The sequence below is a fragment of the Streptomyces sp. Mut1 genome (assembly GCF_030719295.1).
Taxonomy (GTDB): Bacteria; Actinomycetota; Actinomycetes; order Streptomycetales; family Streptomycetaceae; genus Streptomyces; species Streptomyces castrisilvae.
The window spans coordinates 6,130,687-6,245,358 of the sequence record NZ_CP120997.1 but is presented as its reverse complement, the minus strand read 5'-3'; the positions used below and the strand labels follow the sequence as shown (position 1 = coordinate 6,245,358).

101 protein-coding genes and 1 riboswitch (2 of these 102 cut by a window edge) are annotated in these 114,672 nt (G+C 72.4%); of the genes, 46 read left to right on the top strand and 55 right to left on the bottom strand.

Annotated elements, in window-relative coordinates; translation table 11 throughout:
- Positions 1–425 carry the 5' portion of an ATP-binding protein gene (locus P8A18_RS27200; RefSeq protein ID WP_306058600.1) on the bottom strand. 79 nt of this gene lie to the left of the window's left edge, so only the first 425 of its 504 coding nucleotides appear in the window; the start codon lies at positions 423–425; its stop codon lies beyond the left edge, outside the window.
- Positions 426–548: 123 nt separating this feature from the next.
- Between P8A18_RS27200 and P8A18_RS27195 the strand changes: the two genes are divergently transcribed.
- The 3 genes from P8A18_RS27195 to P8A18_RS27185 all read left to right on the top strand — a co-directional run bounded on the left by P8A18_RS27195 (position 549) and on the right by P8A18_RS27185 (position 2,880).
- Positions 549–1,403 carry a helix-turn-helix domain-containing protein gene (locus P8A18_RS27195; protein WP_306058598.1) on the top strand — a complete coding sequence of 285 codons (855 nt, stop codon included), beginning with the start codon at positions 549–551 and terminating at the stop codon, positions 1,401–1,403.
- Positions 1,400–1,588 carry a DUF397 domain-containing protein gene (locus tag P8A18_RS27190; protein WP_306058596.1) on the top strand — a complete coding sequence of 63 codons (189 nt, stop codon included), beginning with the start codon at positions 1,400–1,402 and terminating at the stop codon, positions 1,586–1,588. Before P8A18_RS27195 ends, P8A18_RS27190 begins: the two co-directional genes overlap by 4 nt.
- Positions 1,589–1,917: 329 nt before the next feature.
- Positions 1,918–2,880, top strand: coding sequence for an AraC-like ligand-binding domain-containing protein (locus P8A18_RS27185; RefSeq protein ID WP_306058594.1), 963 nt, complete (start codon positions 1,918–1,920; stop codon positions 2,878–2,880).
- Positions 2,881–2,932: 52 nt separating this feature from the next.
- Here the strand turns inward: P8A18_RS27185 and P8A18_RS27180 are convergent, their stop codons facing one another.
- The 3 genes from P8A18_RS27180 to P8A18_RS27170 form a co-directional block, all read right to left on the bottom strand.
- A complete protein-coding gene (locus P8A18_RS27180) occupies positions 2,933–4,321 on the bottom strand; it encodes a ricin-type beta-trefoil lectin domain protein (protein ID WP_306058593.1) in 1,389 nt (462 codons plus the stop codon).
- Positions 4,322–4,335: 14 nt separating this feature from the next.
- Positions 4,336–6,522 (bottom strand): pectate lyase-like domain-containing protein, encoded by a 2,187-nt coding sequence (locus P8A18_RS27175; protein WP_511101555.1) that lies wholly within the window; start codon positions 6,520–6,522, stop codon positions 4,336–4,338.
- A 378-nt stretch (positions 6,523–6,900) separates the two neighbouring features.
- Positions 6,901–7,959 (bottom strand): LacI family DNA-binding transcriptional regulator, encoded by a 1,059-nt coding sequence (locus tag P8A18_RS27170; RefSeq protein WP_306058591.1) that lies wholly within the window; start codon positions 7,957–7,959, stop codon positions 6,901–6,903.
- A 454-nt stretch (positions 7,960–8,413) separates the two neighbouring features.
- On the opposite strand from P8A18_RS27170, the gene P8A18_RS27165 reads away from it, so the two are divergent.
- The 3 genes from P8A18_RS27165 to P8A18_RS27155 all read left to right on the top strand — a co-directional run bounded on the left by P8A18_RS27165 (position 8,414) and on the right by P8A18_RS27155 (position 12,470).
- Positions 8,414–9,676 (top strand): ThuA domain-containing protein, encoded by a 1,263-nt coding sequence (locus tag P8A18_RS27165; protein ID WP_306061165.1) that lies wholly within the window; start codon positions 8,414–8,416, stop codon positions 9,674–9,676.
- A gap of 162 nt (positions 9,677–9,838) precedes the next feature.
- Positions 9,839–11,680 (top strand): choice-of-anchor A family protein, encoded by a 1,842-nt coding sequence (locus tag P8A18_RS27160; protein WP_306058589.1) that lies wholly within the window; start codon positions 9,839–9,841, stop codon positions 11,678–11,680.
- A 97-nt stretch (positions 11,681–11,777) separates the two neighbouring features.
- Entirely contained in the window at positions 11,778–12,470 is a 693-nt protein-coding gene (locus P8A18_RS27155) for a L,D-transpeptidase (protein WP_306058587.1), read from the top strand.
- 10 nt (positions 12,471–12,480) lie between these two features.
- Here the strand turns inward: P8A18_RS27155 and cobN are convergent, their stop codons facing one another.
- On the bottom strand, positions 12,481–16,140 hold the full coding sequence (gene cobN, locus P8A18_RS27150) for a cobaltochelatase subunit CobN (protein WP_306058585.1): 3,660 nt from the start codon (positions 16,138–16,140) through the stop codon (positions 12,481–12,483).
- A gap of 89 nt (positions 16,141–16,229) precedes the next feature.
- Positions 16,230–16,330, bottom strand: a riboswitch (cobalamin riboswitch).
- An 80-nt stretch (positions 16,331–16,410) separates the two neighbouring features.
- Here cobN and cobG point away from each other — a divergent pair.
- The 3 genes from cobG (at position 16,411) to P8A18_RS27135 (ending at position 19,978) form a co-directional block, all read left to right on the top strand.
- Complete coding sequence (gene cobG / locus P8A18_RS27145; RefSeq protein ID WP_306061163.1) at positions 16,411–17,742, top strand: precorrin-3B synthase; 1,332 nt, start codon at positions 16,411–16,413, stop codon at positions 17,740–17,742.
- 104 nt (positions 17,743–17,846) lie between these two features.
- Complete coding sequence (locus tag P8A18_RS27140; protein WP_018553440.1) at positions 17,847–18,473, top strand: precorrin-8X methylmutase; 627 nt, start codon at positions 17,847–17,849, stop codon at positions 18,471–18,473.
- Positions 18,470–19,978: a precorrin-2 C(20)-methyltransferase gene (locus P8A18_RS27135; RefSeq protein WP_306058582.1), complete on the top strand. Its 1,509-nt coding sequence runs from the start codon at positions 18,470–18,472 to the stop codon at positions 19,976–19,978. The genes P8A18_RS27140 and P8A18_RS27135 overlap by 4 nt, the downstream gene beginning before the upstream one ends.
- 4 nt (positions 19,979–19,982) lie before the next feature.
- Here the strand turns inward: P8A18_RS27135 and P8A18_RS27130 are convergent, their stop codons facing one another.
- A complete protein-coding gene (locus P8A18_RS27130) occupies positions 19,983–20,729 on the bottom strand; it encodes a cobalt-precorrin-6A reductase (RefSeq protein WP_306058581.1) in 747 nt (248 codons plus the stop codon).
- 11 nt (positions 20,730–20,740) lie between these two features.
- Between P8A18_RS27130 and P8A18_RS27125 the strand changes: the two genes are divergently transcribed.
- A complete protein-coding gene (locus P8A18_RS27125) occupies positions 20,741–21,856 on the top strand; it encodes a cobalt-precorrin-5B (C(1))-methyltransferase (protein WP_306058579.1) in 1,116 nt (371 codons plus the stop codon).
- A 28-nt stretch (positions 21,857–21,884) separates the two neighbouring features.
- Here the strand turns inward: P8A18_RS27125 and cobM are convergent, their stop codons facing one another.
- The 3 genes from cobM to P8A18_RS27110 form a co-directional block, all read right to left on the bottom strand.
- On the bottom strand, positions 21,885–22,634 hold the full coding sequence (gene cobM, locus P8A18_RS27120; protein WP_306058578.1) for a precorrin-4 C(11)-methyltransferase: 750 nt from the start codon (positions 22,632–22,634) through the stop codon (positions 21,885–21,887).
- 68 nt (positions 22,635–22,702) lie between these two features.
- Entirely contained in the window at positions 22,703–24,076 is a 1,374-nt protein-coding gene (gene cbiE / locus P8A18_RS27115) for a precorrin-6y C5,15-methyltransferase (decarboxylating) subunit CbiE (protein ID WP_306058576.1), read from the bottom strand.
- A 122-nt stretch (positions 24,077–24,198) separates the two neighbouring features.
- Positions 24,199–25,257 (bottom strand): vWA domain-containing protein, encoded by a 1,059-nt coding sequence (locus tag P8A18_RS27110; protein ID WP_018553434.1) that lies wholly within the window; start codon positions 25,255–25,257, stop codon positions 24,199–24,201.
- A gap of 292 nt (positions 25,258–25,549) precedes the next feature.
- Here P8A18_RS27110 and modA point away from each other — a divergent pair, with 292 nt between their 5' ends.
- Positions 25,550–26,368 (top strand): molybdate ABC transporter substrate-binding protein, encoded by an 819-nt coding sequence (modA, locus tag P8A18_RS27105; RefSeq protein ID WP_306058574.1) that lies wholly within the window; start codon positions 25,550–25,552, stop codon positions 26,366–26,368.
- 63 nt (positions 26,369–26,431) lie between these two features.
- Positions 26,432–28,369, top strand: coding sequence for an ABC transporter permease (locus P8A18_RS27100; protein ID WP_306058571.1), 1,938 nt, complete (start codon positions 26,432–26,434; stop codon positions 28,367–28,369).
- 15 nt (positions 28,370–28,384) lie between these two features.
- Here P8A18_RS27100 and P8A18_RS27095 read toward each other — a convergent pair whose 3' ends face one another.
- The 5 genes from P8A18_RS27095 to P8A18_RS27075 all read right to left on the bottom strand — a co-directional run bounded on the left by P8A18_RS27095 (position 28,385) and on the right by P8A18_RS27075 (position 36,976).
- On the bottom strand, positions 28,385–32,485 hold the full coding sequence (locus P8A18_RS27095) for a bifunctional nitrate reductase/sulfite reductase flavoprotein subunit alpha (protein WP_306058569.1): 4,101 nt from the start codon (positions 32,483–32,485) through the stop codon (positions 28,385–28,387).
- A 168-nt stretch (positions 32,486–32,653) separates the two neighbouring features.
- Entirely contained in the window at positions 32,654–33,901 is a 1,248-nt protein-coding gene (locus P8A18_RS27090) for a Gfo/Idh/MocA family protein (RefSeq protein ID WP_306058566.1), read from the bottom strand.
- A gap of 12 nt (positions 33,902–33,913) precedes the next feature.
- Positions 33,914–34,720, bottom strand: a complete 807-nt coding sequence (locus P8A18_RS27085) for a carbohydrate ABC transporter permease (protein WP_306058564.1) — start codon at positions 34,718–34,720, stop codon at positions 33,914–33,916.
- 32 nt (positions 34,721–34,752) lie between these two features.
- Complete coding sequence (locus tag P8A18_RS27080) at positions 34,753–35,679, bottom strand: carbohydrate ABC transporter permease (RefSeq protein ID WP_306058562.1); 927 nt, start codon at positions 35,677–35,679, stop codon at positions 34,753–34,755.
- Positions 35,672–36,976, bottom strand: a complete 1,305-nt coding sequence (locus P8A18_RS27075; RefSeq protein WP_306058560.1) for an ABC transporter substrate-binding protein — start codon at positions 36,974–36,976, stop codon at positions 35,672–35,674. The genes P8A18_RS27080 and P8A18_RS27075 overlap by 8 nt, the downstream gene beginning before the upstream one ends.
- Positions 36,977–37,121: 145 nt before the next feature.
- Between P8A18_RS27075 and P8A18_RS27070 the strand changes: the two genes are divergently transcribed.
- The 3 genes from P8A18_RS27070 (at position 37,122) to P8A18_RS27060 (ending at position 40,474) form a co-directional block, all read left to right on the top strand.
- Complete coding sequence (locus tag P8A18_RS27070; protein WP_306058558.1) at positions 37,122–38,285, top strand: ROK family transcriptional regulator; 1,164 nt, start codon at positions 37,122–37,124, stop codon at positions 38,283–38,285.
- Between the two features lie 175 nt (positions 38,286–38,460).
- Complete coding sequence (locus P8A18_RS27065; protein ID WP_306058556.1) at positions 38,461–39,747, top strand: glycoside hydrolase family 16 protein; 1,287 nt, start codon at positions 38,461–38,463, stop codon at positions 39,745–39,747.
- A 67-nt stretch (positions 39,748–39,814) separates the two neighbouring features.
- The gene (locus tag P8A18_RS27060; RefSeq protein ID WP_306058554.1) at positions 39,815–40,474 is read left to right on the top strand and encodes a hypothetical protein; all 660 of its coding nucleotides are present in this window, start codon (positions 39,815–39,817) and stop codon (positions 40,472–40,474) included.
- 56 nt (positions 40,475–40,530) lie between these two features.
- On the opposite strand, the gene P8A18_RS27055 is transcribed toward P8A18_RS27060, so the two are convergent.
- Positions 40,531–41,814 carry a multidrug effflux MFS transporter gene (locus P8A18_RS27055; protein WP_306058553.1) on the bottom strand — a complete coding sequence of 428 codons (1,284 nt, stop codon included), beginning with the start codon at positions 41,812–41,814 and terminating at the stop codon, positions 40,531–40,533.
- Positions 41,815–41,891: 77 nt separating this feature from the next.
- Here P8A18_RS27055 and P8A18_RS27050 point away from each other — a divergent pair, with 77 nt between their 5' ends.
- Complete coding sequence (locus P8A18_RS27050) at positions 41,892–42,449, top strand: MarR family winged helix-turn-helix transcriptional regulator (protein WP_306058551.1); 558 nt, start codon at positions 41,892–41,894, stop codon at positions 42,447–42,449.
- 43 nt (positions 42,450–42,492) lie between these two features.
- On the opposite strand, the gene mnhG is transcribed toward P8A18_RS27050, so the two are convergent.
- Genes mnhG through P8A18_RS27020 form a run of 6 tightly spaced genes read right to left on the bottom strand, consistent with a single transcriptional unit; the run spans position 42,493 to position 48,973 of the window.
- The gene (gene mnhG / locus P8A18_RS27045; RefSeq protein ID WP_018553428.1) at positions 42,493–42,846 is read right to left on the bottom strand and encodes a monovalent cation/H(+) antiporter subunit G; all 354 of its coding nucleotides are present in this window, start codon (positions 42,844–42,846) and stop codon (positions 42,493–42,495) included.
- Positions 42,843–43,178, bottom strand: a complete 336-nt coding sequence (locus tag P8A18_RS27040; RefSeq protein ID WP_306058549.1) for an MrpF/PhaF family protein — start codon at positions 43,176–43,178, stop codon at positions 42,843–42,845. The genes mnhG and P8A18_RS27040 overlap by 4 nt, the downstream gene beginning before the upstream one ends.
- Complete coding sequence (locus tag P8A18_RS27035; RefSeq protein WP_306058547.1) at positions 43,175–43,810, bottom strand: Na+/H+ antiporter subunit E; 636 nt, start codon at positions 43,808–43,810, stop codon at positions 43,175–43,177. The genes P8A18_RS27040 and P8A18_RS27035 overlap by 4 nt, the downstream gene beginning before the upstream one ends.
- A complete protein-coding gene (locus P8A18_RS27030) occupies positions 43,807–45,459 on the bottom strand; it encodes a Na+/H+ antiporter subunit D (protein WP_306058545.1) in 1,653 nt (550 codons plus the stop codon). Before P8A18_RS27030 ends, P8A18_RS27035 begins: the two co-directional genes overlap by 4 nt.
- Complete coding sequence (locus P8A18_RS27025; protein WP_306058543.1) at positions 45,456–46,067, bottom strand: Na(+)/H(+) antiporter subunit C; 612 nt, start codon at positions 46,065–46,067, stop codon at positions 45,456–45,458. Before P8A18_RS27025 ends, P8A18_RS27030 begins: the two co-directional genes overlap by 4 nt.
- Entirely contained in the window at positions 46,064–48,973 is a 2,910-nt protein-coding gene (locus tag P8A18_RS27020) for a Na+/H+ antiporter subunit A (RefSeq protein WP_306058541.1), read from the bottom strand. The genes P8A18_RS27025 and P8A18_RS27020 overlap by 4 nt, the downstream gene beginning before the upstream one ends.
- A 281-nt stretch (positions 48,974–49,254) precedes the next feature.
- Here P8A18_RS27020 and P8A18_RS27015 point away from each other — a divergent pair, with 281 nt between their 5' ends.
- Both P8A18_RS27015 and P8A18_RS27010 read left to right on the top strand, forming a co-directional pair.
- Positions 49,255–49,686, top strand: coding sequence for a hypothetical protein (locus P8A18_RS27015; protein ID WP_306058539.1), 432 nt, complete (start codon positions 49,255–49,257; stop codon positions 49,684–49,686).
- A 131-nt stretch (positions 49,687–49,817) separates the two neighbouring features.
- Positions 49,818–50,237: an ATP-binding protein gene (locus P8A18_RS27010; protein ID WP_018553422.1), complete on the top strand. Its 420-nt coding sequence runs from the start codon at positions 49,818–49,820 to the stop codon at positions 50,235–50,237.
- A gap of 3 nt (positions 50,238–50,240) precedes the next feature.
- Here the strand turns inward: P8A18_RS27010 and P8A18_RS27005 are convergent, their stop codons facing one another.
- The 19 genes from P8A18_RS27005 to P8A18_RS26915 form a co-directional block, all read right to left on the bottom strand.
- Entirely contained in the window at positions 50,241–51,662 is a 1,422-nt protein-coding gene (locus P8A18_RS27005) for an amino acid permease (RefSeq protein WP_306058537.1), read from the bottom strand.
- Positions 51,663–51,863: 201 nt separating this feature from the next.
- Entirely contained in the window at positions 51,864–52,868 is a 1,005-nt protein-coding gene (gene argF / locus P8A18_RS27000; protein WP_018553420.1) for an ornithine carbamoyltransferase, read from the bottom strand.
- 94 nt (positions 52,869–52,962) lie between these two features.
- A complete protein-coding gene (locus P8A18_RS26995; protein ID WP_306058534.1) occupies positions 52,963–54,195 on the bottom strand; it encodes an arginine deiminase in 1,233 nt (410 codons plus the stop codon).
- A 69-nt stretch (positions 54,196–54,264) separates the two neighbouring features.
- Positions 54,265–56,874, bottom strand: coding sequence for a polynucleotide kinase-phosphatase (locus tag P8A18_RS26990; RefSeq protein WP_371933796.1), 2,610 nt, complete (start codon positions 56,872–56,874; stop codon positions 54,265–54,267).
- A 191-nt stretch (positions 56,875–57,065) separates the two neighbouring features.
- Positions 57,066–58,541, bottom strand: a complete 1,476-nt coding sequence (locus P8A18_RS26985; protein ID WP_306058530.1) for a 3' terminal RNA ribose 2'-O-methyltransferase Hen1 — start codon at positions 58,539–58,541, stop codon at positions 57,066–57,068.
- 41 nt (positions 58,542–58,582) lie between these two features.
- Positions 58,583–59,572: a homocysteine S-methyltransferase gene (gene mmuM, locus P8A18_RS26980; protein ID WP_306058527.1), complete on the bottom strand. Its 990-nt coding sequence runs from the start codon at positions 59,570–59,572 to the stop codon at positions 58,583–58,585.
- Positions 59,573–59,586: 14 nt separating this feature from the next.
- On the bottom strand, positions 59,587–60,510 hold the full coding sequence (locus P8A18_RS26975) for an LLM class F420-dependent oxidoreductase (protein WP_306058525.1): 924 nt from the start codon (positions 60,508–60,510) through the stop codon (positions 59,587–59,589).
- Positions 60,511–60,591: 81 nt separating this feature from the next.
- Entirely contained in the window at positions 60,592–61,128 is a 537-nt protein-coding gene (locus P8A18_RS26970) for a DUF6099 family protein (RefSeq protein ID WP_306058523.1), read from the bottom strand.
- A gap of 125 nt (positions 61,129–61,253) precedes the next feature.
- Positions 61,254–61,613: a nucleotide pyrophosphohydrolase gene (locus P8A18_RS26965; RefSeq protein WP_306058521.1), complete on the bottom strand. Its 360-nt coding sequence runs from the start codon at positions 61,611–61,613 to the stop codon at positions 61,254–61,256.
- Between the two features lie 93 nt (positions 61,614–61,706).
- Complete coding sequence (locus tag P8A18_RS26960) at positions 61,707–62,126, bottom strand: cell division protein SepF (protein ID WP_306058519.1); 420 nt, start codon at positions 62,124–62,126, stop codon at positions 61,707–61,709.
- Positions 62,127–62,234: 108 nt separating this feature from the next.
- The gene (locus tag P8A18_RS26955; protein WP_306058517.1) at positions 62,235–63,482 is read right to left on the bottom strand and encodes a cytochrome P450 family protein; all 1,248 of its coding nucleotides are present in this window, start codon (positions 63,480–63,482) and stop codon (positions 62,235–62,237) included.
- Positions 63,479–64,093, bottom strand: coding sequence for a GTP-binding protein (locus P8A18_RS26950; RefSeq protein WP_306058515.1), 615 nt, complete (start codon positions 64,091–64,093; stop codon positions 63,479–63,481). The genes P8A18_RS26955 and P8A18_RS26950 overlap by 4 nt, the downstream gene beginning before the upstream one ends.
- Entirely contained in the window at positions 64,071–64,424 is a 354-nt protein-coding gene (locus tag P8A18_RS26945) for a DUF742 domain-containing protein (protein WP_306058513.1), read from the bottom strand. Before P8A18_RS26945 ends, P8A18_RS26950 begins: the two co-directional genes overlap by 23 nt.
- Positions 64,421–64,846: a roadblock/LC7 domain-containing protein gene (locus P8A18_RS26940; protein WP_018553398.1), complete on the bottom strand. Its 426-nt coding sequence runs from the start codon at positions 64,844–64,846 to the stop codon at positions 64,421–64,423. Before P8A18_RS26940 ends, P8A18_RS26945 begins: the two co-directional genes overlap by 4 nt.
- Entirely contained in the window at positions 64,843–66,198 is a 1,356-nt protein-coding gene (locus P8A18_RS26935; RefSeq protein ID WP_306058511.1) for an ATP-binding protein, read from the bottom strand. Before P8A18_RS26935 ends, P8A18_RS26940 begins: the two co-directional genes overlap by 4 nt.
- A 62-nt stretch (positions 66,199–66,260) precedes the next feature.
- Positions 66,261–67,259, bottom strand: a complete 999-nt coding sequence (locus P8A18_RS26930; protein ID WP_306058509.1) for an MBL fold metallo-hydrolase — start codon at positions 67,257–67,259, stop codon at positions 66,261–66,263.
- Positions 67,260–67,592: 333 nt separating this feature from the next.
- Entirely contained in the window at positions 67,593–68,768 is a 1,176-nt protein-coding gene (locus P8A18_RS26925; RefSeq protein ID WP_306058507.1) for an RICIN domain-containing protein, read from the bottom strand.
- Positions 68,769–68,850: 82 nt separating this feature from the next.
- Complete coding sequence (locus P8A18_RS26920) at positions 68,851–70,026, bottom strand: Gfo/Idh/MocA family protein (protein WP_306058505.1); 1,176 nt, start codon at positions 70,024–70,026, stop codon at positions 68,851–68,853.
- A gap of 373 nt (positions 70,027–70,399) precedes the next feature.
- Complete coding sequence (locus P8A18_RS26915) at positions 70,400–71,200, bottom strand: DeoR/GlpR family DNA-binding transcription regulator (protein WP_306058504.1); 801 nt, start codon at positions 71,198–71,200, stop codon at positions 70,400–70,402.
- Between the two features lie 186 nt (positions 71,201–71,386).
- Between P8A18_RS26915 and P8A18_RS26910 the strand changes: the two genes are divergently transcribed.
- Complete coding sequence (locus P8A18_RS26910) at positions 71,387–72,271, top strand: SIS domain-containing protein (protein WP_306058502.1); 885 nt, start codon at positions 71,387–71,389, stop codon at positions 72,269–72,271.
- Between the two features lie 219 nt (positions 72,272–72,490).
- On the opposite strand, the gene P8A18_RS26905 is transcribed toward P8A18_RS26910, so the two are convergent.
- The 4 genes from P8A18_RS26905 to P8A18_RS26890 form a co-directional block, all read right to left on the bottom strand.
- A complete protein-coding gene (locus P8A18_RS26905; protein WP_306058500.1) occupies positions 72,491–73,081 on the bottom strand; it encodes a hypothetical protein in 591 nt (196 codons plus the stop codon).
- Between the two features lie 107 nt (positions 73,082–73,188).
- Complete coding sequence (locus P8A18_RS26900) at positions 73,189–75,936, bottom strand: cellulose binding domain-containing protein (RefSeq protein ID WP_371933718.1); 2,748 nt, start codon at positions 75,934–75,936, stop codon at positions 73,189–73,191.
- Positions 75,937–76,247: 311 nt separating this feature from the next.
- Positions 76,248–76,649 carry a Zn-ribbon domain-containing OB-fold protein gene (locus tag P8A18_RS26895; protein WP_306058497.1) on the bottom strand — a complete coding sequence of 134 codons (402 nt, stop codon included), beginning with the start codon at positions 76,647–76,649 and terminating at the stop codon, positions 76,248–76,250.
- A gap of 130 nt (positions 76,650–76,779) precedes the next feature.
- The gene (locus P8A18_RS26890; RefSeq protein WP_306058495.1) at positions 76,780–77,544 is read right to left on the bottom strand and encodes a TetR family transcriptional regulator; all 765 of its coding nucleotides are present in this window, start codon (positions 77,542–77,544) and stop codon (positions 76,780–76,782) included.
- Between the two features lie 109 nt (positions 77,545–77,653).
- Here P8A18_RS26890 and P8A18_RS26885 point away from each other — a divergent pair, with 109 nt between their 5' ends.
- Together P8A18_RS26885 and P8A18_RS26880 are read left to right on the top strand one after the other, a co-directional pair.
- Entirely contained in the window at positions 77,654–78,439 is a 786-nt protein-coding gene (locus tag P8A18_RS26885; RefSeq protein WP_306051231.1) for an electron transfer flavoprotein subunit beta/FixA family protein, read from the top strand.
- Positions 78,440–78,496: 57 nt separating this feature from the next.
- A complete protein-coding gene (locus P8A18_RS26880; RefSeq protein WP_306058491.1) occupies positions 78,497–79,459 on the top strand; it encodes an electron transfer flavoprotein subunit alpha/FixB family protein in 963 nt (320 codons plus the stop codon).
- A 67-nt stretch (positions 79,460–79,526) separates the two neighbouring features.
- On the opposite strand, the gene P8A18_RS26875 is transcribed toward P8A18_RS26880, so the two are convergent.
- Positions 79,527–80,702 (bottom strand): macrolide family glycosyltransferase, encoded by a 1,176-nt coding sequence (locus tag P8A18_RS26875; protein WP_306058488.1) that lies wholly within the window; start codon positions 80,700–80,702, stop codon positions 79,527–79,529.
- A gap of 455 nt (positions 80,703–81,157) precedes the next feature.
- Positions 81,158–82,543, bottom strand: coding sequence for a lipase family protein (locus P8A18_RS26870; protein ID WP_306058486.1), 1,386 nt, complete (start codon positions 82,541–82,543; stop codon positions 81,158–81,160).
- 173 nt (positions 82,544–82,716) lie between these two features.
- On the opposite strand from P8A18_RS26870, the gene P8A18_RS26865 reads away from it, so the two are divergent.
- The 10 genes from P8A18_RS26865 (at position 82,717) to P8A18_RS26820 (ending at position 96,302) form a co-directional block, all read left to right on the top strand.
- A complete protein-coding gene (locus P8A18_RS26865) occupies positions 82,717–83,532 on the top strand; it encodes an SAM-dependent methyltransferase (RefSeq protein ID WP_306058484.1) in 816 nt (271 codons plus the stop codon).
- Between the two features lie 160 nt (positions 83,533–83,692).
- A complete protein-coding gene (locus P8A18_RS26860) occupies positions 83,693–84,775 on the top strand; it encodes a hypothetical protein (RefSeq protein WP_306058482.1) in 1,083 nt (360 codons plus the stop codon).
- Between the two features lie 61 nt (positions 84,776–84,836).
- Positions 84,837–85,286, top strand: coding sequence for a helix-turn-helix transcriptional regulator (locus P8A18_RS26855; protein WP_306058480.1), 450 nt, complete (start codon positions 84,837–84,839; stop codon positions 85,284–85,286).
- Positions 85,287–85,395: 109 nt separating this feature from the next.
- Complete coding sequence (locus P8A18_RS26850; RefSeq protein ID WP_306058479.1) at positions 85,396–87,777, top strand: ATP-binding cassette domain-containing protein; 2,382 nt, start codon at positions 85,396–85,398, stop codon at positions 87,775–87,777.
- Between the two features lie 810 nt (positions 87,778–88,587).
- Positions 88,588–91,002 (top strand): sensor histidine kinase, encoded by a 2,415-nt coding sequence (locus P8A18_RS26845; protein ID WP_306058477.1) that lies wholly within the window; start codon positions 88,588–88,590, stop codon positions 91,000–91,002.
- Positions 90,999–91,403, top strand: coding sequence for a roadblock/LC7 domain-containing protein (locus tag P8A18_RS26840; protein ID WP_018553557.1), 405 nt, complete (start codon positions 90,999–91,001; stop codon positions 91,401–91,403). The genes P8A18_RS26845 and P8A18_RS26840 overlap by 4 nt, the downstream gene beginning before the upstream one ends.
- Positions 91,404–91,501: 98 nt before the next feature.
- Positions 91,502–92,710, top strand: coding sequence for an ABC transporter substrate-binding protein (locus P8A18_RS26835; protein WP_306061161.1), 1,209 nt, complete (start codon positions 91,502–91,504; stop codon positions 92,708–92,710).
- 1 nt (position 92,711) lies between these two features.
- Complete coding sequence (locus tag P8A18_RS26830) at positions 92,712–94,727, top strand: ABC transporter permease (RefSeq protein ID WP_306058475.1); 2,016 nt, start codon at positions 92,712–92,714, stop codon at positions 94,725–94,727.
- Entirely contained in the window at positions 94,724–95,563 is an 840-nt protein-coding gene (locus tag P8A18_RS26825) for an ABC transporter ATP-binding protein (RefSeq protein WP_306058473.1), read from the top strand. Before P8A18_RS26830 ends, P8A18_RS26825 begins: the two co-directional genes overlap by 4 nt.
- Before the next feature lie 10 nt (positions 95,564–95,573).
- Positions 95,574–96,302, top strand: a complete 729-nt coding sequence (locus P8A18_RS26820; RefSeq protein ID WP_306058471.1) for an ABC transporter ATP-binding protein — start codon at positions 95,574–95,576, stop codon at positions 96,300–96,302.
- A gap of 76 nt (positions 96,303–96,378) precedes the next feature.
- Here the strand turns inward: P8A18_RS26820 and P8A18_RS26815 are convergent, their stop codons facing one another.
- A complete protein-coding gene (locus P8A18_RS26815) occupies positions 96,379–97,596 on the bottom strand; it encodes an FAD-dependent monooxygenase (RefSeq protein WP_306058469.1) in 1,218 nt (405 codons plus the stop codon).
- Between the two features lie 564 nt (positions 97,597–98,160).
- On the opposite strand from P8A18_RS26815, the gene P8A18_RS26810 reads away from it, so the two are divergent.
- Genes P8A18_RS26810 through P8A18_RS26785 form a run of 6 tightly spaced genes read left to right on the top strand, consistent with a single transcriptional unit; the run spans position 98,161 to position 103,497 of the window.
- The gene (locus tag P8A18_RS26810) at positions 98,161–99,660 is read left to right on the top strand and encodes an ATP-binding protein (RefSeq protein ID WP_306058467.1); all 1,500 of its coding nucleotides are present in this window, start codon (positions 98,161–98,163) and stop codon (positions 99,658–99,660) included.
- A gap of 2 nt (positions 99,661–99,662) precedes the next feature.
- On the top strand, positions 99,663–100,091 hold the full coding sequence (locus tag P8A18_RS26805; protein WP_306058465.1) for a roadblock/LC7 domain-containing protein: 429 nt from the start codon (positions 99,663–99,665) through the stop codon (positions 100,089–100,091).
- Between the two features lie 23 nt (positions 100,092–100,114).
- Positions 100,115–100,441 carry a DUF742 domain-containing protein gene (locus tag P8A18_RS26800; protein ID WP_018553565.1) on the top strand — a complete coding sequence of 109 codons (327 nt, stop codon included), beginning with the start codon at positions 100,115–100,117 and terminating at the stop codon, positions 100,439–100,441.
- Entirely contained in the window at positions 100,419–101,045 is a 627-nt protein-coding gene (locus tag P8A18_RS26795) for a GTP-binding protein (RefSeq protein ID WP_306058463.1), read from the top strand. Before P8A18_RS26800 ends, P8A18_RS26795 begins: the two co-directional genes overlap by 23 nt.
- The gene (locus P8A18_RS26790; protein ID WP_306058462.1) at positions 101,042–102,253 is read left to right on the top strand and encodes a cytochrome P450; all 1,212 of its coding nucleotides are present in this window, start codon (positions 101,042–101,044) and stop codon (positions 102,251–102,253) included. The genes P8A18_RS26795 and P8A18_RS26790 overlap by 4 nt, the downstream gene beginning before the upstream one ends.
- An 11-nt stretch (positions 102,254–102,264) precedes the next feature.
- A complete protein-coding gene (locus P8A18_RS26785) occupies positions 102,265–103,497 on the top strand; it encodes a cytochrome P450 family protein (RefSeq protein ID WP_306058460.1) in 1,233 nt (410 codons plus the stop codon).
- A gap of 82 nt (positions 103,498–103,579) precedes the next feature.
- On the opposite strand, the gene P8A18_RS26780 is transcribed toward P8A18_RS26785, so the two are convergent.
- Entirely contained in the window at positions 103,580–103,795 is a 216-nt protein-coding gene (locus P8A18_RS26780) for a CDGSH iron-sulfur domain-containing protein (RefSeq protein ID WP_306058458.1), read from the bottom strand.
- The gene (locus P8A18_RS26775) at positions 103,779–104,465 is read right to left on the bottom strand and encodes a HemK2/MTQ2 family protein methyltransferase (protein ID WP_306058456.1); all 687 of its coding nucleotides are present in this window, start codon (positions 104,463–104,465) and stop codon (positions 103,779–103,781) included. The genes P8A18_RS26780 and P8A18_RS26775 overlap by 17 nt, the downstream gene beginning before the upstream one ends.
- 298 nt (positions 104,466–104,763) lie before the next feature.
- Here P8A18_RS26775 and P8A18_RS26770 point away from each other — a divergent pair, with 298 nt between their 5' ends.
- Together P8A18_RS26770 and P8A18_RS26765 are read left to right on the top strand one after the other, a co-directional pair.
- Complete coding sequence (locus tag P8A18_RS26770; RefSeq protein ID WP_306058454.1) at positions 104,764–105,624, top strand: SDR family oxidoreductase; 861 nt, start codon at positions 104,764–104,766, stop codon at positions 105,622–105,624.
- Positions 105,625–105,896: 272 nt separating this feature from the next.
- Positions 105,897–106,175: a metal-sensitive transcriptional regulator gene (locus P8A18_RS26765; protein ID WP_018553589.1), complete on the top strand. Its 279-nt coding sequence runs from the start codon at positions 105,897–105,899 to the stop codon at positions 106,173–106,175.
- A 9-nt stretch (positions 106,176–106,184) separates the two neighbouring features.
- Here P8A18_RS26765 and P8A18_RS26760 read toward each other — a convergent pair whose 3' ends face one another.
- The 4 genes from P8A18_RS26760 to P8A18_RS26745 form a co-directional block, all read right to left on the bottom strand.
- Positions 106,185–106,928 (bottom strand): sulfite exporter TauE/SafE family protein, encoded by a 744-nt coding sequence (locus P8A18_RS26760; protein ID WP_306058451.1) that lies wholly within the window; start codon positions 106,926–106,928, stop codon positions 106,185–106,187.
- Positions 106,925–108,376, bottom strand: coding sequence for an MBL fold metallo-hydrolase (locus P8A18_RS26755; protein WP_306058449.1), 1,452 nt, complete (start codon positions 108,374–108,376; stop codon positions 106,925–106,927). The genes P8A18_RS26760 and P8A18_RS26755 overlap by 4 nt, the downstream gene beginning before the upstream one ends.
- Before the next feature lie 158 nt (positions 108,377–108,534).
- Positions 108,535–109,179, bottom strand: a complete 645-nt coding sequence (locus P8A18_RS26750) for a class I SAM-dependent methyltransferase (protein WP_306058447.1) — start codon at positions 109,177–109,179, stop codon at positions 108,535–108,537.
- Positions 109,180–109,225: 46 nt separating this feature from the next.
- Positions 109,226–109,765: a GNAT family N-acetyltransferase gene (locus tag P8A18_RS26745; protein ID WP_306058444.1), complete on the bottom strand. Its 540-nt coding sequence runs from the start codon at positions 109,763–109,765 to the stop codon at positions 109,226–109,228.
- A 128-nt stretch (positions 109,766–109,893) separates the two neighbouring features.
- Between P8A18_RS26745 and P8A18_RS26740 the strand changes: the two genes are divergently transcribed.
- A complete protein-coding gene (locus P8A18_RS26740; RefSeq protein ID WP_306061159.1) occupies positions 109,894–110,904 on the top strand; it encodes an AraC family transcriptional regulator in 1,011 nt (336 codons plus the stop codon).
- Positions 110,905–111,098: 194 nt separating this feature from the next.
- Positions 111,099–111,926: an SDR family oxidoreductase gene (locus P8A18_RS26735; protein WP_306058442.1), complete on the top strand. Its 828-nt coding sequence runs from the start codon at positions 111,099–111,101 to the stop codon at positions 111,924–111,926.
- Positions 111,927–111,984: 58 nt separating this feature from the next.
- On the opposite strand, the gene rpsN is transcribed toward P8A18_RS26735, so the two are convergent.
- Entirely contained in the window at positions 111,985–112,290 is a 306-nt protein-coding gene (rpsN, locus tag P8A18_RS26730) for a 30S ribosomal protein S14 (protein ID WP_018553594.1), read from the bottom strand.
- Positions 112,290–112,526 (bottom strand): 50S ribosomal protein L28, encoded by a 237-nt coding sequence (gene rpmB / locus P8A18_RS26725; RefSeq protein WP_306058439.1) that lies wholly within the window; start codon positions 112,524–112,526, stop codon positions 112,290–112,292. The genes rpsN and rpmB overlap by 1 nt, the downstream gene beginning before the upstream one ends.
- 69 nt (positions 112,527–112,595) lie before the next feature.
- Here rpmB and rpmG point away from each other — a divergent pair, with 69 nt between their 5' ends.
- The 5 genes from rpmG to P8A18_RS26700 all read left to right on the top strand — a co-directional run.
- The gene (rpmG, locus tag P8A18_RS26720; protein WP_018553596.1) at positions 112,596–112,760 is read left to right on the top strand and encodes a 50S ribosomal protein L33; all 165 of its coding nucleotides are present in this window, start codon (positions 112,596–112,598) and stop codon (positions 112,758–112,760) included.
- 49 nt (positions 112,761–112,809) lie between these two features.
- A complete protein-coding gene (locus tag P8A18_RS26715; RefSeq protein WP_306058434.1) occupies positions 112,810–113,067 on the top strand; it encodes a type B 50S ribosomal protein L31 in 258 nt (85 codons plus the stop codon).
- A complete protein-coding gene (locus P8A18_RS26710) occupies positions 113,064–114,215 on the top strand; it encodes a GTP-binding protein (protein ID WP_306058432.1) in 1,152 nt (383 codons plus the stop codon). The genes P8A18_RS26715 and P8A18_RS26710 overlap by 4 nt, the downstream gene beginning before the upstream one ends.
- Before the next feature lie 48 nt (positions 114,216–114,263).
- Positions 114,264–114,434, top strand: coding sequence for a 50S ribosomal protein L32 (gene rpmF / locus P8A18_RS26705; RefSeq protein ID WP_306058430.1), 171 nt, complete (start codon positions 114,264–114,266; stop codon positions 114,432–114,434).
- A gap of 65 nt (positions 114,435–114,499) precedes the next feature.
- Positions 114,500–114,672 carry the start of an alpha/beta fold hydrolase gene (locus P8A18_RS26700; RefSeq protein ID WP_306058428.1) on the top strand. Its footprint extends 631 nt past the window's final position, so only the first 173 of its 804 coding nucleotides appear in the window; the start codon lies at positions 114,500–114,502; its stop codon lies off the right edge, out of view.

Here is a 114,672-nt window from a genome sequence, read left to right as displayed (position 1 = left end):
CAGCCCCAGCGGGAAGCCACCGACTCCACGAGCAGCAGCCCCCGGCCGCCCTCCGCGATCCCCGCTTCGGGGAGCCGTCCCGGACGGGGCGGTACTCGTTCGCCCCGGGTGTCGCTCACCTCGACCCGGGCGATCGGCACCGGCAGGTCCAGGAGGCGCAGCAGGAGGTGGAAGTCGCGGCCCGGTACGTGCCCGTGCCGGGCCGCGTTCGCCGCGAGTTCGGCGGTGAGCAGTACGACCGCCTCGTGCGCCCCCGTCCCGTACGGCAGGCCCCACGCGTCCAGCCGGACCGCCGACAGGCGCCGGGCGAGCCTGGCTCCCCGGGGTGTGGAGGTGAACCGCATGGCGAAGCTGGGGGTGCCCAAGTGGACAGTGTGGCGGGAGGGTTGGGTGGTGCGGCCGGGGGTGTCGATGTTGCTCGTCATGACCACCAGCGTCCTCGCGGTGGCGTAGCGTGACCAGTGGTGACGCACCGACGCGAACCCCTTGTACGCGCGCTGTCGGCACCGGTACGTGGAGCACGGCGCGACAGAGCGAGGCAGGGTGCGATGACGACGGAACAGACGGGGCCCGAGGCGGCGGACGGCACACGGGCGGCGGACAAGGCCGGCCAGGGCGTGGTGACGGCGTTCGGGCAGAGCCTGAAGACGTTGCGGCTGCGGGCGGGCATGGATCGCGAAGAGCTGGGGCGGCGGCTGGGTTACTCGGCGTCGACCATCGCCTCGTTCGAGCAGGGGCGGAGAATTCCCCCGCCGAGGGCCATCGACTGCGCAGACGATGAACTGGGCGCGGACAAGCTGCTGGTGGTCTGGAAGGAGCAGGTGGAAAAGGCGCAGTACCCGGCGTTCTTCCAGGGCATGGCCCAGCTGGAGAAGCAGGCAATCGAACTGCTGGTCTACGACACGCACGTCGTCAACGGCCTGCTCCAGACAGAGGAGTACATGCGGGCACTGCTCGCCATGCGACGTCCGTCTCTGGACCAGGAGACGATCGAGCAGCGCGTGGCCGCCCGGATGGGCCGACAGGACATCTTCGACCGTCGTCCGACGCCGTTGCTGAGTTTCGTGATGGACGAGTCCGTCTTGAGGCACCGGTATGGCGGTCGGGAGGTGATTCGGGGACAGTTGGAGCACCTGCTGCTCCTCGGTCAGCGGGGCAATGTCGAGCTCCAGGTGATGCCGACCGACTGCGAGGACAACGCCGGCGTGAACGGTCCGTTCACCGTCATCACACGCAAGGACGGCAAGAAGTATCTGTACGTCGAGGCGCTGAACACGAGCACCCTGGCGACCGACCCCGCGCAGACGGTCCTCGCAGCCGCCCGCTATGGGATCATCCGTTCACAGGCTCTCAGCCCGCGAGAGTCACTGGCGTTCATCGAGAAGTTGCTGGGAGAACTATGAACAACACCGAACCGCTGGCCTGGTTCAAGAGCAGCTACAGCGGCACTGAGGGCGGCCAGTGCATTGAGGTCGCGGCCGGCTCGGACACCGTGCACGTCCGTGACTCCAAGGTCGCGGCCGGGCCCGTCCTGCGCGTGTCGCAGGACGCCTGGGCCGGGTTCGTCGGGCTCGCCTCGGCGCGGTAGTACAGGCGGCGTTTGTACGCGCGGGAGCCCTGCCGGTCCGAAGCGGACCGGCAGGGCTCCCGTCTGTGGCACGCGGTCCCCGTAGCCCTCCGGTCCCCCGCACCGGAGGGCTACTGGGATTCGCTGAAGCGGAATTCTTGGCGGCTCTGTCCAGCAGACACGTAGCATTCTAGGGACGCCGGGGGTCCGCGACTTTTCCGCTCGTGCAGGGAACTTTGCCAGTGGTGCGCCGGACCGGGGCCCCAGCCGTTGCGCCTCAAGAGCGTGTCCCCCACACTCGTTTCGGACCGTCCATGTCGAGGGGGGCGCGTGGAACGAGGAACCACCGGATGAGCCCGGGGCTTGACACCGCGTTCATACCGTCGCAGGACCGCGAGGAAGTGATCCGGCAAGCGGTCTGGGACTCCGTCGTGGTCGTCGACATCGACCACCATCCTCCGGCCGGGGAGATCCGGGCGCGGATGGACGTCGACTCGGTCGGTCCCCTCAGGGTCTGCTCGGCGCGGTCCACGGAGGTCACGCTCCGGCGGACGGAGCGGCTGGTACGGAAGGACGAGGAGCCGTCGCTCTTCCTCAGTCTCCAGGTGACCGGGACCAGCATGGGCGCGCAGAACGGGCGCGAATGTGTGGTGCGGCCCGGTGAGTTCGCCGTGTTCCGGTCGAACGCTCCCTACACGCTTCTCTTCGACGAAGGGGTCGACCACCACTTTCTGCGCCTGCCCCTCACCGCACTCGCGCTACCCGACCGGTTGCTGAGGGACACCACCACGGTGACGTTCAGCGCCGAGAACCCGCTCGCGCGCCTCGCGTACACGTACTTCTCGCAACTGGCCGACAGCGACGAGTTCCGCCGCAGCCCCCACGCCGACGCCGTCGTGGCTCCCAGCATCGAACTGCTGCGCGCCGTCCTGATCTCCCAGCACGGGGACATGGACACCGGCCTGGCGAAGGAGCCGATGGAGGCGACGCTCGCTCTGCGGATCAGGCACTACGTCCGGGAGCACCTGGCCGAGCCGGATCTGTCGGCGGCGCGGATCGCGGCCGCGCACGACATCTCGGTGAGGCATCTGTACGCCGTGCTGTCCCGGGCGGGGATCAGCCTCGGGGACTGGATTCGTGCGCGGCGGCTCGACGGGTGCAAGCGGGAGCTGGCCGGGCCGGCCGGGAGGTCGCGGACCGTCGCGGCGATCGGGCGGAGCTGGGGGTTCGTGAACGCGACGCACTTCAGCCGGGTCTTCAAGGACGCGTACGGGATGTCGCCCCGGGCCTGGCGCGATCTGAACCACCGCTGACGCCGTCGGTCCGGCTCCCCACGCGCGGGCGCGGGGAGCCGGACCGGATGCGTCAGGCCAGTGTCCAGGCCTGGTTCGCCGTGCCGCCGCAGGTCCAGATCTGGAGCTGGTTGCCGTCGGCGGTGCTCCAGTCCGTGACGTCGAGGCACTTGCCGGAGCCCGCGTTGATCAGGCTGCCGTTGGCGCCGGTCGTCCAGGACTGGGCGCCGGAGCCGTTGCAGTCGTAGAGCTGGACCTTGGCGCCGTCGGCCGTGCCCGCCGCCGTGACGTCGAGGCACTTGCCGAGGGCGCGGAAGGTGTCGCCGGTGCGGGTCCACTGCTGGGCGGTCGTGCCGTTGCAGGTGTAGAGGTCGACCTTGGTGCCGTTGGCGCTGTTGGCACCGGCCACGTCGACGCACTTGTCGCCGTAGCCCCGGATGGTGGTCGTGCCGGCCGGCGGGTCGACGGGGCCGCCGCCGCCCGTGATGGCCTTGAAGGTGTTGGTGAACTGCCAGGTGCTCTGCGGGGTGCCGCTGGAGCCCTGGTTGTCTCGGCCGAGGGACCAGAACGTCAGTTCCTGGATGCCCTTGCTCGCGGCGAAGGCTTCGAGTTCCTGGGCGTCCTGGGTGGTGAAGACCTCGGCGGCGGTGTCGTTGACGCCGATCATCGGGCAGTTGCCCTCCATCGCCCACAGCTCGGCGGAGGACTTGCCGGTCCAGATCTGGCCGAGCTGGGTGTGCAGGCCGTTCGCGGCGCTGATCGCGGCCTGGCCCATGTCCATGGCGGGGCCGTAGTCCATGGTCATGATGTTGACGAGGTTGACGTCGAGGTTGTGGCTCTTGGCGTTCTTCAACAGCGCGATGCCGTTGGACTCCAGGCCGTTCGGGCTGACCGGGAGCGTGTAGTCGACATCGAGCTTCCGGCCCTGGGCCGCGTACTCCTGCTGGAGGTTGGCGAGCGCCTGGTTGCGGCGGTCGTTGGCGGCGGTGTCGTTGAGCGTGCTGCCCTCGATGTCGAGGTCGATGCGGGTCAGGTTGAGCTGGTCGATGACCTTCTTGTACTGGGCCTGCATCGCGGAGACCGTGCCGCAGGAGGCCAGTTCGTTGCCGCTCGCGCCGCCGAAGGAGGCGATGACGTCGCCGCCGGCCGCGCGCAGGCTGTTGATGGCGTTGTTCCAGCCCGCGTCGGTGACCGGGGTGCTGCCGTTGATCGCGGCGTTGCAGGTGCCCTGGCTGACGATGAAGGCGAGCGTGTAGTACTTGTTGCCCGTGGCGTTGTACGCGTTCATCAGGGTGGACGGGCTGTTCCACATCTCCGCGTACGGGGCCGCGTAGTGGGCGGGGAAGCCGGGGCCGGGGTTGGCGGCGGCGGAGGCGGGGGCGGCCGTGGCGACCAGGGTCGCGGCGGCCAGGGGCAGGACGCCGAGCACGGCGGCGAGCCATCTGCTGCGGGATCTGGGCATGAGCGTTCCTCCGTTTACGGGTAGGTGGTGAGGTACGCGACGTTGTTGCTCGGAGTGACCGTCGCCCCGGTGTTGTTGATGATGTGGTTGATGGTGCCCGCGCCCCCGAGGACGACGGTCACCATGTCGTGGAACTTCACGCCGGAGGTCTGCGGGACCTCGAAGGAGTGGTCCTCGACCACCGAGGGGTTGACGTTGAAGTACGCGTAGCTGCCCAGCCCCCACGCTTCGTGGCTGGTGACGGAGTCGCCGACCTTGTAGGCGGGGTAGCCGTTGGTGTTCCCGTTCTTCCAGGCGGCCTGGTTGGGCGGGTCGTAGGGCAGTTCGTTCTGGAAGAAGTAGGTGCGGCCGCCGTTGCCGTTCCAGATGACCTGCGTCTTCTGGTAGTGCTCGACGAACAGGCCGTACGCGGTGACGTTCTGGCCGTTGACGACGAGTCCGGTGTCAGCGGTGTTGGTGTTCCAGCCGACGGTGCCGCCGTTGCCGTGGTCCGCGCGCCAGATCCAGGTGTGGTCGATGATCGTGTCGCTGGTGTTGACGACCAGGGACCGGGTGGCCTTGCCCACGGTGGCGCCGCCGATGCGGAAGAACACGTCGTTGAGCGTGACGGGGTTGGCCGCGTGGCCCGCCGAAGCGCCGTCGGGGCCGATCCGCATCAGGGTCTGGGAGTTGGTCGTGCCGGCGTCGACCAGGACTCCGGCGATCTTGATGCCGTCGACGTCCGCCGTGGTCAGCGCGGTGATGCCGTTGTCGGGGATGAGGGTGGCCAGACCCATGCCGAGGACCACGGTGTCGGGGCGGGTGACGTTGAGCGTCTGGTTGAGGTGGTAGACGCCGGGGGTGATCAGCAGGTTCTTGCCGGCGGCCAGGGCGGCGTTCATGTCGGCCGCGCTCGCGCCGGGCCTGGCGATGTAGAACTGGTCGAGCGGGAGCGAGGAACCCGCCTGGTTCTTGCCGCTCCAGGTGGTCCCCGAGACGTTGGTCTGGGCGGCGGGGACGAACACCTTCCAGTCACCGGCGTCGTCGATGTAGAGGAAGGGCTTCTCGCGGTTGACCGGGGCGGTGGGAACCGTGGTGTAGGTCGGGAAGGACTGGGCGGGGGCGCCCTGGTCGCCGACGAAGACCATGTTCCAGTTGGAGCCGGACCAGGAGCCCATCTGCGTGTTCTTGGTCAGGAACTGCTGCTGGCTGCCCGACTGGATCTGGCCGTCGACCTTCGAGTCGGAGATGAAGCCGCCGCTGGACCAGCCGCCGTCGTCCAGCTTGAGGTTGCCGCGCACATGCATGCGCCGGTACGGGGCCGCCTGCGAGACGGCCCAGCGGTCGCTGCCGCCGTTGGGGGTGACGGACAGGTTCTCCGCGTCCCGCCAGAAGTTCTGCGTGGCGTTGCCCTGGAACCAGTCGGCCTCGGCGTGCACCGCCCCGTTGATGTTCACCGCGTCCGGCGACAGGCCGAGGCCCGCGACCTGGGTGTAGAAGCCGACGTTGACGTCCGCGCTGTACGTACCCGGCTTGAACAGGACGGCGTAGCGCTGGGAGCCGAACTGGTTGGACTCCTGCTGGCTGAAGATGCTGTTCAGCTTGGACTGGATGGAGGACGCCGACATGGACGGGTCGAAGACCACCGTGTTCGGGCCGAGGTCGGGGTCGTCGCCCGCAGGGGGTGTCGTGGGGTCGGTCGGGTCGGTCGCGCCCGAGAAGGCCCACTTCTGGTTGCCGGTGCCGGCGCAGTCCCAGACCTGCAGCCGCGCTCCGTCGGCGTTGCTGTTGTCCTTGATGTCCAGGCACTTGTCCGCGGCGGTGTTGACCAGGTCACCGGCCGCGGTCAGCCGCCATTTCTGGGTGGCGACCGTGTCGTAGCAGGTCCACAGGTGTACGGCCGTGCCGTTGGCGGTGCCGCCCGCGACCAGGTCCAGGCACTTGCCCCGGGCGGTCAGCGAGCCGTCGCTGTTCAGCGTCCAGCTCTGGTTCTGGCTGCCGGGGTAGCACGTCCACATCTGGGCGGGGGTCCCGTCGGCGGTCGAACCGTCGGCGACGTCCAGGCACTTGCCGTTGCCGGTGTTGGTCAGGGCGCCGGGGGTCGCGGCGCCGGCGGTCCCGGTGTCCAGGACGACCAGCGCTCCGGCGGCGGCCAGGGTCGCGCTCAGGGCCATGGCCAGAGGTGCGCTCCGGCGTCTGCGGCGCTGTCGGGGGTGAGGCATGGGCGGGCCTTCCTGAAGAGGGAGCGGCTGACCTGTTCGGCACGGAACGGTGTGCGGGGGTGCGCCGACTGCGTACGGCGTGCGCCGACGCACCTGACGGAGCGAGGCCGGGTGCCCCGGCACGGAGCCGGGACTGACGTGCAAAGCGCGGAGATCGCGGCAGGTGCATGACATGTTTTTGTTACCTGCTTTTTTCAAGCCGTGAAGTTATGACCGCGGCCGTGCCTCCGTCAACCCCTCCGCGCCAAGTGGCCTGTCGCCGCCGGTATCTCCCCTGGTCAGGCCGGAACCAGTACGGGAACGCGCTTACGGCTCCGAAGCGCACGGGTCACGTGCGCGGCGGCCGGGCTTTTCAAATCGGTCATGGCGACCGGTCGTTCAGGCGTGGACGGTGTCCGGACCGGACGGCTCGGAACGCGGCCGGCCGGTGGATGCCCGGACGAGCAGCGGCGTGGCCAGCTCGACGTGCAGGGTGTCGACGGCATGGCCCGCCACCAGGCGCATCAGCAGGGAGACGGCTATGCGCCCCATCTCCTCCAGTGGCTGACGGGCGGTGGTGAGGATCGGGGACGTGCTGCGGCCGAGCTCGCTGTCGTCGAAGCCGGTGACCGACAGGTCCTGCGGTACCCGCAGCCGGCGGTCGAGGGCCGCCCGCAGCGCGCCGGCGGCCGTCTTGTCGTTGAACGCCACGATCGCGGTGGGCGCCGGGGCGAGTTCCAGCAGCGACGACGCGGCGCGATAGCCCATCTCGGCGTTCGGTTCGACGACCGCCCTGACCAGCTCCGGCTCCACGAGGATGCCGATCTCCGCGAGTGCCGAGGTGTGGCCGACCAGCCTGGAGCGGCTGGCGAGCCAGTTGCCGGGGCCCCCGATGAAGCCGATCCGGCGGTGGCCCAGGGCGGTGAGGTGGCCGGTGACGCGGCGCGCGCCGGCCGCGTGCGCGGCCGACACCGACGCGACGTCCTCGGGCAGTTCCTCACGCGGGTCGATCACCACGAGCGGGTAGCGCCGCGCGTGCAGTGCCAGCAGGTCCTCGGTGGAGCTGGGCGGAAGGATCAGGACAGCGCCCGCCATGCCCGCGGGCCCGGGGAGGGAGAGCAGCGACGGGGTCTGCTCCCGCGCGCTCTCCCCCGCCTGGATGACCGCTCGGCGGCCGTGCAGCGCCAGCGTCTCGATGACGGAGGTCACGATGGTGCCGAAGTAGTCGGTCAGCGCGTAGGGGCAGTACACCAGCACGGGAGCATCCGCGGGACCCGGTGACGGCCGGCGCTGGACCGGGACTTCGCCCAGGCGCCGCGCGGCCTGACGGACCATCTCCTGGGTCGCGGGAGCCACGACCGCCCGCCCGTTGATCACGCGGGAGACGGTGGCGATCGACACGCCCGCCTCCTCGGCGATCGCCCGGATCGTGATGCGCGCGCCAGGCCGCCTACCCACCTGTGACAGAGCTCCGCTTCATGCCCGGAAACTCTATAGCAGCAGGCAGAAGAGGCCACGGGGCGAGTTCGGCGCGGGCTCCTGACGTGTTTGCCGCAGTCCGGTGCCGGGCTTCCGCCCGGTGGGCGGGGCCGGGGACCGGCACAGTGGCGCCCCGGCAGTTCAGGCTTCACCTTCTGTAGACGGGTCCGCAGTGGCCGAAACACGGTCGCGGTCGCGGCCTGCCCTTGAAATCGCAGGTCGGAGCGGGAAAGTGAAGCGTGGGACAGGCGGTCCGGTTTTCCGCCAGGAAGGTTTCCTGACAGAAACCTTGACGTGATGTCGTGTACACGCGCAGACTCCGGTCTGCCCGACCGAAGCATGCCGCGTTTGACGCGCGACATGACGTCATGTGAACCGGCGAGGGACAGCGCGCCCCAGCAGTGGAACCGCGAGAGGAAGGACAACTGCCTTGTTGACACCTCATCCGGGGACAGCCGCACGTCCCGGGCACCGGGGACGCGCACTGCTGCTCCGGCTGCTCGCACTGGCAGCGGTCGTGCTCGGCCTGCAGGCGGCCCCGGCCCACACCGCCCGTGCCGCCGACGACTTCCACGTGCTGGCCTTCTACGACGGCACCTACGACGCCGCGCACATCAACTTCGACCACGAGGCGAACACCTGGTTCGCGCAGCAGGGAGCCACCCACGGCTTCACCTACACCGCCACCACCGACTGGAACCGGCTCAACAGCGCCGAGCCGGCCCAGTACCAAGTGGTCATGTTCCTCGACAACTATCCGCACACCGCGTCCCAGCGTTCCGCGTTCCAGGCGTACATGCGGAACGGTGGCGGGTTCGTCGGCTTCCACGTCTCGGCGTTCAACACGGACACCAGCGACTGGCCCTGGTACCACAACACCTTCCTCGGCACCGGCGCCTTCCGGTCCAACACCTGGGGCCCCACGCAGGAGACACTGCGCGTCGAGGACGCCGGCCATCCGGCGACGGCCGGGCTGCCGGGCACCCTCACCTCGTCGGTCAGCGAGTGGTACAGCTGGCAGAACGATCTGCGGGACAACCCCGCGATCGACGTCCTCGCGTCGATGGACCCCTCGACGTTCCCGATCGGTACCGATCCCAACCAGACCTGGTACAGCGGCTACTTCCCGATCGTGTGGACGAACCGCGACTACCGGATGGTGTACAACAACTTCGGCCACAACGCGATGGACTACGCGACGGACACCGCGCTGTCCTCCACCTTCGCCAGCACCCAGCAGAACCGGCTCCTGCTCCAGGAGATCGTCTGGGCGGCCGGCCGGAGCGGACCGGTCACCCCGCCGCAGGGCGACCCCACCGGCCGGATCACGGGATACGGCGGCAAGTGCGTGGACGTGGCGGGTTCGAGTTCCGCCAACGGCACGGCGGTGCAGCTCTACGACTGCAACGGGTCCGATGCCCAGCGGTGGGCGGTCGGCTCCGACGGCACGGTCGAGGCACTGGGCAAGTGCCTCGATGTGACCGGGGCGGGGATCACGGACGGCACCAAGGTTCAGTTGTACGACTGCAACGGGTCCGGAGCGCAGGTCTGGCAGCACCGGAGCGACGGTGCGCTGGTCAACCCCGCTTCCGGCAAGTGCCTGGACGCCACCGGCCCCAGCTCGGCCAACGGCACCCGCCTCCAGATCTGGACCTGCTACGACGGCGACAACCAGCGGTGGACCCTTCCGGCCTGACCCACGCGGTACCGCCGCCGCACCGCCCCCGGCCCGCGCGCTCGCCGGCCGAGGGCGGTGCGGCGCCGGTACCGGGTCCGTCCGGGTGGCCCCTTCCGCTGGAAGGGGCAACGTCACGTGTCGCCCGCCGGGCCCCGCGCGGCGGGTGGCCAGGATGCCCGTATGAGACCCATGCCCAAGCGCTTCGCAGCGCTGCGTTCACGCGCCCGTGCCTCCGGTGCGGCCTGCGCCGTCCTGGCCACCGTCGTACCCGCCTTCACCCTCGGCATCGGTGTGGCGCCGGCCGCCGCCGCGCCGCTGCCGGGCGGCCTGGGTCCGTGTGTGCCGGGTAACTGTCCCGACCCGTTCCCGGGGATCAACAACGGACCTCTCGCGGGCCGGGACAACGGGATCAACATCTTCGTCGGCGACGACTTCCTCGTGCGCGGCCGGGCCGCCGAGGCCGAGGGCCGGGTCGTGGTGCTCGACGACTTCGACCAGGACAAGGACCCGGAAGCGGGCCAGACGTACAACCTGGGCATCGTCGGTGTCGGGTCGCGCGTCCCGCCGCCCAACGGCGCGGACTTCCTGACCACGGGCGGGAACGTCACGATCGCGCCGGGGGAAACCCTGGACACGACCGGCGGCATCGTCGGCGAACAGGGCGTCGTGCGCCACGCGGGTACGCAGAGCGGGACCGTCTCCGGGACGCTCGTCCAGGACCCGGAGGCCGTGGCGCCCTACGCGGGGCTGCGCGACCAGCTCACGGAGGCCAGCCAGTGCTACGCACGGCCCGATGGCACGCTGAGGACGCCGACGGGCACCGCCGTGAACCAGGGCACGCAGACGCTCTTCACGGGTGACGGGACGTCCTCGTTGCAGGTCTTCAACGTCGACTTCGACATGACCGGCCCCACCGGCGGCCAGCAGGGAGTCGTCTTCGAGGACATCCCCGCCGACGCGACGATCCTCGTCAACGTCATCGGGGCGGACCGCACGATCAACACGTACAGCGGGGGCATCGACGACGCCACCGACCCGCTGAACGCCTACCGCGAGCGGCTTCTGTGGAACTTCCCGGACGCCACCACCGTGGACCTGTCGGGGACCGGCCAGTTCCAGGGCAGCTTCCTGATGGGTGAGCAGTCCTCGATGACCACCGTGACCCTTCCGGGGGTCAACGGCAGGTTCTTCACCACCGGCTCGGTGACGCACACCAGCGCCGCGGCCGGGGGCGGCGGTCAGGAGTTCCACGCGTACCCGTTCGACGGAGACCTCCCGGAGTGCGGTGGGCCGCAGCCCGTGACCGGTGAGGTCCGCGTACTCAAGTCCGACGCCGAGACCGGCGAACCCCTCGCCGGAGCCGACTTCGAGCTGTGGCGCGAGACCAACAACATGCCCGGCCTCCAGACCACCGGCACCGTCCCCGACACCCTCGTCACCACCTGCACCACCCCCACCACCGGCATCTGCACCGCGACAACCAACCCCGGCACCTACTACTGGCGCGAAACCGAAGCCCCCGACGGCTACGACCTCCCCGACCCCGCCGTCTTCGGCCCCCTCACCCTCACCGAGGACAACGCCGACACCGGCGTCCAGACCGAAGCGCTCAACACCCAGGCCCCCGTGACGCCCACGACGGGTTCGCTGACGCTGGACAAGACGGACGCGAAGAACGGGCGGCCGCTGGCCGGGGCCGTCTTCGAGCTGTGGCGCGAGAGCAACGACGTGCCGGGGCTCCAGACGACCGGGGCGGACCCGGACACGCTCACCGACGCCGGATGCTCCACCGACGGCGCGGGGCAGTGCACCTTCGACGATCTTCCGCTCGGTGAGTACTACCTGCGCGAGATCGCCGTCCCCGAGGGCTACGTCCTGCCGGCGAACCCCGTATCGGGGCCGTTCGAGGTGACGGAGGCCAACAGCTCGGAGGGCGTCACCGTCGAGCTGTCCAACAAGCGCGGCGAGCCGTGCAAGGGGAAGGACTGCAAGGACGGCACGCACAAGTCCGCGCACGCCTGATCCGGTCACCCGCCCGGCTGCCCATCAATGGGCGGCCGGGCGGGTGCGCTGATTGGCTGGCAGCACTTCGGTTCCCGATCCGCCAGGAGGTCCGGCAGTGCGTACCCCCAGCCTCACCGGTGCCGTGGCCGCAGCAGCGGCCACGGCACTGCTGTGCACCGCGGCCCCCTCGGCCGCCGCCCCCGTGCGCGACACCGCGTGCACCGCGCCGGCCGGCCCCTACCAGCGGCAGCTGGAGCAGCACCTCGGCCTGCCCGTGGACGGCCGCCAGTCCGACGCCGACTGCCGGGCCATCCGCGCCTTCCAGACCGCACACGGCCGGCCGCACGCCGACGGGCTCGCCGACCTCGGCACGTACCGCACCGTGCTCGTGGTCGAGGCGACGCCCGACCCGAACGCCGCGGGCCGCTGCCCCGTCGAGTCCTCGCGGGTGACCTGCGTCGACATGGACCGCCAGCTGCTGTGGGTACAGAAGGGGAAGAAGGTCGTCTTCGGACCCGTGCCCACCCGCACCGGCCGCGACGCGCAGGAGACGCGGCCGGGCCGGCACACCATCTACTGGCGCGACCGCGACCACGTCTCCACGATCTACGACGACGCCCCCATGCCGTACTCCCAGTTCTTCGACGGCGGGCAGGCGCTGCACGGGCACCCGGGTGACCTGTACGACGGCGGGGGCTCGGCCGGCTGCGTCAACCTCACCGTGGACGACGCGGCGAAGCTGTGGGACCTGCTCGCCCTGGACGACGTCGTCTATGTATGGGGTGTGAAGCCCGGCACCGCCGACTGACGCCGGCCGGTCAGTCCTCGCCCTCCAGGTTCCCTTCCGTCTCCAGGAACACCTGGCGCAGCGCTTCGAGCACCGCCGGGTCCGGCTTGGCCCACATCCCGCGCGACTCCGCTTCGAGCAGGCGTTCCGCGATGCCGTGCAGGGCCCAGGGGTTGGCCTGTTCGAGGAAGGCGCGGTTGGTGGGGTCCAGGACGTACGCCTCGGTGAGCTTGTCGTACATCCAGTCCGCGACCACGCCCGTCGTGGCGTCGTAGCCGAAGAGGTAATCGACGGTGGCGGCGAGCTCGAAGGCGCCCTTGTAGCCGTGGCGGCGCATCGCCTCGATCCACTTGGGGTTGACGACGCGGGCGCGGAAGACCCGGGAGGTCTCCTCGGTCAGGGTGCGGGTGCGGACGGTCTCGGGGCGGGTCGAGTCCCCGATGTACGCCTCCGGGGCCTTGCCCTTGAGCGCGCGGACCGTGGCGACCATGCCGCCGTGGTACTGGAAGTAGTCGTCGGAGTCCGCGATGTCGTGCTCGCGGGTGTCGGTGTTCTTCGCCGCGACCGCGATCCGCTTGTACGCCGTCTCCATCTCCTCCCGGGCCGGGCAGCCGTCGAGGTCGCGGCCGTAGGCGTAGCCGCCCCACGTCGTGTAGACCTCGGCGAGGTCGGCGTCGGTGCGCCAGTCGCGGGAGTCGATGAGCTGGAGCAGGCCCGCGCCGTACGTGCCGGGGCGGGAGCCGAAGATACGGGTGGTGGCGCGGCGTTCGTCGCCGTGCTCGGCCAGGTCGGCCTGGGTGTGCGCCCGTACGTGGTTGATCTCGGCGGGCTCGTCCAGCGAGGCGGCCAGCCGGACCGCGTCGTCGAGCAGGCCGATGGTGTGCGGGAAGGCGTCGCGGAAGAAGCCGCTGATGCGCAGGGTGACGTCGATGCGCGGCCGGCCCAGTTCCTCGGCGGGGATCGGCTCCAGGCCGGTGACGCGGCGGGAGGCGTCGTCCCAGACGGGGCGGACCCCGAGCAGGGCGAACGCCTCGGCGACGTCGTCGCCCGCGGTGCGCATGGCGCTCGTACCCCACAGGGACAGGCCCACGGAGACCGGCCACTCGCCGTTGTCGGTGCGGTAGCGCTCCAGGAGGGAGTCGGCCAGGGCCTGGCCGGTCTCCCAGGCGAGGCGGGAGGGGACGGCCTTGGGGTCGACGGAGTAGAAGTTGCGGCCGGTCGGCAGGACGTTGACCAGGCCGCGCAGCGGGGAGCCGGAGGGGCCCGCGGGGACGAAGCCGCCGTTCAGGGCGTGGACGCAGTGGTCCAGCTCGTCGGTGGTCCCGGCCAGGCGGGGGACGACCTCGCGGGCGGCGAAGTCCAGGATCGCGGCCACGTCCGGGGGCAGGTCGTGCAGGAGTGTGCCGGTCGTCCGCTCGGGGCCCTGCCCCGGGCCCGGCTGCTCGATCGCCGCGGGGGCTTGGAGGGCGGACGGGTTCCAGTCCGCGTCCTCCATCGCCTGGACCAGGGCGCGGGCCTGTTCCTCGACGGCGTCGGCGTCGGTGCGGGTCGCCGCCGACTCGTCCAGGCCGAGCGCCTCGCGCAGGCCGGGCAGGGAGGCCGTGCCGCCCCAGATCTGACGGGCCCGCAGGATCGCGAGGACCAGGTTGACGCGGGCGGGGCCGGTGGGGGCGCCGCCCAGGACGTGCAGGCCGTCGCGGATCTGGACGTCCTTGATCTCACAGAGCCAGCCGTCGAGATGCATGATGAAGTCGTCGAAGCCCTCGTCCTCGGGGCGTCCCTCGATGCCCAGGTCGTGGTCGAGCTTCGCGGCCTGGATCAGGGTCCAGATCTGGGCGCGGATCGCCGGCAGCTTCGCCGGGTCCATCGCGGCGATCTGGGCGTGCTCGTCCAGGAGCTGTTCGAGCCGGGCGATGTCGCCGTAGCTGTCGGCGCGGGCCATCGGCGGCACCAGGTGGTCCACGAGCGTGGCGTGCACCCGGCGCTTGGCCTGGGTGCCCTCCCCCGGGTCGTTGACCAGGAACGGGTAGACGAGCGGGAGGTCGCCGAGCGCCGCGTCGGGGCCGCAGGCGGCGGACAGGCCGGCGTTCTTGCCGGGCAGCCACTCCAGGTTGCCGTGCTTGCCGAGGTGGATCATCGCGTCGGCGCCGAAGCCGTTGTCCTCGGCGCGGGCGGCGATCCAGCGGTAGGCGGCCAGGTAGTGGTGGGACGGCGGCAGATCCGGGTCGTGGTAGATCGCGATCGGGTTCTCGCCGAAGCCGCGCGGCGGCTGGATCAGGATGAGCAGATTGCCCCGGCGCAGGGCGGCCAGGACGATGTCGCCCTCCGGGTTGCGCGAGCGGTCCACGAACATCTCGCCGGGGGCCGGGCCCCAGTGCTCCTCGACGGCCTCGCGGAGTCCGGCCGGGAGCGTGGCGAACCAGCGGCGGTAGTCGGCGGCGGGGATACGGACCGGGTTGCGTGCCAACTGCTCCTCGGTGAGCCATTCCTGGTCGTGGCCGCCCGCCTCGATCAGGGCGTAGATCAGCTCGTCGCCGTCGCCCGACGCGAGGCCGGGGACCTCCTCGTCACCGAAGTCGTAGCCCTCGTCGCGCAGCCTGCGCAGCAGGGCGACCGCGCTCGCGGGGGTGTCGAGCCCGACGGCGTTGCCGATCCGGGAGTGCTTGGTGGGGTACGCGGACAGGACGAGGGCGAGGCGCTTGTCGGCGTTCGGGATGTGGCGCAGCCGGGCGTGGCGCACGGCGATCCCGGCGACGCGGGACGCCCGCTCGTCGTCGGCGACGTAGGCGGGCAGGCCGTCCTCGTCGATCTCCTTGAAGGAGAACGGGACGGTGATCAGGCGCCCGTCGAACTCGGGGACGGCGATCTGGCTCGCGGCGTCCAGCGGTGAGACGCCCTCGTCGTTGCCCTCCCAGTCGGCGTGGGAGCTGGTGAGGCAGAGCGCCTGGAGGATCGGGACGTCGAGGGCGGTGAGGGCGCCCGCGTCCCAGGACTCGTCGTCGCCGCCGGCCGATGCCTCGGCGGGCCGGGTGCCGCCCGCCGCGAGGACGGTGGTCACGATCGCGTCGGCGTCCCGCAGGGCGTCGACGAGTTCGGGCTCGGGGGCGCGCAGCGAGGCGACGTACAGCGGCAGGGCGCGGGCGCCCTCGGCCTCCACGGCCCGGCACAGGGTCTCGATGAACGCGGTGTTGCCGCTCATGTGGTGGGCGCGGTAGTAGAGCACCGCGACGGTGGGGGCGCCGTCGCCGGTCGCGCGGGGGGTGCGCTCCAGCGGGCCCCAGGAGGGTGCGGCGGCGGGGGGTTCGAAGCCGTGGCCGGTGAGCAGGACGGTGTCGGAGAGGAAGCGGGCGAGCTGCTCCAGGTTGGCGGGGCCGCCGTGGGCGAGGTAGGCGTGGGCCTCGGCGGCGATCCCGATGGGGACGGTGGAGGCGGCCATCAGCTGGGCGTCGGGGGCCTGTTCCCCGGTGAGGACCACGACGGGGCGTCCGGCGGCGAGGACTTGGTCGAGGCCGTCCTGCCAGGCGCGGACACCGCCGAGGAGGCGTACGACGACGAGGTCGGCGCCGTCCAGCAGCTCGGGGAGGTCCTGCATCGGCAGCCGGGAGGGGTTGGCGTACCGGTAGCTGACCGGTCCTTGGGAGGCGCGGGCGCTGAGCAGGTCGGTGTCGGACGTCGACAGGAGCAGGATCATGCGGCGTCTGGCCTTCCTCGGGGTGTCCACGCCCCGGGCGGTGTCGAGAGCTCCCCTGCCCGGCGCGCGTGCCGGGTGTGCGGGGAAGGGAGTTCCTGACTCGCTCGGCCGGGTGGGACCAAGCTCACAGTGGCGGGACCGCGCCGGAATCTCACCGGGCTTCCTCCCCTGTCGCCGTCTGTGGCGACGACAGGCCGGATGGCCTGTCGCTAGGCATAGTAAGGGCCCGTCGCCGACGATGGGTCATACGGATCGGATGAGATGGTCGGTATGCTCGCCGCCATGCCGCCCCCAGCCACCCTGCCCGCACAGTCCCCAGGCGCCGTGTCCCGGGCCCGTGGCGACGCCTGCCCCGGTGCCCTGCGGCTCCACGGGGCGGACGACGGGGCCCTGGCACGGGTCCGGGTGCCCGGTGGCGTGCTGAGCGCGGACCAGGCGGACGGGCTGTGTGAGTTGGCCGGCCGGCTGGGCGATGGTGAGGTGCATCTCACTTCGCGCGGCAATGTGCAGCTGCGCGGTCTGGGCGCGGAGTGCGGGGGCGAACTGGCCTCCCGGATGAGCGAAATGGGCCTTTTGCCCTCCGAACGGCATGAGCGGGTCCGCAATGTGGTGGCCTCCGCGCTGTCCGGGCTCGACGGACGCGGCGAGCGCGAGGTGCGTACGTGGCTGTCCGCGCTGGACGCTTCGGTGTGCGCGAGCGAGGAGGCGGCCGGTCTGTCGGGCCGGTTCCTGTTCGCGCTGGACGACGGGCGCGGCGATGTGGACGCGCTGGGCGCCGATGTGACGCTGCGGGCGCGGGGCGGCGGGGAGGCGGATCTGCGGATCGGCGCCCTGGAGACCGTCGCCCGGATTCCGGCGGACGAAGCACCCGGGGCGGCTCTGCTCGCCGCGAAGGTGTTCCTGGAGGCGGCGGCCGGCTGTGGTGCGTGGCGGGTGGCGGATCTGCCCGGCGGCGCGGAACCGCTGTTCGACGCGGTGGTACGGCGGTTGCGCGCGGCCGGGCTGCCCGTCGCCCGCGCGGTCCTGCCGGTGCCGGCCGGTGCTCCCCCGGCCCTCGGTGTGGTGACCGGACCCGGCGCCACGGACGCGCTCTCGGTCGGGCTGCCGCTCGGGCGGGCCGACGCGGCGCGGTGGCGGACGCTGACGGACGTCGCCCGGCGGCACGGAGACGGCGAACTGCGGCTCACCCCGTGGCGCGGCGTCGTCGTGCCCGGCGTCGGGCGGGGGCGGGCCGGTGAACTGCTCGACGCGCTGGGCGCCGCCGGCCTCGTCACCGGGGACCGCTCGCCGTGGACCGGGGTGGGCGCGTGCATCGGGCGGCCCGGGTGCGCGAAGTCCCTGGCCGATGTGCGGGGCGACGCGGCGGTGGCGGTGGACGCCCGGGGGCCCGTGCCGGCCGGACCCGCCCTGCCGGTGTACTGGTCGGGGTGCGAGCGGCGGTGCGGTCACCCGCGGGGTGCCTGGGTCGATGTCGTCGCGGGACCGGACGGCTACCGGGTCTCCGTCGTACGGGACGGCCGGCGCGACGCGCCTCCCTGTGTCACCGACGACCCGTCCACGCTCGCCACCGCCGTATCGACGGCCCGCACCCCCGGCACCTGACAGGCCCCTCCCGCCCGGCTCCCGCCCGACCCGACTGTTTCCTGCCCGATTTCAGCCCGTTTCCCCGCCCGATTTCCCCGCCCGATGAAGAGAGCGACAGCACTGTGCACCAGTACGAGAAGGACGGACCGGCCATCTATCGCCAGTCCTTCGCCACCATCCGGGCGGAGGCGGATCTCTCCGGCCTGCCCTCGGACGTGAGCCAGGTCGCGGTCCGGATGATCCACGCCTGCGGGATGGTCGACCTCGTACGCGACATCGCCTTCACGCCCGACGCCGTCTCCCGGGCCCGCGCGGCTCTGCGGGCGGGCGCGCCCATCCTGTGCGACGTCGCCATGGTCGCCAGCGGGGTCACCCGCAAGCGGCTGCCCGCGGACAACGAGGTGGTGTGCACCCTGTCCGACCCGGCGGTGCCCGGCCTCGCGGCGGAGCTGGGCACGACCCGCTCGGCGGCGGCCCTTGAGCTGTGGCGCGACCGGCTCGAAGGGGCGGTCGTCGCCGTCGGCAACGCGCCGACCGCGCTGTTCCGGCTCCTCGAAATGATCGAGGAGGGGGCCCCGCGCCCCGCGGCCGTCATCGGTGTGCCGGTCGGTTTCGTCGGCGCCGCCGAGTCCAAGGACGCCCTGGCCGCGCACCCCTCGGGGCTCGACCACCTGATCGTGCGCGGCAGGCGCGGCGGCAGCGCCATCGCGGCCGCCGCCCTCAACGCCATCGCCAGCGAGGAAGAATGAGCGTGAGCGAGCAGCAGACGGGACGGCTCTACGGGGTCGGGCTCGGCCCCGGCGACCCGGCCCTGATGACCCTGCGCGCGGTGGAGGTCATCGCCGGCGCGGACGTCGTGGCCTACCACAGCGCCCGGCACGGGCGGTCCATCGCCCGGTCCATCGCGGCGGAGCACCTGCGCGCCGACCACATCGAGGAGGCCCTGGTCTATCCCGTGACGACGGAGACCACGGACCACCCGGGCGGCTACCGGGGCGCGATGGAGGACTTCTACACCGAGGCGGCGGCCCGGCTCGCCGTGCACCTCGACGCGGGCCGCACGGTCGCGGTGCTGGCGGAGGGCGACCCGCTCTTCTACGGCTCGTACATGCACATGCACAAGCGGCTGGCCGACCGCTACCCCACCGAGGTCATCCCCGGGGTCACCTCGGTCAGCGCCGCCGCCGCGCGGCTCGGGACCCCGCTCGCCGAGGGCGAGGAGGTCCTGACGATCCTGCCCGGCACCCTGCCCGAGGACGAGCTGACCGCCCGGCTGGCCGCCACCGACGCCGCCGTGGTCATGAAGCTGGGCCGTACGTTCCCCGCCGTCCGCCGCGCGTTCGAGGCGTCCGGCCGGCTGCCCGAGGCGCGGTACGTCGAGCGCGCCACGATGGCCGGGGAGCGGCTGGGCGAGCTGGCGGAGACCGACGCGGACTCGGTGCCGTACTTCGCGGTCGCCGTGCTGCCGAGCCGGATCGACGCACGCCCCGAACGCGCCCCGGGCGACGGTGAGGTGGCGGTCGTCGGCACGGGTCCGGCCGGTCCGCTGTGGCTCACGCCCGAGACGCGCGGGGCGCTGGCCGCCGCCGACGACCTGGTCGGCTACACCACGTACCTGGACCGGGTCCCGGTGCGCCCGGGGCAGATACGGCACGGCTCCGACAACAAGGTCGAGTCGGAGCGGGCCGAGTTCGCGCTCGACCTGGCCCGGCGCGGGCGGCGGGTGGCCGTGGTGTCAGGCGGCGACCCGGGCGTGTTCGCGATGGCGACGGCCGTGCTGGAGGTGGCCGCCCAGGAGGAGTACGCGGACGTGCCGGTGCGGGTCCTTCCCGGGGTGACGGCCGCCAACGCGGCCGCGGCGCGGGCGGGGGCGCCGCTGGGCCACGACTACGCCACGGTCTCGCTCTCCGACCGGCTCAAGCCGTGGGAGGTCATCGCCGGGCGGCTGCGGGCCGCCGCGTCGGCGGATCTGGTGCTCGCGCTGTACAACCCCGGTTCCCGCAGCCGGACCTGGCAGGTCGGCAAGGCCCGCGACCTGCTCCTCGAACACCGCTCGCCGGACACGCCGGTGGTCATCGGCCGGGACGTCGGCGGACCGGCGGAGAGCGTACGGACCGTGCGGCTGGCCGATCTCGACCCGGCCGAGGTCGACATGCGCACGATCCTGATCGTCGGCTCCTCGCAGACCCGCTGGGAGCGCCGGGGCGACGGGCGGCACATCGTGTGGACGCCGCGCCGCTATCCCGAGGACTGAGCCGCTACGCCATGAGCGTCCGCAGCCAGGCGACGGCCTCTTCCGGGCTGCCGGCCACCGCGCCCCCTTCCGGGAGCGGTGGCCGGCGGACCACGACGACGGGGATGCCCGCCTCGCGGGCCGCGGTCAGCTTCGGGGCGGTGGCGGCGCCGCCGCTGTCCTTGGTGACGAGGACGTCGACGCGGTGGCGGCGGATCAGTTCGCGCTCGCCTTCGAGGGTGAAGGGGCCCCGGTCGAGCAGGGTCTCCATCCGGGCCGGGTACGGCGGCTCCGGGGCGTCCACGGACCGCATGAGGAACCACAGCTCGTCCAGGTCCGCGAAGGCGGCGAGGCCCATCCGCCCCGTGGTGAGGAACACCCGCCGCCCCAGCGCGGGCAGCGCCTTCGCCGCCTCGGCCAGCGAGCCGGCCGGGTGCCAGTCATCGCCCTCGCGGGGCACCCAGCCGGGCCGGCGCAGCATGAGCAGGGGAACATGGGCGGTGGCGGCCGCGGTGGCCGCGTTGTGGCTGATCGTCCCGGCGAAAGGATGGGTGGCGTCGATGAGCGCGTCGACCCGGTGCGCGCGGAGCCAGTCCGCGAGCCCGCCGGCTCCGCCGAAACCGCCGACGCGGACCTGCCCCGGCGGAAGCTTCGGGCGGGCCACCCGCCCGGCGAGCGAGCTGGTGACCCCGGACCCGGCGGGCAGCTCGCCTTCCAGCAGTTCGGCGAGACGGCGGGCCTCCGTCGTCCCGCCGAGAATCAGTACGTGCATCGGAACCATCCATGAGTGAAGCGAAGGGCGGGCGCGCCGCCCAACTCAAACACACCGGTCTGCGGCCCGGCTGGACGACCGGTGCCTGCGCCACCGCCGCCGCCACCGCCGCGTACACGGCGCTGCTGAGCGGCGACTTCCCCGACCCGGTCACCATCACGCTGCCCCGGGGCCAGACCCCGGCGTTCGCCCTGGCCGTGGAGGAGCTGGCCGACGGGCGGGCGACGGCGGGTGTGGTCAAGGACGCGGGCGACGACCCCGACGTGACGCACGGCGCCCTGGTCCGGGTCAGTGTGCGGGCGCTGCCGCCGGGCTTCGGTGTGGTGTTCCGGGCGGGCCCCGGCGTCGGCACGGTCACGCTGCCGGGGCTCCCGCTGGAGGTCGGTGAGCCGGCGGTCAACCCGGTGCCGCGCCGGATGATCGGCGAGCACATCGCCCGGGTCGCGGCGGCCCACGGCGGGTCCGGGGACGTCGAGGTGACGGTCGGGGTGGACGACGGCGAGGAGATCGCCCGGTCCACCTGGAACCCGCGCCTGGGCATCCTGGGCGGCCTGTCCGTCCTGGGGACGACCGGGGTGGTGGTGCCCTACTCCTGCTCGGCGTGGATCGACTCGATCCGCCGGGGCGTGGACGTGGCGCTCGCCGCGGGTCGCACCCATGTGGCGGGGTGCACGGGGTCCACGTCGGAGAAGACCGTGGTCGCCGAGTACGGGCTGCCGGAGATCGCGCTGCTGGACATGGGCGACTTCGCGGGCGCGGTGCTCAAGTACGTACGCCGTCACCCGGTGGCGCGGCTCACCGTCTGCGGCGGGTTCGCCAAGCTGTCGAAGCTCGCCGCCGGCCATCTCGACCTGCATTCGGGCCGCTCCCAGGTCGACAAGGCGTACCTGGCCCGGCTGGCCCGGCAGGGCGGCGCCGACGAGGCCCTGGCCGCCGAGGTCGCCGCCGCCAACACGGGCCTGGCCGCGCTCCGCTCGTGCCAGGCACGGGGGGTGCCGCTGGGTGATCTGGTGGCCGTCGCGGCGCGGGACCAGGCACTGTCGGTCCTGCGGGGCGCTCCGGTGGCCGTGGATGTCATCTGCGTCGACCGGGCGGGCACGGTGGTGGGGCGCAGCTCCGTGCGCTGACCCGTGCGCCGCCCGGCCGGGGCGGCCGTCAGCAGGTGTGGCGGTCGCGGGCGGGCGAGTAGAGGTGGCTGTCGTGGAACTGCTCGGCGCCCAGGGTGCGGCCGACCATGATGACGGCGGTACGGATCACCCCGGCCGCCTTCACCTGCTCGGCGATGGAGCCCAGGGTGCCGCGCAGGATGACCTCGTCGGGCCGCGAGGCCAGGGCGACGACGGCGGCCGGGCAGTCGGCCCCGTAGTGCGGGAGCAGTTCCTCGACGACGCGGTCGGCGTACCGGGCGGCGAGGTGCAGGACGATCAGCGCGCCGCTGCGCCCCAGCGTCGCCAGGTCCTCGCCCTCGGGCATGGCGGTGGCCTGCTGGGCGACGCGGGTGAGGATGACGGTCTGGCCGACGGTCGGGACGGTCAGCTCGCGCCCCAGGGCCGCCGCGGCCGCCGCGAACGCGGGTACGCCGGGGATCACTTCGTAGGGCACGCCCGCCTCGTCCAGGCGCCGCATCTGCTCGTTGACCGCGCTGAACACCGAGGGGTCGCCGGAGTGCAGCCGCGCCACGTCGTGGCCGGCCCGGTGCGCGGCGACCAGTTCGGCGGTGATCCGGTCGATGTCGAGCTGCGCGGTGTCCACCAGGCGCGCGTCGGCGGGGCACTCGGCCAGGAGTTCGCGGGGCACCAGGCTGCCCGCGTACAGGCAGACCCCGCAGGCGGCGAGCGTGCGCGCGCCGCGCACCGTGATCAGGTCGGCCGCGCCCGGTCCTGCGCCGATGAAGTACACGGTCATCTGTTGTCTCCTGAGGGTTGTGCGGGGGCGGGACAGGTCCCGGGGCCTGTCCGGCGGATCTTCGTGGATCAGCCCGCGGCGTCCGGTGCGTGCTCTCGGCGTGCGCCCGGATCGCCCTCGTACTGGACGTACTCGGGTGATTCGGGCGTGCGGCGAGAGTGCGTGCCAGGCGTCGTGGGCCCGCGAAGATCCGCCGGACAGGTCCCGGGCTTGCGTACGGACCATTGGGTGACCGGCATCGCCTGGCGCCAGCCGGTGAAGGTGCCGACCGGCACGGCGTGGGCCACGGCGAGGCGGACCAAGTCGCCGCCGTGCTCGCGGTGCTGGGCGGCGAGGACCGCCTCGGACTCCAGCGTGACGGTGTTGGCGACCAGCCGGCCGCCGGGCGGGAGCGCCCGCAGGCAGGTGTCGAGGAGGCCGGGCGCGGTGAGTCCGCCGCCGATGAACACGGCGTCGGGGGCGGGGAGCCCGGCCAGGCAGTCGGGGGCGCGGCCGGTGACGACGCGCAGGCCGGGGACGCCGAGCCGGTCGGCGTTGTCCGCGATGCGGGCCGCCCTCACCGGGTCGCGTTCGACGGTGACGGCCCGGCAGGAGGGGTGGGTGCGCATCCACTCGATGGCGATCGATCCGGAGCCGCCGCCGATGTCCCACAGGAGTTCACCGGGTGCGGGGGCGAGCACGCCGAGGGTGGCGGCCCGCACGTGCCGCTTGGTGAGCTGGCCGTCGTGCGCGTACGCCTCGTCGGGCAGGCCCGGTACGGCGCCGAGGCGCGGGGCGCCGGGGGCCCTGCGGCACTCGACGGCGATGACGTTGAGCGGGTCGCCCGCCGGGTGGGACCAGGTCTGCGCCGTGCCCTGGACGCACGCCTCGCCCTCGCCGCCGAGCTGTTCCAGCACCCGCATCGGGCTGGGGCCGAAGCCGCGGTCGCGCAGCAGGGCGGCGACCTCGGCCGGGGTGGTGGCGTCGGCGCTGAGGACCAGCAGCCGGCGTCCTTCGTGCAGGGCGGCGGCGAGCCGGGCGGCGGGGCGGCCGACCAGGGTGACGACCTCGGTGTCCTCCAGCGGCCAGCCGACGCGGGCGCAGGCGTAGGAGACGGACGAGGGGTGCGGCAGGACGCGCAGCCGCCCGGCGCCCAGGACTTCGGTGAGGGCGCGGCCGATCCCGTAGAACATCGGGTCGCCGCTGGCCAGTACGGCGGTGCGGCCGGCCGCGTGCGCGGCGAGCAGGCCGGGGACGGCGGGGCGCAGCGGGGAGGGCCAGGGCACGCGGCGGCCCGCGCACCGGGGCGGGAGCAGGTCCAGCTGGCGTCCGGCGCCGATCAGGACCTGGGCGGCCTCCAGCTCCGCGCGCGCCGCCCCGGACAGGCCCGCCCAGCCGTCGGCTCCGATCCCGACCACGGTCACTGCAGGTGGGAGCGGGGGCTCGGGGGGTTCGGGGGTCACGGACGGTACCTCGGGTCTCGGGGGCTGACGCCCCCGAACTCTACTGTCCGGTCCCGGCCGGGGACCGGACAGGTCCCGCGCCCGGGAGCGCCCCCCTTCCCCGGGGCCGGGGGCCGGGGTGGTCAGAGCATGATCAGCAGACGGGTCTTCGGCTTGAGCTTCCGGTTGACCGAGCGGCTCTGCACGTACACCTCCAGATCGGGGTTGTTCCCCGCCTTCACGGAGACGGTGCCCCGCACGCCCGAGCCGAAGAGCAGGTTGCGGGCGGCGTCGCCCGAGTAGGCGCGGTCGGTGTCCTTCTCCACGACGATGACCTCCTTGTCCGGCTGCACCTGGACCCGGGCGCCCAACTGGTAGTAGCAGGAGCCGCGTTCGTACGTCACGCCCGGGTGGGAGTCGACGAAGGGGCGGATCTCGACCTCCTTGTCGACCTTCAGGAGCCGGTACTTGTCGGCCGGGACCGGTTCGAGACTGGCCCGCACGTCGTCCACGGATATGTCCTGGCCCACCGCGAAGAGGTTCTTCGTGCCGCGCACGCCCTGCTCACGGCCGCGCAGGAAGCTGGTGGCGGCGGCGCGCACGGTGCCGATCGCCTCCTCGACGCCCTCCTTCGAATCGGCGTCCCAGATCGCGATGTTGCCGGCCGGGAAGCCGTAGTTCTGAGCGGTGCGCTTGGCCAGGGAGTTGGGGACGAGGATCGCCGAGGTCCAGTGGCCCGGGAGGGCGCCCATCTTCGCCGCGATGCGGTCGAGCCAGGGGCCGAGGATCTTCATGTCCCCGTCGTGCCTGCGGTCGCCGCCGGAGGCGTTCTCCTCGCCGTCCGTCACCACGATCTGGAGGAAGCTGTGCTCGCCGTACTCCTCCCAGATGTGGCCCAGGTCGTCGAGGGACTTCAGGGAGGCCTCGATGAGGGCCGTCGCGCCGTTGTTCACCTTGTACAGGCCGCGCATGGAAGGGAGATGCTTCACGTCCATGTCCCAGACCAGGTTCTCCACCCTGTGGTCGAAGGAGTAGAGGCTGATCCGGGTCTCGTGCCCGAGGCTGTCCGACTCGGCCTTCAGGCCGGCCACGAACTCGTCCACGACGCGCACGAGCTGCCCCTGGTGCTGGTACATCGAACCCGAACAGTCCACGACCAGCGCGACGTGATTCACCTTGTGCTGGATCTTGTTTGCGGACACTTCTGCTCCTTCTGCGAGGCTCCCCAAGCGACGTCTTCACACTATGGGGAGGCACTGACAACGGAGCCCGACGCCGGATCGCCCCACGGCCCGCCACCGACGGCCCACCGCCCCCGCACGCCTCGGACCTTCCTCCAGGAGCGGACGCATCTGCCATGTGGTTTCCCATGGAAATATGTAAATGCAATCCCAGAACACCTATTCTGTGGCACATGCTGTCTCCCGTCACCGGGTGGTCCGCTCACCGGCCCGGCGGCATCGGCCTCTCGCGTTCCCAAGGAGCCCCGCCCTCATGCCCTTCACCCCCGCCCTCACCCGCCGGCGCGCCGCGGCGGCCCTCGTCGTCGTAGGACTGCTCACCCCGCTCACCGCCTGCGGCAGCGACGACGACACGAAGGACTCGGCCACCGGCTCCAGCGCCTCCGCGTCCGCATCCGGCGCCCCCGCGGCCGATCTGACGGTCCTCGCCGCCTCGTCGCTCACCGATGTGTTCAAGGCGGCGGGCGCGGCGTACGAGAAGGAGAACCCCGGCACGAAGGTGACGTTCTCCTTCGCCGGCTCCCAGGAGCTCGCCGCCCAGGTCAAGCAGGGCGCGCCCGCCGACGCCCTGGTCACCGCCGACACCAAGACGATGGACGGGCTGAAGGCGGACACCGGGACGCCCACCGTCATCGCCAAGAACCGCCTCGTCATCGCCACCGGCAAGGGCAACCCGGAGAAGATCGAGAACCTCAAGGACCTCGCGGACACCGAGCTCAAGGTGGTACTCGCCGCGTCCGAGGTGCCGGTCGGCCGCTACAGCAAGCAGATCCTGGACGCCCAGAAGATCACCGTGAAGCCGGTCTCCCTGGAGCCGAACGTGCGGGCGGTCCTGAGCAAGGTGGAGCTGGGCGAGGCCGACGCCGGTCTGGTCTACAAGACCGATGTCGCCTCCGCCTCCGGCAAGGTCGACTCCGTGGACATCCCGGACGAGCAGAACGCGGTCGCCTCCTACCCGGCTGCGACGCTGAAGACCACCGAGCACAGCGACGCCGCCGAGGCGTTCGTGAAGTGGCTGTCGACGCCCGAGGCGCGAAAGATCCTCACCGACGCGGGCTTCCAGCAGCCGTAACGCGGGAGGCCGCCCGGCCCGCACGGGCCGGGCGGCCCCGCCCTCCAGCCTCAGGGAACCCCGATGAACCGTCCCCGCAGCCGCGCCGCGCGCCCTCGCGCGCCGATCGTGCTGGCGGTCCCCGCACTCCTGGCCGTCGCCTTTCTGCTCCTGCCGCTGGCCGGCATCCTCGCCCGCACCTCGTGGGGCGAGCTGGGCGGCCACCTCACCAGTGAGGGGACCAGGCAGGCGCTGACCCTGTCGCTGATCGTCTCCGGGTGGGCGCTGGCCCTCTCCCTGGTCCTCGGGGTCCCGCTGGCCTGGCTGCTGGCCCGCGTCGACTTCCCCGGCAAGGTCTTCGTCCGCTCGCTGGTCCTGCTGCCGATGGTGCTGCCGCCCACGGTCGGCGGTGTCGCCCTGCTGCTCGGATTCGGGCGCCGCGGACTGCTGGGGCCCTGGCTGGAGGACTGGTTCGGCATCACACTGCCGTTCCACACCTCCGGCGCCGTCCTGGCCGCGACCTTCGTCGCCATGCCGTTCCTGGTCATCAGCCTCGAAGGGGCGCTCGGCGGTCTGCGCCCCCGCTACGAGGAGACCGCGGCCTCCCTCGGCGCCTCGCCGGTACGGGTGTTCTTCACCGTCACACTGCCGATGGTCGCCCCCGGGCTCGCCGCCGGCGCCGCCCTGACCTGGGCGCGCGCGCTGGGCGAGTTCGGCGCGACCATCACGTTCGCGGGCAACCTCCCCGGGACCACGCAGACGCTGCCCCTCCAGGTCTATCTGCTGCTCCAGGACAGCCCGGAGGCCGCCACCTCGGTCTCCCTGCTGCTGCTCGTCATCGCCATGGCCGTGCTCCTGGCCCTGCGCGGACGCTGGACCGGCGGCGCCCCCCGCCCCCGCGCGCCGCGCCCCGAGGACACGGACGACGAACCGGCGGCCGTACGCAAGCGGGCGGAGACCGCCCCGCGGCCCGCCGCCGACCGGGAGAACTGGCCGCTGCACGCCGAGGTCACCGGGTTCAACCAGCTCACCCTGGACGCGGAGGGCGGCACCACCATCGCCGTCGTCGGCCCCAACGGCGCCGGCAAGACCACCCTCCTGCGCGCCCTGCTCGGCCTCACCCCGCGCGCCCACGCCCGGCTCCGGCTCGGCGACACCGACGTCACCGCCCTGCCCGCGCACCGCCGGGGCGTGGCCTGGGTCCCGCAGGACGGCGCCCTCTTCCCGCACATGAGCACGCTGGCCAACACCGCCTACGGGCTGCGCGCCCGGGGAGTGCCGCGCGCCGAGGCCCGCCGCAGCGCCCAGGAGTGGCTGGACCGGCTCGGGGTCGGCCACCTCGCCGGCCGCCGGCCCGCCCAGGTCTCCGGCGGGCAGGCCCAGCGGGTGGCGCTGGCACGGGCGCTCGCCGCCCGCCCCCGCCTCCTGCTGCTGGACGAACCGCTCGCCGCGCTCGACCAGACGACCCGCTCCCAGGTCCGGCACACCCTGCGCCGCCACCTCGAAGGCTTCGGCGGCGTGTGCCTGATCGTCACGCACGACCCGGTCGAAGCCGTGGCGCTCGCCGACCGGGTCCTCGTCCTGGAGGAGGGCCGTACGCTCCAGGACGCCCCGCCCGCCGACGTCACCCGCAACCCGCGCTCCCCCTGGGTCGCCCGCATGCTCGGCCGCAACGCCTGGCCGGGCACCACCACCGCCGACGGTCTGGCCCCGGCGGACGGCGGGCACCTCGTCGTCGCCGACGCGCTGCCCGCCGGGGTGCCCGCGCTCGCGGTCATCGCGCCGGAGGCGGTCTCCGTGCACCGCGAGAAGCCCACCGGGAGCCCGCGCAACGTGTGGCCGGGGACGGTGCGCGAGATCACCGCGGGCGGCAGCCGGCTCCGGATCCTGATCGGTTCGGACCGGGCACCGGACCTCGTCGCCGAGATCACCCCGCAGGCCGCGGCGGAACTGTCCCTCGCCGACGGGGTGGAGGTATGGACCGGCGTCAAGGCCACCGAGGTGACCCTCGTGGCACTCTGAGCGGGGCGCCGCCGGTCAGTAGACGTCGCGGACGTACCGCTTGTCGGCGGCGAGCTGCTTCACGCACAGGGCCGCCGCATCGGGGTCGAGCCCGCCGTGGGCGACGGCGATGTCGCGCAGCGCCCGGTCGACGTCCTTCGCCATCCGCGCGGCGTCGCCGCAGACGTAGAAATGGGCGCCGTCGCGCAGCCAGGTCCACAGCTTGGCGCCGTGCTCGCGCATCCGGTCCTGCACATAGATCTTGGCGCGCTGGTCCCGGGAGAAGGCGGTGTCCAGCCGGGTGAGGGTGCCGTCGGCGAGGAACGACATCAGCTCCTGTTCGTAGAAGAAGTCCGTCGCCCGGTGCTGCTCCCCGAAGAACAGCCAGTTGGGGCCCGGGTCGCGGCGGGCGCGGCGCTCCTCAAGGAAACCGATGAACGGAGCCACGCCGGTCCCGGGGCCGACCATCACCATGGGCGCGTCGGGGCGGGCCGGCGGCCGGAAGTGCGGGGCGCGCCGGACGAGGACCGGGACCCGGGCGTCCGGCTCGGCGTCCGCGAGGAAGGGTGAGCACACCCCGGCGCGCGGCAGGCCGTCCGGGTTCTCGTACCGGACGACGGAGACCGTCAGGGAGAGCCGGTCCGGCTCGGTGAGCGGGCTGGAGGAGATCGAGTACAGGCGCGGCTGGAGGGGCTTGAGGATGCCGGCCCACTCCTGGGGCGTGGCCCGGACCGGGTACGCGGCGAGGACGTCGACGGCCTGCCGGCCCCAGGACCAGCGGGCCAGCTCGCCCTTGTTGTCGGGCCGCAGCATCTTCTTCAGCTCCCGGTCCCCGGTGCGTTCGGTGACGAAGCCGAGCAACGCGGGCGTGAGCCGGGTGATGTCCAGGCGGGTGAGCAGCGCGTCGCCCAGCCGGAGGCCGCCGAGGCCGGGGACCTCGATCGCGGCGTCGGCGTCGAGTCCGGTGGCCGCGAGCCATTCGGCGACGAGCGCGGCGTTGTTGACGGGGTGTACGCCGAGGGCGTCACCGGCCGCATAGTCCAGGGCGGTGCCGGTGCCGGAGGTGTCGAAGGTGAACCGGCGGACCTCCTTGCCCGCGCCGGGCAGCCCGAGCAGCCGGTTGCCGCAGAGCCGGGCCGTGACCGGCTCGGGCTTGGCGCTCCTGGCCGGGGAGGGGGCGGCGGCGGGCGCGGGGGCCGTCCCGTCCTGCGGGGCGGTGAGGCCGACCAGGACCTGGTCCAGCCAGCTCAGGGCGGACGGCTCGTAGTCGGGTTCGCAGTCGGTGCGCGGCGCGAGCCGGACGGCCCCCAGCTCGTCGAGGCGCCGGTCGAGGCGCCGTCCGTGCCCGCAGAAGTCGTCGTACGAGGAGTCGCCCAAGGCCAGCACCGCGTACCGCCTGCCGTCCAGGGGCGGGCTGTCGGCGGCGGTCAGGGCCTCCCAGAACCCGGAGCCGTTGTCGGGCGCGTCGCCGTCGCCGAAGGTGCTGGTGATCAGCAGCAGGTCCGAGGCGGGCGGCAGGGCGCGCGGGTCGGCCTCGTCCATGCCGAGGAGCCGCGTCCGGTGGCCGGTCGCGGTGAGCCGGTCGGCGGTGGCGAGGGCGAACTCCTCGGCGTTGCCCGTCTGCGAGGCCCACAGCACGACCACCTCGCGGCCGGGCGGCGCCTCGGCGGGGGCGGGCGGCGCGGGGTCGACGGCGGGCTGTCCGGTGCGCGAGTACATGCCGGCCAGGACCCCGTCGACCCAGCGGGCGTGCTCCGTGCTGAAGGGCGCGCCGGCCGGGAGCACGGGGACGCCGGGTGCGCCCAGGGGCAGTCCGGCGAGGAATCCCACCAGGTACTGGCGTTCGTGCTCGGCGAGCACGGGGGGCGGCGCGCTCTCCAGGCCGAAGACCGCGGCGGGTCCGGTGGCCTCGGTGGGTCCGGTGACCCCGGCGGGTCCGGTGGCCTCGGCCGGGGCCGGGGGTGCGACCGGGGCCGGCGCGGCGGCCACTTTCGTCAGCGCCACCGCGCACACCTTGAACTCCGGCTGGAAGGAGACCGGGTCGACGGCGTCACTGGTCACCGCGTTGACACTGAGGTATTCGCCGAACAGGTCGTTCCAGTGGAAGGGCGCGAAGCAGCAGCCCGGTGCCACCCGGTCCGTCACCACGGCCGGCAGCACGGCACGGCCGCGCCGCGACTCGACCTCCACCGTGTCGCCCTCGGCGATCCCGAGCCGCGCCGCGTCCTCGGGGTGCAGTTCGACGAAGGGGCCCGGGTTCAGCTTGTTGAGCCTGGCGACCCTGCCGGTCTTGGTGAGGGTGTGCCACTGGTGCTGGAGCCGCCCGGTGTTGAGCGTGAACGGATAGTCGTCGTCGGGCAGTTCGGCGGCCGGCAGATGGGGGCGGGCGAAGAAGCGGGCGCGTCCGGTGGGTGTCGGGAAGACCGGCCCCGCGCCGTCCGGGGCGAGGTAGCGGACCGGGTTGCGGTCGGGGCCCTGGGCCGTGGGGGCGGGCCACTGCACGGGCGCGGTGCGCAGCCGCTCGTACGTCACGCCCCGCAGGTCGTAGCCGGTGCGCGGGTTCGCCGCGCGCTTCAGCTCCTCGAAGACCTCCTCGGCGCTGTCGTACGTGAAGCCGTCGGCGTACCCCATCTCGCAGGCGACGCGGGCGATGATCCGCCAGTCCGCGAGGGCCTCGCCGGGCGGGTCCACGGCGGGGCGGGCGAGGGTGAGGTTGCGTTCGCTGTTGACGAGTACGCCCTCCGCCTCGCTCCACAGCGCGCCGGGCAGCACGACGTCGGCGTACGCGTTGGTCTCGGTGTCGGCGAACACGTCCTGGGTGATGACGAGTTCGGCCCGCTCCAGCGCCTCGATGACGGTGCGGCGGTTGGCGACCGACGCGACCGGGTTGGTGCAGATGATCCAGCACGCCTTGATGTCACCGGCCGCCATCCGCTCGAACATCTCGACGGTCCCCCGGCCGCACTCGTCCTTGCGCAGCGTGCCGGGCTCCAGGCCCCAGAGCGCTTCGGTGAAGGCGCGGTCCTCGTCGTCCAGGAGGGAGCGCTGGCCGGGCAGGCCCGGTCCCATGTAGCCCATCTCGCGGCCGCCCATGGCGTTGGGCTGGCCGGTGAGCGAGAGGGGGCCGCTGCCCCGGCGGCAGATCGCGCCGGTCGCCAGGTGCAGGTTGATCAGCGCGTTGGTGTTCCAGGTGCCGTGCGTGGACTGGTTGAGCCCCATCGTCCAGCAGCTCGTCCACTCGGCCGCCCCGCCGATCCAGCGGGCCGCGCGGCGGATGTCCTCCTCCGGGATGCCGGTGACCGCGGCGACGGCGGCGGGCGGGTAGTCCGCGAGGAACTCCTCCATCGCCTCCCAGCCCTCGGTGCGCTCCGCGATGAACGCGGGGTCGGTGTGCCCGTCCGCGTGGAGCAGGTGCAGCAGCCCGTTGAGGAGGGCCAGGTCGGTTCCGGGGTTGACGCGCAGGAAGAGGTCGGCCTTGTCGGCGGTGGCGGTGCGGCGGGGGTCCACGACGATGAGCTTGGCGCCCGCCTTGACCCGGTCCAGGAGCCGCAGGAAGAGGATCGGGTGGCAGTCGGCCATGTTGGCGCCGATGACGAGGAAGACGTCCGCGTGGTCGAGGTCGTCGTACGAGCCGGGCGGGCCGTCGGCGCCGAGCGAGAGCTTGTAGCCGCTGCCCGCGCTCGCCATGCACAGCCGGGAGTTGGACTCCATCCGGCTGGTCCGGACGAACCCCTTGGCGAGCTTGTTGGCGAGGTACTGCGCCTCCAGGCTCATCTGCCCGGAGACGTAGAGCGCGACCGCGTCCGGCCCGTGCGCGTCGATGACCGACCGCAGCCGCCGCGCGGTGTGGGTGATGGCCTCGTCCACGGCCACCGGTACGGGCTCCGCCCCGCGTTCGGGCCGCATCAGCGCGGTGGTCAGCCGGCCGGGGGCGGAGAGCAGGTCGGCGGTGGTCGCCCCCTTGGTGCAGAGCCGGCCGGAGTTCGCGGGGTGGGCCTTGTCCCCCGACGCCTTGCGGACGGTGCGGCGCCCGTCGGGCCCCGGCCCGATGTCCAGGACCATGCCGCAGCCCACCCCGCAGTACGAGCAGACCGTACGGACCTGAGTGGCGTCGGCCGACGAGCTCTGTGGGGGCACCGGGAGACCTTCCGTGAATCGGAATCGTGCCCCGACGGTAGGAATGGCCCGTTACGCCGGTGTGGCCCCGGCCGATCATGGGCGGTAACGCTCGCCGCACATCGAGCGGGCCGCCGGTGTGAGTACGCGCCGCGATCGGCGCCCTCGGCGCCCGCCACCGCGCGGCCGTCAGTCCAGGCGTACCACCTGCCCGCTGCGGCGTGCGCGTTCGGCCGCCCAGACCACCAGGTGCGAGCGCAGGGCCTCGTCCGGGCCGGTGTTCACCAGTTCCCGGTCGTCACCGGCGACCGCCGCGAGGAAGGCCCGGATCAGCTCGTCGTCCGCGCCGCCGTGTCCGTCCGCCGCCGACGCCCCTCCGTCGGGGTCGAAGTCGAAGACCTCACGGGTGTCGGTGAGGAAGTCGTGGAATGTGAGCGTGCGTCCATCGCCGTCGAGCGAACCGCGGGTGCCGAACACCCGGGTCTTGCGGAAATCGAGGCCGGTGAAGGCGGTCATGGTGAAGGAGGCGGTGGCGCCGCCCTCGTACTGAAGGTTCACCACCTGATGGTCCACGACGTCGTTGCGCCCGTTGTAGACGCACTCGCCGTACGGCCCGTCCTCCAGTGCCTTCGCCAGACCGGCGCTCGTCACGTCGTCGGTGAGGACGCCGAGCGGCCACTGTTCGAAGACGGGGTCGCCGAGGAAGCGCTCGTAGATGCGCGGGGCGGAGTAGACACAGGTGCGTTCGACGGGGCAGGTGACACAGCGGTCACCGGCGCCCTCGGGCCTGTTCTCGGGGCGGAAGTGGAAGAGGCTGCCGAAGGACGAGACCTTCTCCACCGGTCGGCCCACGACATGGCCGAGCCAGTCGATGTCGTGGCACGACTTGGCGAGCAGCATGGACGACGACTCCGCTTCGACGCCCCACTTCCCGCGCACGTAGGAGTGCGCCTGGTGCCACCAGCCGACGGGTTCGAGGTGTTCGACGCTGACGACGTCACCGATCCGGCCGCTGTCGATGAGCTGCTTGAGCTTGAGCGAGTACGGCGTGTAGCGCAGGACGTGGCACACCGCCAGGAGGATGTCGTTGCGCGTCGCCGCCTCGACGATGCGGCGGGCGTCCTCCTCCGAGGGCGCCATCGGCTTCTCCAACAGCAGGGCGTAGCCGAGGTCGGCCAGCGCGACGGCCGGCTCGACGTGCATGCGGTCGGGGGTGGCGATGATCGCGGCGTCGGCGAGGCGCGGCCGGGCGGCGAGTTCGGCCCAGTCCGTGAAGACCCGGTCGTACGGAAGCGCGAACTCGTCCGCGAGGGCCTGGCGGCGTACGGGGTCGGGGTCGGCGACGGCCGTGACGACGGCGGCACCTTGGTCGGCGGCGATCCGGGCGTAGGAGGCCCCTCGGGCTCCGGCTCCGACGATCGCGAGGGTGAGGGTCACGTGCGCAATCCCTTACTTGACGGCACCCTGGAGGATGCCTTTGATGAAGTGGCGCTGGAAGAAGAGGTAGATCAGCACGATCGGCGCGATCACGATGAGGGTGCCGGCCGACAGCAGCGGGATGTTCTTGCCGTACTGCTGGACGAATTTGCCGAGACCGGAGGGTGCCGTGCGCATCGCCGGGTCCTGGATGAGCACCAGGGCCAGCAGGAACTGGTTCCACGCCCACATGAAGTAGAGAAGGCCCAGTGTGGTGAGCGCCGGGACGGCGGTCGGCAGCAGGACGCGGGTGAGGGTGCGCCAGCTGTTCGCGCCGTCCACGGCCGCGGCCTCCATCAGCTCCTTCGGCAGCGACTCGAAGTGCGTACGCATCCAGAAGACGCCGAAGGGCATGAACAGCCCCACCAGCGGCAGGATCACGGCCCAGTAGGTGTTCAGCAGGCCGACCGAGTCCAGGTCGTAGTAGAGGGGGATGACGATGGCCTCGTACGGCAGGGCCAGTCCGAGCATCAGAAGGGCGAACAGCGGCCCCTTGGCCTTCAGCCGCATGGTGGCCAGGCCGTAACCGGCGAGGGTCGCGAGGACGAGGGCGATGGGGACGACACCGAGCGCGATGACCGCGCTCGACTTCAGCAGCGAGCCGAATCCGGCGGTGGTCCAGGCGGTGGCGAAGTTCCCCCACTGCGGGTCGGACGGCCAGGACAGGCCCGGTGAGAGGGTGCTCTGCGGCTGGAGCGCCGCGGAGAACAGGGCGAGGAAGGGGAACAGGACGGCAGCGGCGGCGACGATGAGCGCGAGCCGGGGCAGTTGCTTTGTCATCGGGGTGACTCCAGTGAGATGCGCGGCATGCCTCAGCGCTCCCGCGACAGCCTGTTGAGGCCGTACATGGCGGCACAGGTGATGAGGGAGAGCACCGTGGCCAGGGCGCAGGCGGTGCCGACCCGTCCGGCGGTGAAGACGAGCTGGTAGACCTGGACACCGGGGACCATCGTGGAGTAGCCGGGCCCGCCGCCCGTCATGACGTACACGACGTCGAATCCGGCGAGGGCCGAGATGACGGTGACGTTGCAGGCGACGCCGATCTCCTTGCGCAGGCCGGGCACGGTGATGTGCCAGAACTCGCGCAGTCTGCCGCAACCGTCCAGCCGGGCCGCCTCGTAGAGCGACGGCTCGATCTTGCCGATGCCGGAGAGCAGCAGCAGGAAGCACAGGCCGGTGGAGACCCAGGTACCGATCAGGCCGACGGCCGGAAAGGCGTACGTGAAGTCGCCCAGCCAGGCCCGTGCGAGGGAGCCGAGACCGATGGCGCGCAGCACCTGGTTGAGCGGGCCGTCCTCGCCGTAGATCCACTTCCAGACCACGCCCACCGCGACGAGCGGCAGGATCTGCGGGAGGAAGATGATGGTGCGGATGACGGGCATGGCCCGCCAGGGGACGGCCGAGGTGAGGGCGGCCAGGATGAGGCCGAGGATGACCGGGACGACCGTGTAGAAGACGATGAAGCCGAACGCGTGGGTCAGGGCGGCGCGCAGGGCCGGTTCCTCGAACACCGCGGTGTAGTTGGAGAGTCCGGCCCAGGTGGCGGCACCGATGCCGTTCCAGTTCCAGAACGAGATCCAGAAGCTGTGCAGCCAGGGCGCGATGACGAAGAGTCCGTAGAAGACCAGGGCGGGGGCCACGTACAGCAGGGGTACGAACCGCCCCCTGCGGCGCGGGGCGGCCGCCCCGCGCCGGGTCCCGGCCACCGATCGCTCGGTGCGCACGAGTGTGTCAGCCATGCGTCTTGGACCACTCGTCCTGGACCGCCTTGACGAAACCGTCGGTGCTGGTGCGGCCCGCGAGGAGTTCCTGCGTGGTGGCGGTGAGCTTGTCGTTCATGGTCGCGGTGGCGTTGTTGTTGAAGCCGACCAGACCGTTGTCGTCGTTGACCCTGCCCCAGGCGGCGACGATATCCTTCATCACCGTGCCGTCCTGCGGCTTGGCGGCGGTGAGGTCGGCGGGCAGGAATCCGGCCTTGAACTCGGCGGCCGATGCCTCGGGCGAGTGCAGGAAGTCCAGGAAGAAGGCCGCGGTGTCCGCGTGCCGGCTCTTGGAGGAAATGGCGTAGGCGACCGAGGTGCCGATCGCCGTGGCCTTCGGTGAGGGGAACGCGATGAAGCCTGCGTCCTTGCCGAGCTTGTCGCCGATCTTCTCGGCGTCCCAGTTGCCGTCAACGAAGTAGACGCCCTGGCCCTTGGTGAACTTGTCGACGGCCGTCTGAAGATCGGTTCCGTTGGCTCCGCTGGGCAGGTAGCCCTTCTTCTTCCAGGCGATGAGCTTGTCGGCGGCGGTGCGGTTGCCCGGGGTGTCGAAGGTGGCGCCCTTCTGGCCGAAGGTCCAGCGCGCGGCCGCCTCGGCGCCGTCGGCCGACTGGCCGATGAGCTGGATGGGGAAGGAGGCGTGGCCCTGCTGGTTGCCGAGTTGCAGCGGCAGCTCACCGGCCTTCTTCGCCTTGGCGAGGGCCGCCTCGAACTCCTCCAGTGTGGCCGGCGGTGTGGTGATGCCCGCCTCGGCCGCCTTCGCCTTGTTGTAGTAGACGCCGACGAGGGAGAAGCCGGCCGGGGCCGCGTACAGGCCGCCCGTGCCGAGCGTGCTGCCGTCCTTCGCGACCCGCCACTGGTTGAGCTGGGTGCTGGGGTAGGTCTTGTCCCAGTCGTACGCCTCGGCGTACCGGGACAGGTCGATGACCAGGCCGTCCTTGACCGTGGTGCCGACCGAGTTGAGCAGGGCGATGTCGGGTGCCTGGTCGGAGGCGAGCGAGAGGTTCAGCGCCTTGTTGTAGTCGTCGACGTTGTTGTCCTCGTAGTCGATCGTGACCTGGGGATACTTCGCCTCGAACGCCTTGATGACCGACTTGACCGCCGCTCCCGACTCGGGGGTGGAGACCAGCTTGAGCGTGACCTTCTCGTCGCCCGCGCCCTTCTTGACCGGGCCGGACGGCTCCGCCGCCGTGGTGTCGGACGAGGCGCCGGGGGCGCAGGCGGTCCCGCACAACGCCACCAGGACGGCTCCTGCCAGAACTCTGCTGATCTTCATCGCGCTGCTCTCCTGTGAACACGGGAAGGAATCGCTGGTGTGGCAGGATGTCGAGCCGAGGTTGCCAGCCAGCGAGTTTCGAAGGAAACTTTCTTTCGAAAGCATCAGACACGTCACTCCGTCCGTCAAGAGGGAAAGGGCGGGTATGTCGATCCGTGACATGGACAGCACGCAGCGAGTGGGGGACATGAAGAACTCGGACGTCCTGCCGGGCGGGGACCAGAGCGCTCTGCGCCACCTCAACACCAGCCGGGTCCTGCAACTGCTGTACGAGGGGACACCGCTGACCACCAACGCGATAGCGCAGGTCACCTCCCTGTCCCGGCCCACAGTGCGCGGCATCGTCACCACGCTGGTGACCGACCGCCGTCTCACCCTCGACGGCCAGGACGCGACACGGACCGGCGGCCGCCCCGCCCAGCGCTACGCCTTCGACTTCGACGCCGGGCGCCTGGCCGGCATCCACATCGACTCCGACGGCATCGGGGTGCGGATCACCGACCTCGGCGGGACACCACTGGCGGAGGCCCACCGCCCCACCTCCGCCGCGCTCGACCCCGACGAGCGCCTGCGGGAGGCGGCCGGCCTGGTGCGCGAGCACCTTCCGGCTGACGGCCCGCCCCTGTGGGCCGCGGGCGTCGGGACACCGGGGATCGTGGACGCGCGGGGCGCCGTACGGCTGAGCGTGGCCATCCCCCAGTGGTCGGGCGTCCACCTCGCCGACCAGCTCCACGACCTGCTGCGCTGCCCGGTCGTGGCAATGAAGGACACCAACCTGGCCGCCCTGGCCGAGCACCGGACCGGCGCCGCCCGCGGTACGTCCGACGTGCTCTACGTCCACCTGGACAACCGGCTCGGGGTGGGCATCCTGGTCGACGGCCGGCCGTTCACCGGGCGCACGGGAGCGGCGGGCGAGATCGGCAGGCATCCGAGGCTGGGCTGGAAGGACACCCCCGCCAAGCTCGGCGGCGACCCGGGAGGGGCCGGCCACACCGTGTTCACGCGCGCCCGGCACGGCGACCCGGCCGCCCGAGCCGCGGTCGACGGCTACGCCCGCGCGGTGGCGGACGGCATCGGCGCCATGGTCCTGGCCGTCGACCCGCAGCTGATCGTGCTCGGCGGCGCGCTGGCCGGAGCGGGTCCGGCCGTCCTGGAGGCGGTACGCGAACAGCTCTCCGGCATCTGTTACGAGGTACCGCCCCTGGCCCTCGGCGCGCTCACCGCGGGCGCGGTGGCCGTGGGCGGCGTGGAGGCCGCCCGGGACCTGGCGCGCGGCCGGCTGTTCGCGACGGACCAGCCCGGCGGCTGAGTCGCGCGACGGCGACCCGGGAACGGAAGTCGGCTCACGTCCGCACACCTGTTGACACCGGGTACCTCTGACGGCACATTACGCAGGAAACTTTCTTTCGAAAGTGCCCGGTTGCGACGGCCTGCCTTCGCAGCGGCAGCCGGGGCCTGCCGAACTCCGTCCCGAAGGAGCCAAGTTGAGACACCGCCGCCTGCGTACCCCTCTGGTGGGGGTACTGGCCGCCGCGCTCGGCGCACTGGGCACGCTCACCGGTGCCCCGACCGCGTCGGCCGCCGACTTCCCCGCCAATCCGGTGGCCAAGCCCGGGTACACGCTGGACTTCCAGGAGGAGTTCGACGGCACTTCCCTGGACACGGACAAGTGGCTGCCGTACTACCTCCCGCACTGGACATCCGACCGCGAGAAGGCCAAGGCGCGTTACACCGTCGCGGACGGAGTGCTCACCGAGCGCGTCGACCAGGACACGCCCGCCTGGAACCCCGCCTACGACGGCACCGTGAAGATCTCCAGCATCCAGACATACGACAAGGACTGGTGGCACCGCTTCAACTACGCGATGCCCAACGACCACCACGAGGCCGACTTCAACGGCTACACCACGCAGTACGGCTACATCGAGACCCGCGCCAAACTCTCCGACACCGGCGGCGGAGGCCACCAGGCGCTGTGGCTGGTCGGCACGAAGGACACCAGCAGCGCGTCGGCCAACCCCGAGATCGACATGATAGAGACGTTCTTCAGCAAGCCGGACACCTGGCGCATCGCCGCCTACGGCTGGGGCGATCCGAACTTCCTCGGCTCCTGGGTGTCGCACGAGGACCCGGTGCCCAGCGGTGAACCCACCGAGGAGTACCACGTCTACGGCATGGACTGGACGCCCACGCAGCTCAACTTCTACTACGACAACCAGCTGTACAAGACCATCAACGACGCTCCCAACATGCCCATGGGCATGATCATGGGCATCTACACGGACGCCGGGTCGGGCCAGCACAACGACGTCTGGCCCAAGACCTGGAGCGTGGACTACCTGCGCGTGTGGAAGAAGGACGGCGGATACGGCGACAGCGGGTACGAGAGGCTGAAGAACCGCCAGACCTCCCAGTACCTGCACATCGAGAACAAGACCGGGAAGGCCGAGTACGGCAGCGTGCCCGCCACCGCCTGGAGCTCCCAGTGGGCGCCGGAGACCACGGAGGCCGGCTACACCCGCCTCCGCAACCGGTGGACGGGCGACTACCTGCGGACGTCCGCGTCCGACGGCTACGTCCACTACGGCGCGGCTCCCTCCGCCGCGGCCGAGGCCGACTGGACGGAGGAGTCCGAGGCCGGCTACCTCCGCCTGAGGAACCGCGCGACCGGCGGCTACGCGCACACCGAGGGCCTGACCGGATACGTCGAGCAGGGCGACGTACCGGCCGGCTACTGGACGAGCCAGTGGACGCCCGAGCCGGCAGCGTGACCCACCGCTGACCCATCACGGCGCGCCCCGGCCACCGGGGCGCGCCCCCCACCCAGGAGCCCCGCCCATGCGCCCACGCCGCCGCACCCTCCGCCCCGCCGCCCGCCTCGTCCTACCCGCCCTGGCCCTGCTGCTGTCCAGCGGCTGCGACGCCGGGGCCGCGGACCCGGCGCGCTCCCCCGCCACACCACAGGCCGGACCGCCCACCGGCCCGGAGAACCGGTCGCTCTGGACGCTCATCGGGGACGGGGGCGAGTCCCTCGAAACCCTGGCGGACGACGACCCCGACGTCACCGCGATCCGCCGGACCGTGGTGCTCCACTCGGGCACGGTCGACGACCGCAGCAGCACGTCGGTGGCCGGGAGCGTGAAGAGCGAGTTCGCCTTCTACGGCGCCGCGTTCCGCGAGTCACTGGAGGCCCAGGACTACGGCGCCAAGGTGACCGCGCTCTTCCGGGACAACAAGCTGGTCACCCGTCAGCAGAAGGTCGCCTGGTACCGGTCCACCGTCTACCGGGACCGCAGGACCGCCAAGGCCGAGATGGACACCGTCTTCGAGTTCACCGCGGGAGACCCGGGTTACCTCAAGAAGGGCGGGCTCGCGGTCGGTACCCCGTACACCGAGCACCGCACGGTAAGCCTGGCCAAACAGGGCGGCACCTGGGTCATCACCGGCATCCGGCGCACACCGCTGGAGCGCCCGGCCCCGCAGCCGGCCGGGCAGTAGGGGCGTGCCCGCCGGCGCGGGGGCACGACAGGTACGGCCCCCGCGCGCCGGGTCCGTCAGTGCGGGCCTTCGCCGTGCGGCCCGGCACTGACCTCGCCGTGCGCCCGCCACGGCCGGGCGAGCAGGACGAGGGCGAGGCCGGCCAGGGCGAGGGCGGCGAGCATGATGACGGCCATGGGGGTCGCGGTGTCCTCACCGAAGAGGCCGACGAGCGGGGAGGCGGCGGCGCCGAACAGGAACTGGAGGCCGCCGATGAGCGCCGACGCGGCACCCGGGGCGCGGCGGCCGAGGTTCTGGCCGATGCTCATGGTCGAGGGGAAGATCAGCGCGACGCCGGACATGGCGACGAAGAGGCAGATCCAGCTGACGGCGAGGCTCTGCCCGGCCAGGGCGGGGATCACGAGCAGGGCCAGGGCCCCGGCGCCGGAGACGGCAAGGCCGATGGTCAGGAGCCTGTTCAGGCCGGCCCGGCCGGCGAACCGCGCGAAGGTGACCCCGCCGATCAGCATGCCCACGGCGTTCGAGGCGAAGATCAGCGAGTAGACGGTGGGCGATACGCCGTGCACGTTCTGGAAGACGAAGCTGGAGCCGCTGATGTAGGCGAACAGCGCCGCCGATGTGAAGCCGAGCACGAGGACGTACCCCATGAAGGCGCGGTGGGTCAGCAGCGTGCCCATGGTGCGGAACGTCCCGCTGAGGCCCCCGCCGTGCCGCCGCTCGGGCGGCAGCGTCTCGGGGACGTACCTGACCACGGCGGCGAACAGCAGCACACCGATCACGGCGAGCACGACGAAGACCGCGCGCCAGGTCGACACCGAGAGGACCGCGCCGCCGACGACGGGCGCGGCGATCGGCGCGATGCCGAGGATCTGCGAGAGCAGCGCGAAGTAGCGGGGCACGTCGGCGCCGTGGAAGCAGTCGGTGATCACGGCGCGGGCGAGCACCATGCCGGCGGCGCCCGCGAAGCCCTGGAGGAACCGGGCCGCGGTGAGCAGTTCCACGTTCGGGGCGACGGCGCACAGCAGGGAGAAGGCGACGAAGCCGCCCGCTCCGGCGATGAGGAGCCGGCGGCGGCCCCAGCCGTCGCTGACCGGGCCGATCAGCAGCTGGCCCACGACCATGCCGACCAGGAACGCGGTCAGCGTGAGCTGCACGGCCGAGCCGCTCGCGTGCAGGGCGGCGCCCATCGAGGGGAAGCCGGGCACGTACATGTCGGTGGCGAGCGGGGCGACGGCGGTGAGCGCGCCGAGCACGGCGATCAGGGCGGAGGCCCGGCCGGGCGGGACGGGCGGAGCGGCCTGCTGGGTCGCCTCGGCGGAGGCGGGGGGACGAGAGAGCATGACGAAAAAGATAACTGATGGTTCACTGGTTAACAAAGTGGGGATTCGATAAGCTCGCCGCTGACGAAGGAGTGCCGGTGCAGTCCCATCCCGACGGCGTACGCGATGCGTGGGCCAGCCACAATCCCGGGCTCGACATCTCCGCCATGGAGGTCGTGGCCCTGGTCAAACAGGTGTCCTCGCTGTTCGACCTCGCCCTGGAGCCGCTCTACGAGGGCGCCCCGCTCACCGGCCCCGAGGCGGAGCTGCTGATTCCGCTGCGGCACGCCACCGAGCCCGCCATCGCCCGCAGGCTGGCCGACAACATGGGGTTGTCGCGGGCCGGGGTCAGCAAGACGCTGGCCAAGCTGGAGAAGCGCGGCCACATCGAGCGCACCCCCAGCCCGGCCGACCGGCGGGCCGCGCTGGTGACCATCACGGAGTCGGGCAGGGCGGCGATCGACGCGCTCTTCCCGCGCCAGGTGGAGATCGAGACCGAGCTGCTGGCCGGGCTCGGCGAGGACCGGACCCGGGTGGCCGACGCGCTGGCCCTCCTCGCCCGGGTGATGGAGGACGGGATGGCCCGGCGGCTGCGCGGCACCGGGCGCGATCTCGGGCTCGGGCTCAGCAACATCCGCGCGACCCCTTCGCCGTAGGCCGTGTCAGCGCTCCTCGGTGAGCTGCTCGCCGTAGGCCGTGTCAGTGCTCCTCGGTGAGCTGCTCGTCGAGGTCGTCGAAGAGCAGCTCACCGTGGTCGACCTGGCCGGTCCGGTAGGCGGAGCGCGCGACCAGGTGCGCCGCCACCGGCCCGGTCATCAGCTGGAAGAAGCCGATGAGCGCGAGCGTGGCGAGGTCCATGCCGCTGCGCAGCCGCAGCGCCACACCGGCCAGCACGATCAGCATGCCCAGCGCCTGCGGTTTGGTCGCGGCATGGCTGCGCGAGAGCACGTCCGGCAGCTTCAGCATGCCGATCACGCCGAGCAGGCAGATGGCGGCGCCGATCAGCACCAGTGCCGCGCCCGCCGTGTCGAGGATCTGGAGCCAGACGCTCATGGCTTCTCCTCCCCGCCGTGCCGGGTCCGCTCCCCGTGCGGGTGGCCCGGCGGCCGGTCGCGTACGGCGATGAAGCGGGCGATGCCGACCGAACCGGTGAAGCCGAGGAAGGCCAGCACCAGCATGATCGGGAAGTAGAACGGGTCACGCGCGAAGGCCGACTTGGCGCCGAGCCCGGCGATGATGAGGGCCGCGCAGACGTCCAGCGCGATGGCCCGGTCCAGCATCGAGGGCCCCCGCCAGATGCGGGTCAGCAGGGCCGCGCCCGCGATGACGGTCACGACGACCGCCGCGACGAGCAGCACCCGGTCCACGGTCTCCGGCGCGCTCATGTGCCCTCCTCCTGGTCTCCCGGCCGTTCGCCGGTGTGCGGCAGTCGCGGGGGTGGTGCGGCGACCCGCTCGATCTCGTCGCGGGTGCCGAAGGCCCGTACCATCAGCTCCTCCATGCGCCAGACGGACCGCCTGGCAGCCGCCAGCTCGGTGGGCCGGCCGTCCAGGATGTGCACGAAGACGGTGGCGGTGGCGCGGCGCACCTCGACGACCGAGCTGTCGGGCACGTTGGACACCCCGACGGCGACGGCGGTGAGCATCAGGTCCGAGCGGCAGCGCAGCGGTACGGCGATGACGGCCCCCCGGCGCGGGTGGCGGCCGTGGATCTGCCGGGTCACCTTCACGCCCGAGGTGTACATGTCGTAGAGCAGATAGCCGCTCAGCCGCAGGATGCCCCAGGGGTGCAGCCGCAGTCCGAGGTCGACCTTGGGCAGCGGAAACGCCAGGGAGACGGCCACCGCGACCACGGCCCCGGTGAGCAGGTTGGCCCAGTTCAGGCTGGACCAGAGCAGCACCCAGATGACGGTGAGCCAGGCGATGAGCGGGAGGTCGAGCACGCGGCGGCGGCCGAACACGGCGCTGAAGGGCGGCAGGTCCTTGTTCCGGAAGGAGAAGGTGACGAGGCGTCTCACCGGCCGAGCACCTCCTCGATGTAGGGGGTACGGGCGATGAGTTCGGCGGCCGAGCGGTCGGTGTACGAGGTCAGCGGCCCGGCGAACACGGTGAAGGCGAGCCCCAGGGCGACGGTGGCGGCGGTCGCCCAGATCATCGGGCGGGGCAGCACACTCGTGGTGGTGACGGCGCGGCCGTGCAGGGTGGCGGCGACCGCGAGCCCGGCCGGCTGGTGGCGCAGGCGTACGCCCTCGTCGCCGGTGCCGGGCATCCGGTCGGGGCCCTCGTCGGTGTCGTCGTCGCTGTCGTCGTCCGACTCCAGGACCGTGCCGGCGGCGGCCTGTCCGGGAGGTGCGGCCCGCCAGAAGGCCAGGTTCCAGACCTTGGCCACGACGTACAGCGTGAGCAGGCTGGTGGCGGTGGCGCCGATGACGAGGATCCACGCCCACACCCCGCCGTCCGCGACGCCGGCGCGCATCAGGCCGAGCTTGCCGATGAAGCCGGAGAGCGGCGGGATGCCGGCCAGGTTCATCGCGGGGACGAAGAAGAGGACGGCGAGCGCGGGGGCCGCGCGGGCGATGCCGCCGATCCGGGTCAGTTCGGTGGTGCCGCTCCGTCGTTCGATCAGCCCGGCGACCAGGAACAGCGTCGTCTGGACGGTGATGTGGTGGACGACGTAGACGATCGCCCCGCCGTACGCCTCCCGGGTGGCGAGGCCGATCCCGAAGACCATGTAACCGATGTGGCTGATGAGGGTGAAGGAGAGCAGCCGCTTGAGGTCGGTCTGGGCGACGGCCCCGAGGATGCCGACGATCATCGAGGCGAGCGCGGCCGCCATCAGCAGGTCGCCGAGCCGGTTGCCGGGGAAGAGCAGCGTCTCGGTGCGGAGCATGCAGTAGACGCCGACCTTGGTGAGCAGCCCGGCGAAGACGGCGGTCACGGGGGCGGGGGCGGTGGGGTAGGAGTCGGGGAGCCAGGCGGCGAGCGGGAAGACGGCGGCCTTGATGGCGAAGACCGTCAGCAGCATGGCCTGGATGAGCGTCTGGACGCCCAGCGGGAGGTCCGCGAGGCGCCCGGCCAGCTGGGCGAAGTTGACGGTGCCGGCCGCCGCGTAGGTCATGGCGATGGCGGTGAGGAAGAGCATCGAGGAGAACAGCGAGATGATCACGTAGGTGGAGCCCGCCCGGATGCGGGGGCCGGTGCCGCCGAGGGTCAGCAGGACGAAGCTGGCGACGAGCATGATCTCGAAGCCGACGTAGAGGTTGACCAGGTCGCCCGCGAGGAAGGTGCAGGAGACCCCGGCGACCAGGATCAGGTAGGCGGGGTGGAAGACGGCTACGGGCGTCTCCTCGTCGCGGTCGGCCATGCCCTGGCCCAGGGAGTAGACGAGGACGCACAGGGTGACGGCCGAGGAGATCGTCAGCATCAGGCCGGAGAGCCGGTCGGCGACGAGGGTGATGCCGAGCGGCGGTGCGAAGTCGCCGAGGTGGACGGAGAGCGGGCCCTCGCTGTCGGCGGCGACCATCAGGGTGGCGGAGAGCCCGAGGACGGCGGTGAGCACGGCGACGCTGATGAAGCGCTGGAACCGCTTGAGCCGGGTGCCGAAGGTCAGGCTCAGTCCGGTGGCGCAGAGCGGGAGCAGCACCGGCAGCGGGACGAGTGCGTTCATCCGGTGCCTCCTGGGTTGTCGGTGTCGGGCGCGCGGGCCTCGTCGCGCTTCGCGTAGTCCTCCGGGTCCGCGCCGAGGACGTCGTGCCACAGGTCGCCGGTGGCGTTGCGGCCCCTGGCCTGGAGGGCGCGGTCGGCGCGCAGCCTGGCCCGCAGCCGGCGGCGGTCCTCGCGGTAGCGGCGGCGGGTCTCGGCCGTGCGCTCGTCGTCGGCGCGGAAGCGTTCGCGCAGCTCGTCGCGCTCTCCCAGCACCTCGGCGCGCAGCACGATGCGCCGGTCCTCCAGGTCGTCGTGGACCTCGTCGGTGCCGGTCAGCTGGTGGGAGCGGTAGGCCATGGCGAGGAGGAACGCGGTGGTGGCGAGGGTGATGACGATCGCGGTGAGGGCGATGGCCTGGGGCAGCGGGTCGGTGACCCGGGCGAGGTCGACGCCGTACAGCAGCGGTTCCCGGCCGGCCGATCCGGTGGCGGACAGGATGAGGAGGTTGATGCCGTTGCCCGCGATGACCGCGCCCAGCAGGATGCGGGTGAGGGGCCGGGTGAGCATGAGGATGCCGCCGACCGCGCACAGGACCGTGGCGGTGGCGAGGAGCGAGGCGCTGACGCTCATGGGGTGGCCTCCCCCGTCCCCGGTCCGGCCTCGCGGGCGGCGGCCTTCTCGGCGGCGGCCCGCTCGATCTGGCGGTCGATCTTCGCGCCGAGGGCCCGCACGATGTCGAGGACGACGCCCAGGACCAGCAGATAGACACCGCAGTCGAAGATCACCGGCGTACCGAACTCGTAGTCACCGATCAGCGGCAGGTGGCCGTGGTAGGTCCAGGCGTGCAGGACCGTTCCGTCAATGAGGCCGAGCAGCGCCACCCCGGTGGAGAGGAAGAGGCCGAGGCCGGTGAAGAGCCCGGGTTGCAGGGGCGCGGCCTCGGCGAGTTCGAAGCGGCCGCCCGCGAGGTAGCGGGTGATCATGGCCAGGCCCGCGACCAGGCCGCCGACGAAGCCGCCGCCCGGCATGTTCTCGGCGCAGAACAGCAGGTACACGGAGAGCACCAGGACCGGGTGGAACAGCAGCCGCACCACCACCTCGAAGACGACGGACCGGTGCTCGGGCGCGAGGGTGGCTCCGGCCGCCAGCCAGCCGCGCTCGGGCGCCCCCTCGTCGCCGCGCGGCACCCCGTTCAGCGGGGCGGCGGTCACCGACCAGGCGGTGTGCCCGCGCGTCTCCGAGGGCGCCGCCGTTCCCTCGGCGCGGCGGTGCAGGTAGATGAGGCTGGTCACGCCGATCGCGGCGGCGGCGAGGACGGCGGACTCCCCCATCGTGTCCCAGGCGCGCAGGTCGACCAGGATCGTGGCGACCACGTCCTTGAGGCCGTGGTGCGCGGTCTCCTCGACCATGGCGGCGCCGGCCGCGGGAGCGGTGCGCGCGGCGCCCGCGACCCAGACGACCACGCCGAGGGTCGCGGCGGCGGCGAGGGCGACGGGGATGCGCACGGCCCGCCGCCAGGAGCTCACCGACTCCTGGAAGTGCACCGGCATCCGCCGCAGCACCAGCACGAACACGATCATGGACACGGTCTCCACGCAGAACTGGGTGAGCGCCAGGTCCGGGGCGCCCTGGACGACGAAGAGCAGCGCGGTCCCGTATCCGGTGAGTCCGGCCAGCACGACGGCCTTCATGCGCCGTCCGACGGTCAGGCAGAGCAGGGCCGCCGCGCAGGTCAGCGCGGCGACGGCGCCCTGGAGCGGTACGTCCCAGAGCTGGGGCGCCCGCGCGCCGTGCCAGGGCCGGTCGGCGACGAGCACGGCGAGCTGGCCGGCGAGCATCACCAGCAGGGTGGTGGCGAGGTACACGGAGAGCGAGCCGCGCTGGACGAAGCCGGTGACCTGGAGGGAGAGGCGTTCCAGGCCCAGCAGCACATGGCCGAAGACACTGTCGGCGGTGGGCCAGGCGATGCGCCGGGAGAGCCGGGTGACCCGGTCGCGTCCGGCGAAGAGGACCGCGCCGCCCAGCACGGCGACGGCCGAGAGCAGCAGGGCGGTGCCCCAGCCGTGCCAGAGGGCCAGGTGGTAGGGGTGGTGGGAGGCAGGGAAGGCGTCGGCGTAGGCGCTCAGCAGCCGGTCGGTCCAGCCGACTCCGGGGCCGAGCACCAGCCCGCACAGGGCGAGCGCGGCGGGCGGGGCGAGGAAGGCGGGGCCGACCCGGTGGACCGGGGTGTCGGGCACGCCCGGCTTGCGCAGGAAGCCGCCCCAGACGAACCGGACGGTGTACGCGACGGTCAGCATCGACCCCGCCACCGCGATCCCCAGCGCCCAGCGGTCCGCCGCGTCGCCGTGCAGCAGCGCCTCGAACGCCGCCTCCTTCGCCGCGAAGCCGAGCAGCGGGGGCAGCGCGGCCATGGAGGCGGCGGCGAGCACGGCGACGGCGCAGACATGGGGCAGCGCGCGTCCCACGCCGGAGAGTCTGCGCAGGTCCCGGGTGCCGGCCGCGTGGTCGACGATGCCGATGACGAGGAAGAGCGGGGCCTTGAACAGGGCGTGCCCGAGGATCATCGCGGCGGCGGCCAGCGCGATGTCGCGGTTGCCGATGCCCGCCAGCAGGGTGAGGAAGCCGAGCTGGCTGACGGTCCCGTAGGCGAGGACGATCTTCAGGTCGTTGAGCCGCAGCGCCCGCCAGCCGCCCAGGAGCATCGTCGCGGCGCCGAGGACCATCACGACGGGCCGCCAGGCGGGCACGTCGGCGAAGCCGGGGGCGAGCCGGGCGACCAGGTAGACACCCGCCTTGACCATGGCCGCGGCGTGCAGATAGGCGCTGACGGGGGTGGGCGCCGCCATGGCGTTGGGGAGCCAGAGGCTGAACGGCCAGACGGCCGACTTGGACAGCGCCCCGCACAGGATGAGCAGGACGGCGGCCTCGACGGCGGGGCCGGCCCGAGGCGGGTCGGCGAGGATCTCGGAGATGCGGTAGGTCCCGGCCTCCTGGCCGATGATCAGGAAGCCGATCAGCATGGCGAGCCCGCCGAGCGTGGTGACGGTCAGCGCCTGGAGGGCGGAGCGGCGGCTGTGCCGCTGCTCGCTGTTGTACCCGATGAGCAGGTACGAGAAGACCGTGGTCAGCTCCCAGAAGACGTAGAGCGAGATCAGGTCGTCGCTGAGGACGAGGGCGAGCATGGCCCCGGCGAAGGCGAGCAGGTTCCCGGCGAATCCGGCCAGCCTCGGGGTGTCGTCGCTGAAGTAGGAGGCGCAGTAGAGCAGGACGAGCGTGCCGACGCCGGCCGCGAGCAGCACCATCAGCTCGGCGAGGGCGTCCAGGCGCATGTCCACGGAGACCCCGTAGTCGGGCATCCACGCCCATGACCAGGAGACCGAGGCGCCGGACGCGGCCATGTCCCACTGTGTGAAGGCCCAGCAGGTGGTGGCGGCGGGCGGCAGCGCGAGGACGAGGAAGGCGCGCGTCCCCAGCCATCGCACCAGCGGGCGCGCGCAGGCCGCGAGGACGAAGTGACAGACGAGGAGCGCGGTCATGCGGCAGGGGGGCGGGGCGCGGCGGTGGACGAGGTGACGCAGGTAGTCACATAACGGGCAAAGGGCACTCAATACAGATATCTCCCCTGCCTCGCTTCACCCGTACGGCGCGCCGCACCCACCGCGGCCCGCTGCGATCGGTGCGGACCCGGACGCGGTGCGCGCGCTCGGCGTCCTTCGGGAAAACCCCTGCCCGCCGGACGACGCGCCGGGCAGAATGCGGTGCATGAACCGGACCTCCGACGACGGCGTCGTCCTCACGGCCGGTGCAGAGCCGGACCATGGCTGAGACCGGGGCGCCCGAGCCGCGGTGGCTGGTCGCGGCGAACGTCGTGCGGTGGCGGCGGTACGGGGAGCTGGGCCAGGAGTTCCGGTCGGGCACCAAGGCGTTCCGGCCCGGGGCGAAGGTCTACGTCATCGACACCTACCCCGCGACGGGCGACGAGCAGCTGACGGCGGTCGGCCACGGCCGGCACACCGGTCGCTGGATCACCATCGACACGGGCACCCGCCATCTGCACACCTTCCGGCCACGGCTGGTGTACGCGCCGGCCGTCCTCGTCCGGTGCGCCGGCCTGCCCGTACACACCCGCGAGGAGGCGGCCGGGCTGGCGCAATGGCTGGAGCGGGTGGCGCGGCTGGGGCGCGACACCCATCACGCGGCCCCGCACCCCGACCCCTGCCTGTGCCACGCATGCCTGCCGGGCCAGTGACGAACGTCCCCTTCGTACCGGCCCGCAGCCTCTTGTCCGCGTCGCGCGGCTTCGTAAGGTTGAAGCCAAGAAGTCTTGAGCGCGGAAATCTGAGCCCAGGACACCCGCGCTCACCCGAACGGAAACCCCCCGTGCCCCCCGACGGCCTGCCACCCCCTTCCTGGCGCATCACCCTGCCGCACTCCACGGCCGCCGTGCCGATCGCCCGCGCGCTGATCCGTACGGTCCTGGCGGACATCGACGCCCCCGCCGACAGCGACACCGCCGAGCTGCTGACCGCCGAGCTGGTCGCCAACGCCGTGGAGCACACGCCCGGTGACGAGCCCATAGAGCTGGTGGTGGAGCTGCTGCCGAGCGGGTGCCAGGTGGAGGTGCACGACGGCGACCCGGCCCCGCCCGGGGATCTGTCCCGGCCGGAGCCCGACGACGTACCGGACCCCTGGCAGGAGCACGGCCGGGGGCTGCTGCTGATCCGTACCCTCAGCTCGTCCTGCGGTCACCGCACGACGGAGCGCGGCAAGGCGGTCTGGTTCACCCTGCCGCCGAAGTAGGCCTCAGGCCGTGTCCGCCAGGCGGGAGCGGCGGCGCCCGTAGCCCGCGTACACGAGGGCGCCCGCGGCGAGGAACACGGCGAACTGGACCCAGGTCGTCCAGCCGGTCCCGTACATCAGGTAGACGCAGAAGACGACGCCCAGGAGCGGGCCGAGCGGGTGGAGCGGGACCCGGAAGCGGCCCTTCACCTCGGGGTTGCGGCGGCGCAGCACGATGACGGCGGTGTTGACGGCGACCATGGTGGCGAGCGTCCCGATGGTGGTCAGGTTCACGACCATGCCGAGCGAGGAGAAGGCCGCCGGGACGGCGAAGACGACGGCGACGATCCAGGTGTTGGCGACCGGGGTCGAGGTGCGCGGCGATACCCGCTCGAAGACCCTCGGCACGAGGCCGTCGCGGGACATCGACATCAGGATGCGGGTCTGTCCGTACATCACGGCGAGGACGACCGAGGCGATGGCGACGACCGCGCCGAACGCGATGACGCCGCCGCCGACGGAGGAGCCGGTGACCTGGTCGACGATCAGCGAGAGCGCGGCGGGCTTGTCCGAGACGGCCTCCGGGCCGAGCGCGCCGATCGCGGCGAGGGCGACCGCGCAGTAGAGCAGGGTGACCAGTCCGATGCAGATCATGATCGCGACGGGGATGTTGCGGCGCGGGTTCTTGACCTCCTCGCCGGCGGTGGTGATCGCGTCGAAGCCGATGTACGAGAAGAACGCCAGGGAGGCGCCCGCCGTGACGCCGCTCGCACCATGGGCGGCGAACGGGGTGAGGTGGCCGCGTTCGAACGCGGTGAAGGCGATGACGCAGAACAGTGCCAGGACGGTGAGCTTGAGGACGGCCATCGCGGCGGTGGCAGCGGCGCTCTCGCGGACGCCGCGCACCAGCAGGGTGGCGGCCATCATGACCACGATCACGGCGGGCAGGTTGATCACGCCGCCGTCACCGGGCCCGGCGGAGAGCACGTCCGGCAGCCGGTACCCGAGGAGGCTGTCGAGGAGTTCGTTGACGTACTGGCTCCAGCCCACCGCGACGGCGGAGACCGAGACCCCGTACTCCAGGAGCAGGCACCAGCCGACGAGGAAGGCGAGGCGCTCGCCGAGCGTGGCGTAGGCGAAGGAGTACGAGCTGCCGGAAACGGGGATCGCGCTGCCCAGTTCGGCGAACGACAACGCGGTGAAGACGCAGGTGACGGCCGCGAGGACGAAGGAGACCACGACGGCGGGACCGGCCTCGGCGACGCTGTCGGACAGGCCCACGAAGATGCCGGTCCCGACGACGGCGCCGACCCCGAAGCACACCAGCTGGAACAGGCCCATGGTCCGCTTGAGGCCGTGGCCCTCCAGGTCGGCGCCCGATTCGGCGATCAGCCGGTGTGGGTCCTTGACGCGCTGCGGCGGGCCGGGGAGGCGCAGGGGGCTCACGGCGGGGTCTCATCTCTGGCGGAACACGTGGGGGGGGCGCGGTCCGGACGGTGTTCCGACGTCGTCGTGGACCGGGGCCGTTCCGCGCACGAAAAGGGGGTCCGAGCGTGCGAGCTCGAACCCCACCAATCGGAACCATCATAGACACGCCCCCGCATGTTCACCCAAATGGGTGCATGGGCATGCGCGTGCCCGTGCGGGTCAGTCCTTGGCCATCGTCGCCACGAGGACGGCCTTGATCGTGTGCATACGGTTCTCCGCCTCGTCGAAGACGACGGAGTGCGCGGACTCGAACACCTCGTCGCTGACCTCCAGCTCGGTCAGCCCGTGGCGCTCGTGGATCTCGCGCCCGACCCCGGTGCCGAGGTCGTGGTAGGCGGGCAGGCAGTGCATGAACTTCACCCCGGGGTTCCCGGTGGCCCGCAGGACGTCCATGGTGACGGCGTAGGGCGCGAGGGCGGCGATGCGGGTGTCCCAGACCTCCTTGGGCTCGCCCATCGAGACCCAGACGTCGGTGGAGACGAAGTCGGCACCGCGCACGCCCTCGGCCACGTCCTCGGTGAGCGTGACCCTCGCCCCGGACGTCTCGGCGAGCGCGCGGGCCAGCCCTATCACCGTCGCGGCGGGCCAGTAGGCCTCGGGCGCGACGATGCGCACGTCCATGCCGAGCAGGGCCCCGGTGACCAGGTAGGAGTTGCCCATGTTGAACCGGGCGTCGCCGAGGTAGGCGAAGGCGATCTCCTCCAGCGGCTTCGCACTGTGCTCGGTCATCGTCAGGACGTCGGCGAGCATCTGGGTGGGGTGCCAGTCGTCGGTGAGCCCGTTGAAGACCGGGACCCCGGCGTGCGCGGCCAGCTCCTCGACGGTCGCCTGGCTGTCCCCCCGGTACTCGATCCCGTCGAACATCCGCCCGAGGACGCGGGCGGTGTCCTTGACCGACTCCTTGTGCCCCATCTGGGACCCGTAGGGGTCGAGGTACGTGGTGGAGGCGCCCTGGTCGGCGGCGGCCACCTCGAAGGCGCACCGGGTGCGGGTGGAGGTCTTCTCGAAGATCAGCGCGATGTTCCGGCCACGCAGCCGCTGCGTCTCGCCACCCGACTTCTTGGCCGCCTTGAGCTCGGCGGCCAGCTCGATCAGGCCGCGGAACTCCGCGGCCGTGAAGTCCAGCTCCTTGAGGAAGTGGCGGCCTGCGAGGTCTATGGCCATGGTGACTGCTCCTGGGTCGGGCGGGGGGACGCATACGGTAACTCTGGAACTCTATACGATGCAATGCATTGCTATACAGAGCCCCCGTCGCCCGTCATACGGCCTCCCGCACCACCGGGCAGCTCATGCAGCGGGGCCCGCCCCGGCCCCGCCCCAGCTCGCTGCCCCGGATCTCGATGACCTCGATGCCCTCCTGGCGCAGATAGGTGTTGGTGGTGGCGTTGCGCTCGTAGGCGACGACGACGCCCGGTTCGACGGCCAGCACGTTGCAGCCGTCGTCCCACTGCTCCCGCTCCGCCGCGTGCACGTCCTGGGTGGCGGTGAGCACCCTGATCGAGCCGAGACCGAGCGCGTGGGCGATGGCGGTGTGCATCTGCTCGGGCGGATGGTCGGTGACCTTGAGGTCGCGCGGTCCCTCACCGGGCTCGATCGTGTACGAGCGGAGCATGCCGAGGCCCGCGTACTTGGTGAAGGTGTCGCCGTCGACCATCGTCATCACGGTGTCCAGGTGCATGAACGCCCTGCTCTTGGGCATGTCGAGCGCCACGATGGTCCGGGCCGAGCCGGCGTCGAAGAGGCCCCGGGCCAGCATCTCCACCGCCTGCGGTGTGGTGCGCTCGCTCATGCCGATGAGGACGGCGCCGTTGCCGATGACGAGGACGTCGCCGCCCTCGATGGTGGACGGGTAGTCGTCCTGCCCCTGCGACCAGTGGTGGAAGGCGCCCGCCTCCGGGCCCGTGAACAGCGGGTGGTGACGGTAGATCGCCTCGAAGTGGACGGTCTCGCGCTGCCGGGCCGGCCAGCGCATGGCGTTGATGGAGACCCCGTCGTAGATCCACGCCGAGGTGTCCCGGGTGAAGAGGTGGTTGGGCAGCGGTCCGAGCAGGAAGTCGTCCAGGTCCATGACGTGGAAGCGCACCGATACCGGCTCCCGGTGCCGCTGGAGGAACTCCCGCTTGGTCATACCGCCGACCAGCGCCTCGCACAGCTCGGCGGCCGGCAACTCCTCGAACGCGGCCCGCAGATGCTCGGTGGCGAGCGGGCCGTACTCCTTCTCCGCGAAGACCCGGTCGAGCACCAGCCGCCGGGCGACGGGGATCTCCAGCGACTCGCGGAGCAGGTCGCCGAAGAGATGCACCTCCACCCCGCGCTCGCGCAGCACGTCCGCGAAGCCGTCGTGCTCCTGACGGGCCCGGCGCACCCAGAGCACGTCGTCGAAGAGGAGCGCGTCCTTGTTGCTCGGTGTGAGCCGTTTCAGTTCCAGATCGGGGCGGTGCAGAATGACGCGGCGCAGCCGCCCGGCCTCGGAGTCGACATGGAATCCCATGCCCACATCCTCACCGCGCGGCACGCCGTTCACCCGGCGAATCGCCAGCCTGTTTGTGCGCCCCGGCGCTCAGAGCCGGGGGTCGACCGGCTCCGACTCCAGGGCCAGGACCGCGAAGACAGCCTCGTGGACCCGCCACAGCGGCTCCCCGTCGGCGAGGCGGTCCAGGGCCTCCAGGCCGAGGGCGTACTCGCGCAGGGCGAGCGAGCGCTTGTGGCCGAGGAAACGGCCCCGCAGCCGGTCCAGGTTCTCCGGGCGGGTGTACTCGGGTCCGTAGATGATCCGCAGGTACTCCCGGCCGCGTACCTTGATGCCGGGCTGGACCAGCCGGCCCTTGCCGTCCCTGACGAGCGCGCCGAGCGGTTTGACGACCATGCCCTCGCCGCCCCGGCCGGTCATCTCCAGCCACCAGTCGACGCCCGCACGCACCGATGCCTCGTCGGCGGTCTCGACCACGAGCCGCCGGGTGACCTGGAGCAGGCCACTGGGGTCGTGCTCCACCAGCCGGTCCAGCCAGGCCAGCTGCTCGTCATGGGGTACGGAGGCCAGGGAGCGGCCCCGCACGGCGAGGATCTGGAACGGCGCCAGGCGCACGCCGTCCAGGCCCTCGGTGCTCCAGCAGTAGCGCCGGTACGCCTCGGTGAACGCGGCCGCGTCCTCGGCCCGGTCCCGCTGCCGGTCCGCGAGCGCGCCCACGTCGACACCGCGCGCGGCGGCGGCCGCGAGCGCCCCGGTGACGGCGGGGAACACCGCGCCGGACGCGGCACCCACCGCCGCGTACTGCGAGCGGAGCAGGCCGGCCGCCTTGAGGGACCAGGGCATCAGCTCGGCGTCGAGCAGCACCCAGTCGGTGTCCCACTCCTCCCAGAGCCCGGCCGCGGTGACGGCCGCGCGCAGCCGGCCGAGCACGGTCTCGGTGAGCGCGGAGTCGTCCAGGAACGGGCGGCCGGTGCGGGTGTACAGCGCGCCGGTCGGTCCTCCGCCGCCGGCCTCCCCCGTCCCGAAGCGCTCCCGGGCCGCGGCGGCGTCCTTGCAGACCAGGGCCACGGCGCGCGAGCCCATGTGCTTCTCCTCGCACACGACCTTCGTCACACCGTCCTGCCGGTACTGGGCGAACGCCTCGGCCGGGTGCTCCAGATAGCCGTCCTCGCGGGAGGTGGCGGTGGGTGCCATGGTCGGCGGGAGGTAGGCGAGCAGCCGGGGGTCGACCGCGAACCGGCTCATCACCTCCAGGGCCGCGGCCGCGTTCTCCTCGCGGACGGCGAGGCGGCCCATGTGCCGGGTCTCCACGATCCGGCGGCCCCGCACGTCCTCCAGGTCCAGCGGCCGGCCCTCGCGCCCTCCGGGCGCATCGGTGACCAGCGGCCTGGCCGGCTCGTACCAGACCCGCTCGGCCGGTACGTCGACCAGTTCGCGCTCGGGCCAGCGCAGCGCGGTCATCTTCCCGCCGAAGACGGCCCCGGTGTCCAGGCAGATGGTGTTGTTGATCCAGGAGGTGTTGGGGACCGGGGTGTGGCCGTAGACGACGGCGGCGCGGCCCCGGTAGTCCTCCGCCCACGGGTAGCGCACGGGCAGCCCGAACTCGTCCGTCTCGCCGGTCGTGTCGCCGTAAAGCGCGTGCGAGCGGACCCGGCCGGAGGTGCGGCCGTGGTACTTCTCGGGCAGACCGGCGTGGCAGACGACGAGCCTGCCGCCGTCCAGGACGTAGTGGCTGACGAGCCCGTCGATGAACTCCCCGACCCGCTTGCGGAACTCGGGATCCTCGGCGTCCACCCGCTCCAACTGCTCGACGGTCTCGGCGAGGCCGTGGGTCAACTGCACCTTGCGGCCCTTGAGGTAGCGGCCGAGCTTGTTCTCGTGGTTGCCGGGCACGCACAGCGCGTTGCCCTCCGCGACCATCGACATCACGCGGCGCAGCACGCCGGGGCTGTCGGGGCCCCGGTCGACGAGGTCGCCGACGAAGACGGCCGTGCGGCCCTCGGGGTGGGCGCCGTCCACGTAGCCGAGCTTGCCGAGCAGGGTGTCCAGCTCAGAGCGGCAGCCGTGGATGTCGCCGATGATGTCGAAGGGGCCGGTGAGGTGGCGCAGGTCGTTGTAGCGGCGCTCCAGCACCACTTCGGCGTGCTCTGCCTCCTCCTCGGTGCGCAGGATGTGGACCTTGCGGAAGCCCTCGCGCTCCAGGCCGCGCAGGGAGCGGCGCAGCTCGCGGCGGTGGCGCTGGACGACGTGGCGGGGCATGTCGGCGCGGTCCGGGCGGGCGGCGTTGCGGGCGAGGCAGACCTCTTCGGGCAGGTCGAGGACGACGGCGATGGGCAGCACGTCGTGCTCGCGGGCCAGCCGCACGAGCCGGCGGCGGGCCTCGGCCTGCACGTTGGTGGCGTCCACGACGGTCAGCCGGCCGGCGGCCAGGCGCTTGCCCGCGATGTAGTGAAGTACGTCGAAGGCGTCCCTGCTGGCGCTCTGGTCGTTCTCGTCGTCGGCGACCAGGCCACGGCAGAAGTCCGAGGAGATGACCTCGGTCGGCTTGAAGTGGCGGCGGGCGAAGGTGGACTTGCCGGAGCCGCTGGCCCCGATGAGAACAACGAGGGAGAGGTCGGTCACCGGCAGGACCCGCCCGGCACGGGCAGCGGGGGCGGTGGACGCGGTGGGCGTGGTGGGGTCCGAGGGCTCGGTGGGCATGGTGGGGGCGGTGGGGTCCGACGGGTCGGTGCGCGTGGTGGGGGCGGTGGGGTCCGACGGGTCGGTGCGCCGGGTGCGTCCCGTGGGCTCGGTGCGCCCGGTGCCTCCCGTGGGCTCCGAGGGCTCGGTGCGGCCGGTGCCTCCGGTGGGCTCGGACGGTCCGGGGGTGTGGCTGGTGTCTCCGGTCCTGGTCATGCGGCTTTCGCCTCCTTCTCGGTCTCGTCGGTCCTGGCCATCGTGAACACGGCCATCTGGGTGGGCGGACCCACCTCGGGGTCGTCCTCACCCACCGGCACGAACTCCACGTCGTACCCGTGCCGGGCTGCCACACCGCCCGCCCAGTCGCGGAATTCGGCCCGGGTCCACTCGAAGCGGTGGTCGCCGTGGCGGGCGTGCCCGGCCGGGAGGGTCTCCCAGCGGACGTTGTACTCGACGTTCGGCGTGGTCACCAGCACGGTGCGGGGGCGCGCCGAACCGAACACTGCGAACTCCAGGGCAGGCAGCCGCGCCAGGTCGAGGTGCTCGATCACCTCACTGAGCACCGCCGCGTCGTACCCCTTGAGCCGCTTGTCCGTGTAGGTGAGCGAACTCTGACGCAGCGCCACCCGGGCGGCCTGCCGCTCCCCCATCCGGTCCAGCTTCAGCCGACGCAAGGCGATGGTCAGGGCACGCATCGAGACGTCCACGCCGACGATCTCCTCGAACCGCGTGTCCTTCAGCAGTGCCTGCACCAACTGCCCCTGCCCGCAGCCGAGGTCGAGCACCCGGCTCGCCCCCGCAGCGGTGAGCGCCGCCAGGATCGCGTCCCGCCGCCGCGCGGCGAGCGGCACCGGCCGCTCCTCGGTGTCGGCACTCTCGTCGACGGCGTTGTCGATGCTCTCGACGTCGAGGTCGTCCGACTCGGCGAGCCTTACCAGCTCCAGCCGCTGCATCGCCTCCCGCGTCAGCCCCCAGCGCCGCGACAGATACCGGCTGGTGATGAGCTTGTGCTCGGGGTGCTCGGCAAGCCACCCCTCACCCGCCCGCAGCAGCTTGTCGACCTCGTCGGGCGCCACCCAGTAGTGCTTGGCGTCATCCAGCACCGGCAGCAGGACGTACAGCTGGCGCAGCGCGTCCGCGAGCCGCAACTCCCCTTCCAGCACCAGCCGTACGTAGCGCGAGTCGCCCCACTCCGGGAACCTCTCGTCCAGCGGTACGGCCACCGCGTCCACCCGCGACCAGCCGAGCGGCCCGAAAAGCTTCCGCACCAGCTCGGCACCACCACGGGCCGGCAGGGCGGGCACCTCGATCCGCAGCTCCATCGGAGCCTCGGCCCTCTCGGGCATCGCCTTGCAGGCACCGCTCAGCGCGGACTTGAAGACGGTGCTCATCGCGACGGACAGCAGCGAGGAGGCCGCGTAGGGGCGGTCGTTGACGTACTGGGCGAGCGCCGCGTCGGGGGCACCGCCCCGGCCCTTGCCCTTGCCCCGCCGCACCAGGGCGACGGGATCCACCTCCAGGAGCAGCGCCGCTGTGCACCGCTCGTCGGACGCCTCGGGGTAGAAGACGTGCGCGGTGCCGTGCGAGGTGGAGAACGCCTGCGCCTTCCCGGGATGCTTGTGCAGCAGGAAGCCGAGATCGGTGGCGGGACGCTCCGGGGTGCCGGTTGTACTGATCGTCAGGAACACGCGTTTGAGTATGGCCGGGTCGGCTGCCTCCCACCAGGGGATTACCCTCCCGCCCCTCCCGCCCCGCCCTCCCCTCCCTCCCCCGCCCCGCCCCCTCCGCCGAGTGCGGTGGCCAGCTCCGCGATGGTCGCCGGGCCGACCCGGCAGCAGCCGCCGACCAGCCGGGCACCGGCCTCCCGCCAGGCAGCGGCCCGGCCGGGGTCGAATGTGGGTCCGCCCGCCCAGCGCCTTGCCTCGGCGTCCCAGCGCTCGCCGCTGTTCGGGTAGACGACGACCGGCTTTCCGGTGGCCTCGGCCGCCGTCCGGACAGCCGCGTCCGCGTCGGCCGGGTCGCAGCAGTTCACCCCGGCCGCGATCACCTGGCCGCACCCCGCGGCCAGGGCGAACGCCTCGTCCAGCGGCTGCCCGGCCCGGGTCCGGCTCCCGGCCACGGTGTAGGAGAGCCAGACCGGCAGCCCGCACTCCCCCGCCACCCGCAGCAGCGCCTCCGCCTCATCCATGTCCGGCACCGTCTCCAGCGCCAGCACGTCGGGCCCCGCGGCGGCCAGCGCCTCGACCCGGGGGCGGTGGAAGCGCTCCAGCTCCCGGACCGTGAGCCCGTAGCGGCCCCGGTACTCCGCGCCGTCCGCCGTCACCGCCCCGTACGGGCCGACCGAGGCCGCCACCCAGACGTCCCGCTCCACCGCACCGGCCGCCCGCCGGGCCAGCTCCACGCTGCGGGCGAAGAGCCCGACCGCCTCCGCGCTCCCGATACCGCGCCGCGCGAACCCCTCGAAGTCCGCCTGATAGCTGGCCGTGATGAGCACCCGCGCACCCGCCCGCACATAGGCCGCGTGCGCCGCCTCGATCTGCTCGGGCCCGTCGGCGAGCAGCCGGGCGGACCACAGCGCGTCGGACAGATCGCAGCCCTGCGCCTCCAGCTGGTTGGAGAGCCCGCCGTCGAGCACGAGGGCCCTGCCCTCGGCGAGGACGGCCCCGAGAGGCCGGGACGGCGCCCCGGCCGCCGGGCCCTGAGCGCGGGCGGGTGACATCGGGGGCTCCTCGCTCAGGTCAGCTGGGACTGGACCTGCGCCGCGATCAGCTCCAGGTGGTCCAGGTCGTCGAGGTCGAGCACCTGAAGGTAGATCCGGGAGGCGCCGATCGACGCGTACCGGCCGATCTTGTCGACCACTTCGGCGGGCGAGCCGGCCAGCCCGTTGGCCTTCAGCTCGGCCACGTCACGGCCGATGACGGCGGCCCTGCGGGCGACCTCCGCGTCGTCCCGGCCGACGCAGACCACCAGTGCGTTGGAGTACACCAGGTCGTCCGCGCGACGGCCCGCCGCCTCGGCCGCCTCCCTGACCCGGCCGAACTGCTTGTCACTGTCCTCCAGGCCGGCGAAGGGGATGTTGAACTCGTCGGCGTACTGGGCGGCGAGCCTCGGCGTGCGCTTCGCGCCGTGTCCTCCGATCAGCACCGGCACCTTGGCCTGCGCCGGCTTGGGGAGCGCGGGCGAGTCCGTCAGCTGGTAGTACGTGCCGTCATAGCTGAACGTCTTGCCGACCTCGGTCGCCCACAGCCCGGTGACGATCGCCAGCTGCTCCTCCAGCCGGCCGAACTTCTCCTTGGGGAACGGGATGCCGTACGCCTTGTGCTCCTCCTCGAACCAGCCGGCTCCCAGGCCCAGTTCGACACGCCCGCCGGACATCTGGTCGACCTGCGCCACCTGGATGGCGAGCACGCCGGGCAGCCGGAACGTACCGGCCGTCATCAGCGTGCCGAGGCGGATCCGCTTGGTCTCCCGCGCCAGCCCGGCCAGGGTGATCCAGGCGTCCGTCGGGCCGGGGAGCCCGTCGCCCTGCCCCATGCGCAGATAGTGGTCGGAGCGGTAGAAGGCGTCGAAGCCGAGGTCCTCGGTGGCCTTGGCGACGGTGAGGAGGGTGTCGTAGCTCGCCCCCTGCTGGGGCTCGGTGAAGATGCGAAGATCCATGCCTCCATCCTGCACCCACTCGCCCCGGTCCCCCTCTTCCGACCCCGCCCGCACGCCGCCGCCCGCCCGGGGCGGGCCGGCTCACTGGATGCCGGTGACCGGGCCCGCCGGGCCGTGGAGCACCCCGTGCGGGCCGTCCCGCTCCCGGCCGCGGTCCCGGCCGTCCTGCCGCTCACGGTCCCGCTCGTCGAGCAGCCGGAGCATGGAGCGCACCCGGTCCGTCGACTCGTCGGCGGCGTCGATCGCCTCCATGCACTGCCAGTACAGACTCTGCTCGTCGGTCTCGCACGCCACCCCGACCAGGGCTATCCCCACCTCCCCCAGCAGCGCGCCCAGACCGGTCAGGGCCTCACGCGGGTCGGCGACCTCGGAGAGGCGGGCCGCTCGGGCGACCCCGGCGCGGGCCGCCGGGTGGTCGAGCGCGCCGCTGCTCCGGCCGCCGATCTCGCTGAGGGCGCGCGCCTCGCCCCGTAACTCCTTGGGGCCGCTCGCGGCCAGCCGGCTGCCGACCGCCTGCGCCAGGGCCTGGGCCTGCCAGGCCTCGGCGATGATGTCCGGCGTGTCCCGGCTCTGGGCCAGGGCCCGCCTGATGACCGCTACCAGCCGCTCCGCTTCCATCGATTGCCCCCGTTCGACGCGAAATCCCGCTCACCACTTCCATTACCCACAGTGAGGGCGGTGGTACCGAAAGGCCAGAGGATTTCGGAAATCTGTGGACACTCAATCGAGTGTGAACAAATCGATCACTCCGAAGAGTGACGATCTTCGCCTATGGCCGGCTCCGGAACCGGAAAACGTCCCTCATTCCGCTCGATCTTGGCCGCCAGCGCCGCCAGCACGTCGATGCCCAGCACTTCGCAGAACTGGAGCAGATACGCCAGCACGTCCGCGACCTCGTCGGCCACCCTGGGCGCGGTCGCCGGGTCCTCCATCACCCGCTCCGACTGCTCGGGCGTCAGCCACTGGAAGATCTCCACGAGTTCCGCGGCCTCGACGCTCAGCGCCGACGCCAGGTTCTTGGGGGTGTGGTACCGCTCCCAGTCGCGTGCGGCCGCGAAGGCGGCGAGCCGTTGCTGGAGGGCACGTACGTCGAGTTCCGTCACGGCGTCAGGTCTACCAGCCGTCCCGGCCGCTCGTCGGACCGGGACGGCACACTCCCGTACGGGCTCCCGCCCCGTACGGGCTGAGGGCGAGGCCTACGCGCCCGGCACCCCCGCCGCCGTGGTGCCCTCGACCTCCATGCCGATGGGCGACAGCAGGAAGACGTTGCGGTCCACCCGGTGCATTCCGCTGCCGAGGCCGAAGACCACACCGCTGGCGAAGTCCAGGATGCGCTTGGCCACATCGCCCTCCGCGCTCGTCAGGTCGAGCAGCACCGGCACCTGGGCGACCAGGTATTCGGCGACCTCGCGGGCGTCGGCGAACACCTGGACCCGCAGCACCACCATGCGCCGCTGCTCGGCGCCCTCCGCCTCGTCGGAGACGGTGCGGTGATCCACCCGGGAGGGCCACTCGTTGCGGCTGCGCAGCGGTACGACCTGGGCCAGCCCCTCCCACTGCTCGTCCGTGACGTCGTACCTGTCGTACCTGCTCACCGGACCACCCCGTCCGCACATCGGTCGGCGTTGTGCCGGTCGCGCTCACTGTTCATCGGGCGATTGTCCCCTCCCTCACCCGTTCGGCCTACGAGCGACACGGCTCAGGAACGGCCGACCCCGCCGGAATCATGTCCGAAGTCCCGCGGTCTCGACGGGCGGGATCACGGACGCGGTGGTGTCGAGCGGGGTGAAGCGGATCGGCAGATGGGCCAGCGCGCGGTGGAACGGGCCCGGCCGCCACAGCAGTTCCTCGGCCGGAACGGCCAGCTCCGCGTCGCACAGGAGGCTGGTGAGCTGTTCGATGGCCGTCATCGCGATGAGCAGGGCGGGCTGCTTGGCGGGGCACCGGTGCGGCCCGACCGACCAGGACAAGTGGGCGCTGGCCCCGGAACGGACCCCGTCGTCGAGGACGGGCGGGGCGGACTGGCCGTTGGCTGCCGCGTAGGAGACCAGGACGAGTTGCCCGGCGCGCAGCCGCACCCCGTGGAACTCGGTGTCGTGGCGAGGGTAGTGGGCCGCCAGGTTGGCGATCGGCGGGTCGCGCCACAGCACCTCGTTGATCGCCTCGTGGGCCGTCATCGCGCCGCCGTGCAGCGATCCCGCGTACCGCTCGTCGGTGAGCATGTGGAGGATCGAGTTGCCGATCAGGTTGGTCATGGGGTCGTTGCCCGCGCTCATCACCAGCGTGATCTGGCGCACCGTCTCGTCGTTGTCGAGCCCCGCGGGGTGGGCGAGGAAGTGCGAGGTCAGGTCGCGGCGCGGCTTCGCGCGCCGGTCGGCGACGAGGCGGGTGACGACGTCGACGAGGTCGGCGTACGCGGCGGCGGCGTCCTCGGCGGAGTTCATCATGCCGGCGATGCCGTCCACGATGCGGTCGCCGTCGTCGGGGTCGGCGCCGAACCAGGTGACGAAGATGTGCATCGGGAGCCGGCGGGCGTACTGGGCGATGAGGTCGCCGCTCCCGGTGGCGGCGAAGCCGCCGATCAGCTGCCGGGCGACCCGGGCGACCTCGGCGCGCAGGACGTGGGGTTCGATCAGGGCCAGGCTGTCGTTGATGGCCTCGCGGTAGCGGGCGTGCACCGCGCCGTCGCTGAACAGCGCGGTGGGGCGGTGGCCGAGCACGGGCAGCACCGGTGAGTCCGGCGGAACGGTCGCCTGCCAGGCGCGTGGGTCCTTACTGAAAGTGTGGGTGTCGCGCAGCAGGTCGACGGCGGCCTGGTAGTCGGTGACGAGCATCGCCTCGATGTCGGGGGCGATGCGTACCGGTGCGAGCGGGCCGTGCTCGCGCAGGGCGCGGTAGTGGCCCTGCGGGTCGGCGGCGAAAGCGGGGCCGAACAGCGCGAGGGGCCTCGGCGGCGGTGCGTACGGGCTCATGAGGCGTCCTCGGGCTGCGGCATGCGGGTCAGCACGTGTTCGGCCAGCGCGATCAGGGCATCGACGCTGCCGCGGCGTTCGCGCGCGTCGCACTGGATGAGCGGGGTCGTGGCGTCCAGGTCGAGGTGTTTGCGCAGGACCTCGTCGCTGTGCGCGGGAGCGTCGGGGAACCGGTTCACCGCGACGGCGTACGGCAGGCCCTGCTCCTCGACCATGTCCATGACGGTGAAGGAGTCGGCGAGCCGCCGGGTGTCGACCAGGACGAGCGCGCCGAGCGCGCCCCGGGCGATGTCCTCCCACAGCGGCAGGAACCGTTCCTGGCCCGGTGTGCCGAACATGTAGAGCACCAGGTCGTCCTGGACGGTCAGGCGTCCGAAGTCGATGGCGACCGTGGTGGTGCTCTTGTCGGGGAGTCCGGCGGTCGAGTCGAACCGCGTGCTGGACTGGGTCATCGCCTCTTCGGTGTGCAGGGTGGCGATCTCCGAGAGCGTACGGATCAGGGTCGTCTTGCCCACGCCGAAGGGACCCGTGACGACGATCTTCATCAGGGTCCGGGCGGCGGCCGGCAGATAGCCGACGCCGGTCCGGTCAGGGCAGGGAGCGGAGTCCAACGAGCAGCCTCTCGACGAGCGACCGGTCGATCTCCCCGGCACTGGGTATCGGCGGTCGGGTGAGCAGAAGTCCGGTGGCCGCGAGATCCGTGGCCAGGAAGAGGGTGGCGCTGACCGGCAGGTCCAGATGGGCCGCGCACTCGACGACGGTGAGCGCGCCCGGTTCCAGCAGGGCGCAGAGTCTGCGCGCCTGCGAACCGGCGTCGTCGGGCACGGCGGCGTCGGTGCGCACGAGGACGGCGAGCCGGTCGAGCGCGGGGCCGGCGGGCCGGGACCGGCCGCCGGTGACCAGATAGGCGGGGATCAGACGGCGTGCTGGGCCGGGGGTCATGGCCGGGCGGCGGTGTCCGATTGGCGGGCGGGTGCGTGCATCGCCCGGGTGAGCGCGGTGACCTGCACCTGCATCTGGTAGGCGATGTCGCCGAGTTTGGCGCCGGGTTCGGCGAACAGGGCGAGTGTCGTGTTGCGCCCCGCCGGTACGACGACGGCGAAGCCCAGGTCCGACTCGACCACCGTCTGGGCCAGTTGCGGGGCCTCGACGTCGGTGAAGGCGGTCGTGAAGGCGCGGGCCGCGGCGTGCAGGGTGGCGGTCATCGCGGCGACCCGTTCGCCGGAGGCCCGGTCGAGGCCGGGCGAGGCGCCTTCGACAAGACCGTCACCGGTGGCGACCACGGCATGCTGGACTCCGGGCAGCTCCAGCAGCGGGGTCAGCACCCATGCGAGGTCACCTGAGGTGGGGCTGGGGGCGCTCACGTCTCGTCGTCTCCTTGGTCGTCCTGGTCATGGGCGCCGGTGTCCGGTGCGGGTTTCCGCCCGGTGACGCTCCTGCCGTTGAGGGTGCCCTGCTGGAGGGCCGCCCAGGAAGCCCCGGCCTGTTCCGGTGTACGGGGCACCTGTCCGGCGGACGGTTCGGTGGCCTTGGCCGGTGCGGGGGTACGGCGCGGCGCGCGTCGGCGCCGGCTGGGCAGCTCGGCGGGCCCGGCGGGCCCGGCGGGGCTCCGCGGCGCCGCGTCGGCGACGGGCCGGGAGGCGGCCGGTTCGGGCTGGGCGGCGGCCGTGACGGGCGTCGGGGCGAGGGCGGAGAGGTCGCGGTCCTCGTCCAGCACGGTGAGCAGGTGGGCGGGGACGCGCAGCATCGTGCGCATCCCGCCGAACGGGGACCCCTCGATGTGGCAGTCGAAGCCGTACTGCACGACGAGCCGGCCGACGACGGCGAAGCCGGTCTGCGGCGGGTCGCCCAGTTCGGTCAGGAGCACCTCGGAGCGGCCGGCGAGCAGGGCGCGGGCCCGCGCCAGCGCGTCCTCGTCCATGCCGATACCGGCGTCGTCCACGACCAGGAACGCGCCTCGGCCGCCGCTCTGCTGGATGGTGACCTGCACATCGGTGTCGGGGTGGGAGTACGCGGTGGCGTTGGCCAGCAGTTCGGCGAGGGCGATGGCGAGGGGTTCGGCGGCGCGGGCGACGAGCGCGAGCCGTTCGTCGCGCAGGTGGTTGGCGACCTTGATCCGTTCGTAGCCGGCGACCCTCGACTGGGCTCCGAGGACGATCTCGACCAGCGGCGAGTTCTGCCGGGCGAGGCCGGGCCAGGCGTCGCAGAGGACGGCGGTGGACTGGGTGCGGCGCAGCGCCAGTTCGTTGCGGAAGTCGAGCTGGAGGATGCGGGGGTCGTCGTACTCGTGCTGGAGTTCGTGCAGGAGTTGCTGGGACTGGTTCAGCAGGGACTGGATCTTGGCCGATGTGCCGCGCATCGCCGCGCGGGCCGCCGCGTCGACGCGTCCGCGCTCCTCCAGGACGGCGGTGCGGGCGGCCTGGACGGCCTCGGTGAGCAGCAGGGCGGCGCCGCCGTCGACCTCGGCCGCCTCGCGCAGTCCGGGGACGGAGGCGCTGGGGTGGGAGAGGGCGAGGACGGTGGCGGGTATCCGTTTGCGCGCGAGCTGTCTGATCTCGTCCAGGAGGGCGGCGGTGCGGGCCTCGGCGGCCTTCGACTGGCGCTCGGCGAGTTCGGCGCGGGTCAGGGCCTGCTGTTCGGAGAGGCCGGCCCGGTACGCGCGCGAGGCCGCCGCCACCGCGACGACGACGGCGATCACTGCCACGATCCATGCCATGCCGTTACCGTGTTTCTGTCGTCGGGGCGGTCCGCCGGCGGGCGCGGTGCGGGACCGCGCGGTCAGCCGGCCGCGCCGGCCGTCTCACTGACCTGCTCCACTTCGTGCGCGACCGTGGCGACGTCGGTCATGACCTGGACCACGCTGGGCCGTTCGGAGCTGTCGAGCTGCCGGTACTCGCTGCCGATGGTCACCACCAGCCGCTCGGGGAGCCCCAGACCGGGGTAGCGGTTCTCGGCGATGACCCGGCGGGCCGCGTCGATGGACGGGACGCCGGCGGCGTGGAAGTGGTGGGCGCGCTCGCGGATGTACGCGAGGTAGCCGATGTGCTCGCGTACCCCGTCCCGGTCCAGTACGGGGCCGTGGCCCGGGACGATGGTCTCGGCGCCGGTGGCGAGGACCTGTTCGCAGGCGCCGATGATGTTGCTCAGCGGGCCTTCCCAGTGGATCGGGTGGTCGCCGGGCTGGTCCGGGGACGAGGAGAAGATGATGTCGCCGCTGAAGACGACGGACTGGGCGGGCAGATGGACCATCAGGTCGCCCGTGGTGTGCGCGGGTGCGAGCGAGGTGATCTGCACGGGGTAGTCGCCCAGGCTCAGTTCGAGCTCGCCCGTGAAGTAGGTGGTCGGGCTGACCGGCTCGGTCCGCGACCAGTCGAAGGGCCCGAAGTGCCGTCCGAGGTAGGCGCCGAGCGGGGTGGACCGGTCGCCGCCGGTCACGAGCGCGTGCTGCTGCTGCGGCGAGGGCTCGTAGTGGATGTGCTCCCTGGCCTCGCGCGTCACGATGATCTCGGCGTCCGGGAGCACCCCCGCGCCCCAGAAGTGGTCGCCGTTGGCGTGCGTGACGATCACCCGGTCGATGGAGACCCCGTCGGGCAGCCGCTTGGCGCTCTCGGCGAGGAACTGGCCGGCGAGGACCGGATCGTACGGGGTGTCGATCCAGAGCGCGCCACGAGGCGAGACCAGTAGGCCGCAGTTGGCGAGCCCCCAGCCACGCTTCGGCGGGAGCCATGCGTACAGGCCCCGGCCCAGGTCAACGACGTCCCCAACCGTGATCGACATGGACGCGATTATGCCGACCGCTTTCCGGCCGCGCGTTCGAACCCTGCTATCTGGACACACGATTGGCGTGAAACAGCCCTTGACTGGCCTCCTGGGGTGCCGGCCGGTGACCGTGCGAGAGCGCGTGAGCCCGCCACCGTACGGAACGTTCCGGGCATTCCGGCGGGAAAGGTAGGGGCCCGACCACATCCGTCACCGACAGGCGACGGGCCGCTGTCAAACCGGGAGGGGCCGATTACCCACCGAGCATGGCCGAAAACAGTCGCCGCAGCTCCTCGGTGGAACCGCCCGGGGCGGCCCTGCGGGGAGCTGCGGCTCGGATGCGGACAGGCCCTAGTACGTCGCGGGCGCGTTCCACTGCTGGTTGGCGCCGCCCGCGCAGTCCCACAGGATCAGCGCGGTGCCGTCCGTCGTGTCACCGCCGGGGATGTCGAGGCAGCGGCCGGACGCCTTGTCGACGAGGGTGCGGGCGCTCGTGCTGTACGTCCACTGCCGGGCCGGGTCCGTGACGGCGCCGCCCTCCCCCGTACCCGCGCAGTCGCGGACCCGTACGGCCGCGCCGTTGCCGGTGCCTTCGGCGGTCAGGCAGTAGTCGGACGGCAGCCTGAGCGTGCCGTCGGCCGCCCGCACCCAGGCCTGGTTCGCCCCGCCCGAGCAGGGGAAGATCCCGGCCACCGCCCCGTCCGTGACGCCGCCGAGGGCGTCCAGGCACTTTCCGGCCCGGCCGGTCACCGCGCCGCGCACCGAGTTGCCGATCGCGAGGTTCTGGACCGTGGAGTCGGCGGCGACATCGGTCCGGGTCATCGACGCGCAGGCGTTGCCACTGTCGGACGTCCCCGAGACCGAGGCGGTGACCGTGCCGCCGTTGCCGGTCGGCACCCCGAACCGGGCGTCGCTGAACGGCTGGTCGTAGCAGGTGGCCCGGGGGTCGTTCCACTCGAAGTACTCGGTCCAGTCGACCATGCCGGTGGGTGAGATGGCGGTGGCCGGGGTCTTGATGGAGCCGAGCTTGTACGCGGCGCCGGCGGCGGTGTCCGTGACGGTGGCGCCGAACCAGCCGTCGCCCTCGGCTGCCACCTCGAACGTGTAGCGGTGGCCGGCGGTCCAGTCGAGGTTCATCCGGCAGCTCATGCCCTCGCCCTCGCCGCCGAAGCCCTGGCACCAGCTGCCCGTGGAGCCGGCCTTCGCCTCGGAGACGTCCCAGACGGAGAACAGGAGCGTCCGCTTCGAACCGCCGTTGGACTGCATCCCGAGATAGGCGCCGTTGCCCTTGTCGAAGCCGAACTGGTGGCTCCAGAAGACGTTGGCCCGGTAGCCGGGGTCGTGCTGGACGGTGGTGGACCAGGTGACGTCGGTCAGGACCGGGGCGCCAAAGAAGGCGTAGTCCGTGTAGGTGCCGGGAGTCGTGCCGGGCTCCGCGGCCTGGGTGGGGGGAGCCGTGCCGAGCAGCGTGAGAGCGGCCGCGGCGACGGTGGCGGTGGTGGTGGCGAACAAGTGGCGCAGTTTCATGCGGTACACCTGCTTCTGGTGGGGGAAGGGGACCCCGGGCCGGGGCCGTGCGGCCCCGGCCCGGTCTTTCCCGGTCAGATCCTCAGGAACGGACCTGGCCGCGTTCGAAGTACGCGACCAGCTCCGGGTCGAGGGCCGGCACCTCGTGGGGCGCACCGCCCTCGCGCAGGGAGCGGGTCGCGAGGACACCGGCGGCGACGCTCATCCGGGCGGCGACCGGGGAGGTGTCGGTGACGCCCCCGTCGCGCGCGAACCGGCAGAACTCCTCCATGATCCGGCCGTCACCGCCGCCGTGGGAGCCCTTGGCCTCGGGGACCCGGTAGGTGATGTCGGCGTCGGCGCGGTAGCCGCTGGGGCCGGTGTTCCAGACCTTGACCTCATCACCGGGGCCGTCGCCGAAGTTCTCCAGGCGGCCCTCGGTGCCGATGACGGTGTAGTTGCGCCAGTAGTCGGGGGTGAAGTGGCACTGCTGGTAGGCGGCCACGACGCCGTTGTCGAGCTGCATGTTCATCACCGAGACGTCCTCGACGTCCACGATGTGGTGCAGGTCCTTGCGAGCGGTGGGCGGCCAGTCGAACTCGCGCAGCCAGTTCTCCGGGCGCGGGGTGTCCGGCTCGCGGCGCGGCAGGCCGCCGTAGACGAGCAGGTCGCCCAGCGCGTTGACGCGCCGCGTGTAGCCGCCCGCCAGCCAGTGCAGGACGTCGATGTCGTGTGCGGCCTTCTGGAGGAGCAGACCGGTGGTCCGGGTCCGGTCGGCGTGCCAGTCCTTGAAGTAGTAGTCCCCGCCGTAGCCGACGAAGTGCCGCACCCAGACGGCCTTGGGCTCACCGATGTCGCCGCGCGCGATGATGTCGCGCATCAGCCTGACGACGCCCATGTGGCGCATGTTGTGGCCGACGTAGAGCCGGGACCCGGTCTCGTACGCGGCGCGCAGGATCGCGTCGCAGCTCTCGACGGTGATGCCGAGGGGCTTCTCCACGAAGACCGCCTTGCCGACCCGCAGGGCGTCTATGGCGATGGCCTCGTGGGTGTCGTCCGGGGTGGCGACGATGATCGCGTCCAGGTCGTCCCGGCCGAGGAGGAGCTTGTAGTCCTCGACCGCGATCCCGGCGCCGAAGCGCTCGGCCTCGCGGCGGCGCACCTCCGGGTCGAGGTCGCAGACGGCGGTGATCGCCGATCCCTTGCCCGGGTGGTGGGCGGACGTCGCGATGGACCGGCGCAGGCCGAGCCCGATGACACCGAGTCGCAGGTCTGACACGGGAGTCCCTTCTGTTGGTGCGGGTCGTGCGGGCGGAGACCACTTACCGGCGCGCGAGGCCTCGAACTCGCTCTGCCATCGTCACAGGTACCTCCAGGGCCGGTGGAGCGAGAGAACGTCCCGCAGACGTGGAGGGCGGCGCGCACGTCGGAAATGCGGCCACAGTCCTTCGCGACGACAGCCACATAGTTCACGACCGTGCGCCCCGATGGCAATAGTTGTTCATTTCACAGAGGCAACGAACATTTTCGGGCAGCATCGTTTCGCGCATCGCGCATGATCCAGCACGCCGGACAGGAGGGGCACACAGCGAACGGCGGGCCGCCGCACACGGTTGTGCGGCGGCCCGCCGTGGGGTGGCGCGCGGGAGGGCTCAGACGGCGATGACCGTGACGCCGGCCTCCGTGAAGCGGGCGGAGGCCTCGGGGGTGATGCCCCGGTCGGTGACCAGGAAGTCGACCAGGGAGAGATCGCAGACCCGGGCGAACGCCCGCTTGCCGATCTTCGACGAGTCGGCCGCGACCACCACGCGCTGGGCCTGCTGGGCGAGCAGCCGGTTGATGCTGGCCTCGCCCTCGTGGTGCACGTAGGCGCCGCGCTCGGTGTCGATGGCGTTGACGCCGAGGACGGCCACGTCCAGCGTGATCTCGCCCAGCACCCCGCTGGCCAGCGGGCCGGTCAGCTCGTACGACTGGGGCCTGGCGACGCCGCCGGTGACCACCATCTTGATCTGCGGCCGGATCACCAGTTCGTTGGCGATGTTGAGGGCGTTGGTCACGACCGTCAGCGTCGGCTGCCCGGCCACCCCGCCCGCGGCCTCGCCCACCAGGTCCGAGCGGACCGCGAGCGAACGGGCGACCTCGGTGATGGTGGTGCCGCCGGTGAGCCCGACCACCTCGCCGACCGCGACCAGTTCGGCGACGGCACGGCCGATGGCCTGCTTCTCGGGAGCGTTGCGGCCGGTCTTGTACCGCAGGGCCAGCTCGTAACTGACGCCGTGGGCGACCGCGCCACCCCTGGTCCGGGTGAGCAGTTGCTGCTCGGCGAGCTGGTCCAGGTCCCGCCGAATGGTCGCCGCCGAGACGTCCAGCGTCTTCGCGGCGTCCTCGACGTCCACGCGGCCGTTCTTACCGACGAGTTCCAGCAGTGCGTTCCAGCGGGAATCCCTGGACAAGAGACTTCTCCTCACAGGTCCGGGCTGCGTGCGCCCATCCCCTTGGGCGCGATCACCGGACAGGGCGCAAGCGTCGCACACGGCTCCGGCGAGTCAAGTCCTCTGCAAAGAGGATGCTTGATAATGCTCGCTCATCGCAGGTAACGTGCGTAAACGAGCATCCCATCACCAGTACGGAGTGCAAAAGTGTCATTTGTCGAGATCGAGATCGCCAGTCAGCCGGAGTGCTGGCGCCGCGCCGCCGAGCTGGCCCCGAGTCACGCGGCCGTGCTGCCCGCGCCCGGCGAGCGCGTCGCCGTGGTCGGCTGCGGCACCTCGTTCTACATGGCTCAGGCATACGCCGCGCTCCGTGAGGAGTCCGGGCAGGGCGAGACCGACGCCTTCGCGGCCTCGGAGTTCCCCGCCCGCCGCCGCTACGACCGGGTCGTTGCGCTCACCCGCTCCGGCACCACGACCGAGGTGCTCGAACTCCTCGGCCGGCTGCGCGGGACCACACCCACGGTGGCCATCACGGCCGACCCCGGGACCCCGGTGATGACCGTCGCGGACGCGGTCGTCGTCCTCGACTTCGCCGACGAACAGTCCGTCGTGCAGACCCGGTTCGCCACCACGCTGCTCACGCTGCTGCGCGCCCACCTCGGCCTGCACACCGACGCGGTGGCCGGCGACGCGGAGAGGGCACTCGCCGAACCGCTGCCGGAAGGCCTGGTGGACTGCACCCAGTTCACCTTCCTCGGGAGCGGCTGGACGGCCGGCCTCGCCAACGAGGCGGCGCTGAAGATGAAGGAGGCCTCGCTCTCCTGGACCGAGTCGTACGCCGCGATGGAGTACCGCCACGGCCCCATCTCCATCGCCACCGACTCCACCGCCACCTGGATGTTCGGCGCCGCCCCCGACGGCCTGCGCGAGCAGCTCCTGGAGACCGGCGCCCGCTGGGTGGAGAGCGACCTGGACCCGCTGGCCGACCTGGTCCGCGTCCAGCGCCTGGCCGTCGCCCGCGCCACCGCCCGCGGCCTCGACCCGGACAGCCCGCGCCACCTGACCCGCTCGGTGGTCCTCGCGGACGCCTGAGCGGCAATCGGCGGCGCTAGCCTCGTGGAACGCACCGCCCGCCTGTCCGCGCCGACCCCGGGCACCGCCCCCGGCTGCCCGAGGTGGCCCCTGGGGCCACCTCGGGCCGCTTCCGGTACGGGGGTTCGCCCGCGGCCGACGCGGCGCTCGGGGCGTCCGCGCGGCCGCACGACCTGGAGGCGCCGCGCGGACCGGGTCAGGGCGTGGCCCGAGCCCGGGTCAGGACTCCTCGAAGTAGGCGTCCAGAACCGCGTCGAAGCCCTCCGTCCACTCCTTGAGGCTGCCGCGGGCCTCCGCCTCGACCTCCGCGTTGAACCAGCGCTTGGTCGACAGGTGGACGGTGACGGTGAACCGGCGGCCGAAACGGGCCGGCTTCAGCTCGACCGCGCCGATCTCGTCCCAGCCGAAGTCGGCCTGCTGGTCGTCGAGCGTGAAACGGACGCCGTCGCGGCCCGCTGAGATCGAGCCGCGCCGGTCGCTCACCTCGAACGAGGGCCCGTCGTCGGCCTCTTCGCCGTCCTCGTCGTTCCCGGCCGCCTCACCGGCCTCGTCGTTCGCGGCCTCCTCGCCGGCGTCGGCCGTCGCTGTCTCCCCGGCCTTCTCGTCGTCCGCCGCCGGCCCGTCGTCGGGCTTCGCGTCGTCGGGCGCCGGCTCCGTGACGGCGTCGGCGGCTGCGGGCTCCCCGGTGCTCTCCGGCTCCTCCTTCTCCGCCGTCGCGGCGGGTCGGGGGACCGTGAGACCGGGGATGTACGCCGGGTCGGTCCCTGCGGCGTACGCGGGCTGAGTGTTCGGATCTATGCGCTGCTCCACGGCGGGCAGTATGGCCGACGAACCTGTACGGGGCCAGTAAGAGCGTGTCGAGGGGCGGGCCGGCCTCGCCCGGCCCGCCCCTCACCCGAAGGCCACCGCACCCGGTATCAGCCGGTGGCGCAGACCTCGTCGCCCAGGGCGAAGTCGTCCGGTGGCGTGTTCCCGCCCGTCAGGGTGCCGGTGAAGCCGAAGCCCGCCGAGGCGCCCGGCGCCACCCTGCCGTTCCAGGAGACGTTGGAGACCGTGACCTTCGTCCCGTCCTGCGTGGGGGTCGCGTTCCACATCTGGCCGACCCGCTGCCCGTCCGGGAACGTCCAGGCCAGCTCCCAGCCGTCCAGCTCCGTGCCGCCGGTGTTGGTGAGGGTCACCTCGGCCTGGAAGCCGCCGGCCCACTCGTTGGTGACCTCGTACGTCACCGAACAGGCGGCGTCACCGGGCGGGTTGCCCGGATCGGTGCCGGGGTCCGTACCCGGATCGGTGCCGGGATCCGTACCGGGGTCCGTGCCCGGGTCCGTGCCGCCTCCGTCGCTGTCCGAGGACTCGCCGTACATGATCCCGCGCCCGTTGGTCGAGACGTACACCCGGCCGTAGACGCGCGGGTCACCGGTGATCGAGGCACCGGTCCAGCCCCACTGGTGCGCGTCGTCGTTGATCCGGGTCCAGTTGGCGCCCGCGTCGGTGGAGCGGAAGATCCCGCGCACCCCGTCGATCTTCGCGGTGACGAAGACCGTCTGGTACGAGGCCCCCGCCGCCGCCTTGCCGAAGCCGACCGAGTCCGCCTCCTCGACGCCGGTCAGTTCCGTGAAGGTCGCCCCCGAGTCGGTGGAGTGCCACAGGCCGTACGCGCCCGTCGCGCTGCCGCCCGCGAGCCACACGTCGCCCTCGGTGCCCGGGACGGCCTGGAAGCGGACGTTGCCCTCGGTGGGCAGGCCGCTCGACGCCTTCGCCGTGAAGGTCGCGCCACCGTCCGTCGAGAGGTAGAAGGTGCCGGCCTTGTACCCGTAGAACTTCTTCGGGTTCTTCCGGTCCGCCTCGACCGCCGCGCCGTCCGGGATGCCGGTGGACGCGGTCCACGAACTCCCGTACCCGGTCGTGTGGTGGACGCCCGTTCCCTCCGGGCTCCATACGAAACCGCCGGCGTCGGCCGCCGCCGCGACGGTGCCGCCGCCGGTCACCCCGGAGGGCTCGGAACCCTGGAACCAGTTGGAGCCGTTGTCCGTGGAGAAGCCGATGTGCGGGGTGTCGTCGGCGCTGCCGACCCGGACGACCGTGTTCGGGCTGGTCCCGGCGAAGTCGATGCTGGTGGTGGAGGTGAGGTTCGGCGAGGTGAACATCATGTCCGGCACGGCGTCGAGATCGGTGTGCCGGAAGCCCCCGATGTCACCGAGCGCGCTGAGCAGCGGCGCCCCGGACGGCGGGCTCGCCAGGTCGTTGACGGCGGTCTCCTCGATCCCCCGCACCATCGGGGTGATCTCGAACCGACTGCCGGCGTCCCAGTTCGTGAGGTTCTCGGTGCCGTAGACCGTCGCGCCGGTGCCGTACATCATCCGGTCCGAGTCGAACGGGTCGATCTCCAGCGCCTCGGTCATCCAGCCCAGCTTGGGCGTGGTCTCCGGCGGCGAGGGATTGGCGCCCCAGGTCAGCCACGGCACCGAGGAGACGTCCTGGGTGAAGCGGTCGGTGCGGTTGGGGTAACTGCTGTAGTCCCAGGCCTGGGTCCAGGTCGACCCGCTGTCCGTGGAGCGGAAGATCTGGGTGTCCGGCCACCAGGAGCTGTACGCGGTCGCCATCACGGTGCCCGGGTGCTGGCGGTCCACGGTCAGCCCGCTGAAGCCGTAGTAGGTGTCGGCCTCGGCGACCGGGCTGACGTCCTTCCATTCGCCTGTCGCGGTGGTGTAGCGCCAGATCTGCCCCTTGGCGCCGTCGTAGGGACCGCCGGTGTCGCTGAGCGTCAGATAGAGGTAGCCGTTCTCGGAGTCCAGTACGCCCTTGTGCGCCAGGTATCCGGTCGGCTGTCCGGCGATCCGCGACCAGGTGGTCCCGCCGTCCGTGGAGCGGTAGACGGTGTTGTCCTTGTCGGCGACCCCGACGTAGATGTCCTGGGTCGCGCCGCCCGCGCCGCCGGTGCGCTCGTCGAACGTCACCCAGACGATGCCCTGGTTGTCGTTGCCGTAGCCGCTGGTGTCGGTCGGGTCCTGGGAGTAGTTCCCCGGGTTGGGGAAGGCCGTCACCTCGGACCAGGTCGCACCGGAGTCGGTGGACCGCCACAGGCCGTTGCCGCTGGGCGCGCCGAGGTACAGCACGGAGTTCTTGTTCGGGTCGACCGCGAGCCGCTCGCCCATGCCCCGGCCCGGCATGTTGCCGCCGAGCTTGAACGGCAGCGTGCTCGCCTTCCAGCTGGCGCCCCGGTCCGACGAGCGCAGCACCGCGCCGTTGGTGGGGTCCCAGTCGTTGGTGTACGTGCCCACGGCGGCGTACACGTTGTCCGGATCGACGGAGTCCGAGGCGAGGCTCACCACCCCGGTCCAGCCCCAGTGGTCCCAGTCCACCCAGTCCAGCAGCGGCGTCCACCGCTTCCCGGACTGGTCCCAGCGGTAGGCACCGCCGATGTCGGTGCGGGCGTAGGCGAGGTTCTTCTCCGACCGGTTGAAGACGATGCCCGGGACGAAGCCTCCGCCGTCGATGCGGACGTTCTTCCAGTCGTACGTGTCCGCCGCGAGGGACACATCGGATGCCTGGGCAGTGGGGGTGGCGTCGCCGGCTCTCGCCGACGCCGGGGCACCGGCGGCGAAGAGCCCGGCGGTGAGCGTGAGTGCTGCCACCAGAGTGGCAAGGGATCTTGCGCGTGAGCGCACGGGAACGTCCTCTCCGAACAGGACCGCCGACAACGGCGGTAAGGGGGTGAACGGATGTGGGAGCGCTCCCATTTCGCGTCCCGATGGTAGCGGCGACGCCCCCTCGGGAGAAGGGCGGGCGCAAAGTTCATCGGATGAATCAATGGGACGTGTGCCGGGCCGCCCGGCACCTTGCGGGGAAACCGCGGGGCGGGCGTACGGAACCGCGCGCCTCGGCCGGCCGCGAACCGCGTACCGGTGCGTCCTCGCCGTGCCGCGCCGTCCGGAGGCGTGACGGCGCGGCACGCCTCCGGCGGAAACGGCCTGCCCGCTCAGTACCAGCCGGAGGAGCCGGGCGGCTCGCAGAGTTCGAGCACCACTTCGCCGGCCTCGGAGGTCCTGCCGCCGACCGGGCGGACCCGGTCGCCGACGTTCACGAGGTGCGGGGCCGCGCCCACGATGCGGCACCGGTAGACGAAGCCCTCGGGGAAGCGGACCAGGGACTCGTTGCGCATCACCCGCGAGTAGCGGTTGACGACGCTGGAACGCACGACGACGCCGTATCCGTCGCTGCGCTCCGATTCGAGGTCGCTCGACGCGCAGACGGGGCACAGGAGTTTGCGGAACGAGGCCGTGCCGCACCACCGGCACACCTGGTAGACCAGCCCCTCGTGGCTGTCCGGCCGCACTGCCTCGCGGGCCGGCGGCCCCACGTCGATTCCGGTACTGAACACGTTCCGCCTCCCGCGCTCGACTCGGCCGCGCCGCACCCTCGGCGATGGCACACCGGCACCGTATGGCACTTAGTTCCATGAAGTAAAGGCACTGAGTGCCGCGAAGAAGTGATGTGGCTCTCTTCGGCCGTCAGGCGGTGCCGAGCGCGGACTCGATGTGCTGGACCACGCGCCACATCGGCGCCCCCTTGCGCGCGACCATGACGATCACCTCGTCCTCGCCCACGGAGGCGGACGGGGCCGGGGCGGTGGTGACGGGGGCGGGTTGTGGCGCCCGGGTGACGGGGCGTCCGTCCGCCTCGCTCCACACCGCGCGCACGAGCTCCAGCGCCCGGTCCACCTCCGCCCCCGCGTCACCCTCGCCGCCCGAACGCAGCCAGGACCGCAGCCCGTTGTTGTGCGCGGCGACGACCGATGCCGCGATCACCTCGGCCCGCAGCGCGGCGTCCGACGGAGCGTCCGGGGCCTCGGCCCAGCGCCGCTCCAGGTAGCCGGCGAGGGTCCGCTCGTAGCGGCGCACCACGGAGAGTTCGTAGGTGCGCAGTCCGGGCACCTCCCGGGTGAGCCGGTAGCGCTGTACGGAGAACTCCGGGTTCTCCGCGTACATCCGCAGCACCAGCCGCGCCGCGTCGCACACCGTGGCGACCGGGTCGTCGTCGCCCGCGGCCGCGAGGAACGCGGTCATGTCCGCGAGGCAGCGCTCGTGATCGGGGAAGACCGCGTCCTCCTTCGAGGGGAAGTAGCGGAAGAACGAGCGCCGCCCCACCCCCGCCCTCGCGACGATGTCGTCCACCGTGGTCCGCTCGAACCCGCGCTCCATGAAGAGCCCGAAGGCCGCCTCGGCGAGCACGTCACGCATGGGGGGCTTCTTGGCCGGTCCGCGGTCTTCGGTCATGCCGGAAACGTAACACCGAAAGCACCCCGCTGACACTGGGTACCTTTACGCAGGGTACTGAGTGCCATAGGATTCCCGCAGGACACCACCAGGTACAGGGAGAGCCGGCGTGAGCTTGAGGATCGTTGTCTGTGTGAAGTACGTGCCCGACGCGACCGGTGACCGGCATTTCGCCGATGACCTGACGTTGGACCGTGAGGATGTCGACGGTCTGCTGTCGGAACTGGACGAGTACGCGGTCGAGCAGGCGTTGCAGATCGCGGACGCGGCGGACGATGCGGAGGTCACCGTGTTGACGGTGGGTCCGGAGGATGCCAAGGACGCGTTGCGCAAGGCGTTGTCGATGGGTGCGGACAGGGCGGTTCACGTCGAGGACGACGATCTGCACGGTTCGGATGTGATCGGTACGTCGCTGGTGCTGGCGAAGGCTGTCGAGGAGACGGGTTACGACCTGGTGATCTCGGGGATGGCGTCGACGGACGGGACGATGGGTGTGGTTCCGGCGCTGCTGGCGGAGCGGCTGGGTGTGCCGCAGGTGACGTTGCTGTCGCAGGTGTCGGTGGAGGGCGGTGTCGTCCGGGGCCGGCGTGATGGTGACAGTGCGTCGGAGGAGCTGGAGGCGTCGTTGCCGGCGGTGGTGTCGGTGACCGATCAGTCCGGTGAGGCCCGGTATCCGTCGTTCAAGGGGATCATGGCGGCGAAGAAGAAGCCGGTGAAGTCCCTGGACCTGGACGACCTGGGTATCGACGCGGACGAGGTGGGTCTGGCGGGTTCCTGGACCGCGGTCGACTCCGCGGCCGAGCGTCCGGCCCGCACCGCGGGCACGATCGTGAAGGACGAGGGCGAGGGCGGCAAGCAGCTGGCCGGGTTCCTGGCCGGTCAGAAGTTCATCTGAGTTCCGTTTCGCTGGTTCGTGGTCGTTGTCGCCGATGTGCAGGAGTGGGGAAGTCTGATGGCTGAGGTTCTCGTCTTTGTCGATCATGTGGACGGTGCGGTCCGCAAGCCGACGCTGGAGCTGTTGACGCTGGCGCGCCGCGTCGGTGAGCCGGTGGCGCTCGCGGTGGGTGCGGGCGCGTCGGACACGGCGGGTGTGCTGGCGGAGCACGGCGCGGTGAAGGTGCTGGTCTCGGAGGCCTCCGAGTACGGCGACTTCCTGGTCGTGCCGAAGGTGGACGCGTTGCAGGCGGCGTACGGGGCGGTGTCGCCGGTGGCGGTGCTGGTTCCGTCCTCGGCCGAGGGCAAGGAGATCGCCGCGCGCCTCGCGGTGCGGATCGGGTCGGGTCTGATCACGGACGCGGTGGATCTGGAGGCGGGTGAGCAGGGCCCGGTGGCGACGCAGTCGGCGTTCGCGGCGTCGTTCACGACGAAGTCGCGGGTATCGCGCGGCACTCCGGTGATCACGGTCAAGCCGAACTCGGCGCCGGTCGAGCCGGCTTCGGCCGCGGGTGCGGTGGAGGAGCTGGCGGTGGAGTTCTCCGCCGGGGCTTCGGGCACCAAGGTCCTCTCCCGCACCCCGCGCGAGTCGACGGGGCGTCCGGAGCTGACGGAGGCCGCGATCGTGGTCTCGGGCGGCCGCGGTGTCAACGGCGCGGAGAACTTCGCGGTCATCGAGGCCCTCGCCGACTCGCTCGGTGCGGCCGTCGGTGCCTCGCGCGCGGCGGTGGACGCCGGCTGGTACCCGCACACCAACCAGGTCGGCCAGACCGGCAAGTCCGTCTCGCCGCAGCTGTACATCGCCTCGGGCATCTCCGGCGCGATCCAGCACCGGGCGGGGATGCAGACCTCGAAGACGATCGTCGCGGTCAACAAGGACTCCGAGGCCCCGATCTTCGACCTCGTGGACTACGGCGTCGTCGGCGACCTCTTCGACGTCGTCCCCCAGCTGACCGAGGAGATCAACACCCGCAAGGGCTGATCCCGCGGGCTCGACCGGCCGGGGCGGTGAACGGGGAAGACCCGCTCACCGCCCCGGCCGCGTCGTATCAGCCGAGCAGTTCCTCCACCAGGTCCGCGGCCCGCCCGGTGCCGCCCTCCGCGCGGGCTTCGTCACGCAGCCGGGCCGAGCGCCGTGCGACCTCCGGGTCGGAGACCAGCGCCGCGAGGGCCTCGCGCAGCGCTTCGGGGGTGGCGTCGTCGGTGTCGATGCGGCGGGCCACACCGAGCTCGACGAGCTTGTCGGCGTTCATGAACTGGTCGACGCCCTGCGGGACGGCGATCATCGGCACCCCGGTGTACAGCCCTTCGGAGCTGCCGCCCATCCCGGCGTGCGTGATGAAGGCGTCGGCCTGGTGCAGGATCGCCAACTGCGGTACCCAGCGGTGCACTTCGACGTTGCCGGGGATGGCGCCCAGCTCCTCCCGGTCGGTGTGGCCGCCGATCTGGAGCACGACGTGCCAGCCGGGCAGGTCGCCGTAGGCCTCCAGGCAGTGGCGGTAGAACCCGGGGCGGTTGGTGTACGCCGACCCCAGCGAGATCAGGAGCACCTTCTCCGCCCCGGCGGGACGGGTCCAGGTCTGCTCGTCGCCGCGCCCGGCGAAGCAGGGGCCGACGAAGGTGACGGTGTCGGTGTCGACGTCGTCGGCGTGCGGCTGCATCGCCCGGGGGATCAGGGCCAGGGCGTGGTCGGGGCGTCCGGGGAAGACGTCCATGTCCGTGGTGGTGGCGCCGCAGCCGGCGAGCCACCGCGTGAACTTCGCCCGGTAGTCGTCGGCGCCGGGCAGCGCCCACAGGTGCGCCGCCACGTCCTTCTCGTAGCTCCGCCACCCGACGAAGGTCGGGGACAGCTGCATGAGGGGGCGGTTCTGCGACTCGGCGAGCGCGCGGGCGGCGTACGCGCCGATGTCGTAGAGGTAGAGGTCCGCCGGGTCCCGGTCGTAGACGGCGCGCAGCTGCGGCAGGGCGCGGATGCCTTCGTCGAGGAAGAGGTCCATCGCGGCGATGGGGTCGTCGGGCCAGTTGTTGTCGGCCACCGGGAGCCCGGAGTCGTACGGGACGAAGGTGGCGCCGGTGGCCTCGATGCGCTCGGCCATCACCGGATCGTTGGCGTAGGTGACGCGGTGGCCGCGGGCCACCAGTTCGCGGATGACCTCGATGCTCGGCAGGACATGGCTCACGGCGGGGATACCGACCATGGCGATATGGGCACGGCGACGGGACATGAGGAATCACTCGTTTCAGCTCTGCGGCGGAAGTGGATACGGCAGACCGGCGCGTCGGCCACCCCGGCGGGGGCCGGGCCGTGGGCGCGCGTATGCGGTGTGCCGGACGGGGTCGGGGGCCTGCCCCGTCCGCGTCAGCCGTAGAGCTGGCAGATGTTCATGGTGCGAGCCTAACCTCCGTCCGGCCCGCACGCACGGTGTTTTTCCCGTGCGCGCGTGGGCGTCGTACAGGCCGGCGAACGTCTCGCGGTCGCCCTCCCGCAGGCGTCGGCGCAGGCTGCCCGCGTCTTCGGTGTGTGTCACATCTTGTACCTCTCCGCGGGAAGCGGAGGGTTCCCGTGACCTGGCGCACACCCAGCCGGGTGGGCTCCGCCCCCACGGTCCCACCGAGGTGCGCGCACGTCCGCGCCCGCACTCCGGTGCGGGCCGGGGTGCGGGCGCGGACAGGGGTGGTGTCAGGGCTGGATCGGCATCGACCAGCAGTTGGAGGAGGCCGGCTTGCCCGAGAGGCGGTCGGTCATCCAGGAGATGGCGTCCCCCTGGTCGGTGATGAGCGGGACCAGGTGGTTGGTGAGGATCTTGTCGCCCAGGTTGGGCAGGATGACGGCGTCGTAGGTGACGTTGGCGCCCTTGCCGCACCAGTCCACGGCCAGTTGACGTGCCTGACGGTGCGGGACTATGTCGTCCTGGATGCCGGTCGCCAGCCGCACGGGGCCGGCGGGCTTCAGGGCGCCGATGCGCTGCTTGTCGAGGGCGGCCTGCGCCTTGGGCTCGGCGGCGATGATGTCGCCGAGCGACTTGCCGGTGGTGGTCCACTTGCTGCTCTTCGCGAAGCCGTAGCCGAGGATCGCGTCGCCCACGCACATGGTCGACGCGTCCTTCAGCGCGGCCCGCCCGGCGTCGTTGATGTTGGCCTCGACGACGTCGCGCAGGTCGGGGTCGGCCTGCGCGAAGCCGTTGATCGACCAGGCGAGGGCGCCGGCCAGGGCGCTGCCGTCGATGCCCTTCATGACCGCGGTCAGGTCGGCCGGCGGCGCCCCGGAGTACGTACCGGCGAGGTTGACGTCCGGGGCGTACGAGGGCTGGAGTTCGGCGGCCGCCGCGCTGGCCCCGCCGCCCTGGCTGTAGCCGTACAGCCCGGTACGGGACTCGGGCGTCAGCGAGGTGCCGGGGAGCGCGTGCGCGGCGCGGGCCGCGTCGAGCAGCGCGTGGCCCTCGTCCACCCGGTTGACGTAGGTGTGCAGGCGGTCGGTGGCGCCGAGGCCCACGTAGTCGGTGACGACGACGGAGACGCCCGCGGACAGGAGCCGGTAGACGGCGAGGATCTCGTAGCCGACCGACACGGTGTCACCGGTCAGGGTGAGCGGGTTCTGGAGCGCCAGCGAGGGCGCGCACTGGTCGCCCTGGCCCATGGTGCCCGAGCCCAGTGCCACCAGCGGGCGCGGGCCGCTGCCCTTCCAGGCGGCGGAGGGTTCGATGTAGGCGCCGGTCACGGCGACCGGCTCCCCGTTCGAGTCGGTCGACCGGTACATCAGGCGGGTGGCCGTGCCCGGCATCGGGCGGCCGTCGAGGCCGGGCAGGCTCGCGCCGAGCGGCAGCGGCTCCTGGCGGATCAGCGCCCCGTTGGCGGCGGGCAGTTCGGTGGGCGGGTTGTAGAAGACGGGGATGGTCACGCCCCGGGAGACGACGGGTTCGGTTCCGTCCGTGGCGGACGCGGGCGCGGCGTACGCGGCTACGCAGGCCGCCGCGGTCACGGCGACGGCCGCCGCGCGCAGGGCGCCGGGGCGCCGGCGGCGGGTGGGGGTCAAGGGGACGGTGGAACGGCTGTCCTTGCGGCTCACAGCTCACTCCTCGCTCTGCTCCGAAATACGGGTGAGCGCAAACTAGCAACGGTAGTTACCACAGGTAACCCATGAGTAAGTTACGCTGTGGTAACTATCGTTCGCCGGCTGCCGAGTTACCTATCCTTGGTCCGAGCTGATCATCCGCAGCCTCCCGCACCCTGGAGTTCGCCATGTCCCGACCGGAGAACGACGCCACATCCCCGCTCATCGACACCAGCAAGCCGCACCCCGCGCGGATGTACGACTGGTTCCTCGGCGGCAAGGACAACTACCCGGTGGACGAGGCCATGGGCCGTCAGATGCTGGCCGTCGAACCGAATGTGCCGGTGATGGCGAAGATCAACCGCGCCTTCATGCACCGGGCCACCCGCTGGCTGTCCACCCAGGGCGTCCGCCAGTTCCTGGACATCGGCACGGGGATACCCACCGAGCCCAACCTGCACCAGGTGGCCCAGACGGCCGAACCCACCACCCGGGTCGTCTACTGCGACAACGACCCGATCGTGCTGGCCCACGCCGAGGCGCTGCTCAAGGGCACGCCCGAGGGTGTCATCGACTACGTGCAGGCCGACGCGCGCAACGTCGACACGATCCTCGAACGCGCCGGAAAGACGCTGGACTTCAGCGCCCCGGTGGCCCTGTCGATGATCGCGCTGCTGCACTTCGTGAGCGACGAGGACGGCGCGTACGAGCTGGTCAGCCGGCTCACCGAGGTGCTGGCGCCCGGCAGTTACATGGTCATCTCGCAGATCACCGCCGACTTCCACCCGGAGGAGGCCCGCCAGGTGGACGAGATGTACCGGGCCAACACGCTCACGCTGGCGCCGCGCAGCCGCGCCCAGTTCGCCGCGTTCTTCGACGGGCTGGAAATCGTGGAGCCCGGCATCGTCGCCGCCGAGGCCTGGCACCCCGAACTCGGTGAGCCGGTCCCCGGCACGGGTGACGTCGTCACCCCGGGGTACGTGGCGGTCGGCCGCAAGCCGTAACCCCCGGCACACCCCGTCCCATCTGCACCGGCCCGGTGGGCACTTGGCGCGGGAAGCCCCCGCGCCGGGTGCCGCCGGGCTGTGTGATGATGCACGGAAAAACGGACCGGCCGGGGTGTTCACACCCCCGGCGGCGTGCCGGAAGGGGCGGGAGCACAGCGTGGACAACGGCGGGTCATCCATACCGGACGAGGAGTGGGAACGCTTCCTGCGGGAGGCCGAGGCCGGAACCGCCGGCGCCCCCGAGGAGCCGTCGGCGCGGGCCCGGATGGTGTCCCAGCGGCTGCGGGAGGAGACCGGCCCGCCCGAACCCTGGCGCGGCCACCAGCCGCCCCGGCGGCGCGGCCGGGGCTGGTACGTGGTGGGCCTGCTGCTCGTCGTCGCGCTGTTCGTCGTGGCCCTCAAGCCGGACCTGGTGACCGGCTGGTTCGGCTCCGGCGAGGACGACACCCCGCTCACGGCGGAGTCGGTGCGCCCCAGCGCGCCGCCGGCCACCGAGGCGGCGCTCCAACGGCCCACGCCCGAAGATCCGTTCAGGGGGTCCCCGGCGGCGCGCTGGGCGGACGGGGCGGCCGGGATCACACTGCCGAAGGCGCGGGCGGCCGGCTGGATGAGCGAGCAGCAGGTGGCGCGGGCGCTCGACGACAGCCTCGCCTTCCTCGTGGACGCAGGCGTGGACCTGGGTGTGCTGCGCGGGGAGCGCCCGGAGAAGGCCATCGCGGCGCTCAACCCGAAGCAGGCGGACACCAAGGCGTTCCTGGCGAGCGCCTTCGACAGCCCGTCACGGAAGAACAATCCGCTGCTGCTGTTCAGCCGCTTCGATCCGTCGTACGCGCGCCTGGCCGGGGACGTGGTCAGGACGCGCGGCCGGATCACCTACCGGGAGGGCGAGCGCGGTGCCGTCGAGGTGACCGCCGACGTCACCTTCGTCTATCCGCTCGTGCGGGCGGCGGGCGGCGGTGAGGACGTCGCCCGCACGGTCGTGCGCCGGGAGATCGTGATGAGCTGGGACGACCCGTCGAAGGTGATCACCGAGCCGGGGACCTTCACTCTGCTGTCCTACAAGGTGGACTCCGCCAACGGCGGCTGCGACAACGACACCGGCTACTTCGTCCCCACGTTCGACGAGGGGACCGGCGCGGGCGAGGGGCCTCCTGTGGACCCGTACGACCGGAGCACCACGGTGGACGAACTGACGCGGGGCAGGGGTGACGCGGAGTGCGGCACCTACACGCGTACGTGATCTCCGCCGCCCGCCCGTCGGTGCCGGGCGGGCGGCGCCCCCACCCCGTACGCTTTCGACCGTGACCAGCAGAACCGACGCGGCGCAGCATCTGCGCGACCTCGCCCGGCTGCGCCGGGTCCGGGACCGGATCGACCGGGAGTACGCCCAGCCGCTGAACGTCGAGGCGCTCGCGCGCGGGGCGCACATGTCGGCCGGCCATCTGAGCCGCGAGTTCCGGCGCGCGTACGGGGAGTCACCGTACGGCTACCTGATGACCCGGCGCGTCGAGCGGGCGATGACGCTGCTGCGGCGGGGGGACCTCAGCGTCACCGAGGTGTGCTTCGCTGTCGGCTGCGCGTCGCTCGGCACGTTCAGCACGCGCTTCACCGAGCTGGTCGGGATGCCGCCGAGCACCTACCGGCAGGAGGCGGCGCGCTCGACGGTGGGGATCCCGTCGTGCGTGGCGAAGCAGGTGACCCGTCCGGTCAGGAATCGAGAAGCACGGCCGCAGGGTCCGCCGCTAGCGTGAGGAACGTCCGGCGCCGCGGGTGCGCCGGGGTTCACGGGCAGGACCGCCGGCCGGGACCGGGCGGCGACGACGGGGCGGCCGGGCGGCCCCGCCAACCGAGGGAGACACGATGAGCAGGGCCACCGGCAGGGGCACGCGGCCGCACGCCGCCGACAGCCACGATCTGATCCGTGTGCACGGGGCGCGCGTGAACAATCTGAAGGATGTCAGCATCGAGATCCCCAAGCGCCGGCTGACGGTGTTCACGGGGGTGTCCGGTTCCGGCAAGAGCTCGCTGGTGTTCAACACCATCGCCGCCGAGTCGCAGCGGCTGATCAACGAGACGTACAGCGCCTTCGTCCAGGGGTTCATGCCGGCCCTGGCCCGGCCCGAGGTGGACGTCCTCGAAGGGCTGACGACGGCGATCATCGTCGACCAGCAGCGGATGGGCGGCGACACCCGCTCCACGGTGGGCACGGCCACCGACGCCAACGCCATGCTGCGCATCCTCTTCAGCCGCCTCGGCTCCCCGCACATCGGCCCGCCCAGCGCGTACTCCTTCAACACCGCGTCCGTGAAGGCGAGCGGCGCGATCACCGTCGAGCGCGGCAACAAGAAGGCCGTGAAGGCGACCTTCAGCCGGACCGGCGGCATGTGCACCGAGTGCGAGGGCCGGGGCACCGTCTCCGACATCGACCTCAGCCAGCTGTACGACGACTCCAAGTCCCTCGCGGAGGGCGCGTTCACCATTCCCGGCTGGAAGTCGGACAGCTTCTGGACCGTGCGGGTCTATGCCGAGTCCGGTTTCCTGGACCCGGACAAGCCGATCGCGAAGTTCACCGAGCAGGAGATGCGGGACTTCCTCCACCGGGAGCCGACCAAGGTCAAGGTGGAGGGCGTCAACCTCACCTACGAGGGACTCATCCCCAAGATCCGGAAGTCCTTCCTGTCCAAGGACAAGGACTCGCTCCAGCCGCACATCCGGGCGTTCGTGGAGCGGGCGGTCACCTTCACCACCTGCCCCGCCTGCGAGGGCACCCGGCTCAGTGCGGGCGCCAGGTCCTCGAAGATCGCCGGGATCAGCATCGCGGACGCCTGCGCGATGCAGACCAGCGACCTGGCCGCCTGGATCGGCGGTCTGGACGAGCCCTCGGTGGCGCCGCTGCTCGGCGCGCTGGGGCAGACCCTGGACTCGTTCGTGGAGATCGGCCTCGGCTATCTGGCGCTGGACCGGCCGGCCGGCACCCTGTCCGGCGGTGAGGCGCAGCGCGTCAAGATGATCCGCCACCTCGGCTCCTCGCTGACCGACACCACGTACGTCTTCGACGAGCCGACCGCCGGTCTGCACCCGCACGACATCCAGCGGATGAACAACCTGCTGCTGCGCCTGCGGGACAAGGGCAACACGGTGCTGGTCGTGGAGCACAAGCCGGAGACGATCGCGATCGCGGACCATGTGGTGGACCTCGGTCCGGGCGCCGGTACGGCGGGCGGCACCGTCTGCTTCGAGGGCACGGTCGACGGGCTGCGTGCCTCGGACACCGTCACCGGCCGCCACTTCGACGACCGGGCCGCGCTCAAGGAGGCCACCCGGGAGCGCACCGGGGCGCTGGAGGTGCGGGGTGCGACGGCGAACAACCTGCGCGGCGTCGATGTGGACATCCCGCTCGGGGTGCTGACCGTCGTCACGGGTGTCGCGGGATCCGGCAAGAGCTCGCTGATCCATGGCTCGGTGTCCGGGCGGGACGGGGTGGTGTCGGTCGACCAGAGCCCGATCCGCGGTTCGCGGCGGAGCAACCCGGCCACGTACACCGGGCTGCTCGACCCGGTCCGCAAGGCGTTCGCCAAGGCCAACGGAGTGAAGCCCGCCCTGTTCAGCGCCAACTCCGAGGGCGCGTGCCCGGTGTGCAACGGCGCGGGGGTCGTCTTCACGGACCTGGCGATGATGGCGGGCGTCGCCACGGTCTGCGAGGAGTGCGAGGGCCGGCGTTTCCAGGCCTCCGTGCTCGAATACCGGCTCGGCGGGCGGGACATCAGCGAGGTGCTCGGGATGTCGGTGGACCGGGCGGAGGAGTTCTTCGGCTCCGGCGAGGCGCGTACGCCGGCCGCGCACCGCGTCCTCGAACGCCTCGCGGCCGTCGGGCTCGGCTACCTCAGCCTCGGCCAGCCGCTCACCACGCTCTCCGGCGGTGAGCGCCAGCGGCTGAAGCTCGCCACGCACATGGGCGAGAAGGGCGGTGTGTACGTGCTCGACGAGCCGACCACCGGCCTCCACCTCGCGGATGTGGAGCAGCTCCTCGGGCTGCTCGACCGGCTGGTGGACGCGGGCAAGTCGGTCGTCGTCATCGAGCACCACCAGGCCGTCATGGCGCACGCCGACTGGATCATCGACCTGGGTCCCGGCGCCGGCCACGACGGCGGCACCCTCGTCTTCGAAGGCACTCCGGCCGACCTCGTCGCCGCCCGGTCCACGCTGACGGGTGAGCACCTCGCGCGGTACGTCGGTGCCTGAGTGACACAGCGGCGCCTGTCCGGCCCACGGCGGCCGGGCAGGCGCTTCTCCGTGCCCGTCGGGCGGGCGGCGGCCGGACCGGATGCCCGATCCGGACGGGCGGCGGCCGGACCGGATGCCCGATCCGGACGGGCGGCGGCCGGACCGGATGTCCGATCAGGTCAAGACGACGGGCCGTGGAGCCCATGAGCCTTTTCAAGATGGCCGATTCGCACCGGAGTGGGCCGTGTGCGTGGGGTGATGAACCCTGTCATACCGCCACCAACCCTTCACAGTGGGCCACTTGAACATTGAACCACTCACCGTCGCCGACCTGTGGCGTCGCGCGACCACCCGGCCGGCGGGGGCCGAACCAGAACAATCGCCTTCGCTAATCGGATCTAACCTTTCCGCAACGACGCGGCCCCCGGTGGGGGTTGGCGAAACGGGTCGGAGCGGGGCCCCGTTGATCATTCCGCCTCGGGGAGGCGTGGCGCCTTACCTCCCGGTGACACAAGGGTTGGACGGGCGCGCGCAAGCGGGAGTTGACCATTCCGCTTAGCCTCTCGACGTCCGCCTCGGAGACGGGTCCGATCGAAGCGGATCGTTTCTGCGCTTCTGCGTGAACGCAAATTTTCGACACTGCCCGCATCCGGGGTTGTGCACTGGGCATAGGATCAAGCCGCGCCACTGGAGCCCCGCCCGCCCCGCCTGTCCCATCCGCAACTGTGCACATGATGTACGAGCGTCCCTACCGACACCCCACAACCCGTTAACAGGTATCTGCGTGTCACCGATACTCAGCACCGGTTCCGGCGATGGAGCCGCGCAGTGAAAATCAATCGTCGTCTCGTCCTGCTGGTCACCGCGCCCCTCACTGTCGCGGTCACCTTCTCGGCCCTGGCCCTCGCACCCGCGACCAACCAGGCGCTCCAGGCGAACCGGCTGGCCTCCATGGTCGATGTAGCCGCCGGCGCCGCCGATTTAACTCATCAGCTGCAGCGCGAACGCGCGGCAGCCACAGCCCTGGTCTCGCACCAAGGGGACTCGGCCGCCTTCCAGGAAACCTCGCAGGCGACCGATAAGAGCATCGCCACCTTCAGCAGCCGGATCAAGCACCTGTCCGAGGTGCCCGGAAGCGCCCAGGAGTCGCTGGACCGTATCGACCGTTTCATCGATGAACTCCCCGCCCTGCGCGCGCAGGTGCGCTCGGGCAGCACCACGATCTCCGCGCTCGCCTTCGGCTACCGGATCGTGATCGCCGACCTCAACGGCTACCGCGACGGCATCGCGCAGGCCGACGGGGTCGACGCCGAGATCGCCGACCGCATCCGCGCGGCCGCCGCCCTGTCCGAGGCCGCCGAGTACACCGCCCAGCAGCAGGTCACGGTCATGAGGGCGCAGGCCGCGGGCGGCTTCACGGTCGCCTCGCAGCGCACGTTCGACGCCACCCGGCTCGGCTACACCGAGTCGACCGGGAAGCTGTTCGGTCTCGGCCCCGCGGAGTGGCGGACCTGGCTGGAGCGCACCCTCTCCGGCCCGAAGGCCCTGGCCTCCCGCAAGCTGGAGGACAAGATCGGGCGTACGGACACCAGCAAGGCCATCGGCGTCACCCCCAAGGAGTGGGTGACCGCGTCCGAGGACCGCCAGACCCTGCTGCACTCGGTGGAGAAGCGGATCGACGCGTCCGTCGCCGCGACCGTCGACAAGGAACGCACCAGGCTGCTGTGGACCGCCGGCGGCGAAGTCGCCCTGGTGCTGCTGACCCTGGTCGGCGTCGTCGTCGTCGCCATCCGCCTCGGCCGCGTCATGATCCGCCGGCTGCGCGACCTGCGCAACGCCGCGCACGAGGTCGCCCACACCCGGCTGCCCGCCGTCATGAGCGAGCTGTCCCAGCCCGGCGCGCTGAGCGGCTCCACGCCCGAGCAGGTCGCGGAGCGGACCGGCAACCCGATCGAGACCACGGGCGGGGACGAGATCGGTGAGGTCGGTGAGGCGTTCAACGCCGTCCACCACGAGGCCGTCCGGCTCGCCGCCGAACAGGCGCGCGTACACGAACAGTTCGCGGAGACCCTGGTCCGGGTCGCCCGCCGGGGCGCCCAGCTGACCAGCGTCATGGTGTCCGAGCTGGACACCGTGCAGCGCGACGAGGCCGACCCGGAGCGCATGAAGACGCTCTTCGCGCTCGACCACCTCGCCATCCGCATGGAGCGCAACACCAACAACCTGCTGGTCCTCGGCGGTTACGGCAACGCCCGGGTGCGCTCCGCGGACATCGGCTGCTCCACCGTCATCGTGGCCGCCGCCCAGCAGATCGAACGCTTCGACCGGGTCTCCCTCGGCGCCATCGAGGCCGGCATCGGCATCGCCGCCCGCGCCGTGCACGACGTCGCCCACATCCTGGCCGAGCTCCTGGACAACGCGACCCGCTTCTCGCCGCCCGACGCGCAGGTCGGGGTCGCCGTCTGGCGGCTCTGGGACCGGGCCGTCGTCCAGATCGTCGACGAGGGCGTGGGCATCTCCCCCGAGCGCCGCGCCGTGCACAACGCCGCGCTGCGCGAGCCCAAGGCGGGCATCGGGGACGTACGTTCCATGGGTCTGCACGTGGTGGCACGGCTGGCCGCCCGGCACGGCATCGTTGTCGAACTCCGCGACTCCTCGGGCCCCGGCACCATCGCCGAGGTCACCCTGCCCAAGTCCGTGCTGGCCGAGGTCGCCGTCGAGGCTCCCCCCGTCCAGGGCGCGCCCGGCGAGGACCGGCGCGACGAGGTCCGCTACGAGGCGCCGCGCCCGGTCACCGCCGGCCGCCCGACGCGCGACGTGCAGGGCCGGCCCGGCCGTCCCGTCGGCGCGAGCATCGGCTCCCGCCCGGAACGCCCCTCCGACGCGGGGAAGCGCGACGACCACGAGGGTCCGGCGCGTGAGAAGGGCGAGGACAGGCGCGAGAGCGGCGCCGCGCCCTCCCCGCACCCCGTGCACGAGGAGCCGGTCTCGCGGATCGCCGGGGTCAGCGCGTCCGGCCTGCCCCTGCGGCAGCGCAACACGCCCCAGCAGTGGCCCACCCTGGGCAAGCGGGGCGGCACCGATCAGCGGTCCGGCACCGCCACGCCGAGGCCGTCACCCCGCCGCCGGGACTCCCGGCAGGTCTCCGACGTCCTCGCGGCCTACGCCCAGGGCATCAGCCGGAGCACGAACCCCCGCGGGCGTTCCGCCACCGATGACAACACCGAACGGACCAAGAAATGACCTCACCCACCGACCTGAGCTGGATCCTGAGCGACTTCGCCGGACGCATCCCGGAGGTCACCCAGGCGATAGCCGTGTCCGTGGACGGACTCGCGCTGGCATACACCGGTGTGGAGCGTGACGACGCCGACCGGCTGGCCGCCATCGCCTCCGGCGTCGTCAACCTGCTTTCCGCGGCAGCACAGCTGACGAACACCGACCCGGTCGAGCACAGCCTCACCGCGATGGAGGGCGGCTACATGTTCTCCATGGCCGTCTCCAGCGGTGCCTCGCTCCTGGTGACCACCACCAGGGACGCGGACATCGGTGAGGTCAGCTACATGATGTCCGAGCTGATCAACCAGGTCGGCGACTCGCTGTCCCCGCAGGTCCGTTCCTCGCACCACTCCCCCACGCACTGACCGTCGGCCGTCCCCCCACGGCCGCACCGACCCGTCCGCGGAGCCGACTCCGCGGTCGGGTCACACCGTTGTCCGACACTCCCCCGATGAGAGCTCCCATGTTCTTCGACATACCCCGCCGTACCCGCCACCGCAGATTCCTGCGCCCGGCCGGCGCCGCCGCCCTCGCCCTGGGCCTGGCCACCGTCACCGGATGCAGCAGCGACAGCGGCTCCGGCGACGAGACCATCAAGGTCGGCCTGGTCGCCTCCCTGTCCGGCACCTACAAGTCGGTCGGCACCGACCTGCGGGACGGCTTCGACCTCTACCTGAAGACGCACGACAACAAGCTGGGCGGGCGCAAGGTCGAGCTCATCGTCGCCGACGAGGGCGACGGTCCGCCGACCGCGGTTCCGGCCGCCACCAAGCTGGTCAAGAAGGACAAGGTCGACGTGCTGACCGGCCTCGTCGGCGGTGGCTCGGTCAACGCGGTGCTGCCGCTGGTCAACCAGGCCAAGATCCCGTTCCTGGGTTCCAACGCCCGGCCCGAGGTCAAGGACGACACGTACGTCTGGACGACGAGCTTCATGTCCGACGAGCCGGGCAAGGCCATCGCCCCGTACGTCAAGGAGAAGGTGAACGGACCGGTCTACGCGATCGGCCCCGACTACCAGGGCGGTTACGACGAACTGCGCGGGTTCACCGACGAGTTCAAGCGCATCAAGGGTGAGCTCGCCAACCCCGACGGCAAGACCAAGTGGACGCCGTTCCCGCAGACGACCAACTTCATGCCGTACTTCGCGGAGATCGCCAAGACGGACGCCAAGGCCGTCTACTGCTTCTACGCGGGCAAGGCGGCGATCGACTTCGCCAAGCAGTACGCGCAGTCCGACATCGCCGACCTGCCGCTGTACACCGCCTTCGTCACCGAGGGCAGCGTGCTCCAGGCCGAGGGCCAGGCGGCGAAGGGCATCTACTCCGTCCTGAACTACGCGCCGGACCTCGACAACGCGGCCAACCGCAAGTTCGCCGCCGACTGGACCGCCGAGCACGACACCCAGCCGACCACGTACGCGATGTCGTCCTACGACGCCGCCGCCGTGCTGGACAAGGCGATCGCGGACGCCGCGAAGAAGGGCGACGTGACGCCGCAGACCATCAACAAGGCCATCGACGGCCTGGGCCAGATCGACAGCCCCCGCGGCTCGTGGGAGTTCGGCGCGAAGAGCCACGCGCCGGTCCAGACCTGGTACCTGCGCCAGGTGCGTCCGGACGGCAACCAGCTGTCCAACGTCATGGTCCAGGACCTGGCGACACTCGGCGGCTGACATGGAGCTTCTTGATGCCCACCTCGTGCCGGCGGTGGACGGAGTGGCCTACGGGCTGCTGCTGTTCGTGGTCGCCGCCGGCCTGAGTCTCGCGTTCGGCACCGCCGGCGTACTGAATCTCTCGCACGGCATGCTGTACGCGATCGGCGCCTACACGGGCGCCGAGCTGAGCGACGGAACCTGGGGCGGCCTCGTCATCGGGCTGGCCGCCGGAACGGCCGCCGCCGCCCTCGCCGGGGCGGGGCTGTCCGCCGCGACGGTTCCGCTCGCCCGGCGTGGGCATCTCGCTCAAGCCCTGCTGACCTTCGGGATAGCGCTGGTCGGCGGTGATCTGCTCATCCAGTTCTTCGGAGCGGACGAGCTGCCGGTGCGCGTCCCCGGCGCGCTCGACTCCTCGGTCCACCTGCTGGGCCACCGCTACCCCGCCTACCGGCTCTGCTTCATCGCCATGGCCGTCGTCCTGGCCGCCTTCGGTACCTGGGTGCTGACCCGGACCCGGGTGGGGGCCGCGGTACGGGCGTCGGCGGACGATCCCCAGATGCTCGCGGCCACCGGACACAACCCCCGTGCCGTGCACACCGGTGTGCTCGCGGCGGCGGGTGCGCTGGCCGGTGCGGCGGGCGTGCTCGGGGCGCCGATCATCGGCCCGGGGCCCGGCACCTCCGAGAACGTCCTGATGCTGTCCCTCGTGGTCGTCGTCCTCGGCGGGCTGCGCTCCCTGTGGGCGACGCTCTTCGCGGCGGTCGCCGTGGGCGAGGTCCAGACCCTGGGCGTCTCCTTGCTGCCGGACCTGGCCCCGTACCTGCTGTTCGCCGCGATGGCGGCGGTGCTGGTGTTCCGCTCCCGCTTCGCGGAGCCCGCGGCGCACGAGGAGCAGGGCCCGTCGTCGGACCCGCTCGCCCGGCTCCGACGTCTCCTCGCCGCGCGGTTGCAGAACCGTTCCCGCACGGTCGCGGCACCGGCCCGGGAGACCGCCGACGCGGCTCCCGGGCGGTTCGGGGCGTGGCTGCGCGGGAACGGGTGGCGGCAGGCCGTCCCGCTGCTCGTGCTGCTCGCCCTGCTGTTCGCGCTGCCGGGCATGCTCGACCCGTACAGCATCTCGCTGGCCGGGTCCGCCCTGGCCCTGGGGCTGCTCGCGGTCAGTGTCACCGTGCTGACCGGTTACGCCGGTCTGCCCACCCTCGGGCAGACCGCCCCGTTCGCCGTCGGCGCGTACGCCACCGCCAATCTCGCGGACGCCGGGTGGACGATGGGCCCGGTCCAGATCGTCCTCTCGGCGCTGGCGGCCGCGGTGTTCTCGGCGCTGACCGGGCCCGCCGTGATCCGGGCCCGGGGCACCACCGTCCTGATGATCACGCTCGCCGTCGGCGAGCTGACGAGTGCGGTGATCAACCAGGTCAAGTCCGTCACCGGCGGTGCCGACGGACTGGTCGGCTTCCCGGCCACCCAGGCGCTGTGGGGCGGTGAGGGCATGACCGAGGAGAGCGAGCTGTACGTCTACGCGCTCGTCGTCGCCGTCGTCGCCGTGGCCCTGACCCTGCTGGTGCTGCGCTCCCCGGCCGGCAAGCTGCTGACCGGGACGCGGGGCGCCGAGGCGCGGATGCGGGCCTCGGGCCACCCCGTGGGGCGCTACCTGCTGGTGGCCCACATCTGCGCGGGCGCGCTGGCCGGCGTCGGCGGCTCGCTGATGGTCACCGTCCAGCAGTACCTGTCCCCCGCCGACGTCGGCTTCGAGATCGCCGCGTTCGCCCTGCTCGCCGTCGTCATCGGCGGCGCGACATCCGTGATCGGCGGCCTGCTGGGCGCCGGGCTCATCGTCTTCACCCGGGACTGGGTCGCGAGTTCCTGGCCCGGCCACGGACCGCTGCTGCTCGGCATGCTGTTCATCGCCGCCGTGTACCTGCTGCCGCGCGGTCTGGCCGGCCTGCGCACCGCCATCGGCCGGCCCGCACCGGACGGGACGCCTCCCGCCGTAGCCACGCCCGCCCCGTCCCCCGCCGGGAAGGTCTCCCCATGACGCCCGCACCGACCGCCGCACCGGCGGCCCCCGTGCTGGACCTCGACCGCCTCACCCGCAGGTACGGCAGTCTCACCGCCGTAGACGACGTCAGCCTGCGGCTGCCCGCGGGCGCCCGGCACGCCGTCATCGGCCCCAACGGCGCGGGCAAGACGACCCTGCTCAACCTCATCGCCGGCACCGACCGGCCCGACCACGGCACGATCGCGCTGAACGGGACGGACGTCACCCGCGCGTCCACCGCCAGACGCAGCAGGCTGGGCATCGCCCGCAGCTTCCAGCAGCCGTCGGTGATCTCGGAACTGACGGTGCTGGACAACATCGTCCTGGCCGGCTGGCCGCACCACCCGAAGCGCCGGGGCGCCTGGCGCAGCCCGTCCCGCTACCGGCAGCACGCCGAGTCCGCGGGGCAGCACCTGGAGACCGTCGGGCTCGCGGACCTCGCGCACCGCCCGGCCTCCACGCTCTCCCACGGGCAGCGCCGCATGCTCGACCTGGCCGCCGCCCTGGCGGGCGATCCGCGTCTGCTGCTCCTGGACGAGCCGGCGGCCGGGCTGACCGACGGCGACATCGGGCGGCTGCTCGCCATCCTCGGCGCCCTGCCGGCGAGCGTGGCGATCGTCCTGGTCGAGCACCACGTGGAGGTGGTCGCCGAGCTCGCGACGTCGGTCACCGTGCTGGCGGCAGGACGGGTGCTCGTCACCGGTCCGACCCGGGAGGCGCTCGCCCATCCCGAGGTGCGCGACGCGTACCACAACACGGGCCCGATGGCCGGTGAGGAGCCGGAGCACGAGGCCACGGACCTCGTCACGGGCACCACCGAAGCGAGAGGATGACCGACTCCCGATGCTCGAACTCACCGGTCTGACCGCCGGCTACCACGGCGGCACCGTCCTCCACGGCCTCGATCTGTCCGTCCCCGCCGGCACGGTCCACGCCGTCGTCGGCCACAACGGCGCGGGCAAGACGACGCTCGTCCACACCGTCGCCGGTCTGATGCGCCCCGGCTCCGGCACCGTACGGCTGGACGGCCGGGACGTGACGGGGCAGCCGGCCCACCGGACCGCCCGGGCCGGAATCGGTCTCGTGCCGCAGGGCCGCCGGGTCTTCGCCAACCTCAGCGTCGCCGAACACCTGCGGCTCTCCTACCGCCCGCCGCGCCGGGGCGACACCACGCGCCCGAGCGTGTGGACGCCCGCCCGCGTGCTGGAGCTGCTGCCCCGGCTGGGCGAGCGCCGGAACAACCGGGGTACGGACCTGTCCGGCGGCGAGCAGCAGATGCTGGCCCTGGCCCGCGCGCTGCTCGGTTCGCCGAGTGTGCTGCTGCTCGACGAGCCGACCGAGGGCCTGGCCCCGGCCCTGGTCCGCCAGGTCCACGAGCTGGTGACCACGCTGGCCGACGAGGGCATCGCCGTCCTGCTGGTGTCGCCGAGTCCGGCCCAGGCGGCCGAGTGCGCGCACACGCTGACGGTGCTGACGTCGGGGCGGGTGGGACTGCGGCTGGACGGGGCCGAGGCCCGTACGGACCCCACCGCGCTGCACGCCGCGCTCGAACTCGCGCCGACGCCGGCCTGACCGGCGCGGCGCGCGCGAAACGCGGGAGGGGGGCGGTGACCGGATTCCGGTCACCGCCCCCCTCCCGCGTCCGGCGCTACTTGACCTTGAGGCTGTGGCCGCCGAAGCCGCTGCTGCGGTCGGAGCCGCTGTTCTGGTCCTGCCACCACGCGTCGAACTCCGGCTGGCCCATGGCGGACCAGTCAGGGGTGTTCTCGACCTGGGTGCTGCCCATCCGGCGGGCGAGGGCGACCATGGCGGAGCCGACCGCGCCCCGGCCGCTGTCGTACCGCTCCAGCACGTCCTTCCAGCTGTCCCCGGCGATCCAGGCGGCCTCCAGGGCGGTGGCGTCCTGGAGCGCCTTCACGCTGCCGGCGCCGACGTGCGGCCGGGCGACGCTGGCGGCGTCGCCGACGAGCACCATGCGCCCCGAGGTGTAGTGCGGGACCGCCAGATCGTAGATGGGCTGTATGAAAGTGGTCTCGGCGGGCGTGCCGAGGACCTTGGCCGCCCAGAATGGCGGAAAGTTTTCGGCGACCAGGGTGCGCAGGTGGTCGGTGAGCTCGGAATTGAGGCGGCCGGGCGGCAGCGAGGTGGGGGTGCGCAGGTCGGGGTGGAGGCCGTCGGTCCGCGGGGGCGCGGTGTAGAGCACCCAGTTGAGGCGGTGGCCGCCGGTGCCGTCCGGGATGCGGTAGATCATGCAGTGGCCGCCGGGGAAGACGATGTTGTGCGCGTCGAGGCCGTCCGACGGCAGCCCCTCGATGTCCGCCGACGCGCCGCGCCAGCCGATGTAGCCGGCGTACTCGGCGCTGACCCCGGGGAACATGGCCTCGCGGACCACCGAACGGTATCCGTCGGCCCCGATGACCAGGTCGAAGTGCTCCTCGTGCCCGTCGGCGAGCCGCAGCGTCGCCCCCTCGTCGTCGGGCCGCACGGCGGTGACGACGGCGCCGGAGCGGTAGTCGACGTCCTCGGGCACCCGGCGGCGCAGCTCGCTCCAGAGCGAGCCCCAGTTGTAGGCGCGGAAGGGGAACGGCTGTTCGCCGATGGCCCGGCCGTTGGCGGCTTCGCCATCGCGTACGCTCCAGACCCGCCGGGTCAGCGGGGCCCAGGGCATCTCGGGGGCGACGTATCCGGCGTCCTTCAGCTCGTTGTAGCGGTCGCTCTGCAGGGCGATCCCGACGCCCCGGTCCCGGAGTTCGGCGTCGGCGCGTTCGAAGACGGTGACCCTCTCGGCGCCTCCGCGCGTCGCGGCCAGGGCCGTGGCACACCCCGCTATGCTCCCGCCGACCACGGCGATGCTGCCTCCACGCATGTCTGGCTCTCCACTCACTTGATGTCCCGAATGCCCGCTCGGCCGCTCTGCCGCCGGACGGCTTTTCGGAAGTTCGCTTGCATTGCCGCTGGTTGGCCCGTTCCTTTCGGTCGGGGCTCGAACGGAATCCTATCGAGGGGTGCACAACGGGCGGACGTCGCAGGTGATTCCGTTTCTTTTCGTTGCGGACTCTCTGTCAGACTCCGGTTCCTGTGCGCTCGTTGACTGTTTCGGATTAGGGTTCTGTCATGTCCCCCTCGCCGGTCACATGCTCAGAACACCGCGCGCCGGCCGGCTCCGGCGCCGGCCCGGACGCGCTGCGAAGACGCCTCGCCGTTCCCGTCCGCAACTGATCGCGGACGCGCCCCGAGCGATACGCCCCCCTCCCCCGGGCGGCCGTCCCGAGCGCAGCCAGATCCCGGAAGTCCGGGTACTACGGAGTACAGACACGATGCGACACGCCCCCGGCAGCGGGTGCTTCGGCCTCGACGGCCCGCGGACCGGCATGGCCGCCCGACAGGCCCTGGCCGCAGGAACCGTCCCCCTGATTCTCGCGAGGACCCGATGACCGAACTGATATTGATCCTGCTCGCGCTGGCGGCCGGTGCCGGCGCGTCGTTCCACTTCCTGCGCCGGGCGCGCGCCGAGAAGCGGCGGGCGGACGAGTCGCAGCAGCAGCGCGAGCAGCTCGCCCAGCAGCTGCGGGCCGCCGAGCAGTTCGTCGCGTACATCGCGCAGACCGTCGTCCAGGCGGCCGCGTCGGAGGCGCAGACCGGGCGTCCCTACCAGCTCGACCCGGCGGTTCCGCCGCAGCTGGCGCACACGCAGCTCGCCAACGGGCTGAGCGCGCTGGCCAACCAGGTGCGCTCCGCCATCACCATGACGAGCCGGCTCGCGCAGAACGCGGCGGAGGAACAGCTCGCCCAGGTCTGGACGGAGACGGAGCGTCAGGTCACCCAGGCCCGCCGGGAGTCGGTGGACGTGGCGCGCGCGGCGGTCCGCGCATTCGCCTCCAGCACGGTGCACCGCGCGGCGAAGCTGAGCAGCACGATCAGCGCCGGTGTGCGCCGCCATGTCTCGGACGAGGCGTACGCGACGCTGGTCGAGATGGACCACCTGGCCCAGCAGATGCTGCTCACCGCGTCCGGCTACGGCGTCCTGGCCGGTGACAAGCTGTCGCGCCGCTGGCCGGCCACCACGCTCACCGATGTCGTGCGCACCGCCATGGGCCGGGTCGAGGGCTACCAGCGCATCCAGCACACGGACCTGGAGTCCTTCGCCGTGCGCAGCCGGGCCGTGGAGGCGGTCGTCCACGCCCTGGCCGTGCTGCTGGACAACGCCCTGCGCTACTCGCCGCCCAACGCCCGGGTGCACGTCTCCCTGGAGCACGGGGCGAACGCGGCGTTCCTGGTGGTGGACGACGCCGGTCTCCGGATGGAGGACGAGCGGCTGACCTGGGCCCGGGAGGTGATGTCCGGTGAGCAGCGCGACGACATCACCCGGCTGGGCGCCTACCCGCAGACGGGTCTGCGGGTCGCCTCGGTCCTCGCCCACCAGTACGGCTTCCGGGTCGAGCTGACGGCGCCGAACCTGTACGGCGGCACGCGCGCGATCATCGTGCTCCCGCAGGAGCTGCTGACGACGCCCGGTCCTTCCCGGCCGGTTCCCGCGCAGACGGTGCCCGCGGCCCGTCCGGCGGCCGTCCCGCCGGCCCCGCCCGCGCCCCTGCCCTCCCTGCTGCCGGAGCCGGAGCCCATGACCCGCCCCATGCCCGAGCCCGCGTCCGAGCCGGTCGCGGAGCCCGCGCGGGCACGGGCCGAGGAGCAGGCACCCGCGCCCGAGTCCGCACCCGCGCCCGACCCGCGGCCGGGCGCCCGGCCGCCGCAGACGACCACGGCCAGCGGGCTCACCGTCCGCCGGCGCGGCGAGCGGCCCGCCGCGGCCCGGTCCGGGCCCGAACCGGTGGTGGAGCCGGGCAGGCCCGCGGTGGCCGCCGCGTGGATGGCGGGCAGCCGCCGCAGCCGGGACAACCAGAACCCCCCTCGTACGGACGAAGGACGTTGATCATGTCGGACACGCACGCGAACACCCTGGGCTGGCTGCTGGACGAGCAGCTCGGATCGGTGGACGGCGTCCGGTACGCCGTGCTGATGAGCGGCGACGGTCTGCTCAAGGCCCGGACCCGCACCATCAGCCAGGAGGACGGCGAGAAGCTGGCCGCGCTGACCGCCTCGCTGCGCGCGTCGGGCCGCGCGTGGGACGAGTTCACCGGCGGACAGGGCGTACGCCAGCAGCTGATCGAGTCCGTGTCCACGATCGGGCTGACGACCGCGGCGGGGCAGCACACGATGCTCTCGGTGGTCACGACGGGACCGCACGCCGACGTCGGCCTGATCAGCCATCACATGGCCCTGCTCGTCGTCCGCCTCGGCGAGCAGCTCGGCACGAGGGAACGCACCCCGGTCCTCCAGCCGGACGGGGGCCCCGCCGCATGAGCGGACCACGGCACGATCCGGACATGGTCCGGCCCTACGTCCGTACGGGCGGGCGCGTCCGCCCGGACCGGGACGTACGCCTGGAGAGCGTGGTCGTCGCCGCGTCGGGCCCAGTCGGCGAGCTGGGGCCCGACGCGCGGCGGGTGATGAGCCTGTTCGCGGTGGGCCGGGGCGGTCTCGCCGTCGCCGACATCGCCGCGGCGCTCCAGCTGCCGCCCTCCACCGTCCGGATCATCGTGTCCTCCCTCATGGACAGCGGCCATCTGGCCAGTCCGGCCCCGGCCGTCGACGACCAGCCCGAGAACGACCTCCTGCAGAAGGTGCTTGATGGACTGCGAGAACTGGTCTGACTCACCGAACGGCATCTCGTACGTGCCGTCCACGGTGACCCAGTCCGCCAAGATCGTGATCGCCGGCGGTTTCGGCGTCGGCAAGACGACCTTCATCGGCAGCGTCTCGGAGGTCAGGCCGCTGCGGATGGAGGAGCCGATCACCCAGGACAGCGTCGGGATCGACGATCTGCGCGGTGCGCCGGACAAGACCACGACGACCGTGGGCATGGACTTCGGCCGCATCCACCTGGCCGGCGGCGCCCTCGCCCTGTATCTGTTCGGGCTGCCCGGACAGGCCCGCTTCCAGCCCCTGTGGGAGGACCTGGCGCACGGCGCCCTGGGCTGCCTGGTCCTGGCCGACACCCGGGATCTGGACGCGAGCCACGAGGCGCTGGGGCTGCTGGAGGACCAGGGCATCCCGTACGCGGTCGCGATCAACGTCTTCCCCGGCGCCCCCGAGTACGGCGTCCCCGAGATCCGTGAGGCCCTCGCCCTGGACCCGGCGACACCGCTGACCACCTGCGACGCGCGGGACCGTACCTCCTGTGTGTACGCCCTGATCACGCTCACGGAATACCTCGCCTCGCACCGCGCGGCCCTCTCCCTGGAGCCCACGCCATGACCTCCCCCAGCAGCACCGTGCCGTCGGCCCGACCGGGCCGGGTCGCCCTGTACGAACCGGAGTTCGCCGCCGACCCGCACGCCGCGTACGCGCGGATGCGGGCGACGTACGGCTCCCTGGTGCCCGTCGACCTGTCCCCGGGCGTCCCGGCGACGCTGGTGATCGGCTACTTCCAGGCCCGGCGCATCCTCAACGACCCGCTCTACTTCCCGCACGACCCGCGCGTCTGGCAGGAGCAGGTGCCGGCCTCGTGCCCGGTGCGGCCGATGATGGAGTGGCGCCCGAACGCGCTGCGCAGCGGCGGCACCGCACACGCCCGCTACCGTTCGGCCAACACCGCCGCCATCGACGCCGTCGACCAGCACGAGTTGCGGGCCCGGGTGGAGAAGCTGGCCGAGGACGCCATCGGGGACTTCATCACCGCGGGGAGCGCCGATCTGCTCACCCAGTACGCCTGGCCGATCGCCTTCCGCGTCCTGAGCTCGCTGCTCGGCTGCCCGGACGAGATCGGGGCGCGCATCGCCGACGGGATGTCGCGCATCTTCGAGGCCACCGACGCCCAGCGGGGCAACGAGATCCTCGGTCAGGCCGTCGCCGATCTCGTCGCCCTGCGCCGGCGCCACCCCGCCGACGACATCACCTCCCGGCTCGTCACCCACCCGGCGCAGCTGACCGACGAGGAGATGGGGCACCAGCTGGTCACGCTGTACGGGGCGGGCATCGAGCCGCTGACCAACCTCATCGCCAACACCCAGCTGAAGATCCTCACCGACGAGGAGTTCTCCGCCGGGCTGCACGCGGGGCAGTCCACCGTGCGGGACGCGCTCGACACCGTCCTGTACACGGACCCGCCGATGGCGAACTACTGCATCACCTATCCGCCCTACCCGGCGGACATCGACGGGGTGCTCCTCCCGGCCCACCAGCCGGTCCTCATCTCCATGGCCGCCTGCAACAACGACCCGGCGATCGCGCGGTCGCCGGGCGGCATCGCGGGCAACCGCGCCCATCTGGCCTGGAGCATCGGCCCGCACAACTGCCCGGCCCGCTCCCACGCGTATCTCATCGCGGAGACCGCGGTCACCTGTCTGCTGGACGCCCTGCCCGAGATGGACCTCGCCGTTCCGGCCGCCGAATTGCGCTGGCGGCCGGGCCCCTTCCACCGCGCGCTGGAATCCCTGCCCATCGTGTTCAACGCCTCCCACTGAAGGAAGACACCATGACCGAGCAGTCGATCCTCGTCCTCGACCCCGCCGGCACCGACCGCCACGCCGAGTACCGGACGCTGCGCGAGCGCGGCCCCGCCACCCGGGTGGACGTCCTCGGGGTGACCGCGTGGTCGATCACGGAACCGGCGCTCCTCAAGGAACTCCTGACGAGTTCCCAGGTCTCCAAGGACGCCCGCGCCCACTGGCCGGCCTTCGCCGAGACGGTGGCCACCTGGCCGCTCGCCCTGTGGGTCGCCGTGAACAACATGTTCACCGCGTACGGCGGTGACCACCGCCGGCTGCGCCGGATGATAGCCCCCGCGTTCAGCGCCCGCCGCATCCAGGACCTGCGCGTCTCCATCGAGAAGGTCGTCTCCGAACTCCTCGACGGCCTAGAGGCACAGCCGTCCGGCGAGCCGGTCGACCTGCGCACACACCTCGCCTACCCGCTGCCGATAGCCGTGATCGGCCGCCTCATGGGCGTCCCCGACGACCAGCTCGACGGCTTCCGCGCCGTGGTCGACGGGGTCTTCGACACGACCCTCACCGTCGAGCAGGCCACCGCCAACACGGCCGGTCTGTACAAGGCGCTGGACCAGCTCATCGACTCCAAGCGCGCCCGGCCGGGCGACGACATGACCTCGCTCCTGCTGGCCACCCGCGACGAGGAGGGCGACGGCGGCAGCCTCACCGCCGAGGAGCTGCGCGACACCCTGCTCCTGATGATCTCCGCCGGTTACGACACCACGGTCAACGTGATCGACCAGGCCATCACCGCCCTGCTGACCCGTCCCGAGCAGCTCGCCCACCTGCGCGCCGGCCGCGCCGACTGGAACGACGTGGTCGAGGAGACCCTGCGCCACGAGCCCGCCGTCAAGCACGTGCCGCTGCGCTACGCGCTGTCCGACATCCCGCTGCCCGACGGACAGACGATCGCCGAGGGCGAGGCGATCCTCGCCTCGTACGCCGTCGCCAACCGCCACCCGGACTGGCACGGCGCCACCGCCGACGACTTCGACCTCACCCGCCCGGCCAAGGACCACCTGGCCTTCGGCCACGGCGTCCACTTCTGCCTCGGCGCCCCGCTCGCCCGTCTGGAGATCGCCACGGCCCTCCAGCAGCTCTTCGACCGCTTCCCCGGCATCGAACTCGCCGTGCCCGCGGCCGATCTGCTTCCCCTGCCCTCCCTGATCAGCAACGGCCACCAGGCCCTCCCGGTCCGGCTCCGCCCGGCCACGGACTGACCGCACCGGCACGCGCGCAAACGGACGGCGGCCCGCTCGGGGGAGGCGCGGGCCGTCGTCCGTTTCCGTACCCGCCCGGCCGTCAGGACCGGCCGCCCGGGGGCTTCGTACGACGGCGGTGGCTGGTGTCGCACCACGGGTACGTCCGGCTGCGGCGGCAGGTGCAGACGGCGACGAGGAAGCGGTCGGAGGCGGCGATCGTGCCGTCGTCGCGGACGATCTCCACCGGCCCCTCGATGAGCACCGGGCCGTTGGGCTCGACGGTCAGGCGGCGGGGGCGGTCAGCTTCGTTCGGCACGGACGACCACCAGTTCCTCGGTGTCCTCGCCGGCCCCGATCAGCCCCTGGGCGCGCAGCCAGGGCAGCCTCCGGGTCATGACCGGCCCGAACGGTACGGCGGCCCGGGTCGTCACCGTGCAGCGCAGCCCGTTGGCCGTCAGCCGGTCCCGCGTCTCCTCCACGCCGCACAGGCCCGAGTGGACGAGGAGCAGCACGCCTTTCGGCCGGAGCAGGCCGGGGGCGTGGTCGCAGATGCGGTCCAGTGCCCGGCGGCCGCACAGACCGGCGTCCCAGGCGACCTCGGGACCGTGGCTGCGGGAGCGGCGCGCGCCGGGGGCCGGTACGTACGGCGGGTTGCTCATCACCAGGTCGAAGCGCTGTGCGGCGACGGGCCCGGTGAGGTCGCCGCGCAGCACCCGGACGCGGTGTCCGGCGCGGGCGGCGTTCATGCGGGCCGTCATCACGGCGCGCAGCGAGATGTCGACCGCGAGGACGCGGGCCCCGCTCCGTGCGGCCAGCAGGGCGAGGGCGCCGCTCCCCGTGCAGACGTCGAGGACGTCCATGTCCGCGGTGAGTCCTTCGGCGTGCAGCGCCCGCGCCAGCAGGTGGGTGTCGGCCTGCGGTGCGTAGACGCCGGGCAGGGTCCACAGCCTTCCCAGACCGACGGGTGGTGCGACGGCTGTCGTCATCCGAATCCTCCATGAGGGTGCGCACACGTGCGGACACGTACGGGGTGGGGCAGGCAGGTCCTCGCTTCCCACCGGCGCGTGCTCATCCCGTCCAGGGTGAACGGGCCGACCGCCCGCCGCGACTCGAACGGCGGTACCCCGCCTCCTGCCCCGGGCCCGCCCCCAGATGCCCGGGGCGGGCTCCGGCCGCTCCCGCCGCGCACATCCCCGGCCTGCGGGTGACCATGACCGGTACAAGGGGCGGCCCCGGCCGTGAACCGCCGGACACGGCTCCCTCCCCGGACCGCGAAGGAGTCCCGTGACTGACCGGAAGCACCCGCTGAACGGCCGCACGGCCGTGGTGACCGGCGGGGCGCGCGGCCTCGGGGAGGCCGTGGCCCGCGAGCTGGCCGCCCGGGGTGTGCGCGTGGCCCTGCTCGGCCTGGAGGAGGACGTGCTCGCCCGGGTGGCCGCCACGCTCCCCACGCCGTCCGGGCACTGGCCCGTCGATGTCACCGACGACGCGGCGATGGCCCGTGCCGCCGAGGACGTACGCCGCGGGCTGGGCCCCGTCTCGGTCGTCGTCGCCAACGCGGGCGTGGCCGAGGGCGGCCCGTTCGCGGACTCCGATCCGGTGAGCTGGCGGCGCGTGATCGAGGTCAATCTCGTCGGCAGCGCGGTCACCGCGCGGGTGTTCCTGCCGCAGCTCCTGGACACCCGCGGGCACTACCTCCAGGTCGCCTCGCTGGCCTCCATCGGTGCCGCGCCGATGATGAGCGCGTACTGCGCCTCCAAGGCGGGCGTGGAGTCCCTCGCCCACTCCCTGCGGGCCGAACTCGCCCCGCGCGGCGTCACCGTGGGCATCGGGTACCTCAACTGGATCGACACCGACATGATCCGGGACGCCGACCAGCACCCGGTGCTCCGCGAGCTGCGGGCCCACATGCCGCCGGCCGCCCGCAGGACCTACCCGGCGTCCTACGTGGCCCGGCGCCTGGTGGCCTCGGTCGAGCGGCGTTCCCCGGCGGTGTACGTCCCGGGGTGGCTGCGCGGCGTGCAGGCGGTACGGGCCGCGCTGCCGGGGGTGGTCTCCCTGGCGACCCGCAAGGAGCTGAACCGCTCGCAGTTCACGGCCACCGGTCTGCTCGGCGCGGGCGGCCGGGCGGCGGAGAGGACCTGACGGGGCTGACAGGGCGCGGCAGCGGGGGCCGCCGCCCGGGTGCGCGGAGGCGGAGGCCAGGTACAGGCCCTTCACCGGGGTCTCCGGCAACCGGGTGAGGCCGTCGACGCCCCCGGCCAGGTGCGCGGTGCCCGCCGTGGTCGCCGCTCGCGCGGTCCACGGCACCGGCCCGCACAAGCGGTGTCCGCCGTACGGGGACGCCCCGGGTGGCAGACTCGTAGCGCGTCGAACGCGGTACGATATACCCCTAGGGGTATGACGAGGGAGGAACCGTGGAGCTCGACATGGCGGCCGATGAGCTGAAGTCGGTGCTCAACCGGCTGAAGCGGGCGCAGGGCCAGATCGCCGGGATCATCAGGATGATCGAGGAGGGCCGGGACTGCGAGGACGTGATCACGCAGCTGGCCGCGGTCTCCCGCGCCCTGGACCGGGCCGGTTTCGCCATCATCGCGACGGGACTCCAGCACTGCATGGCCGACGGCGAGCAGCCGGTGGCGGACCGGAACCAGATGCGGGCCCGCCTGGAAAAGCTGTTCCTGTCCCTGGCCTGATCACCGCCGTCACATCAGCGCGTCGCCGAGCATGAAGGCGGCGACCGCGAGGAGCACGAGGGCGAACAGCCGTTGGAGCCCGCGTCCGGAGACCCGCGCCGCCAGCCGTCTGCCGTCCCACGCCCCGAGGATCGCGGCGCCCGTGAACGGCGCTGTCACCGCCCAGTCCATGCCCGTCGCACCACCGGAGCGGGTGACCAGGGACGTCAGTGAGTTGACGGTGATGACCAGCAGGCTGGTACCGACGGCGGCCTGCATCTCGAAGGCCAGGACGGTCACCAGCGCGGGCACGGCCAGGAATCCGCCGCCCACACCCAGCAGCCCCGTCACCGCGCCCAGCCCCGCCCCGGCTCCCCCGGCCCGCCACGGCCGCACCTCGCCCCGTTCCCGCTCGGGTGCGGGGCGCAGCATCTTCACGGCGGCGAGCGCGGCGAGCGCGGCGAAGGCCGCCGTGAGCACCGCGTCCGGGAGCCGGGTGGCGGCGAGGCCGGCCACCGCCGCCGGGACGACGCCCGCCGCCGCGAACGCCGCCCCCGCCTTCCAGCGGACGTGTCCGGCGCGGGCGTGGGCGTACAGGGCGGTCGCCGAGGTGGCGGTGACGATGAACAGGCTCGCGGTGGTCGCGGCGGCCGGGGTGAGGCCGAGCAGGTAGATGAGGGCCGGGATGGCCAGCACGCTGCCGCCCCCGCCCAGCGCGCCGAGCGCCAGGCCGACCACGGCCCCGCAGACCAGGGCCAGGATCAGCGTACTCACGCCGCCGGACCGCCCCCGCCGGTCCCGGGGCCGGTGGCCGTGCCGGAGCCGCCGTCGGCACCGGGCCGGTCGTCCGCGTCGCCTCCCCCGGCCGTGACGGTCAGTCCCGCGCGGCGGGCGGCCTCGAAGCCGTCGTCCACGGCGACGACCCGCCGGCCCTCCGCGTCGAGCAGGGACGCGGCGATCGCCGCGCGCATCCCGCCGGCGCAGTGCACCCACACCACGCCGTCCGGCACCTCGCCGGAGCGCTCGTGCAACTCGTGCACGGGTATGTGCACGGAGTCCCGTACGTGGCCGCCGGCGCGCTCGGAGTCGCGGCGCACGTCCAGCACCACGAGGTCCTCACCGCGTTCGCGGGCCCGCTTCAGGGCGGCGAAGTCGGTACGGGGGAAGGACCGGAAGACTTCTCCCGCCCGCAGCCAGGAGTCCGGGGTGCCGGTGGCGGCGGCGGCCGGGCGGTCGATGCCGACCCGGACCAGCTCGCGCTGGGCGTCCGCGAGCTGCCCGGCGGACGCGGCGAGCAGGGTGAGCGGCTTGCCCCAGGGGATCAGCCAGGCCAGATAGGTGGCGAGCTTGCCCTCGCCCTCGAAGTTGAACGTCCCGGCCACATGCCCCCGGGCGAACGCGGTACGGCTGCGCAGGTCCACCACCCACTCACCGGCGGCCAGGCGCCGCGCGATCTCCTCCGCGTCGGCGGCCCGAGGCGGTGTCAGGTCCACGGGCGGCGGCCCGCCGGCGTTGAGGGGGGCCATGTGCGCGTAGTACGCGGGCACGTCCTCCAGCCCGGCGAGCAGCCGCGCGACGAAGGCGTCGGCGTCCTGGGTCAGGGCGTCGTTGCCGGTCCGCTGCTCGCCGATGGTGGTGGCGTCGCCCTCGGTCTGCGCGGAGGAGCAGAAGCTCCCGAAGCCATGGGTGGGGAGCACCCGGACGTCGTCGGGCAGCTCGGCGGCCAGCCGGTGGGCGGAGGCGTGCTGGGCGCGGGCCAGCTGCTCGGTGAGCCTCGGCTCGACCAGGTCGGGGCGCCCGACCGTACCGATGAGCAGCGATCCTCCGGTGAACGCGGCGACCTCGCGCCCGTCGTCGGCCAGCACGTAGGAGGTGTGGTGCGGTGTGTGCCCGGGGGTGGCCAGCGCCCGCAGGGTCAGGCCGGTGTCGACGGTGACCTGGTCCCCGTCCGCGACGGGCACCCGCGCGAAGGAGACCCGGGCCTCGGCGGGCACCAGGTACCGGGCCCCGGTCAGCCTGGCCAGTTCGAGGCCGCCGGTCACGTAGTCGTTGTGCACATGGGTTTCCGCCACGTACCCGATCCGCACGCCCCGGGCGGCCGCCGCCGCGACGATCCGTTCCACGTCGCGCGGGGGGTCGACGACGACGGCCGTCGCGCTCCCGCCGGCGAGGTAGCTGCGGTTGCCCAGTCCCTCGGTCTCCAGGGTGTCCACGAAGAACACGGTCGACTCCCTCCATCGTTCTCTGCGCACTCCCGCCCGGGACTTACCCCCGGGGGTATATTTCACTGTAACAGGGGTACCCCCCGGGGTATTTCCGAGGCCGCAGGCGCCCCTTGTACGACCGTGGGCGCCCCTTTGTGTTCAGGGGCGCCCGGACGCTACTCCTTGCGGGCGAGCAGGTGCACTTCCTGGAACCGGCGCCGGTCATCGGGCCCGGGTTCGCGGACCATCCGGGCCACCTCGTTCAGCCCGTGCGCGCGCAGCAGCCCGGCGAGGTGGCCGGGCGCCCAGCGGTGGGCGAGTGCGACGGCGTGATCGAAGGACTGCGTGGGGCGGTCCGGTCCTTCGGTCGCGGAGAAGCAGATGAGAAGGTGGCCGCCGGGCGCCAGGACTCGCTGGAACTCACCGAGAACTGCCGGGAGTTCGGGCGGCGGGGTGTGGATGACCGACCACCGCGAGAGCACACCGCCCAGCGTCCCGTCCGGGATGTCCGTCGCGGCCATCGTCCCCACGTCGAACCGCAGCTCCGGCCACGCCGTGCGCGCCAGCTCGATCATCGCGGGCGAGGCGTCCACGCCGAACGCCTCAAGGCCGAGCCCCGCCAGGTGGGCCGTGACGTGGCCGGGCCCGCAGCCGAGCGCGACCCGGCCACCGCCGGCCGCGCCGACGTACTCGGCGAAGGCGCCCAGCATCGCGCGGTCCAGCGGAGCGTCGCGGAGCGAGTCGGTGAACAGCTGGGCGTACTGGACGGCTGCGGCGTCGTAGGCGTCGCGGGTGGCGCGGAGGGCATCGTGTTCGACCATGCCGGCGACAGTAGCGCCCGCCACGGACAGACTACCGGGCCGCTTCCTACGGGGCCGGGCGCGGGTCCGTCGCGAGCCGGGCGTGCGTCTCGACGTCGTAGCGGACGCCGTCGTACGCGAGCTTGCGCCGTTGCAGCCCTTCGGCGACGAACCCGGAGGCGAGCGCCACCCGGCAGGAGGCGGGGTTGTTGGTACGGTGCCCCAGCTCCAGCCGGAAGAGGCCCAGTTCGGCGAAGCACCAGTCGGCGAGCGCCCGGCAGCCGAGGGTCGCCACGCCCCTGCCGCGTGCGGCGGAACCGGTCCAGTAGGAGACCCAGCCGGTGGCGTGGGCATCCGGGCCGCTCACAGAGACGCCGCCGAGCGCGGTGCCCGACGCGTCCGCGACGGCGAACGCGAAGGCGGCCTCCCGGCTCCACTGGTCCCGCCGCCGCCCGATCCACTCCTCGGCGTCGGACACCGTGACGACCGGCGCGTCGGCCTGCCGCTCCATCCCCGGCTCGGCGAACGCCTCCCGCACGGCGAGCGCGTCGGACATCTCCCAGGGGCGCAGACTCAGCCCGCCCGGCAACCGCACACGATCATTCACCGCACGGATTATCCAGGCGGTGAGGAGGCACGGCCGGCCAGGGGTCCCGTACGCGGCGAGGTGCCGTAGCCGCGTCGTGCGCCCACCAGAGATGACCGGACAGCCCTTAGCATCGCCTCGTGGGAGCGATGATCCGGGGAGCCAGTCTGCGCGGCTTCACGCGCCTCGTGGAGGAACTGGGCGGTGAACCGGTCGAGTTGGCCCGGCGGTTCGCCATTCCGCTGCGGGCACTGGTCTCCGACGACGAGCTGGTGCCGATCACCGGGCACGACGCGATGCTCGACGCGGCGGCCCGCGATCTGCGCTGCCCCGACTTCGGTCTCCGCCTGGCCCGCGCCCAGGACATCGGCATCCTGGGCCGGCTGGCGCCCGCGATCGAGGCGTCGTCCACGGTGGCCGAGGCGCTGGAGTGCGCGTCGCGGTTCCTGTTCGTACACAGCCCGGCGCTGAGCATCGCCGTGGAGCCGGACCCGAGGGGTCGCCGCGAGGTGGTGGCGCTGACCTACCGCAAGGACGCCCGCGAGTCCCCGTACTCCCCGCAGGCCATGGAGCTGGGCATCGGGCTGTTCCACGGGGTGGCGGCGGCGCTGGTGGGCGGCCTGCGCGGGCTGCGGTCGGTGGAGCTGCCGCACCAGCCGCTGTCGCCGGTCGCGCGGTACACCGGCTTCTTCGGCGCGGACGTGCGGTTCGGGAGCCAGGCCGGCGCGCTGCGGGTGGAACGGCGGCTGCTGGAGCGGGAGTTCAGCAGCGGCGACGCGGCCGTCCGCCGGCTCGCCGTCGACCATCTGGCCCGGCACCACACGGACCCGGAGGACCGGGTCGCCACGCACGCCCGGCGCGCCCTGATCGAGACCGTGGGCATCACTCCCCCGGCCATCGACCACATCGCCCGGCTCCTCGCGATGCACCCGCGCACTCTGCAACGGCGCCTCGCGGCGGAGTCGACCGGCTTCGGCGAGATCCTGGAGGACGTACGGCGGGACCTCGCGCTGCGCTACATCACGACCACCGATCTGCCCCTCGGCCAGGTGGCCGCGATGGCGGGCTTCGCCGACCAGTCCGGCCTCAGCCACGCGGTACGGCGCTGGCGGGGCGCGAGCCCGAGCGAGGTGCGCCGGCTGGCACGCGGTACCTCCTGAGGCCGAGGGCCGCCGCCCCGCCGTCTTCCGGGAATTGTCGCGCCGGAACAAATCCCGCCCCGTCCCGGCGGGCATGCTGCGGGCCGGACGACGAGCGCGAGGGAGTGGGTCATGACAGCAGCGGACACCACGCCGGGGGCCCGGCCGCCGGAGCGGGCGGTGCCGGGATCCGGCCATGCCGGGGGCGGCCTCCGGTGAGCGCGGCACGCGCGGGCGCGGTGGTGACGGGGGCGGGCCGCGGGCTCGGCAGGCTGATCGCCGCCGCCCTGGTCGAGCGCGGCCACCACGTCCTGGTCACCGACGTGGACGAGGCCGCGGCACGGTCGGCGGCGGCCGGCCTCGGGCCCGATGTGTCGTGGGCGGCGGTCGATGTGCGCGACGCGTCGCAGGTCACGGCGGCCCGGGACCGAGTCGTCGCGGAGGCGGGGCGCCTCGATGTATGGGTGAACAACGCGGGCGTGCTCGTGACGGGCCCGGTCTGGGAGCAGACCCCCGAGGTGCGCCGCCTGATGCTGGAGGTCAACGCGCTCGGCACCGTCAACGGGACCGTCACCGCGATCGAGGCGATGCGCGGGACGGGCGGGCACATCGTCAACATCGTGTCGCTGGCGGGACTGACCCCGGTCCCGGGCGAGGCGGTGTACGCGGCGTCCAAGCACGCCGCGATCGGTTTCAGCCTGAGCACCCTGGCCGACCTGCGCCTGGCCGGGCTCACGGAGATCGACATCTCCTGCGTCTGCCCGGACGGCATCTGGACACCGATGCTCCACGACAAGCTGGACGACCCGGCGTCGGCGCTCTCCTTCTCGGGCAAGCTGCTCGAACCGGAGGAGGTGGTCGCCGCGGTACGCAAGGTCCTGGACCACCCGCGCCCGGTCACGACGCTCCCCCGCGGCCGGGGCGTACAGGTCCGCCTGGCCGACGCCTTCCCCCGCTTCGGCCTGCGCGCCCTGCCGTGGGCGGTGGCGCGGGGCGCCCGCGTACAGCGAAAGATGCGGGCGAAGCGGGACGGCGGGAGCTGAGGAGGGTGACCGGCGGGGGTGCCGTGCGAACGTACGCACGGCACCCCCATCCGGCGGTTCACCAGGAGGACTTGGTCACCCCCGGCAGGTATCCGGCATGGGCCTGCTCGCGCAGGCGCACCCGGGACAGGCCGAACTTGCGCAGATGGCCGCGCGGCCGCCCGTCCACGCTGTCACGGTTGCGTACGCGGGTGGCGCTCGCGTCACGGGGCTGGCGCCCCAGTTCCGCTCGCGCGGCGGCCTTCTCGTCGTCCGTGGTCCGGGGCGAGACCAGGACGGCCTTCAGCTCGGCGCGCCGTTGCGCGTAGCGGGCCACGATCCGCTTCCGCTTCTCGTTCTTCGCGATCTTGCTCTGCTTCGCCATCAGACACGCTCCCCGCGGGCCCGGATCCGGGCGACCGCGGCCTCCACGCCGATGGCGTCCACGGTCCTGATGGCCCGCACGCTCAGCCGCAGGCGGACGTAACGCCCCTCGCCGGGAAGCCAGTAGCGCTTGTTCTGGATGTTGGGGTCGAAACGGCGCGAGGTGCGCCGATGGGAATGGGAGATCTTCTTGCCGAAGACCGGCTCGGCACCGGTCAGCTGACAGTGGGCGGACATACGGGGGCTCTGCCTCTCTCTCGTCACCGGCTTACCGGTAATGGAAATCATTGTCGTATGCTACCCGTCATGGCTCGCAACGAAGTACGCCCGATCATCAAGCTCCGCTCCACCGCCGGAACCGGCTACACGTACGTGACGCGCAAGAACCGCCGCAACGACCCGGACCGGCTGGTCCTGCGCAAGTTCGACCCGGTGGTCCGCCGCCATGTCGACTTCCGCGAGGAACGCTGACCCCGCCCCACCCTGCCCGCGACCACCCACACCCAGGGACCGACCACCCATGAAGCACGGAATCCACCCCGCCTACCGCCCCGTCGTCTTCCGCGACAAGGCCGGAGGCTTCGCCATCCTGACCCGTTCGACCATGACCAGCGAGAAGACGATCGACTGGGAGGACGGCCACACCTACCCGGTGGTCGACGTCGAGATCTCCTCGGCGAGCCACCCCTTCTACACCGGCACCGCACGCGTCCTGGACACCGCGGGCCGCGTCGAACGCTTCGAGCGCCGCTACGGACAGGGCGGAGGCCGGCGATGACGCCCACGGACCCGATGCCCGTGGTGATCGTCGCCGGACTGCACGGCGACGCCCGGCGCGAGACGGTCGGACGACTGCTGCGCGAGGTCCCCGGCGGCGTCGCCCTGCACCACGACCTGTCCGCGGGCCCGGCGGGCACCGTACGCCGCAGCGTGCGCGACGCCCACGGCGAGACGGCCTGCGGCGACACGCCCCTGGTCAACGACTGCGCCTGCTGCGCGCTGCGCGAGGACCTCGTGCCCGAGCTGGTGCGCCTGGCCGAGGACGGCACGACCCGGCTCGCGGTCGTGGAACTGTGGGACTCCGTCGAGCCCCGCTCCATGGCCGAGGTCGTCGCCGCCCACGGCCACGGCGTCTTCCGGCTCACCGGCGTCATGACCGCCGTGGACCCGGCCCTCGTCCTGCCCTGCCTGTCCAACGGCGACGACCTCGCCGAGGCCGGTCTCGCCGCGGCCGTCACGGACCGGCGCACGGTGGGCGACACGTTCGCACGGCAGCTGGAGTACGCCCCCGTACTCGCCGTCACCGACAGCCCCGGCACCGGCCCGGACGATCTCGCGCTGCTGCGCCAGCTCCACCCCACCGCGACCCGGATCCCCGTCCGCTCCGGCCGTCTTGCCGCGGCGGCGACGGCGGGGTTCGACGTGGCGGCAGCGGCGGCCGCACAGCATCCGGCCTGCGCCCGGCTCCCCCACGACTGCGACGCGCACGGGGTCGGCACGCTCGTGTGGCAGCGCCGCAGGCCCTTCCACGCCGGCCGGCTCTACGAGGCGCTGGAGGACCTGTGCTGCGCGGCGGCCCGGAGCCGCGGGCGGTTCTGGCTCGCCGACCGGCCGGACTCCCTGCTCGCCTGGGACGCGGCGGGCGGCGCGCTGTGCGTGGAGAACGCGGGACCGTGGATGGCCTCGCTCCCGGACGCCGCCTGGGAGCTGATGCCCGCCGAACGCCGTACCGCCGCCGCGCTGGACTGGCACCCCGAACACGGCGACCGCTGCCAGCACCTCGTCTTCACCTCACCGGGACTCGACCGGGCCAGGCTGCTCGCACTGCTCGACGCCTGCCTGCTCACCGACGACGAGCTGACGTCCGGGCCCGACGCCTGGTCGCGGCCCACCGGTTTCGACCACCTGCTCGACCCGGCCGTCTGACATCCCCTCTTCCCTCCCCCATCCCTCTCCTGGAAAGGACCGGCCGTCATGGCAGTCCCCAAACGCAAGATGTCCCGCAGCAACACCCGCCACCGCCGCGCCCAGTGGCGGGCCGACGCCCCGGCGCTGGTCCCCGTCACCGTCGACGGCGCCACCCACCTGGTCCCGCAGCACCTGCGCAAGGCGTACGAGCGCGGCCTGCTCCACCCAAAAATCTGAAGACCCACCGCCACGGCTCCGGCATGATCGAGGCCGGCTGATCCTTGAGGACTTGGGGGCCCGTCATGCCGTGGCGTGAACACCTGCTCGTACGGGACGACACCCGGATCGCCTGCCGTGAGCGGGGCGGGCCTGGCCAACCCGTGGTGCTGCTGCACGGGTTGGCCGGGTACGGGGGCGAATGGGACGCGCCGGCCGAGCTACTGGCCTCCTGCCACCGCGTCGTCACGGTGGACCA

Bases quoted from the DNA above. Each gene is read 5' to 3' on its own strand.
- P8A18_RS27195 (WP_306058598.1), top strand. From the start codon at position 549: ATGACGACGGAACAGACGGGGCCCGAGGCGGCGGACGGCACACGGGCG.
- P8A18_RS27190 (WP_306058596.1), top strand. From the start codon at position 1,400: ATGAACAACACCGAACCGCTGGCCTGGTTCAAGAGCAGCTACAGCGGC.
- P8A18_RS27185 (WP_306058594.1), top strand. From the start codon at position 1,918: ATGAGCCCGGGGCTTGACACCGCGTTCATACCGTCGCAGGACCGCGAG.
- P8A18_RS27180 (WP_306058593.1), bottom strand. From the start codon at position 4,321: ATGCCCAGATCCCGCAGCAGATGGCTCGCCGCCGTGCTCGGCGTCCTG.
- P8A18_RS27175 (WP_511101555.1), bottom strand. From the start codon at position 6,522: ATGCCTCACCCCCGACAGCGCCGCAGACGCCGGAGCGCACCTCTGGCC.
- P8A18_RS27160 (WP_306058589.1), top strand. From the start codon at position 9,839: ATGAGACCCATGCCCAAGCGCTTCGCAGCGCTGCGTTCACGCGCCCGT.
- cobN (WP_306058585.1), bottom strand. From the start codon at position 16,140: ATGATCCTGCTCCTGTCGACGTCCGACACCGACCTGCTCAGCGCCCGC.
- cobG (WP_306061163.1), top strand. From the start codon at position 16,411: ATGCTCGCCGCCATGCCGCCCCCAGCCACCCTGCCCGCACAGTCCCCA.
- P8A18_RS27135 (WP_306058582.1), top strand. From the start codon at position 18,470: ATGAGCGTGAGCGAGCAGCAGACGGGACGGCTCTACGGGGTCGGGCTC.
- P8A18_RS27130 (WP_306058581.1), bottom strand. From the start codon at position 20,729: ATGCACGTACTGATTCTCGGCGGGACGACGGAGGCCCGCCGTCTCGCC.
- P8A18_RS27125 (WP_306058579.1), top strand. From the start codon at position 20,741: ATGAGTGAAGCGAAGGGCGGGCGCGCCGCCCAACTCAAACACACCGGT.
- cobM (WP_306058578.1), bottom strand. From the start codon at position 22,634: ATGACCGTGTACTTCATCGGCGCAGGACCGGGCGCGGCCGACCTGATC.
- modA (WP_306058574.1), top strand. From the start codon at position 25,550: ATGCCCTTCACCCCCGCCCTCACCCGCCGGCGCGCCGCGGCGGCCCTC.
- P8A18_RS27100 (WP_306058571.1), top strand. From the start codon at position 26,432: ATGAACCGTCCCCGCAGCCGCGCCGCGCGCCCTCGCGCGCCGATCGTG.
- P8A18_RS27085 (WP_306058564.1), bottom strand. From the start codon at position 34,720: ATGACAAAGCAACTGCCCCGGCTCGCGCTCATCGTCGCCGCCGCTGCC.
- P8A18_RS27080 (WP_306058562.1), bottom strand. From the start codon at position 35,679: ATGGCTGACACACTCGTGCGCACCGAGCGATCGGTGGCCGGGACCCGG.
- P8A18_RS27075 (WP_306058560.1), bottom strand. From the start codon at position 36,976: ATGAAGATCAGCAGAGTTCTGGCAGGAGCCGTCCTGGTGGCGTTGTGC.
- P8A18_RS27070 (WP_306058558.1), top strand. From the start codon at position 37,122: ATGTCGATCCGTGACATGGACAGCACGCAGCGAGTGGGGGACATGAAG.
- P8A18_RS27060 (WP_306058554.1), top strand. From the start codon at position 39,815: ATGCGCCCACGCCGCCGCACCCTCCGCCCCGCCGCCCGCCTCGTCCTA.
- P8A18_RS27055 (WP_306058553.1), bottom strand. From the start codon at position 41,814: ATGCTCTCTCGTCCCCCCGCCTCCGCCGAGGCGACCCAGCAGGCCGCT.
- mnhG (WP_018553428.1), bottom strand. From the start codon at position 42,846: ATGAGCGTCTGGCTCCAGATCCTCGACACGGCGGGCGCGGCACTGGTG.
- P8A18_RS27040 (WP_306058549.1), bottom strand. From the start codon at position 43,178: ATGAGCGCGCCGGAGACCGTGGACCGGGTGCTGCTCGTCGCGGCGGTC.
- P8A18_RS27030 (WP_306058545.1), bottom strand. From the start codon at position 45,459: ATGAACGCACTCGTCCCGCTGCCGGTGCTGCTCCCGCTCTGCGCCACC.
- P8A18_RS27025 (WP_306058543.1), bottom strand. From the start codon at position 46,067: ATGAGCGTCAGCGCCTCGCTCCTCGCCACCGCCACGGTCCTGTGCGCG.
- P8A18_RS27020 (WP_306058541.1), bottom strand. From the start codon at position 48,973: ATGACCGCGCTCCTCGTCTGTCACTTCGTCCTCGCGGCCTGCGCGCGC.
- P8A18_RS27015 (WP_306058539.1), top strand. From the start codon at position 49,255: ATGGCTGAGACCGGGGCGCCCGAGCCGCGGTGGCTGGTCGCGGCGAAC.
- argF (WP_018553420.1), bottom strand. From the start codon at position 52,868: ATGGCCATAGACCTCGCAGGCCGCCACTTCCTCAAGGAGCTGGACTTC.
- P8A18_RS26995 (WP_306058534.1), bottom strand. From the start codon at position 54,195: ATGGGATTCCATGTCGACTCCGAGGCCGGGCGGCTGCGCCGCGTCATT.
- P8A18_RS26990 (WP_371933796.1), bottom strand. From the start codon at position 56,874: ATGCCCACCGAGCCCTCGGACCCCACCACGCCCACCGCGTCCACCGCC.
- mmuM (WP_306058527.1), bottom strand. From the start codon at position 59,572: ATGTCACCCGCCCGCGCTCAGGGCCCGGCGGCCGGGGCGCCGTCCCGG.
- P8A18_RS26975 (WP_306058525.1), bottom strand. From the start codon at position 60,510: ATGGATCTTCGCATCTTCACCGAGCCCCAGCAGGGGGCGAGCTACGAC.
- P8A18_RS26970 (WP_306058523.1), bottom strand. From the start codon at position 61,128: ATGGAAGCGGAGCGGCTGGTAGCGGTCATCAGGCGGGCCCTGGCCCAG.
- P8A18_RS26960 (WP_306058519.1), bottom strand. From the start codon at position 62,126: ATGTGCGGACGGGGTGGTCCGGTGAGCAGGTACGACAGGTACGACGTC.
- P8A18_RS26955 (WP_306058517.1), bottom strand. From the start codon at position 63,482: ATGAGCCCGTACGCACCGCCGCCGAGGCCCCTCGCGCTGTTCGGCCCC.
- P8A18_RS26945 (WP_306058513.1), bottom strand. From the start codon at position 64,424: ATGACCCCCGGCCCAGCACGCCGTCTGATCCCCGCCTATCTGGTCACC.
- P8A18_RS26935 (WP_306058511.1), bottom strand. From the start codon at position 66,198: ATGGCATGGATCGTGGCAGTGATCGCCGTCGTCGTCGCGGTGGCGGCG.
- P8A18_RS26930 (WP_306058509.1), bottom strand. From the start codon at position 67,259: ATGTCGATCACGGTTGGGGACGTCGTTGACCTGGGCCGGGGCCTGTAC.
- P8A18_RS26925 (WP_306058507.1), bottom strand. From the start codon at position 68,768: ATGAAACTGCGCCACTTGTTCGCCACCACCACCGCCACCGTCGCCGCG.
- P8A18_RS26890 (WP_306058495.1), bottom strand. From the start codon at position 77,544: ATGACCGAAGACCGCGGACCGGCCAAGAAGCCCCCCATGCGTGACGTG.
- P8A18_RS26880 (WP_306058491.1), top strand. From the start codon at position 78,497: ATGGCTGAGGTTCTCGTCTTTGTCGATCATGTGGACGGTGCGGTCCGC.
- P8A18_RS26875 (WP_306058488.1), bottom strand. From the start codon at position 80,702: ATGTCCCGTCGCCGTGCCCATATCGCCATGGTCGGTATCCCCGCCGTG.
- P8A18_RS26865 (WP_306058484.1), top strand. From the start codon at position 82,717: ATGTCCCGACCGGAGAACGACGCCACATCCCCGCTCATCGACACCAGC.
- P8A18_RS26850 (WP_306058479.1), top strand. From the start codon at position 85,396: ATGAGCAGGGCCACCGGCAGGGGCACGCGGCCGCACGCCGCCGACAGC.
- P8A18_RS26840 (WP_018553557.1), top strand. From the start codon at position 90,999: ATGACCTCACCCACCGACCTGAGCTGGATCCTGAGCGACTTCGCCGGA.
- P8A18_RS26835 (WP_306061161.1), top strand. From the start codon at position 91,502: ATGTTCTTCGACATACCCCGCCGTACCCGCCACCGCAGATTCCTGCGC.
- P8A18_RS26830 (WP_306058475.1), top strand. From the start codon at position 92,712: ATGGAGCTTCTTGATGCCCACCTCGTGCCGGCGGTGGACGGAGTGGCC.
- P8A18_RS26825 (WP_306058473.1), top strand. From the start codon at position 94,724: ATGACGCCCGCACCGACCGCCGCACCGGCGGCCCCCGTGCTGGACCTC.
- P8A18_RS26820 (WP_306058471.1), top strand. From the start codon at position 95,574: ATGCTCGAACTCACCGGTCTGACCGCCGGCTACCACGGCGGCACCGTC.
- P8A18_RS26815 (WP_306058469.1), bottom strand. From the start codon at position 97,596: ATGCGTGGAGGCAGCATCGCCGTGGTCGGCGGGAGCATAGCGGGGTGT.
- P8A18_RS26810 (WP_306058467.1), top strand. From the start codon at position 98,161: ATGACCGAACTGATATTGATCCTGCTCGCGCTGGCGGCCGGTGCCGGC.
- P8A18_RS26805 (WP_306058465.1), top strand. From the start codon at position 99,663: ATGTCGGACACGCACGCGAACACCCTGGGCTGGCTGCTGGACGAGCAG.
- P8A18_RS26800 (WP_018553565.1), top strand. From the start codon at position 100,115: ATGGTCCGGCCCTACGTCCGTACGGGCGGGCGCGTCCGCCCGGACCGG.
- P8A18_RS26795 (WP_306058463.1), top strand. From the start codon at position 100,419: ATGGACTGCGAGAACTGGTCTGACTCACCGAACGGCATCTCGTACGTG.
- P8A18_RS26790 (WP_306058462.1), top strand. From the start codon at position 101,042: ATGACCTCCCCCAGCAGCACCGTGCCGTCGGCCCGACCGGGCCGGGTC.
- P8A18_RS26785 (WP_306058460.1), top strand. From the start codon at position 102,265: ATGACCGAGCAGTCGATCCTCGTCCTCGACCCCGCCGGCACCGACCGC.
- P8A18_RS26775 (WP_306058456.1), bottom strand. From the start codon at position 104,465: ATGACGACAGCCGTCGCACCACCCGTCGGTCTGGGAAGGCTGTGGACC.
- P8A18_RS26750 (WP_306058447.1), bottom strand. From the start codon at position 109,179: ATGGTCGAACACGATGCCCTCCGCGCCACCCGCGACGCCTACGACGCC.
- P8A18_RS26740 (WP_306061159.1), top strand. From the start codon at position 109,894: ATGATCCGGGGAGCCAGTCTGCGCGGCTTCACGCGCCTCGTGGAGGAA.
- rpsN (WP_018553594.1), bottom strand. From the start codon at position 112,290: ATGGCGAAGCAGAGCAAGATCGCGAAGAACGAGAAGCGGAAGCGGATC.
- rpmB (WP_306058439.1), bottom strand. From the start codon at position 112,526: ATGTCCGCCCACTGTCAGCTGACCGGTGCCGAGCCGGTCTTCGGCAAG.
- rpmG (WP_018553596.1), top strand. From the start codon at position 112,596: ATGGCTCGCAACGAAGTACGCCCGATCATCAAGCTCCGCTCCACCGCC.
- P8A18_RS26715 (WP_306058434.1), top strand. From the start codon at position 112,810: ATGAAGCACGGAATCCACCCCGCCTACCGCCCCGTCGTCTTCCGCGAC.
- P8A18_RS26710 (WP_306058432.1), top strand. From the start codon at position 113,064: ATGACGCCCACGGACCCGATGCCCGTGGTGATCGTCGCCGGACTGCAC.
- rpmF (WP_306058430.1), top strand. From the start codon at position 114,264: ATGGCAGTCCCCAAACGCAAGATGTCCCGCAGCAACACCCGCCACCGC.